Origin of the sequence: Gloeomargarita sp. SKYB120 (assembly GCA_025062155.1) — a bacterium.
GTDB lineage: Bacteria > Cyanobacteriota > Cyanobacteriia > Gloeomargaritales > Gloeomargaritaceae > Gloeomargarita.
Genome location: JANXAM010000002.1, coordinates 1 through 111,440 on the forward strand (window position 1 = coordinate 1; position 111,440 = coordinate 111,440).

General features: G+C 59.3%; 114 protein-coding genes and 2 tRNA genes. 62 read left to right on the forward strand and 54 right to left on the reverse strand.

The window, feature by feature from the left end; translation table 11 throughout:
- Positions 1-727: 727 nt before the first annotated feature.
- The 10 genes from NZ705_00965 to NZ705_01010 form a co-directional block, all read right to left on the reverse strand.
- Positions 728-1,288 carry a DUF3727 domain-containing protein gene (locus NZ705_00965; GenBank protein ID MCS7291532.1) on the reverse strand — a complete coding sequence of 187 codons (561 nt, stop codon included), beginning with the start codon at positions 1,286-1,288 and terminating at the stop codon, positions 728-730.
- Positions 1,260-1,718, reverse strand: coding sequence for a Holliday junction resolvase RuvX (gene ruvX / locus NZ705_00970; protein ID MCS7291533.1), 459 nt, complete (start codon positions 1,716-1,718; stop codon positions 1,260-1,262). Before ruvX ends, NZ705_00965 begins: the two co-directional genes overlap by 29 nt.
- A gap of 7 nt (positions 1,719-1,725) precedes the next feature.
- Entirely contained in the window at positions 1,726-2,688 is a 963-nt protein-coding gene (locus tag NZ705_00975; protein MCS7291534.1) for a GNAT family N-acetyltransferase, read from the reverse strand.
- On the reverse strand, positions 2,615-3,850 hold the full coding sequence (locus tag NZ705_00980; GenBank protein ID MCS7291535.1) for a hypothetical protein: 1,236 nt from the start codon (positions 3,848-3,850) through the stop codon (positions 2,615-2,617). The genes NZ705_00975 and NZ705_00980 overlap by 74 nt, the downstream gene beginning before the upstream one ends.
- 51 nt (positions 3,851-3,901) lie before the next feature.
- Positions 3,902-8,461, reverse strand: coding sequence for a glutamate synthase large subunit (gene gltB / locus NZ705_00985; protein MCS7291536.1), 4,560 nt, complete (start codon positions 8,459-8,461; stop codon positions 3,902-3,904).
- 204 nt (positions 8,462-8,665) lie between these two features.
- On the reverse strand, positions 8,666-8,809 hold the full coding sequence (locus NZ705_00990) for a hypothetical protein (protein ID MCS7291537.1): 144 nt from the start codon (positions 8,807-8,809) through the stop codon (positions 8,666-8,668).
- 145 nt (positions 8,810-8,954) lie between these two features.
- A complete protein-coding gene (locus NZ705_00995) occupies positions 8,955-9,422 on the reverse strand; it encodes a fasciclin domain-containing protein (GenBank protein ID MCS7291538.1) in 468 nt (155 codons plus the stop codon).
- A 31-nt stretch (positions 9,423-9,453) separates the two neighbouring features.
- Positions 9,454-11,040, reverse strand: coding sequence for a mechanosensitive ion channel (locus NZ705_01000; protein MCS7291539.1), 1,587 nt, complete (start codon positions 11,038-11,040; stop codon positions 9,454-9,456).
- Positions 11,041-11,408: 368 nt separating this feature from the next.
- Positions 11,409-11,684 carry an HU family DNA-binding protein gene (locus NZ705_01005; protein ID MCS7291540.1) on the reverse strand — a complete coding sequence of 92 codons (276 nt, stop codon included), beginning with the start codon at positions 11,682-11,684 and terminating at the stop codon, positions 11,409-11,411.
- 125 nt (positions 11,685-11,809) lie between these two features.
- On the reverse strand, positions 11,810-14,446 hold the full coding sequence (locus tag NZ705_01010) for a DEAD/DEAH box helicase (protein ID MCS7291541.1): 2,637 nt from the start codon (positions 14,444-14,446) through the stop codon (positions 11,810-11,812).
- 100 nt (positions 14,447-14,546) lie between these two features.
- On the opposite strand from NZ705_01010, the gene hemJ reads away from it, so the two are divergent.
- Positions 14,547-15,149 (forward strand): protoporphyrinogen oxidase HemJ, encoded by a 603-nt coding sequence (gene hemJ, locus NZ705_01015; GenBank protein ID MCS7291542.1) that lies wholly within the window; start codon positions 14,547-14,549, stop codon positions 15,147-15,149.
- Here hemJ and NZ705_01020 read toward each other — a convergent pair.
- Genes NZ705_01020 through NZ705_01030 form a run of 3 tightly spaced genes read right to left on the reverse strand, consistent with a single transcriptional unit; the run spans position 15,082 to position 16,168 of the window.
- Positions 15,082-15,378, reverse strand: coding sequence for a YggT family protein (locus NZ705_01020; GenBank protein ID MCS7291543.1), 297 nt, complete (start codon positions 15,376-15,378; stop codon positions 15,082-15,084). The genes hemJ and NZ705_01020 overlap by 68 nt on opposite strands.
- A gap of 12 nt (positions 15,379-15,390) precedes the next feature.
- Positions 15,391-15,978 carry a hypothetical protein gene (locus NZ705_01025; protein ID MCS7291544.1) on the reverse strand — a complete coding sequence of 196 codons (588 nt, stop codon included), beginning with the start codon at positions 15,976-15,978 and terminating at the stop codon, positions 15,391-15,393.
- A gap of 19 nt (positions 15,979-15,997) precedes the next feature.
- A complete protein-coding gene (locus NZ705_01030; protein MCS7291545.1) occupies positions 15,998-16,168 on the reverse strand; it encodes a hypothetical protein in 171 nt (56 codons plus the stop codon).
- 213 nt (positions 16,169-16,381) lie between these two features.
- Between NZ705_01030 and NZ705_01035 the strand changes: the two genes are divergently transcribed.
- Positions 16,382-16,873, forward strand: a complete 492-nt coding sequence (locus tag NZ705_01035; GenBank protein MCS7291546.1) for a hypothetical protein — start codon at positions 16,382-16,384, stop codon at positions 16,871-16,873.
- Here the strand turns inward: NZ705_01035 and NZ705_01040 are convergent.
- Complete coding sequence (locus tag NZ705_01040; protein ID MCS7291547.1) at positions 16,870-17,265, reverse strand: diacylglycerol kinase family protein; 396 nt, start codon at positions 17,263-17,265, stop codon at positions 16,870-16,872. The two genes, NZ705_01035 and NZ705_01040, sit on opposite strands and share 4 nt — an antisense overlap.
- A 38-nt stretch (positions 17,266-17,303) precedes the next feature.
- On the opposite strand from NZ705_01040, the gene NZ705_01045 reads away from it, so the two are divergent.
- Together NZ705_01045 and NZ705_01050 are read left to right on the forward strand one after the other, a co-directional pair.
- Positions 17,304-17,792, forward strand: coding sequence for a YqeG family HAD IIIA-type phosphatase (locus NZ705_01045; GenBank protein MCS7291548.1), 489 nt, complete (start codon positions 17,304-17,306; stop codon positions 17,790-17,792).
- A 126-nt stretch (positions 17,793-17,918) separates the two neighbouring features.
- The gene (locus NZ705_01050) at positions 17,919-18,314 is read left to right on the forward strand and encodes a hypothetical protein (protein ID MCS7291549.1); all 396 of its coding nucleotides are present in this window, start codon (positions 17,919-17,921) and stop codon (positions 18,312-18,314) included.
- On the opposite strand, the gene NZ705_01055 is transcribed toward NZ705_01050, so the two are convergent.
- Positions 18,311-19,276, reverse strand: coding sequence for a protochlorophyllide reductase (locus NZ705_01055; protein ID MCS7291550.1), 966 nt, complete (start codon positions 19,274-19,276; stop codon positions 18,311-18,313). The two genes, NZ705_01050 and NZ705_01055, sit on opposite strands and share 4 nt — an antisense overlap.
- 150 nt (positions 19,277-19,426) lie before the next feature.
- Here NZ705_01055 and prmA point away from each other — a divergent pair, with 150 nt between their 5' ends.
- Positions 19,427-20,371 carry a 50S ribosomal protein L11 methyltransferase gene (prmA, locus tag NZ705_01060; GenBank protein ID MCS7291551.1) on the forward strand — a complete coding sequence of 315 codons (945 nt, stop codon included), beginning with the start codon at positions 19,427-19,429 and terminating at the stop codon, positions 20,369-20,371.
- 28 nt (positions 20,372-20,399) lie between these two features.
- Positions 20,400-20,813, forward strand: coding sequence for a hypothetical protein (locus tag NZ705_01065; protein ID MCS7291552.1), 414 nt, complete (start codon positions 20,400-20,402; stop codon positions 20,811-20,813).
- 2 nt (positions 20,814-20,815) lie between these two features.
- Here the strand turns inward: NZ705_01065 and NZ705_01070 are convergent, their stop codons facing one another.
- Complete coding sequence (locus NZ705_01070; protein ID MCS7291553.1) at positions 20,816-21,286, reverse strand: type IV pilin-like G/H family protein; 471 nt, start codon at positions 21,284-21,286, stop codon at positions 20,816-20,818.
- Positions 21,287-21,356: 70 nt separating this feature from the next.
- Between NZ705_01070 and NZ705_01075 the strand changes: the two genes are divergently transcribed.
- The 6 genes from NZ705_01075 (at position 21,357) to NZ705_01100 (ending at position 27,855) form a co-directional block, all read left to right on the forward strand.
- Entirely contained in the window at positions 21,357-21,647 is a 291-nt protein-coding gene (locus NZ705_01075; GenBank protein ID MCS7291554.1) for a 4a-hydroxytetrahydrobiopterin dehydratase, read from the forward strand.
- A gap of 162 nt (positions 21,648-21,809) precedes the next feature.
- Positions 21,810-23,519 carry an iron uptake porin gene (locus tag NZ705_01080; GenBank protein ID MCS7291555.1) on the forward strand — a complete coding sequence of 570 codons (1,710 nt, stop codon included), beginning with the start codon at positions 21,810-21,812 and terminating at the stop codon, positions 23,517-23,519.
- A gap of 142 nt (positions 23,520-23,661) precedes the next feature.
- Positions 23,662-24,438 carry a DUF3598 family protein gene (locus NZ705_01085; GenBank protein MCS7291556.1) on the forward strand — a complete coding sequence of 259 codons (777 nt, stop codon included), beginning with the start codon at positions 23,662-23,664 and terminating at the stop codon, positions 24,436-24,438.
- Positions 24,439-24,479: 41 nt separating this feature from the next.
- Positions 24,480-25,181, forward strand: coding sequence for a hypothetical protein (locus NZ705_01090; protein MCS7291557.1), 702 nt, complete (start codon positions 24,480-24,482; stop codon positions 25,179-25,181).
- Between the two features lie 5 nt (positions 25,182-25,186).
- Complete coding sequence (locus tag NZ705_01095) at positions 25,187-26,383, forward strand: hypothetical protein (GenBank protein MCS7291558.1); 1,197 nt, start codon at positions 25,187-25,189, stop codon at positions 26,381-26,383.
- Entirely contained in the window at positions 26,374-27,855 is a 1,482-nt protein-coding gene (locus tag NZ705_01100) for a DUF2254 domain-containing protein (protein ID MCS7291559.1), read from the forward strand. Before NZ705_01095 ends, NZ705_01100 begins: the two co-directional genes overlap by 10 nt.
- Here NZ705_01100 and gpmI read toward each other — a convergent pair.
- Together gpmI and NZ705_01110 are read right to left on the reverse strand one after the other, a co-directional pair.
- Positions 27,815-29,413, reverse strand: coding sequence for a 2,3-bisphosphoglycerate-independent phosphoglycerate mutase (gene gpmI / locus NZ705_01105; GenBank protein MCS7291560.1), 1,599 nt, complete (start codon positions 29,411-29,413; stop codon positions 27,815-27,817). The genes NZ705_01100 and gpmI overlap by 41 nt on opposite strands.
- A 49-nt stretch (positions 29,414-29,462) precedes the next feature.
- Positions 29,463-29,534 (reverse strand) — tRNA-Cys (locus NZ705_01110).
- Positions 29,535-29,581: 47 nt separating this feature from the next.
- Between NZ705_01110 and tmk the strand changes: the two genes are divergently transcribed.
- Positions 29,582-30,214 carry a dTMP kinase gene (gene tmk / locus NZ705_01115; GenBank protein MCS7291561.1) on the forward strand — a complete coding sequence of 211 codons (633 nt, stop codon included), beginning with the start codon at positions 29,582-29,584 and terminating at the stop codon, positions 30,212-30,214.
- Here the strand turns inward: tmk and NZ705_01120 are convergent.
- A complete protein-coding gene (locus tag NZ705_01120; protein MCS7291562.1) occupies positions 30,153-31,067 on the reverse strand; it encodes a fatty acid desaturase in 915 nt (304 codons plus the stop codon). The genes tmk and NZ705_01120 overlap by 62 nt on opposite strands.
- 137 nt (positions 31,068-31,204) lie before the next feature.
- Between NZ705_01120 and queF the strand changes: the two genes are divergently transcribed.
- Positions 31,205-31,648, forward strand: a complete 444-nt coding sequence (gene queF / locus NZ705_01125) for a preQ(1) synthase (protein MCS7291563.1) — start codon at positions 31,205-31,207, stop codon at positions 31,646-31,648.
- Here the strand turns inward: queF and NZ705_01130 are convergent.
- Positions 31,583-34,360 (reverse strand): EAL domain-containing protein, encoded by a 2,778-nt coding sequence (locus tag NZ705_01130; GenBank protein MCS7291564.1) that lies wholly within the window; start codon positions 34,358-34,360, stop codon positions 31,583-31,585. The two genes, queF and NZ705_01130, sit on opposite strands and share 66 nt — an antisense overlap.
- Positions 34,361-34,530: 170 nt before the next feature.
- Between NZ705_01130 and NZ705_01135 the strand changes: the two genes are divergently transcribed.
- Both NZ705_01135 and NZ705_01140 read left to right on the forward strand, forming a co-directional pair.
- Positions 34,531-35,382: a phycobilisome linker polypeptide gene (locus NZ705_01135; GenBank protein ID MCS7291565.1), complete on the forward strand. Its 852-nt coding sequence runs from the start codon at positions 34,531-34,533 to the stop codon at positions 35,380-35,382.
- A 662-nt stretch (positions 35,383-36,044) separates the two neighbouring features.
- Positions 36,045-36,929, forward strand: coding sequence for a hypothetical protein (locus NZ705_01140; protein MCS7291566.1), 885 nt, complete (start codon positions 36,045-36,047; stop codon positions 36,927-36,929).
- Here the strand turns inward: NZ705_01140 and NZ705_01145 are convergent.
- Positions 36,926-37,927, reverse strand: coding sequence for a zinc-dependent alcohol dehydrogenase family protein (locus NZ705_01145; GenBank protein ID MCS7291567.1), 1,002 nt, complete (start codon positions 37,925-37,927; stop codon positions 36,926-36,928). The genes NZ705_01140 and NZ705_01145 overlap by 4 nt on opposite strands.
- Before the next feature lie 109 nt (positions 37,928-38,036).
- Between NZ705_01145 and NZ705_01150 the strand changes: the two genes are divergently transcribed.
- The 3 genes from NZ705_01150 to NZ705_01160 all read left to right on the forward strand — a co-directional run bounded on the left by NZ705_01150 (position 38,037) and on the right by NZ705_01160 (position 41,834).
- Positions 38,037-38,651, forward strand: coding sequence for a DUF3038 domain-containing protein (locus tag NZ705_01150; protein ID MCS7291568.1), 615 nt, complete (start codon positions 38,037-38,039; stop codon positions 38,649-38,651).
- Positions 38,588-39,589 (forward strand): DUF4335 domain-containing protein, encoded by a 1,002-nt coding sequence (locus NZ705_01155; GenBank protein MCS7291569.1) that lies wholly within the window; start codon positions 38,588-38,590, stop codon positions 39,587-39,589. The genes NZ705_01150 and NZ705_01155 overlap by 64 nt, the downstream gene beginning before the upstream one ends.
- A gap of 202 nt (positions 39,590-39,791) precedes the next feature.
- Positions 39,792-41,834, forward strand: coding sequence for an NAD-binding protein (locus NZ705_01160; GenBank protein MCS7291570.1), 2,043 nt, complete (start codon positions 39,792-39,794; stop codon positions 41,832-41,834).
- Here NZ705_01160 and NZ705_01165 read toward each other — a convergent pair.
- On the reverse strand, positions 41,831-42,769 hold the full coding sequence (locus NZ705_01165) for an ABC transporter ATP-binding protein (protein ID MCS7291571.1): 939 nt from the start codon (positions 42,767-42,769) through the stop codon (positions 41,831-41,833). The two genes, NZ705_01160 and NZ705_01165, sit on opposite strands and share 4 nt — an antisense overlap.
- Positions 42,770-42,846: 77 nt before the next feature.
- Here NZ705_01165 and hemE point away from each other — a divergent pair, with 77 nt between their 5' ends.
- Positions 42,847-43,893 carry a uroporphyrinogen decarboxylase gene (hemE, locus tag NZ705_01170; protein MCS7291572.1) on the forward strand — a complete coding sequence of 349 codons (1,047 nt, stop codon included), beginning with the start codon at positions 42,847-42,849 and terminating at the stop codon, positions 43,891-43,893.
- Positions 43,886-44,842: an NAD(P)-dependent oxidoreductase gene (locus NZ705_01175; protein MCS7291573.1), complete on the forward strand. Its 957-nt coding sequence runs from the start codon at positions 43,886-43,888 to the stop codon at positions 44,840-44,842. The genes hemE and NZ705_01175 overlap by 8 nt, the downstream gene beginning before the upstream one ends.
- A 203-nt stretch (positions 44,843-45,045) precedes the next feature.
- Here the strand turns inward: NZ705_01175 and NZ705_01180 are convergent, their stop codons facing one another.
- Entirely contained in the window at positions 45,046-45,543 is a 498-nt protein-coding gene (locus tag NZ705_01180; GenBank protein ID MCS7291574.1) for a hypothetical protein, read from the reverse strand.
- 126 nt (positions 45,544-45,669) lie between these two features.
- On the opposite strand from NZ705_01180, the gene mutL reads away from it, so the two are divergent.
- Positions 45,670-47,253, forward strand: a complete 1,584-nt coding sequence (gene mutL, locus NZ705_01185; GenBank protein MCS7291575.1) for a DNA mismatch repair endonuclease MutL — start codon at positions 45,670-45,672, stop codon at positions 47,251-47,253.
- Here the strand turns inward: mutL and NZ705_01190 are convergent.
- Entirely contained in the window at positions 47,241-47,681 is a 441-nt protein-coding gene (locus NZ705_01190) for an STAS domain-containing protein (GenBank protein ID MCS7291576.1), read from the reverse strand. The genes mutL and NZ705_01190 overlap by 13 nt on opposite strands.
- Positions 47,666-47,872, reverse strand: coding sequence for a hypothetical protein (locus NZ705_01195; protein MCS7291577.1), 207 nt, complete (start codon positions 47,870-47,872; stop codon positions 47,666-47,668). Before NZ705_01195 ends, NZ705_01190 begins: the two co-directional genes overlap by 16 nt.
- A gap of 343 nt (positions 47,873-48,215) precedes the next feature.
- Here NZ705_01195 and NZ705_01200 point away from each other — a divergent pair, with 343 nt between their 5' ends.
- Together NZ705_01200 and NZ705_01205 are read left to right on the forward strand one after the other, a co-directional pair.
- Positions 48,216-48,617 carry a 4Fe-4S binding protein gene (locus NZ705_01200; protein MCS7291578.1) on the forward strand — a complete coding sequence of 134 codons (402 nt, stop codon included), beginning with the start codon at positions 48,216-48,218 and terminating at the stop codon, positions 48,615-48,617.
- 336 nt (positions 48,618-48,953) lie between these two features.
- Positions 48,954-49,766, forward strand: a complete 813-nt coding sequence (locus NZ705_01205; protein MCS7291579.1) for a carbon-nitrogen hydrolase family protein — start codon at positions 48,954-48,956, stop codon at positions 49,764-49,766.
- Here NZ705_01205 and NZ705_01210 read toward each other — a convergent pair.
- From NZ705_01210 to NZ705_01225, 4 genes are all read right to left on the reverse strand, one after another.
- Entirely contained in the window at positions 49,702-50,703 is a 1,002-nt protein-coding gene (locus tag NZ705_01210; GenBank protein ID MCS7291580.1) for a hypothetical protein, read from the reverse strand. The genes NZ705_01205 and NZ705_01210 overlap by 65 nt on opposite strands.
- Positions 50,685-50,954, reverse strand: coding sequence for a YciI family protein (locus tag NZ705_01215; protein MCS7291581.1), 270 nt, complete (start codon positions 50,952-50,954; stop codon positions 50,685-50,687). Before NZ705_01215 ends, NZ705_01210 begins: the two co-directional genes overlap by 19 nt.
- Positions 50,955-51,398: 444 nt before the next feature.
- Positions 51,399-51,944, reverse strand: coding sequence for a hypothetical protein (locus NZ705_01220; protein ID MCS7291582.1), 546 nt, complete (start codon positions 51,942-51,944; stop codon positions 51,399-51,401).
- Entirely contained in the window at positions 51,920-52,861 is a 942-nt protein-coding gene (locus NZ705_01225) for a hypothetical protein (protein ID MCS7291583.1), read from the reverse strand. The genes NZ705_01220 and NZ705_01225 overlap by 25 nt, the downstream gene beginning before the upstream one ends.
- Before the next feature lie 147 nt (positions 52,862-53,008).
- Here NZ705_01225 and NZ705_01230 point away from each other — a divergent pair, with 147 nt between their 5' ends.
- From NZ705_01230 to NZ705_01240, 3 genes are read left to right on the forward strand one after another with little or no spacing between them, the layout of a single operon-like run.
- Positions 53,009-53,371 (forward strand): TSUP family transporter, encoded by a 363-nt coding sequence (locus NZ705_01230; protein ID MCS7291584.1) that lies wholly within the window; start codon positions 53,009-53,011, stop codon positions 53,369-53,371.
- Between the two features lie 41 nt (positions 53,372-53,412).
- Complete coding sequence (locus NZ705_01235) at positions 53,413-53,970, forward strand: NIL domain-containing protein (protein ID MCS7291585.1); 558 nt, start codon at positions 53,413-53,415, stop codon at positions 53,968-53,970.
- 12 nt (positions 53,971-53,982) lie between these two features.
- Complete coding sequence (locus NZ705_01240; protein MCS7291586.1) at positions 53,983-54,999, forward strand: sulfate ABC transporter ATP-binding protein; 1,017 nt, start codon at positions 53,983-53,985, stop codon at positions 54,997-54,999.
- On the opposite strand, the gene NZ705_01245 is transcribed toward NZ705_01240, so the two are convergent.
- Together NZ705_01245 and NZ705_01250 are read right to left on the reverse strand one after the other, a co-directional pair.
- Entirely contained in the window at positions 54,996-55,622 is a 627-nt protein-coding gene (locus NZ705_01245; protein ID MCS7291587.1) for an energy-coupling factor ABC transporter ATP-binding protein, read from the reverse strand. The two genes, NZ705_01240 and NZ705_01245, sit on opposite strands and share 4 nt — an antisense overlap.
- 3 nt (positions 55,623-55,625) lie before the next feature.
- On the reverse strand, positions 55,626-56,285 hold the full coding sequence (locus NZ705_01250; GenBank protein ID MCS7291588.1) for a class I SAM-dependent methyltransferase: 660 nt from the start codon (positions 56,283-56,285) through the stop codon (positions 55,626-55,628).
- A 98-nt stretch (positions 56,286-56,383) separates the two neighbouring features.
- On the opposite strand from NZ705_01250, the gene NZ705_01255 reads away from it, so the two are divergent.
- Positions 56,384-58,903, forward strand: coding sequence for a mannose-1-phosphate guanyltransferase (locus NZ705_01255; protein ID MCS7291589.1), 2,520 nt, complete (start codon positions 56,384-56,386; stop codon positions 58,901-58,903).
- Here the strand turns inward: NZ705_01255 and NZ705_01260 are convergent.
- The gene (locus NZ705_01260) at positions 58,900-59,499 is read right to left on the reverse strand and encodes a GIY-YIG nuclease family protein (GenBank protein MCS7291590.1); all 600 of its coding nucleotides are present in this window, start codon (positions 59,497-59,499) and stop codon (positions 58,900-58,902) included. The genes NZ705_01255 and NZ705_01260 overlap by 4 nt on opposite strands.
- 76 nt (positions 59,500-59,575) lie before the next feature.
- On the opposite strand from NZ705_01260, the gene NZ705_01265 reads away from it, so the two are divergent.
- The 3 genes from NZ705_01265 to NZ705_01275 are packed head-to-tail and all read left to right on the forward strand — an operon-like array spanning position 59,576 to position 62,334.
- Entirely contained in the window at positions 59,576-60,658 is a 1,083-nt protein-coding gene (locus NZ705_01265) for an SPFH domain-containing protein (GenBank protein ID MCS7291591.1), read from the forward strand.
- Positions 60,659-60,665: 7 nt separating this feature from the next.
- A complete protein-coding gene (locus tag NZ705_01270) occupies positions 60,666-61,811 on the forward strand; it encodes a hypothetical protein (GenBank protein MCS7291592.1) in 1,146 nt (381 codons plus the stop codon).
- A 28-nt stretch (positions 61,812-61,839) separates the two neighbouring features.
- Positions 61,840-62,334 carry an isoprenylcysteine carboxylmethyltransferase family protein gene (locus NZ705_01275; GenBank protein MCS7291593.1) on the forward strand — a complete coding sequence of 165 codons (495 nt, stop codon included), beginning with the start codon at positions 61,840-61,842 and terminating at the stop codon, positions 62,332-62,334.
- Here the strand turns inward: NZ705_01275 and NZ705_01280 are convergent.
- A complete protein-coding gene (locus tag NZ705_01280; GenBank protein MCS7291594.1) occupies positions 62,328-62,738 on the reverse strand; it encodes a VOC family protein in 411 nt (136 codons plus the stop codon). The two genes, NZ705_01275 and NZ705_01280, sit on opposite strands and share 7 nt — an antisense overlap.
- A gap of 80 nt (positions 62,739-62,818) precedes the next feature.
- Between NZ705_01280 and gcvP the strand changes: the two genes are divergently transcribed.
- Together gcvP and priA are read left to right on the forward strand one after the other, a co-directional pair.
- Entirely contained in the window at positions 62,819-65,674 is a 2,856-nt protein-coding gene (gene gcvP / locus NZ705_01285) for an aminomethyl-transferring glycine dehydrogenase (GenBank protein ID MCS7291595.1), read from the forward strand.
- Entirely contained in the window at positions 65,655-68,036 is a 2,382-nt protein-coding gene (gene priA / locus NZ705_01290) for a primosomal protein N' (GenBank protein MCS7291596.1), read from the forward strand. The genes gcvP and priA overlap by 20 nt, the downstream gene beginning before the upstream one ends.
- 484 nt (positions 68,037-68,520) lie before the next feature.
- Here priA and NZ705_01295 read toward each other — a convergent pair whose 3' ends face one another.
- A complete protein-coding gene (locus NZ705_01295; protein MCS7291597.1) occupies positions 68,521-69,339 on the reverse strand; it encodes a methyltransferase domain-containing protein in 819 nt (272 codons plus the stop codon).
- A gap of 89 nt (positions 69,340-69,428) precedes the next feature.
- On the opposite strand from NZ705_01295, the gene aspS reads away from it, so the two are divergent.
- The 4 genes from aspS to NZ705_01315 all read left to right on the forward strand — a co-directional run bounded on the left by aspS (position 69,429) and on the right by NZ705_01315 (position 72,587).
- Positions 69,429-71,213 (forward strand): aspartate--tRNA ligase, encoded by a 1,785-nt coding sequence (gene aspS / locus NZ705_01300; protein ID MCS7291598.1) that lies wholly within the window; start codon positions 69,429-69,431, stop codon positions 71,211-71,213.
- A 5-nt stretch (positions 71,214-71,218) separates the two neighbouring features.
- Entirely contained in the window at positions 71,219-71,572 is a 354-nt protein-coding gene (locus NZ705_01305; GenBank protein MCS7291599.1) for a DUF309 domain-containing protein, read from the forward strand.
- Positions 71,573-71,640: 68 nt separating this feature from the next.
- Positions 71,641-72,168, forward strand: coding sequence for a DoxX family protein (locus tag NZ705_01310; protein ID MCS7291600.1), 528 nt, complete (start codon positions 71,641-71,643; stop codon positions 72,166-72,168).
- A gap of 50 nt (positions 72,169-72,218) precedes the next feature.
- Complete coding sequence (locus NZ705_01315; GenBank protein MCS7291601.1) at positions 72,219-72,587, forward strand: response regulator; 369 nt, start codon at positions 72,219-72,221, stop codon at positions 72,585-72,587.
- On the opposite strand, the gene NZ705_01320 is transcribed toward NZ705_01315, so the two are convergent.
- Together NZ705_01320 and NZ705_01325 are read right to left on the reverse strand one after the other, a co-directional pair.
- Positions 72,549-73,187 carry a precorrin-8X methylmutase gene (locus tag NZ705_01320; protein ID MCS7291602.1) on the reverse strand — a complete coding sequence of 213 codons (639 nt, stop codon included), beginning with the start codon at positions 73,185-73,187 and terminating at the stop codon, positions 72,549-72,551. The genes NZ705_01315 and NZ705_01320 overlap by 39 nt on opposite strands.
- 40 nt (positions 73,188-73,227) lie before the next feature.
- Positions 73,228-73,884 (reverse strand): CIA30 family protein, encoded by a 657-nt coding sequence (locus NZ705_01325; GenBank protein ID MCS7291603.1) that lies wholly within the window; start codon positions 73,882-73,884, stop codon positions 73,228-73,230.
- Between the two features lie 57 nt (positions 73,885-73,941).
- Between NZ705_01325 and NZ705_01330 the strand changes: the two genes are divergently transcribed.
- Both NZ705_01330 and NZ705_01335 read left to right on the forward strand, forming a co-directional pair.
- Positions 73,942-74,646: an RNA methyltransferase gene (locus NZ705_01330; GenBank protein ID MCS7291604.1), complete on the forward strand. Its 705-nt coding sequence runs from the start codon at positions 73,942-73,944 to the stop codon at positions 74,644-74,646.
- Positions 74,647-74,710: 64 nt separating this feature from the next.
- Positions 74,711-75,184 (forward strand): hypothetical protein, encoded by a 474-nt coding sequence (locus NZ705_01335; GenBank protein MCS7291605.1) that lies wholly within the window; start codon positions 74,711-74,713, stop codon positions 75,182-75,184.
- Here the strand turns inward: NZ705_01335 and aroC are convergent, their stop codons facing one another.
- From aroC to NZ705_01350, 3 genes are read right to left on the reverse strand one after another with little or no spacing between them, the layout of a single operon-like run.
- Positions 75,185-76,273 (reverse strand): chorismate synthase, encoded by a 1,089-nt coding sequence (aroC, locus tag NZ705_01340; GenBank protein ID MCS7291606.1) that lies wholly within the window; start codon positions 76,271-76,273, stop codon positions 75,185-75,187. It abuts the gene before it with no gap.
- 25 nt (positions 76,274-76,298) lie between these two features.
- The gene (locus NZ705_01345) at positions 76,299-78,167 is read right to left on the reverse strand and encodes a DUF3769 domain-containing protein (GenBank protein MCS7291607.1); all 1,869 of its coding nucleotides are present in this window, start codon (positions 78,165-78,167) and stop codon (positions 76,299-76,301) included.
- Between the two features lie 30 nt (positions 78,168-78,197).
- Positions 78,198-78,314, reverse strand: a complete 117-nt coding sequence (locus NZ705_01350) for a photosystem II reaction center protein I (GenBank protein ID MCS7291608.1) — start codon at positions 78,312-78,314, stop codon at positions 78,198-78,200.
- 59 nt (positions 78,315-78,373) lie between these two features.
- On the opposite strand from NZ705_01350, the gene NZ705_01355 reads away from it, so the two are divergent.
- From NZ705_01355 to NZ705_01365, 3 genes are read left to right on the forward strand one after another with little or no spacing between them, the layout of a single operon-like run.
- On the forward strand, positions 78,374-79,228 hold the full coding sequence (locus NZ705_01355) for an SAM-dependent chlorinase/fluorinase (GenBank protein ID MCS7291609.1): 855 nt from the start codon (positions 78,374-78,376) through the stop codon (positions 79,226-79,228).
- Positions 79,152-80,168 carry a thiamine phosphate synthase gene (locus NZ705_01360; protein ID MCS7291610.1) on the forward strand — a complete coding sequence of 339 codons (1,017 nt, stop codon included), beginning with the start codon at positions 79,152-79,154 and terminating at the stop codon, positions 80,166-80,168. The genes NZ705_01355 and NZ705_01360 overlap by 77 nt, the downstream gene beginning before the upstream one ends.
- Positions 80,165-81,049 (forward strand): fructosamine kinase family protein, encoded by an 885-nt coding sequence (locus NZ705_01365; GenBank protein ID MCS7291611.1) that lies wholly within the window; start codon positions 80,165-80,167, stop codon positions 81,047-81,049. The genes NZ705_01360 and NZ705_01365 overlap by 4 nt, the downstream gene beginning before the upstream one ends.
- Before the next feature lie 793 nt (positions 81,050-81,842).
- Here NZ705_01365 and NZ705_01370 read toward each other — a convergent pair.
- The gene (locus tag NZ705_01370) at positions 81,843-81,953 is read right to left on the reverse strand and encodes a transposase (GenBank protein MCS7291612.1); all 111 of its coding nucleotides are present in this window, start codon (positions 81,951-81,953) and stop codon (positions 81,843-81,845) included.
- A gap of 543 nt (positions 81,954-82,496) precedes the next feature.
- Between NZ705_01370 and NZ705_01375 the strand changes: the two genes are divergently transcribed.
- A complete protein-coding gene (locus NZ705_01375; protein ID MCS7291613.1) occupies positions 82,497-83,180 on the forward strand; it encodes a TPM domain-containing protein in 684 nt (227 codons plus the stop codon).
- 435 nt (positions 83,181-83,615) lie between these two features.
- Here the strand turns inward: NZ705_01375 and NZ705_01380 are convergent, their stop codons facing one another.
- Positions 83,616-84,047 (reverse strand): hypothetical protein, encoded by a 432-nt coding sequence (locus NZ705_01380; protein ID MCS7291614.1) that lies wholly within the window; start codon positions 84,045-84,047, stop codon positions 83,616-83,618.
- A gap of 231 nt (positions 84,048-84,278) precedes the next feature.
- Positions 84,279-85,982, reverse strand: coding sequence for an ABC transporter ATP-binding protein (locus NZ705_01385; GenBank protein MCS7291615.1), 1,704 nt, complete (start codon positions 85,980-85,982; stop codon positions 84,279-84,281).
- A gap of 54 nt (positions 85,983-86,036) precedes the next feature.
- Here NZ705_01385 and NZ705_01390 point away from each other — a divergent pair, with 54 nt between their 5' ends.
- Both NZ705_01390 and chlP read left to right on the forward strand, forming a co-directional pair.
- Positions 86,037-86,573: a cob(I)yrinic acid a,c-diamide adenosyltransferase gene (locus NZ705_01390; protein MCS7291616.1), complete on the forward strand. Its 537-nt coding sequence runs from the start codon at positions 86,037-86,039 to the stop codon at positions 86,571-86,573.
- Positions 86,574-86,657: 84 nt separating this feature from the next.
- Positions 86,658-87,878, forward strand: a complete 1,221-nt coding sequence (gene chlP, locus NZ705_01395) for a geranylgeranyl reductase (GenBank protein ID MCS7291617.1) — start codon at positions 86,658-86,660, stop codon at positions 87,876-87,878.
- 73 nt (positions 87,879-87,951) lie between these two features.
- Here chlP and NZ705_01400 read toward each other — a convergent pair whose 3' ends face one another.
- From NZ705_01400 to NZ705_01410, 3 genes are all read right to left on the reverse strand, one after another.
- Positions 87,952-89,262: an FAD-dependent oxidoreductase gene (locus tag NZ705_01400; protein ID MCS7291618.1), complete on the reverse strand. Its 1,311-nt coding sequence runs from the start codon at positions 89,260-89,262 to the stop codon at positions 87,952-87,954.
- Positions 89,262-89,744, reverse strand: coding sequence for a hypothetical protein (locus tag NZ705_01405; protein ID MCS7291619.1), 483 nt, complete (start codon positions 89,742-89,744; stop codon positions 89,262-89,264). Before NZ705_01405 ends, NZ705_01400 begins: the two co-directional genes overlap by 1 nt.
- Positions 89,745-89,764: 20 nt before the next feature.
- Positions 89,765-89,856 (reverse strand) — tRNA-Ser (locus NZ705_01410).
- Positions 89,857-89,900: 44 nt separating this feature from the next.
- Here NZ705_01410 and NZ705_01415 point away from each other — a divergent pair.
- From NZ705_01415 to pstC, 3 genes are read left to right on the forward strand one after another with little or no spacing between them, the layout of a single operon-like run.
- The gene (locus tag NZ705_01415; GenBank protein ID MCS7291620.1) at positions 89,901-90,527 is read left to right on the forward strand and encodes a hypothetical protein; all 627 of its coding nucleotides are present in this window, start codon (positions 89,901-89,903) and stop codon (positions 90,525-90,527) included.
- Complete coding sequence (locus NZ705_01420; protein ID MCS7291621.1) at positions 90,524-90,805, forward strand: DUF3082 domain-containing protein; 282 nt, start codon at positions 90,524-90,526, stop codon at positions 90,803-90,805. The genes NZ705_01415 and NZ705_01420 overlap by 4 nt, the downstream gene beginning before the upstream one ends.
- Complete coding sequence (gene pstC / locus NZ705_01425; protein MCS7291622.1) at positions 90,798-91,709, forward strand: phosphate ABC transporter permease subunit PstC; 912 nt, start codon at positions 90,798-90,800, stop codon at positions 91,707-91,709. The genes NZ705_01420 and pstC overlap by 8 nt, the downstream gene beginning before the upstream one ends.
- On the opposite strand, the gene NZ705_01430 is transcribed toward pstC, so the two are convergent.
- Both NZ705_01430 and NZ705_01435 read right to left on the reverse strand, forming a co-directional pair.
- Positions 91,663-92,988, reverse strand: coding sequence for a hypothetical protein (locus NZ705_01430; GenBank protein ID MCS7291623.1), 1,326 nt, complete (start codon positions 92,986-92,988; stop codon positions 91,663-91,665). The genes pstC and NZ705_01430 overlap by 47 nt on opposite strands.
- A 30-nt stretch (positions 92,989-93,018) precedes the next feature.
- Positions 93,019-93,714, reverse strand: a complete 696-nt coding sequence (locus NZ705_01435; protein MCS7291624.1) for a Crp/Fnr family transcriptional regulator — start codon at positions 93,712-93,714, stop codon at positions 93,019-93,021.
- Positions 93,715-93,800: 86 nt separating this feature from the next.
- On the opposite strand from NZ705_01435, the gene NZ705_01440 reads away from it, so the two are divergent.
- Genes NZ705_01440 through NZ705_01455 form a run of 4 tightly spaced genes read left to right on the forward strand, consistent with a single transcriptional unit; the run spans position 93,801 to position 96,651 of the window.
- On the forward strand, positions 93,801-94,859 hold the full coding sequence (locus tag NZ705_01440; GenBank protein ID MCS7291625.1) for a rod shape-determining protein: 1,059 nt from the start codon (positions 93,801-93,803) through the stop codon (positions 94,857-94,859).
- A 46-nt stretch (positions 94,860-94,905) separates the two neighbouring features.
- On the forward strand, positions 94,906-95,667 hold the full coding sequence (gene mreC, locus NZ705_01445; GenBank protein ID MCS7291626.1) for a rod shape-determining protein MreC: 762 nt from the start codon (positions 94,906-94,908) through the stop codon (positions 95,665-95,667).
- Positions 95,633-96,169: a rod shape-determining protein MreD gene (gene mreD / locus NZ705_01450; GenBank protein ID MCS7291627.1), complete on the forward strand. Its 537-nt coding sequence runs from the start codon at positions 95,633-95,635 to the stop codon at positions 96,167-96,169. Before mreC ends, mreD begins: the two co-directional genes overlap by 35 nt.
- The gene (locus tag NZ705_01455; GenBank protein ID MCS7291628.1) at positions 96,154-96,651 is read left to right on the forward strand and encodes an RsmD family RNA methyltransferase; all 498 of its coding nucleotides are present in this window, start codon (positions 96,154-96,156) and stop codon (positions 96,649-96,651) included. Before mreD ends, NZ705_01455 begins: the two co-directional genes overlap by 16 nt.
- A 1-nt stretch (position 96,652) precedes the next feature.
- Here NZ705_01455 and petG read toward each other — a convergent pair whose 3' ends face one another.
- Entirely contained in the window at positions 96,653-96,751 is a 99-nt protein-coding gene (gene petG, locus NZ705_01460; protein ID MCS7291629.1) for a cytochrome b6-f complex subunit PetG, read from the reverse strand.
- A 47-nt stretch (positions 96,752-96,798) separates the two neighbouring features.
- Between petG and cobS the strand changes: the two genes are divergently transcribed.
- From cobS to NZ705_01475, 3 genes are all read left to right on the forward strand, one after another.
- Positions 96,799-97,554, forward strand: coding sequence for an adenosylcobinamide-GDP ribazoletransferase (gene cobS / locus NZ705_01465; protein ID MCS7291630.1), 756 nt, complete (start codon positions 96,799-96,801; stop codon positions 97,552-97,554).
- A 4-nt stretch (positions 97,555-97,558) separates the two neighbouring features.
- The gene (locus NZ705_01470) at positions 97,559-99,091 is read left to right on the forward strand and encodes an Hsp70 family protein (GenBank protein MCS7291631.1); all 1,533 of its coding nucleotides are present in this window, start codon (positions 97,559-97,561) and stop codon (positions 99,089-99,091) included.
- Positions 99,092-99,161: 70 nt separating this feature from the next.
- Positions 99,162-99,431, forward strand: a complete 270-nt coding sequence (locus tag NZ705_01475; protein MCS7291632.1) for a hypothetical protein — start codon at positions 99,162-99,164, stop codon at positions 99,429-99,431.
- Positions 99,432-99,874: 443 nt separating this feature from the next.
- On the opposite strand, the gene NZ705_01480 is transcribed toward NZ705_01475, so the two are convergent.
- From NZ705_01480 to NZ705_01495, 4 genes are all read right to left on the reverse strand, one after another.
- Entirely contained in the window at positions 99,875-100,231 is a 357-nt protein-coding gene (locus NZ705_01480; GenBank protein ID MCS7291633.1) for a Nif11-like leader peptide family natural product precursor, read from the reverse strand.
- Positions 100,228-100,377: a hypothetical protein gene (locus NZ705_01485; protein MCS7291634.1), complete on the reverse strand. Its 150-nt coding sequence runs from the start codon at positions 100,375-100,377 to the stop codon at positions 100,228-100,230. The genes NZ705_01480 and NZ705_01485 overlap by 4 nt, the downstream gene beginning before the upstream one ends.
- 2 nt (positions 100,378-100,379) lie before the next feature.
- Entirely contained in the window at positions 100,380-101,438 is a 1,059-nt protein-coding gene (gene hrcA, locus NZ705_01490; protein ID MCS7291635.1) for a heat-inducible transcriptional repressor HrcA, read from the reverse strand.
- Between the two features lie 76 nt (positions 101,439-101,514).
- A complete protein-coding gene (locus NZ705_01495; protein MCS7291636.1) occupies positions 101,515-102,018 on the reverse strand; it encodes a pentapeptide repeat-containing protein in 504 nt (167 codons plus the stop codon).
- A gap of 168 nt (positions 102,019-102,186) precedes the next feature.
- On the opposite strand from NZ705_01495, the gene NZ705_01500 reads away from it, so the two are divergent.
- Positions 102,187-102,486 (forward strand): hypothetical protein, encoded by a 300-nt coding sequence (locus tag NZ705_01500; protein MCS7291637.1) that lies wholly within the window; start codon positions 102,187-102,189, stop codon positions 102,484-102,486.
- A gap of 18 nt (positions 102,487-102,504) precedes the next feature.
- On the opposite strand, the gene NZ705_01505 is transcribed toward NZ705_01500, so the two are convergent.
- Together NZ705_01505 and NZ705_01510 are read right to left on the reverse strand one after the other, a co-directional pair.
- Positions 102,505-103,272: a HEAT repeat domain-containing protein gene (locus NZ705_01505; GenBank protein ID MCS7291638.1), complete on the reverse strand. Its 768-nt coding sequence runs from the start codon at positions 103,270-103,272 to the stop codon at positions 102,505-102,507.
- Positions 103,269-103,517 carry a phycobilisome linker polypeptide gene (locus NZ705_01510; protein MCS7291639.1) on the reverse strand — a complete coding sequence of 83 codons (249 nt, stop codon included), beginning with the start codon at positions 103,515-103,517 and terminating at the stop codon, positions 103,269-103,271. Before NZ705_01510 ends, NZ705_01505 begins: the two co-directional genes overlap by 4 nt.
- A gap of 137 nt (positions 103,518-103,654) precedes the next feature.
- Between NZ705_01510 and NZ705_01515 the strand changes: the two genes are divergently transcribed.
- The 6 genes from NZ705_01515 (at position 103,655) to NZ705_01540 (ending at position 110,556) form a co-directional block, all read left to right on the forward strand.
- On the forward strand, positions 103,655-103,873 hold the full coding sequence (locus NZ705_01515; protein ID MCS7291640.1) for a hypothetical protein: 219 nt from the start codon (positions 103,655-103,657) through the stop codon (positions 103,871-103,873).
- Between the two features lie 173 nt (positions 103,874-104,046).
- Positions 104,047-104,565 (forward strand): hypothetical protein, encoded by a 519-nt coding sequence (locus NZ705_01520; GenBank protein MCS7291641.1) that lies wholly within the window; start codon positions 104,047-104,049, stop codon positions 104,563-104,565.
- 92 nt (positions 104,566-104,657) lie between these two features.
- Positions 104,658-105,233, forward strand: coding sequence for an orotate phosphoribosyltransferase (gene pyrE / locus NZ705_01525; protein ID MCS7291642.1), 576 nt, complete (start codon positions 104,658-104,660; stop codon positions 105,231-105,233).
- Between the two features lie 3 nt (positions 105,234-105,236).
- Positions 105,237-106,451 (forward strand): tetratricopeptide repeat protein, encoded by a 1,215-nt coding sequence (locus NZ705_01530; protein ID MCS7291643.1) that lies wholly within the window; start codon positions 105,237-105,239, stop codon positions 106,449-106,451.
- 32 nt (positions 106,452-106,483) lie between these two features.
- Positions 106,484-109,519: an SMC family ATPase gene (locus tag NZ705_01535; GenBank protein ID MCS7291644.1), complete on the forward strand. Its 3,036-nt coding sequence runs from the start codon at positions 106,484-106,486 to the stop codon at positions 109,517-109,519.
- Positions 109,519-110,556, forward strand: coding sequence for an FAD-binding oxidoreductase (locus tag NZ705_01540; GenBank protein MCS7291645.1), 1,038 nt, complete (start codon positions 109,519-109,521; stop codon positions 110,554-110,556). The genes NZ705_01535 and NZ705_01540 overlap by 1 nt, the downstream gene beginning before the upstream one ends.
- Positions 110,557-111,440: the final 884 nt, after the last annotated feature.

Genomic DNA, 111,440 nt, shown 5'->3' on the forward strand with positions numbered 1-111,440 from the left:
TAACCAAACGGAACCTACGTTCTCTCGTGGATGAAGCTGTCTGTCTTCTATGTCAACCTTTGTCAGCTTAGCTATAGAACTAGCTAGCGCCACTAGAGATGCTTTTTCGAGCCGCAAAACGACCCTATCTCATCGCATTCCAGCTCTATCTCTTCATCGTCGCCGGGCTGAATATCTTTGCTTGACATACTTATACAGCCAAGATTGTGAAATTCCGGTCACCCGTGAGATGGCGGCGATTGAAAGTCGCTCTAGCAACATTTTATCGACCAGTTGCCTTTGGGCTTCAGAAATGTATTTTTCCTAGCTTCAGGCGTAAATTGCCGATGGCTGTTTTCCATTGTGGATATGACCGTACTTCACGACATCTTGAGACTAGCAGCGGGGGCAAGTAATTGTACTCATGGCTTCACCCAAATCTAACTACCCTCTATTTTAACCATTACAACAACAGGACTACCGAGCAGGTGTGGTCTTGGCTGAAACGGTGAGTTAATCATGCATGGAGTTTAACCAAACGGAACCTACGTTCTCTCGCAGATGAAGCTATCTGTCTTCTATGTCAACCTTTGTCAGCTTAGCTATATCTGACCGTCCCCAACGTGCCAGAATTGCTCTTTCCCATAGTCACTACCTTGCCGCTGCAGTTGCTGGCCTACACAATTACAGCCTAGCAGGGCTTAGACGCGGACCGGCCGCGCAACAAGTTGGTGACAGTGGAGTAACCCTAGTCTTCGTCCCACTCGTCGAGCAGTTGGGCCTCCAGACGAGGACCCAAGCGTTCCATTTCTTCTGGCGATAGGGGCTCGGCCTGGCCGTCGCTGTTGAGGCGGGCGAAAAAGAGGAGGGGTTCAACGGGGGTGTACACGCCGTAACGCCGCCCTTCGTAGTAGAAGACGCCTAGTTCTTGGAATTCCTCCGATTCAATTTCGCCGTTTTGCCCCTCGTAATCCAAAAACAGGGTTTCCGTTTCCTCGGCTTGGGGTAGTTCCCCTTGAGCGGTCAAGGTCAAGGCTGTGTCCAGGAGCGTCAAGTTCTGCTCGGCCAGCACATCGCGGGCAATGGGGAAAATGCGGGCCAGCTCCTCCTCGTCCAGGTCTAGAAGGGTATCCCCTGCCTCACCCCAGGCAAACAGCTCCACTGGCGCATCCACCGGCGATAACAACAGATAAGGGCGCTCGTCCACCTCCAAGGTGCGGTCCACATAACAGGCCAGGGAACGCCCCTGGTCGTCCACCAGAACCACCTGCGCCGGAATTTCAAAGTGGTGTTGGGAATTGCGACCCATAGGTTTCTCCAGAACGACGGGCGTGGGGTTGTTGGCTCAGCCACTGTTGCAGGATGAGAATGGCCGCCTGCTGGTCCAACGCGGCACGATAATCGGCCTCCGAGCGATAGCGCCGCCGGTCCAGTTGCTGCGCCGCCGCCCACGAAGTCAACACTTCGTCCACGTAGACGACCGGTAACCCCAGATACCGCCCTAGATAGTCCCCCTGTTTTTGGGTAAAGCGCGTTTGGGCGCTGGACCGGCCGTCGGGGTAGCGGGGTAAGCCCACCACCAGCACCTGAGGACGCCGCTGCTGCACCAAACGAGCCAACGCCTGGGGTGCTGTCGGCCACGTCAGCGTCGGTAACCCTGTGACCACCAAACCGGTGGGGTCACTAATCGCCACCCCAATCCGCTTGCGACCAATATCCAGACCTAGGCCAACCACCATCCTAGGGTCATTGTGCCATGTTCCGGTCCCCTTCAAACGAATCACGTTGGGTCAAGGGCACCGGCTGTAACTGGGGAAGTACCTCTGCCCAGGCCGGCAATTCCTGGAACGAAAACTTGGCCTCCCGCAGCTTGTGCCATACCGAGCGACACATCCATAGGGTCTCCCCTTGAGGCACCGCCCCTGCCCACCGGAAACAGGCCTCTCGCTCCGGCTGGTAGTCCATACAGGCTAGGCGCAAACCGGGTTCCGGAGCCACTAACCGCGTCAGATGGGCCAGCAGTTGGGGATACAGCCAGGTGTAGGCCGGGTGAACTGTCAACTCCACTGGGTGGGGCTGCGTTGCCTGGGGGTCCCACCAGAGACTGAAATAACCGATGGCGGCCTTGCGCTGAGGTTCAAACACGTAGCCCTGGATGGGTCGCGCCCGCCCTCGCCATGCTCGCCAGCGATACCACAGGGTCTGCCACAGGGGCACGGCAAAATCCTGGGGGTGCCGGTCAAACACCTGTCGCACCAGAGGGGGCATCGCCACCGTATCCAACTGGTAGCGCAGATAGGCATCCCGTGGCCCCACCGGACTTAAGGGGGGAGATTCCAAGCCGGATTGGGCCAACGCGGTCAACGCCTCCCCGTACAAGTGCCAGTAGGTGCAGTGGGCCAAGGGTTGAAAGCCGTTTTGCCGGTACAAGGCCAAGCGCTCCTGGTCAAGGGTCGGGACTTCGACCACCCACGTGCGCGCCTCCAGGACTGTTTCTAGGGCATGGCGCAATAGTTGTGTCCCAATCTCCAGGCCTTCTCCCCTGACCCAAAGAACTTGCCAAGTGCTGCGGCTGCGGTTAAAGGGCGCTACATGGATGGCCCCTACTACCTGGGTATCCGCCACTGCCAACCAGCTATAGCCCCGCCGGTCGAGCGGCGTCTGCAGCCACTTGCGTTCCCGGGGGTGGGGAGAACGAATCGTCAGCATCAGGGGCTAGGGGGCGAATCAACAGGATAGGTGTCTGTTCGTCGGCATTGCCAGCCGGGTTATCCACCAGCACGCGGCGCAAAAACGCCCAATCCACCTCCGCTGTTGCTGCCACTATTCTAACCGCTTTCAGGTCGTTGACATCCACAATGGCCGCCGCCAGCCCCGTTTGTTCGCGAATCTCAGCCACCACCGTCTGGGGTCGCGCCGGCCCCAGCACGATGAACTGGTCGTAGGGGGGCAACGTGCCGGTGACATCGTCAATCAGCGCCGCCTGCTCTCCGGCCAATTGGTAAAACACGCCTGGGCGTCCGGCCAGTTTCGCAATGGCACCCACCACAAACGCGCCCACCACGCGCGGCCAACCCACCAGGTCGATCAGGGTTTGCATCCCGCACGCGGTTGCTAGGCTTGAAGTGGGTTGGAAAAAGGTACACAGGCGTCTGGCCCACCAACCAGGTTGCACCTGCTGGGGATGGCGCCACCGCCCCTGCATGATGGCAACGGGGGTTTCTCCCAGAACCACTATGTCACCTGGCAAGGCGTGGGGTAAAGCATAGCGTTTTACCACTCCCACAGGGTCGTCCAGGTGGCTGAGCAGGTGGGTGTGGAGGCACAGCACCTCGGCTCGACCGGGGAGATGGCGGCTGCTGATGGTGCGGGTCGGGTCGGGAAACGCCAGGGGTAAAACCACGTGCTGCTGACGAGGTTGCCAGCCCGCTGGTCCGTAGGTGACGTAGTCAAACCGCAACCAGGCTGCCTGTAGACCGCTCAAATCCGGCCCCTGAATATCCACGACCACTTCCATCCCCACCCGCTGGCGGGTCTTGATGATGCGAGCGCGCCAATAACCGTCTGGCCGGGTGGGAGCGTCGGGATGCTGGGAAAGCAGTTGGGTCGAGACCTGGACCCCCGCCGTGTCGTGGCGCGAGAGCAGTTGCACCCGCACGGTACACTCCGGCACCATGACTTCAAAGCGGCTGCTGGGATTGACCCATTCCAGTTGTCCGCGCCAGCGCAAGTGGTCAGGCTCCTGGATGTCCATCTGCCAGTAACCCCGCGTCAGGTGCAGGGGATTCTGGGAACGCCGGCACCACCAGCGGTCCAACCACCACAGACCTCCGCCTAGCAGCGCCAGCAACAACCACCGGATACCCGCCAAGACCTCAATCCTCGCGCGCGTCCGGCCCTTATTGTAGCGTTAGGACAAGCCCTAGACCCGCTCCAGCAGCGGCACGGGTGTCTCACACCGGACTTCCGGCGTGTCCTGCTCCGAAGGCGGCACCACCTGCCAGAACAAGGGCAAATAGCGTTCCCACTGCACCAAGATGCGTTCCGCCTTGCGGCTGCCGGTGCGCTCGTGATGGGCAGCAATCAAACTGCGCAGCTGCCTTTCTCCAAGTGGACTCGTAACGCGCTGGATTTTCACAATTTCCTGGTTCACCTTGGCGGGTAAGTCCCCTGTTTCGTCCAGGATGTAGGCCAGCCCGCCGGTCATCCCCGCGCCGACATTGCGCCCCACGGGTCCCAGCACCACCACCACGCCGCCGGTCATGTACTCGCAGCAGTGGTCACCCGCCCCCTCAATCACCGCCTGGGCCAGGGAGTTGCGCACGGCAAAGCGTTCCCCCGCCCGACCATAGGCAAACAACCGGCCACCCGTTGCCCCGTACAGGCAGGTATTGCCGATGATCACCTGGGCGCTGGGGTCGCAGGCCAGCTCCGGGTCGGGCACGACGATGATTTCGCCCCCGTGCATCCCCTTGCCCACGTAGTCGTTGGCCTCACCGGTCAGGTGCAAAATCATCCCCGGCAGATTGAACGCCCCGAAGCTCTGGCCGGCGCTGCCCCGAAACTGCAGGGTGATTTGGCCCCGGAACCCATCATCGCCGTGCAAACGGGCAATCTCCCCTGCAAGGCGCGCCCCAACGCTCCGGTCCGTGTTGCGAATCGGCAACGTCAAAGTCAGGCTGCCGTGGGTGCGGATCGCCTGTTGCAGGTCTGGTCGCGCCAGCAGTTGGTCCTCCAAGACTAAGCCGTTGCTGTGAACCGGTTCGTGCTGGAGCCAGCTGCGGTCGGTGCGGGTGTCGGGCAACTGGGTCAGCACCGCCGTCGTCAAGCCCTGGGTTTTGGTAAGGGTCACGGCGCGCGGTTGCAGCAAATCGGCCCGCCCCACGATGTCTGCCAGGGAGCGATACCCCATCTGGGCCAGCAGACCCCGCACCTCCTCAGCGACAAATAGGAAGAAATTCACCACGTGCTCCGGTAACCCAGAGAAGCGCGCCCGCAGGTCCTCCCGTTGCGTGGCCACCCCCACCGGGCAGTTGTTGGTGTGACAGACGCGGGCCATGATGCAGCCAGCGGCGATCATGGCCACGGAACCAAACCCAAACTCTTCCGCCCCCATCAGGGCGGCCATCACCACATCCCAGCCGGTTTTCAGGCCCCCATCCACCCGCAGGATGACCCGGTCCCGCAGGCGATTGTTCAGCAGCACCCGATGGACCTCTGTCAGCCCTAACTCCCAGGGCGTGCCCGCGTGCTTGATCGAACTCAAGGGGGAGGCGCCGGTGCCCCCGTCGTGCCCGGAAATTTGAATCACATCGGCATTAGCTTTGGCCACTCCCGCCGCAATAGTGCCGATGCCAATTTCTGCCACCAATTTCACGGACACCTGGGCGCGGGGGTTCACCTGGTGCAGGTCAAAGATCAACTGGGCCAGGTCCTCGATGGAGTAGATGTCGTGGTGCGGCGGCGGCGAAATCAGGGTCACCCCCGGCTTGGAACGGCGCAGCATCGCGATATAGGGGCTGACCTTTTTGCCGGGCAACTGCCCGCCTTCCCCTGGTTTGGCCCCCTGGGCGATCTTGATTTCGAGCTGCTGCGCCTGGATGAGGTACTCCGGTGTCACGCCAAACCGGCCCGAAGCCACTTGTTTGATAGCGGAACTGGCGGTATCCCCGTTGCGCAGGCCCTTCAGGTGGGGGAGCGTTGGGGAATGGCCGCTTTCGTCCACGTCCATCAACACCCGAAAACGCACCGGGTCTTCCCCTCCTTCTCCGGAATTGGACTTGCCCCCTAGGCGGTTCATGGCAATAGCCAGCACCTCGTGGGCCTCCCGCGAGAGGGCGCCAAGGGACATCCCCCCTGTGCAAAAGCGGGTGACAATCTGGCTGGCGGGTTCCACTTCCGTTAGGGGGATAGGCGCGCGGTCGCTGACAATCGTGAGCAAATCGCGGGGCGCTGTCGGAGGACGATGCTCCAGCAGTTGTAAGTAGGCGGCAAAATCCTCTGAGCGCCCAGACCGCACCGCCTTGTGGAGCAACTTGGCCATCTCCGGCGAGTTCATATGGTATTCTCCACGGGGCCGGGCCTGGATAAATCCCCAATTTTCCAGGCGCTTGTGAATCAGTTCGGGGAACGCCTGCCGGTGGAAACGCACAATTTCCTGGGTTAACTCGGCCAAGTTCAGGCCCCCCAACTGGGACACTGTGCCCTGAAACGCCAGGTCCACCACCTCGGGTCCCAGGCCCAAAATCTCGAAAATTTGCGCGCCGTGGTAACTGGCCAGCAGGGAAATCCCCATTTTGGAAAGAATCTTCAGCAGGCCGGCTTCTACCGCTGCTCGGTAATTCGCTTGGGCCTCCGCCACCGTACAGCGGCTCAGTTTCCCCTGCGCCATCAACGTCTGGGTTTTGGGGTCCTGGCACCAGTGGCGCACCGTCTCCCAGGCCAGGTAGGGACACACAGCGCTGGCCCCGTAGCCAATCAGGCAAGCGAAATGGTGGGTACTCCAACACTGGGCCGTGTCCACCACTAGCGACGCCCGCAGGCGCAATCCTTGGGCAATCAGGTGGTGATGCACCGCCCCCACCGCCAACAGCGGGGGTATCCAGGTGCGAGTCGCTGTCAAAGGCTCCGCCCGGTCACTCAGGATGAGAATTTCTGCCCCCTGTTGTACTGCAGCGACCGCTTGGTCACACAAGGCCTGCACCGCTTGCCGCAAGGCATCCGCGGGGGTGATGTCAAACAGGGTGCTCAGCGTGACCGTCCGAAACTCACTAGCCTGGATGGCCTCCAATTCCGCTTCGTTCAACACGGGCGAGCGCAGCCACAGTTGCCGCGCATCCTCAGGACGGGGTTGGAGCAAGTTTCCCCGCGGACCCAAGCCCATCTCCAGCGACATCACCAGGCTCTCCCGCAGGGGGTCAATCGCTGGGTTGGTCACCTGGGCAAACCGCTGTTTGAAGTAGTCGTAAAGCAGATGGGGCTTGTCCGACAGCACCGCCAGGGGTGCGTCATCCCCCATGCAAAACGTGGGTTCCTTGCCCGTGCTGGCCATCGGCTCGATGATCATTTCCACATCTTCCGCCGTGTAGCCAAACGCCATCTGCTGGCGCAATAGGTCCGCCGCTGCCAACTGGCAGGTTTCGATAAAAGGCTGAGGGTCCAAATGGCGACGGTACTGCTTCACCCAGACACCGTAGGGATGTCGCTGGGCCACCCGCTGCTTGATGGTCCAGTTGGTGAGCAATTCCCCCCGGACCAGGTCCACCGCCAGCATCTGTCCCGGTCCCAAGCGCCCCTTGGCCAGCACCTGTTGCGGCGGCACCTCCACCACGCCCGCTTCGGAGGCCACAATCACCCAATCGTCCGTGAGCACGTAGCGGGCTGGGCGCAAGCCATTGCGGTCCAAGGTCGCTCCCACTACCTGGCCGTCCCCGAAGACAATCAGCGCTGGCCCATCCCAGGGCTCCTGCAACCCGGCGTAGTACTCGTAAAAGTCCACCACCTCTGGGTAATCTGCCAACTCTGGTTGCTGGCGATAGGCTTCGGGGATGAGCAGCATCATTGCCTCCAGCGGACTCCGCCCCGAGCGCACCAACAATTCCAAGCTGCTGTCTAAGTTGGCGGAATCGCTATTGTGCAGATTCACGACAGGACGCAAATCCTCCAACCGCCCGTCCCAGGCCGGATGAGCAAAACTCGCCTCCCGCGCCACCATCCAGTTGATGTTGCCCAGGAGCGTGTTGATTTCCCCGTTGTGCCCCAGCAGGCGCATGGGTTGAGCCAGGGGCCACTTGGGCATCGTGTTGGTGCTAAAGCGTCGGTGATAGATGGCAAATGAGCTTTGGTAGCGCGCGTCCTGCAAATCCACGTAAAACTCCCCGAGCACCGCTGCCCGCACCATGCCCTTGTACACAAGCGTGCGACCCGATAAGGAACAGACATAGAACTCGCCGCCCCACGGGTGCTGAAGCGCTTGCCGTTCCAACCGCTTGCGGGCCAAGTACAACTGTTGCTCCAGCCGGTCGTCGTGCCAGTCAGGATGGGCGACTACCACCTGCGCAATCGCTGGGCAATTCTCCCGCGCCTGCACCCCCAACACCTCTGGGCGAACCGGCACTGGTCGCCACCCCAGCACCATGAACCCCTCGCCCTGCAGTTCCTGGGTAACCCATGCCTGGGCCTGCAGAACCGCTTCCGGCGGTAAAAATACCATCCCCACGCCCGTGCGACCTGGCACCAGCGGCGGCAACCCCATCGCTTCGGCCCAAGCCTGCAACAGGTCCCAGGGCAAGCCGGTCAGGACTCCCGACCCATCCCCCGAATCCCGGTCGGCGCTGCATCCCCCACGATGTTCCAAACAGGTCAACGCCGCTAGCGCCTGGCTTACCACCGCGTGACTGGCTCGCCCCCGGCGGTCGGCAATAAAACCCACACCACAGGCATCCCGTTCATCGGTCAACCAAGGCCAAGGGGAATCGTGCATAGGACACTTGCCTCAACGACGTGAAAAGACCACTACCCTGCCGACGTCATCCCCCCCGATGATTGACTCGCCGATGCCCTGGGGACGTCAACTCTCAGAGCGCCAACCCTACAACGTCCAAGCCCTCGATGACACCGTGCGTTGTACGCCGGGCAGATGCAGCATCCCCTATTTTATAGTGTTTTCCGTCCAATCGCGCTGGGTTTAACCCCTTTGCAGTTCATCCACCACCACCGCCAGCACAGCGGCCAACAGGGTAATCCCCAAGGCGACCCAGGGATGTTGTCCTTGCACCACGGCCCAGGAGGTGGCAACCCCAGCCCCCAAACCAGCCGTCACCAGCGCCATCGGCCAATCCTGTGGACTCCGACGATACATAAACACCCACGACTTGACTGCAGACGATCGCTCAAGCAAGGTAACTGGCCCTGCGACCTTCCCTGTCGGTTTTGCAATGAAACGTTAGATTCAACGGCGCGGGATTCACAAAATTTCAGAGTCCAGTGACCGGTTGGGAGTACCAACCCTTGCTCACATCCCCGCGACGGCCCCCGTCGCCCCCCATCAGGATCACCCGGTTGAGCACGTGGATCACCCCGTTATCGGCCAGGATGTCAGCGGCTAGCACCGTGGCGTTTTTCACCTCGAATTCGTCCCCCTGCAGGTAGATGGGGATCAACGACCCCTCCAACGACTGCAGGTAGTCCCCATCCCGCAAGTCTGCCTTGGTGTAACGCCCCGCCACCACGTGGTACTTGAGAATACGGGCCAACTGGGGCGGATTTTGCACCAGCGTCGTAATCGTCCCTGGCGGCAGCGCCGCGAAGGCATCGTCGTTAGGGGCAAACACCGTAAACGGACCTGGACTTTTGAGCGCTTCAACCAAACCCGCTGCCTGTACTGCCGCTACCAATGTCTGAAACGACCCGGCGCTGACTGCAATATCCACAATATCAGCCATGACCCACGGGGAATCGCACTTGTTTTCCCGATTATACCCCGTCTGAGGGCGGCTGGGGCTGTTTCAACTGGTCGCGCCACTCCTGCAACTGCTGAGCGACCACCTGCTGTCCACCCAGCCCAAACGCGATGGCAATGGCAATCGCCACTGCCCCAAACAGTAGCCCAAACGCCAGGTTGACAATGTCAGCGGCAATTCCCATCTGGCGCAACGCCATGGCTCCTACCAGCGCTAGGGTCGCCACCCGCGCGCCATGGGCCAGTAATCGGGCTTGGGGCGTCCCCGCCCGAGCGATCAACCGGAATGTCGTATTGGCCGCGTACAACCCTACCGCCAGCACCAGCAGTCCCACCAACACCTGGCCGAAGATCACGAGTAACCCTGTCGCCACTGCTGTCAAAGTGGGAATTTCCAGCACTTCTACCGCTGCAATCACGCCCAACTGCACCACACCCCCCAGCACGATGAGTCCCACCACCTGGGACGGCGTCTGCTGCATCTCCGTGGGTGCCGGCAACCCTAGCCAGACCAGCACCTGGTCAAACCCCGCCCGCGTCAGCGCCTGGGTTATCACTTCGCTCAGGAGGCGACCGCTGATGTAGGCCGCTAGTAAAATCAAACTCGCCGTAAATACCCGCGGCAAGGCTGTCAAAAACGTATTCAGCATCGCCACCGCTGGTTGGGAAATCGCCCGAATTTCCAGCGCCTCTAGCGCCGCCACCAGCGTGGGAATCCAGACCAGCACATAGACCAAGCCACCGCCCACCTGGGACAGGCGCACCTGTTCGCTAAACCCCAGTCGTTGCCCCAACCGGTCCATCCCCACCGTCACCAGCAGGTTAGTGGTCATCGTCCGCAGTAGCCGCGCCACAAGCCAGCCCACTAGACCAATCAACACCGCCTTCAAAATCCGGGGCAACGCCGCTAGTAACTCATTCAACAGGTTTTGCACCGGCTGGAGCGGCCCTTGAAGCTGCAACGTGTCCAGGATCAACGGCAGGAAAAACAACAGCACAAACCAGTACAACACAGTCCCCAAGGTTTCCCCTACGGTTACAGGGGCCGCGCCTTCGGGCTGCGCCGGCAAGTCCAACGGTTGGTCAAGTCGCAACGAGCGCGCCAGGCGTACGACCACCAGCTTGGTCACCGTCGCTATCCCCCAGGCGATGATGGCCAAGATGGAACCCCCGACCAACCGCGGCACGTAGGTAAAAATTTCATCCAGCAATCGGGTTAATGGTTGAGAAACGCCAGACAAATTCAAAACATCCAACGCCCCTACCAGACCCAATAACAGCACCAGCCAAAAAATAATTCGACCCAACCATTGGCCAATAGAAATCTGCGGCTCTGCTGCCCCAGAAACCAGTTGGGAAAGCCGGTCGTCAATTCCTGTACGCTTAAGAATAGTTTGCGCGCCTTTCGCCAGAAGGGAAGCCGCAATCCAGGCAATAATAAAAACCCCTAGTGCCCCCAACAAATTGAATACAAAGGGAACTAAACGTTCAAAATTGAGATTAATCCAGCGCTCTCCCTGAGTCGTTAATTGAGCAAGTCCCGGTACAAAGTTTACCCCCAGCCCTAGTAGTCGCTCTACTGGCATAGGCATCACGCTCATCTGTATATTTTATTTATTTCTAGATGTATCCTATCACCCCCCGTTTCCAGGTCTAAGTTATATTTTTTCTTTAGCTTTGTTAGGACAAGCCAGTTGGGTTTAAAAATAGGGAGAGTTGGATTGATAGCTAAGCTACTTCAGTTTGTCAGGTCAAGGGCAGGAAAATTCGAAACAGAGCTATGCCCTGCGACCTCAAGACATGACAAGCAGAGATGGCTTGGCTGGTGTATTTACTCGTCTCTCAGGTCGTAGGACACAGCTCTAGGCCGGTTTGGACTCTGCCAAATTAAAGTGGCTTGGCTATTATAAGGCCTATTTCCGGTTGACAACCTGCGATGGGGGCTGTTCAGAGAGGGTCCCCGCTGCCGCTAAGCTGACACCCGTTCCTTAAACTGTTTGCCCGCTGAAAACACCGGCACCTGCGTCGCCGGAATCTTCATCGGTTCACCGGTACGGGGGTTGCGACCTTCCCGAGCTTGGCGCTTGCGCACTTCAAACGACCCAAACCCTACCAACGTCACTTTTTCCCCCGCCGAAACAGTTTCGATGATGGTGTTGAAAACTTCCGTGATCACGGTGTCCACCACCTTTTTCGGCAAGTCAGCATTTTGGGCAACTAGTTCCACCAATTCACCTTTGTTCATGACACCACACTCCTCACAAACAAGATCTTCCCAGTCTTGATCCTGCGGAATTGAGTTTATTATGACACAGGTTTTGAGCTTTAGTGGCCCTGAACGATATTGGAAAAACACATTTTGCTAAAAATTTAGTCTTCCAACCCCTCATCCACGGGGAAGCGGTTCATGGCCTCCCAAGCCAACCGCGCGTTGGTTTGCAGGGGAGCGGACAGGTGGGGCGCATGGGGAATCTGGGACAACACGTCCATGGTCCGCCGGATCAACCGCACGATGTCGCCGCCGTCGAGATTGGTATGTTGACAGAGCTCTAGCCAAGGCACCCCCGCTGCCCAGCGTTCCACCAACGGTGCCAAGTCGGGCTCTAGCCACAAGGGGAAACCAATGCGATACCGGCGTTGCAGTTGAAACAGTTTTCGCCGCAGGGGTCGCAACTGGGCCAATGCCGCATCCACCGGCGCCGGGAGCGGGTAGTTCGTCCAGCTATCGGAACGGGGTGTTTCCATCACCAGCGCTGCGACCGCCGCCGCCAGATGGGGAGGACTCAGTTCATCAAACGCCCCACTGCGCAAGGCCAGCCCCAACCAGAGTTCGTTATCCCCCCGCAGGGCCGCCACCGTTTGCCCGAGAGATGTTGGGGTCAGGGACGCTAAACATTCGCACTCGGTAAGCATATCCATCAAATTCAAAAAGTCTTGCCAGTGACGCTGGGATTTCTGCTGCCATTCCTGCTGCAACTGCTGAATCTGCTGGTCTAGCTTTTCCAGTTGAGATTGCTTTTGCACCAGCGCCCCCGATTTGGTCAACCGCCCAGGATGCGCCGCCAGTTGCGCTTCCAACCGCTCCACTTCCTGGCGTTGGGCCACCACCTCCGGCGCCATTTCCACCGGCAGCATCTCGGGAATTTGCTGGGCAATCAAGGCGGTTTGTTCGTTGCCGTGGCGATGCTGACCGGGTTTCGGCAACAAATCCACCGGCGGCGTCAGGTAATCCACCGCGCTAATGCGGGGCAGTTCGGCGTGCAGGTCAATCACGTCATGGGTCGTGACCACATACCAGCGGTTGTCGCGCCCAAGACAAACCAGGTAGGGAAATTGCCCGCCACCAGCCACCCGCGTCACTAGCACCGCCGGCGTGGGCTGGGGAATGTGTTTGCCCTGGAGAATCAGCACCGTCCCTACAATCGCAAAATTCACCGCCAAAGCCAATTGCTTTTGTCGCGTCTCCCGCGCCTGTTCCTCCAGCATCTTCAACAACCGGCGAGCTTCCTTGTGCTTCTGGCGTAATTTTTCGTAGGCGGCGACTTGGGCCATATCCACCCCTGCCAGTTCCTGGGCCAGTCGGTCGCGCTGGGCTTGCAGTTGCGCCAGTTTCTCTTGCAGGGGTTGCAGCGCTCGCAGGGACAAAAATTGCCCAAAACTCCGCTGCACCAGTTCCTTCGTCTCCTCCAGCGTATGCATTTGCAACAGGTTCAAAACCATGCCGTAGCTGGGGGTGAACTTGCTCTCCAGGGGGTCCGGGTCAGCCAAGGCAAAGCGTACGGCTTCTCTGGCCCCCTCAAACGGCGTTTGCAGGATGATCACGTACCCCTGGTCGTCCATGCCCCGGCGTCCGGCCCGCCCCGCCATCTGGAGAAATTCCGACGGAAACAACAGGCGGTGGCCCCGGTCGGTGCGCTTGGAGAGACTGGAAATCACCGTCGTGCGCGCCGGCATGTTGATTCCCGCTGCGAGCGTTTCGGTCGCGAAAACCACCCGGATCAATCCCTGCTGAAACAGGGTTTCAATCAAGGCTTTCCAGGGGGGCAAAACACCCGCGTGGTGCGCAGCAATCCCCCGGTAGAGCGCCTCCAGCATCGAGCCCGGTTGGTACAGTTCGGGGTTGCGAGCCAAAAACTCATCCACCTGCTGGCGCAAACGCTCCGATTCCTCCGGCGTTAGCAAATCCAATTCCCGCACCGCCTGCACCGCCTGGTCACACCCCCGCCGACTAAAGATGAAATAAATTGCTGGCAACAAATCCCAATCCCGCAATGTTTTAACCACCATTTCAACCTCAGGAATCCCCTGGCGGTCACCGGTCGGGCGACGCAATTTCAAGTGGGGATTCGGGCCTGTTTTCGTTTCGTTGAGCAGGGGGAAAATACCCTTTTGATTGCCGAAAAAAAACTGCAACGGCACCGGTCGGAAATCGGAGTAAATCAATTCCGTCGGTCCATGCACTTGTTGAATCCATTGGGTGAGTTCCCGGCTATTCGCCACCGTAGCGGACAAAGCCACCAACTGCACCGACGGCGGGCAATAAATGATGGTTTCTTCCCAGACCGTTCCCCGTTGCGGGTCATTCATGTAATGGCATTCGTCTAAGACCACCGCATTCAAGCCCACCAGCGACGTGCCCACTTCCCCAATCGGCGTGCCGTAGAGCATATTGCGAAAAATCTCGGTGGTCATGACGACAACCGGCGCGTCGCGATTGATAGACACATCCCCCGTCAACAACCCCACCATTTCCGCGCCAAATTGTTGCCGAAAATCCCGAAATTTCTGATTGGATAACGCCTTCAGGGGAGTGGTGTAAAACACCCGTTCGCCTCGCCACAACGCTCGGTGAATGGCATATTCCGCCACTAGCGTTTTTCCTGACCCCGTCGGCGCGCACACCACCACGGACCGACCCGCCGCCAACGCCTCGATGGCCCGGCGTTGAAACGCATCCAGGGGAAAGGGGAAAAGCTGGTCAGGGTCAGGGGTCAACGCGTTACCCATAGCCGCTTTTTTCCTATTGTGACATTGTGCAACAAAAACCTCTGGCCTACCGCAAGCGGTAACATGGTAAGGAGTGTGCAACCCTTGGGATATTTACGTCATGGCCTATTCCTGGTTTAAAGCGCTGCATATTATTGGGGTGGTGGTCTGGTTTGCCGGTTTGTTTTACCTGGTGCGCCTGTTTATCTACCACGTGGAAGCCCAAACCCAACCGGAACCAGCCCGGAGCATCCTCCAAGCTCAGTATCATTTGATGGAAAAACGTCTGTATAACATTATTACAACGCCCGGCATGGTCCTTACAGTAGCCATGGCGATTGGGCTACTGGCGCTTGAGCGTTCCTGGTTGCGGGAATGGTGGTTGCACTGGAAATTGGGGTTGGTCGCACTGTTGCTGGCCTACCACTTTTACTGCGGGCGGTTGCTGCGGCAGTTGGAGCAGGGCGCCTGTCGCTGGACCAGTGGGCAACTGCGGGCTTTTAACGAAGCGCCGACAGTCTTGCTGTTTGTGATTGTGTTGCTGGCGGTGTTCAAAAATGACTTTCCAGTGGGGGTGACCACTTGGGCGGTAGTGGGTTTGGTCGTGGCGATGGGGATCGCAATCCAACTGTACGCGCGTTACCGGCGTTTGCGGGCTACCCCTGGTGCAGTAACAGCGTCAAAATCCCCTGCTGGCCCAACAGAATCTCCCGCAGGAAGCTGACGATCCCCACCCAAATCACCGGCGTGATGTCCACCCCTCCTAAAGGCGGCACCAGACGGCGGGTTGGAGCCAAAAACGGTTCCGTGGGTAAGTAAATCAGAACTAGGGGAAACCGGCGCAAGGGCACCTGGGGGTACCAGGTCAGGACAATGCGCAACACAAACGCCAGGATGTAAAAGGCCAGTACTGGCCCAATGACCCACGTTGTCCAAAACTGTAAGTCACCCATTGTCTTTCGCTCCTACACCTTAATCGCCTGGGGAACCGCCTGGGCTGCCACCACCCGCTCACAGCCCGATTGGGGCCTCGCCCACTGATAGCGATATTCCTTGGGGTCGCCCCAGCACAAGCCCAGGTACAACTCCGTGCGCGTCGCATCCAACTCCAGCCATTCCGCCTGCGCCATCGCCGCCGTGAGTTCAGCAACGGTTGCCAGACGGGGCTGGGGATGGAGCCACCAGTAGCGCAACCCCTGGGTCTGTCGCCACCAGAACTCCGCAATGGCCGGTTTGGCCTGCATCAACCGCTCCTTGTCCCCCGCAATCGCGCACAATTGCCCATGCACTTCCGGCACCTCAATTGTCTCATCTCGGAAGCGGCAGGTGCGCCACACCACCCCAGAAACCCCCTGCTGGCGTTGATATTCGTGGACCTGCGCCCGGAAGTCCTCAAAGGCAAACACCATGCTTAACCGCTCAGGGGGAATCGCCAGGGCAATCACCGAATGACCCACCCGTTCCCGCGCCGATGGGAGCCAGCGTTGCCCTTGCCAATTGGCCTGCAACTCCCGCTCCAGAATCTGAATCAACTCGGCGGTGGTGTACGGCATGGGCCAACAGCGATGGGTCCTAGTCTAAATAGCCCATCAGTTCATCCACCGGTGGGTCCACTTGGTTGGGTGCCACTGGCCGCCCCATGATCACCTTGGTCGGTTTCACGAGCGCCCCGTTGGATTCCTGGGTGGTTGCCAGCGCCCCCGCTGGTGGCATGGGCTTCGTTTCCGCTTGCGCTTGTGTCATCCCTTGCAACTCCAGAATGTTTTTATGCTTCTTATATCTTAGGCGCAAGGGAAGAACCATTGCCGGTTGCCAATCCATCAGAAGAAGTTAAAGAAAGTATTAAAAATTCAAATCACTGTGAACAAGGGGTAATTTTAACGACAGCTGCTTTACAAAAGCTAGGCAAGGGCCACCCAGCCCGTCAGAATGGGAGTAGTCTCTGTAGCGCGAGCCATGACTCCACGTCTATTCAGCCCAGCAAACTACTGGCCGCTTGTGGTGGGTTTAACCCTGATGTTTTGGCTGGGGGCCACGCTCGTGTTGGACCTGCTGGTGATGCCAGGCCTGTATTGGGGAGGGCTGATGCACCAAACTGGCTTTACCAGCTTCGGGTACCTAGTGTTTGGCTGGTTCAACCACGCGGAACTGTTGCTGGCTGCCCTAATCATGACCAGTGTATTGGCCCAGAGTTTTAACCCGCCGCGTCACTACCGCTGGGGCCTGGTCTTAGCCGGCCTGCTGGTAGGGATCACGCTGCTGTACACCTACGTGTTGACGCCCTGGATGGGAGAAACCAGTCTGATGTTGAACTGGTTAACCGATGACAACACGGTGCCGGCCCAGATGAAATGGCTGCACGGCGGTTATTTTGCCTTAGAAACCCTCAAGGTCCTGGTGGGTGGTGCCCTGCTCTGGTGGCAGTGGCGTTATACGCTGGCGAACTAGAACAGGGGGGGAATCAGGAGTAACCCCGCAACGCCCAGCGCCGCCAATGCGGTAACCAACACCGCCGCCGCTGCACAGTCCTTGGCGATGCGGGCCAGGTCGTGGTAGGTCTGGCCGACGGTGAGATCAACAACGGCCTCCAGCGCGGTGTTCACCAGTTCCAGGGCCAGCACCAGGCCAATGGTGAGGACAATGATGGCGGTTTGGGTCAAATTCAGATGCACCCAGGCGGCCCAAACCAAGGCGATGCCGCCAATTACCAAGTGAATGCGGAAATTGCGTTGGCTGCGACCGGCGTACCACAGGCCTTGGCCAGCATACCGAAAACTTTGCCACAACGTGCTGCGACCAGGTGCAAAGCGCGGAGAACGACCCACAACCGACGACGCCATAGTGGTATCCTCACACTCGGTTAGCCACTAGTTTAGCAATGCCCTGGCGAGACCTCCTGCATCCCCGCTTGCTCCATACTGGTCCCATCACGGATTTGGATGTGGGCAGGTTGCAAGCGGCGGGCATTCGGGGAACGGTGCTGGACGTGGACGATACCCTAGCGCCTACCCACGAGGAGGTGCTCACGCCGGCGGTCATTGATTGGGTCGGGCACCTCAAAACGCTTGGCCCTGTTTGGCTGGTGAGCAACAATCTTCGTACCCGGCGGATCCAAGCCATTGCTCGCCAGGTGGACTGTCCCTACATTGCCAGCGCTGCTAAACCCTCTCGCCGTAAGCTCCGCCAAGCGCTCCAGCAGATGCAGTTGCCCCCGGAGCAAACGGCCATGATTGGGGACCGTCGTCTCACGGACATCCTGGCGGGGAACCGCCTGGGGATGTACACCGTGCTGGTGCAGCCGATTGCACCGCCCCACTGGTCAACCCTGCGCAACCTAGAGGACTGGTTGATCGCCCGCCTGCTATGAACAGTTACAGGTTGATGACTTGATTACAAAATGTCTCCGGGGTGTTCCAGGTCCGAGAAGCTAGGGGAATAATGGAAGTAAGTCCGTAATTATACTGATGAATGGTGGGGTGTAGGGGGAATAGGGATGGCTAAACCAATTGGCGAGTACTTGGTAGAGGCTGGGTTATTGGACCAGTCCCAGGTGGAGGAAGCCTTAGCTGAGCAACGGGTGACCGGAAACCGCTTTGGGGATATTGTGGTTGCGCGGGGCTGGCTCCAACGCCAGACGATTGAGTACTGGATGAAAAACGTGATCATTCCCCACCGGCGAGCGACCCAGCCGCCCCAGCCGTCCGCAGGCGCAAAGTTCCAGCGCAAGCCGCCAGCACCGCCGCCGTTACCGCGGGTTAAACCCCCAGAAGAGACGCTTATTATCGGGATGGAGTCGGTTTCGGTGCCGCCTCAGCCTTTGCCCAAAGTCTCGGACCCCCAGCACCAGGAAACTCTGATCCTGGATTGGAAAGATTTACCACCGCTTTAGGCAAGCCCCACCAACCGTTCGCTGTAGCTCCACAACCGCTCGGCTAATTGGGGGTCGGTTGCCTGGGCGGAGAGTTTTTGAATGAAAGGCCGGCCATCCTTGCGCTGGCGGTTGCCCCAGCTCCAATGCACCCGCGACGGACGAAACCCTGGCTCAGCCACCACCTGGGCTACTCGTTCTCCGGCTAGCGCTTGGGATACGTACCCACCCGTGACGTACTTCTGGAACAGGGGAAACAGGGTGCGAAACAGCGGGAAATGGTGACGAAACAGCGCGGTGTCCGCCACACACCCCGGATACAGAGAGCTAAAGGTAATGCCCGTGGCCTCGTGGTAACGGCGATGCATCTCCCGCGCCATAATCATCAGGCACAGCTTGCTATCTTTGTAGGCTTTCCCCGGCTTGAAGGGCTGGCCGTCAATCATGGCAATGGGGTCCTTGAAGCCGACCTCCAGCCCCACCAAATCCCCCAAATCCGCTGGCGCCGGGATAGGAATTTTGCCCCCCAGTTCCTCGCGGTTTGCGGTCACGGTGCCCACCACGACCAACCGCCGGTCCGGGTCGGGATTGGCCCGCAAATCCTGGAGCAACAACTGGGCCAGGAGAAAATGCCCCAAATAGTTGACCGCCACATTCAACTCGTACCCTTCGGCGCTGCGCAGGGGTGCTTTCAACAGGGGCATGTAAATGGCGGCATTGCACACCAGCGCTTTTAAGGGACGACCGAGACGACGAAAGTCCTCGACAAACTGCCGCACGCTCGCCAGCGATGCCAAATCCAAGGGCAAAACCGTGTACTGCTGGGGGGATAGATTCAGTTGTTCGGCTGCCTGCTTCATCTTATCCAGGTTGCGGCAGGCGCACACCACGAACCACCCCCGCTCGATCAAGGCTTTGGTGGCGTACAACCCGACCCCCGACGATGTACCGGTAATGATGACGGTAGGGCTGGCAGCAGTCATACATGTACCCTTTCGCAACGCACCTACCGATTGTAGGCGGGCGCCTTCCCCACCGTTCCCCAACCGTTAGGAATTGTTAGATGTTTGATAAATAACTTAAAAAGGAAGACGAGACCAGGGCCGTTATCCTGGAGACAGGAAACCCACGCCATGACCGTACCGAGTCCTACCGCCTGGTGGGAAGTGATCATTGAGTGCGCGCCGCCACTGGAGGAGATGGTGTTCTGGCGGTTGCAGGAGTTGGATTGTCGCAGTACGGCTACAACCTATGGTCCCGACGGCGTGCGGGTGACAGCTTATGCCCCCCAGACTCAGTACCATCCCCAGCACTGGGAAGCGCTCCAGGGATTGTTACAGGAGGACGCGCGGGAGGTCAGCCAGCCGCCGCCCCAGGTGCGTTGGCAATTGATGGACAGCCAGGACTGGTCGGCCCACTGGAAACGCCACTGGCAACCCCAACCGGTGGGGGAACGGCTGTTGATCCAACCGGCCTGGTTGCCCGTCCACAATCCCGAAAACCGGCTGGTGTTGCGCCTGGACCCTGGATTTGCCTTTGGCACGGGCAGCCATCCCACTACCCGGTTGTGCCTGGAAGCGCTGGAGATGCGGTTGGACAAACGCTGGGGCTCCACCGACCTGGTGATTGCCGACATCGGCTGTGGGTCCGGCATCCTGGCGATTGGGGCCGTGCTGTTGGGGGCCAAGCAGGTCTATGCAGTGGACATTGACCCCCTGGCCATTGCCACCACCCGCCAAAACCAGGCGTTGAACCAGATCAAAGGGGAACAACTGGTGGTGGAGCAGGGGAGTTTAGCCCGCCTAGCGGAACTCCTCTCGCAACCCCTGGACGGCTTTGTGTGCAATATTTCTGCCGAGACGTTGATAGCGATGGCTCCCCACTGGCGGATGGTCAGTCACGCCAAAACCTGGGGCTTGCTGAGCGGGTTTATCGGCGAGCAACTAGATGCGGTGACCAAGGCCGTGAGCGACCAGGGGTGGATGGTGGCGGCGGTACGCCAATCCCAGGAGTGGTGCTGCTTGCACATCCGGCCCGACCCGGATTACACAGGGGGGATCACCCCGGTGGTACAGTAAAAGGTAGTGGGGCGTTGCAAGGTGGTCTATGTCAGCCGTACTCAGCCAGTTAGAACCGGCACCCAAGGATCAAATCACGCTGTTTCAACCCTATTTCCCCAGTGGCAACAAACGTGAAATCCTGCCCTTCGCCCTGAGTCTCTACCGCTTGGGGAACTTGGAGGGCGAACGCTACATTGACGGCGGCGACGGCATTCCCTTTGTGGCCACCTGGAACGTCTCTAGCATGCCTTTGGATTTGAGCCGTTGCCAGATGCAATTTGAGGGTAACCCCGACCTCACCTACGACATGGTCATTACCAACTACGAATTCGTAGGGTTTTTGGTGGATCTGTTAATTCACTACAAACGCACTCAGCGAGTGGATTTTCCCCAGGAGTTCTACCGGCGACTGCTGAATATCGCCACCGAGGAGAAAAAACCGACCGTTCCGCCCGCCTGAAATTACAGGTCAAAGGGGCCATCCACAATAACCGTGCCATCACCGCAGGCGATTTCCCCCCGCCGAGCGATGGGGTCAGCCCCAGGGCGAAAGATGGGGTCGGCAGGGCGAAACCGTCCGGCAGTGAGCGCTTGACAGACCACCATGGTCATCCGGTTGGGGCCGCTTGCGGCTGGGTCTAAAAAGATGGCGCTCACCAGGGGCTGCAAACGGCGGTTGAAGGGAATGGCGTACAGATAAGCCCCGCGGCTGGTGGTGCGAATGCCGTAGTCGTAACCACGTGGTAGACGGACGCCCGCCAGGCGCTCTAAAGGGGCCAAGGCCGCGGTAAAGCGCCGGTTTTGCCGGTAGTAGATTTGTTGGGCGCGGGTGACACGACTCAAGGCCTCCCAGACCGGACGTTGGGCGAAGGCAGCACGACCTCCTAAACCCAGGAGCAGGACACCTCCCAGTAGGGCGTATTTCCAGAGCATGGGTGGACAAGTAGCGAAGCGCTTAAGCGCATATTACAACAGAAGTAGAGACGCACTGGAGACAGGTTCTATGGCGCAACTCCTCACCCCTGAAGAGATCAACGCCCAGGCGGCAACCCTGACCGGTTGGCGGGTGGAGGGCAACACCTTGAAGTGGGAACACCGGTTTGCCGATTTCGTGGCGGCTATGAACTTTGTCAACTCCCTGGTGGAACCGGCAGAACAAATGGGCCACCACCCCGATATTTTTATCTCCTACAATCGCGTGGCCATTACCTTGACAACCCACGACGCCGGCGGCCTAACCCAGAAGGATTTTGACTTGGCTCGCCAGATCAGCCAGCGCCTGCAAAGCGCATGACATTTGCGGCTAAATGTATCGTATTTTACCGTGAATTGGCTTTACAGGGAGGATAACCTGCCCTTAAACTAAAACATAATGGGGTTCATGAGTTCCTTGGGTTGAAAGGAACGGAATTGACCTATAGTTCAACTGTTGTCTGTATGGGTGTGAGGTGAAGCCATGTCCAACAAGTGGGCGCTGAACTTACTGGCAGTTGGGTCGCTAGCGACGGGTTTTTCTCTAGTCATGGCTGGGGAAGCCCAGGCTCAGGTCACGACCCAGAATGCGCGGGATGCCATCCGCCAGGTGCGGCAGTATGTGCGGGATTTGCAGGAGGACAACGAGCTGGGGCAGGTGACGTCGGTTTCGGAGTTTGTAGATGTGAAGCCGACGGACTGGGCTTTCCAGGCGTTGCAATCACTGGTGGAACGGTACGGGTGTATCGTGGGGTTGCCGACCAAACCCCCGACCTATCAGGGCCGCCGCGCGACCACACGCTATGAGTTCGCAGCCGGGTTGAATGCCTGCTTGGACCGGATTAATGAATTGATTGCTTCGGCTACCGAGAATCTGGTTACCAAGGAAGACATGAAGTTGATCCAGCGCCTGCAGGAGGAATTTGCGGCGGAATTGGCGCTGCTGCGGGGCCGGGTGGATACGTTGGAGTCGCGGACGGCGACGTTGGAAGCCCAACAGTTTTCGACCACCACCAAGCTGACAGGGCAGGCGATTTTCAGCGTACAGGGGGCGTTTGGCACTCGAGACAGAGCTGTTCCTCGAGGAGTCCCACAGGGTAGCTTGAACAGTGTACAGGATGCTGTTACCTTTGGCTATCGGGTGAACTTGACGTTCAATACCAGTTTTACAGGGAAGGATTTGCTCGTCACCAACCTGCAGGTGAACGACGTACCGTTTGGAGTGGCACCAACTACTAATGCTTTCGTTGCAACCGGAACGAACAGCGCCAGTTTGAGTTATGGGTTTCTCAACGGGCCAGCGGGCGGCGGTGTTAACCTAACCTTTTTGAGCTATACCTTCCCGGTACTAGCGGACAAGGGCAAGATTGCTATCACAGCGACCGGCGGCGGGGTGAATGATATTGTGGACACGCTAGGGCCACTCAACGATGATGGTCAAGGGGCGTTGTCTGGGTTTGGCCTGCGAAACCCTATCTACAACCAAAACGGGGCGTTAGGGGTTGGAGCTGCCTTCGCTGTAAACTTCCTGGATGACAAATTGAATTTCAGCCTGGGTTATCTGGCGAACGGGGCAGGGAGTTTAGGAGCTTACTCTCCCGACAGCGGTTTATTTGGTTCGTCCTATGTAGCCTATGCCCAGCTCACGGGCTATCCCCTGGATAACCTGGGATTGGGATTACTCTACGTGCGGGGCTATAGTGACCCGGCCTTTCCGCTGAATTTGGGCGGGTTTGTGGGAACTCAATCGGTAGATGCGCTGACGGCAGCGGCCCGAGTATCGGCGGATAATTTGGGCTTCCAGTTCAAGTGGCAACCGCTCAAGAACTTCATCTTAGGCGGCTGGTTCGGTGCAACATGGTTCCGGGATGAGGAACGGGGCTTCGATGCGAATGGCACGGCGCTGAACTACGCGCTCGCGTTTGCTTTCCCCGATGTGGGAACGCGGGGGAGTCAAGCCCAGATTGTGGTAGGGGCACCACCCTACCTCAGCGGGAGTAGCGGTTTGGTTGCCAACGGCTTTGTCAACCGCCGCAGTGACGATGTACCCATCCTGCTAGAGGCTTCCTATCGGTTTAAGTTCTCCGAGTATCTCTCCATCACACCCGGTATCATCGCTATCTTCAACCCGGAGGGCAATCGGGAAAACGAAACGGTGCTGGTGGGGGCGATTCGGACGACCTTCAGCTTCTAACACCTCTACTTGAACTCAACGTAGGTTACCCCTCGGCTGTAGAGGGGGTTTTTTTTCTGGATCGCATGGCGGGGCCCCGACCTTAGTTTTGCTCTAAGCTGCTTAGCTACAAAGTGGTCAGGAGCGTTAAGCGGACCGAGCAATGCAACCGTTGCCCGATTACCCATCGCAATGGCAGTGTCTCCTGCAGAACCTAGGGGAATGGCGGGGAACATTTTGCGATGTTTCGCCAACAGGGGAGTGCTTGTCCGAACGCCCGAGCCTGGTGACGTTGGAAGCCTTGGACCAGGGTGCCACCATCCGCCAGAGCATTTGCGTGGATGGTCATGAACGGGTGCTGGTCTATCGCACGCTGGGGCGGGGCATTTTACTGTTTGCTGATGGCGCTTTTTCTAATGGGTCGCTGCAGTGGGGACCGTTTGGGGAATTCGGCGCGGAATTGGGCCTGATCTGGGGAGACCGGCGGGTGCGTTGCGCCATCGTTTACCACAACAGCGTTTTAGACCGGTTAACCCTGATCCAAGAGCAACGGGCCAGCACGGAACCTGTCCCAGGTGGGTATCCACCGGTAACCCAGCTCTACCCGGATTGGCGGACGCCCACGGCGCTCGCGGGTCAACTCACGCTGACCTGGGATGGGAAAACGGCCAACCTGCAGGCGGACATGGAGACCGAGAGGTGGACCTGGACCGGCCAACGCCAAGGAGCAAATTGTTACGAAGGACAAGACCATCGCTTGCTCCAACTGCAACCGGACTTGCAGGTATTTGCGCCGCTGGTTATCGCGCGGGGTCGTGCCTTTGGCCTGGGATTGATATGGCAAGGGCAAGCCCTGTGGCGGCGTTATGATGAGCGGGGTGCCTGGACCGATCTGACCCAAATCCGGCGGGTGCAGTTGGTTGCTACCCCAGGGGAATAGTATGATGGTTTGTAAACGTTTGTTCAACGCTGGGCACTCCCATGACGGACGATCTCCGGGCAGTTCTGGAACTGGCAACGGTGGAGGAGTTACAAGACTTGACGCAAATTTTGTTCAGTCGTCGCTTTAACCCGCTGGACTACCTGTGGACGCCGACGCCGGAGATGGTGCAGTCCCAAGACCGGGAGGCCTGGCTAGATATGCTGGCGGCGCGGTTGCGGTTTCTGGCGGCAGACGGGCTGACGGTGCTGCGGGGTCGGACCGATGAACTGAGCTACCGCGACATCCTGCTGCGGGTGGGTCAATACCTAAAATTGCCCTGTACAGCGGAAATGAGCGTGCAGGATTTGGAGTCGGAGATTTTCCTGCATGTGCTGCAACGGTCGTGGCATCGCCTACCAGCGGAATTGCAGACGGAGTTGGGGCACGAATTGACCGGACCCTGGCAACGGGAAATGGTGCAGGCATTTTTGCAAAAAGGGAGTGTGGTGGCGCTGGGGTCGGTATTGCGGGCGCTCCTGCTGAAAAAACTGGTGCGTTACACAGCCCTTGTCCAGGGGGCGCGGCTGGTCATGGTGCGGGGGATCACGGCGCTGCTCGGACCTGTCCTTTGGGGCTGGTTTTTAGCGGAGTTGGGCTGGAGCGCCATTGCCACAAACTATGGGCGGGTGATTCCGGCGGTATTGACCCTGGCCCAGATCCGGCTATTGCGGGATGAATCGTTAACTTGGGCACCCGCGTAGATTGGTTGGCCATTGGCCTGGGGCTACTGCCGTTTTGGTCGGTGCCAGCCTTGGCCCTGTGGGCTGGTGAGATGGTGACTATTTGGGGACGTCAGGGCTGCGTTTTACTCCGCAACCGGGACACCTGGCAATGGTTGCTTTTGACCGCTGGATTCCTGTGGAGTACGTGGCAATCGCCAGCGCCTAGGGAGGCGTTGCTGGGTCTTGGCAATTTCGTGCCGTTTTTTGCCTTTTTCCTGGCGTTGCGCCCCTATTTGACCCCAACCCGGCTGCAGGTGCTCCTGACCGTCATGGCCAGCACCGGGGTGGCGGTGACAGCGATTGGTCTGCTGCAGGCGACGTTTCCCTATCCCTGGACCCTGACGCTCCTGGGGGTGGAAATGAACTGGCATCCCCGCATTCCCGGACGGGTTGATTCGGTCTTCAGCGACGCCAATGTCATGGCGTCCTACTGCGTGATGGTGTTGTTTGTGCAACTGGGGCTGGCGGTTCAAGCGCCGGCAAAGTCCTGGACGCGCTGGGGCTGGGGGATGGCTGCAGGTTTGACGGGGCTGGCGCTGGTGGGAACCCGCTCCCTCAACGGCCTGCTGGTGGTGTGGCTCCTGGGGCTGGGACTCAGTTTGGCCTATCGGCGCTATGGGTTCAGTGCCTTGCTGCTGCTGCTGGGATTGGCGGTGGTGGGGGCGGGTTGGGATTGGCCAGGCTGGCGAGCGGTCGTCCCGGAGGTGCTATGGGGGCGCATCCCGAAATACCTCAGCGGCCAGGCGGAAGACCCGCGCACCACCCAGTGGCAGATTGCCTGGCAGGCCTTTTGGCAACGCCCCTGGTGGGGCTGGGGATTGCGTGCGTTTCCCACCCTGTATCACCAGGCGACGGGCCGTTGGGTCGGCCATCCCCATAACCTGTGGGTGATGCTGCTGGTGGAAACCGGGGTTTGGACCACGCTGGGGTTCACCTATCTGGTGGGACGGGTAGTGGTCCAGGCGTGGCGCCACTGGCGACAGGACCCCCAGCCCTGGTACGGAGCGATGGGATTGGCCTTTATCGGCGTGACGTTATTCCATATGCTGGATGTAACGTTGTTCGATGGGCGGGTCAACGGTTTGGCGTGGCTGCTTTTGACAGGCTTGGCCGGCGCGCGAGGCCACAAAAGTCCGCCGGATGGCGGCGCAGGTTGCTCATCGCCGTCCTCTTGGGAATAACTATTGGACTGCTCGGGCCAGGTACGCACTGGCTCATTCCTCGGATTCAGCAGTGGGAGTCCCTGGCGGGGTTTGTGGGCACGCTGGCGGAAGTGTTGGCCGGGGTGCTGGGGTTTACGATTTCCGCGGTGGCGATTGTGGTGCAGTTAAGCGCCGAGCGCTTCAGCCCCAAGGTCACTGAGCTGTTTTTGCGCGAGCGCGTCAATTGGCTGACTATCCTGTTTCTCATCCTGGCCAATCTCATCAGCGTTTGGAGCACGCTGGCCTTTGCCTTTGACCCCATGCCCTTTGGGTTGGTGGCCCTGAATTTGCTGTTGGGGAGTTTGTCGTTTATTGTTTTGATCCCTTACTTCATCTTTGTGCTGGACTTTTTGCAACCGGCCTCCATCATCCAAAATTTGGAGCGGCAAGTCCGCCGGGGGATCATGCAAAAACTGAGCAAACTCACGTTCCCCGAGGTGATTCACCGCAACCACCACCACTGTCTTTCGGCCCTAGGGGAATTTCGCTCGATTGCCATTAGCGCCATCCACCAGCGAGACCAGGCCATTGTTTTGGGGTGTTTGGAGAGCCTGCGGGATTTGGCTCTTTTTTACGGGGAGCACAAGCTCCAGTTGCCGGAGGCCTGGTTTCGCCTCACGCCCGCCGTCTATAAAGACCCCGATTTTATCTCCGTTGACGCCACAAAACTGCGGGAAATCGAGAAACAACGCCTGTGGCTGGAGGTCAAAATCCTGCGGCAGTACCAGGGCATTTTGACCAACTCCCTCCTGGTCTCGGCGGAAACCTGCACCTTGGTGGGCATTTGCACGCGGGAAATTGGCGAGCAGGCGCTGGATATGGGCCGTACGGAGGTGGTGCATTTGACGGTGAAATTCTTTAACACCTACCTGCGGGCGGTGCTTAACCAGCGGGATATTCGCGCTGGGTACAACCTGATCAAGCAATACCGGCTGTTGGCGGAACAAGCGCTGCTTCAGGGGTTTGATGCGATTGCCATCGAAATGGCCCAGCACTTCCGCTACTACAGTCTGATTGCCCACAAAACCGGCCTGTATTTCCTGTGCGAAGTGTTTGCCTACGACTTGGGCCAGCTGGTGCGCACCTGTGCGGAATTGAACGCCCACACCCACCAGCAATTGCTGGAGATTTTCCTCAAAGTGGACCAGGACCCCGAAAGCGAGCAGCAGGAGCAGTCGTCGCGGGGGGTGCGCAAATCCCAGGTGAAATTGGCCGCCTACTACCTCAGCCGCGGCCAGCGGGAATGGGCCGAACTCATTTTCCAAGACATGCAGCACGAACCCTACAGCCGCGTGCAAATCATCTATGAAGAGCTGCTGACCACTAGCGAAGACTTCTGGGAGTTTACCGACCGGGGCGAGAGTTTTTACTACCTCGAGCCGGAACTCCACCCCTACCTGCGGGAATTCTTCAGTTGGTTCGCCCCGCCAGCAACTCTGCTTCCGGGATGATTTCGTAATCTGCCGGCTCAATCAGGGATTGACCGGTCATCTCCGGCGGCTGGGGCAGCCCCAGGATCTGCAACACTGTCGGTGCCACATCGGCCAGACGTCCTTCCTGGCGGAGTCTCACATGGCCCCCGTGCCCGGGAATTTTCGCGCCTTCCCCTTCCACCACAATGAAAGGCACCGGATTGGTGGTGTGAGCGGTCCAGGGATGGCCCTGTTCGTCCGCCATCACCTCAGCGTTGCCGTGGTCTGCCGTGATGAGCACCGTTGCCCCCACGCGACTAGCCGCCTCCAGGACGCGCCCCACGCAGTGGTCTACCGTTTCAATCGCCGTCACCGCCGCCGCCATGTGCCCCGTGTGCCCCACCATATCGGGATTGGCGTAATTCACCACGATGAAGTGATAGGCTCGTGAGGCTAGGGCCTCCACCACCCTGTCTGTAACCGCTTCCGCCGCCATGGCCGGGGCTAAGTCGTAGGTCGCCACCTGCGGGCTGGGGACCATCACCCGGTCTTCCCCCTCAAACGGCTGTTCGCGCCCGCCGTTGAAGAAATAGGTGACGTGGGCGTACTTTTCCGTCTCGGCGGTGCGAAATTGCTTCAGGCCGTGCCGGGCAATCACTTCCCCCAACAGGTTGTTGAGATTTTGCGGCGGAAACACCACCGGCAGCCCCAAGCTGGGGTCGTATTCCGTCAGGGTCACCACGTCCAAAGGTTCGATCCGCTGGCGAGGAAACCCTTGAAACGCTGGGTCGACAAACGCCCGCACCAGTTGCCGCATCCGGTCGGGGCGAAAGTTGAAAAACACCACCCCATCTCCGGCCTGAATCGCGCCAGGAGCCAACCGCACCGGCGGGATAAACTCGTCCGTCACCCCATCCTGGTAACTCTGGCGGAGCAGTTCCATGGCGGAGATCCCCTTGCCCGGCCCGTCGGTGGTCATGACCTGGTAGGCCGCTTGCGTCCGTTCCCAGCGCTTGTCCCGGTCCATCGCGTAATACCGCCCGCTTACTGTGGCAATGGCACCGCTCCCCAAGTGGTCCAGATACGCCTGCACTCGCCCCAGGTATTCCTGCCCCGCCGTTGTCAGGGTGTCTCGCCCGTCCGTGATCGCGTGGACGCGCACCCGGTCAAACCCTTGGGCCTGGGCAAAGTCCAGTAACGCCAGCAGGTGGTCCAGGTGGGAATGCACCCCACCGGTGGAACACAATCCGACCAGATGCAAGTTGCCGCCCCGTTGGTGCAGCCGCTGCGCTAAACCCAGTAGCACGGGATGGCGCAGAAGCTCGCCAGCGGCCACCGCATCGGAAATGCGCACAAATTCCTGGGGAACGACTCGGCCTGCACCTAGGTTCAAATGCCCCACCTCCGAGTTACCCATCTGTCCCGCCGGCAATCCCACATCCCGGCCCGAAGCCTGCAAGAGCGTGTGGGGGTAGAGGTGCCACAGGCTGTCCATAACCGGTGTCGCCGCCTGGGCAATGGCATTGGCCGTCGGGTCTTCTCGGTACCCCCAACCGTCCAGGATCACCAACACAACTGGGGCCGTGGGATGGGACATAGGCAGCTCTCGTGCGCGATGGATGCTGCTCTCCATAATACTACTCCCAAGGCGGCACCCAGATTCGAACTGGGGAATGAAGGTTTTGCAGACCTCTGCCTTACCACTTGGCTATGCCGCCAGCTATTTGGCTATGGTAGCATGGGGGCTTGGCTGCTAGGGGACATCATGGCGGGCTGCTTTATTTCCCTCGAGGGCATCGAAGGTGCCGGCAAAACCACCCAGATGCACCGGCTGGCTGCTTGGCTCCAGCGCCTGGGCTATAGCGTCTTGACCACCCGCGAACCCGGCGGCACCGCGCTAGGTCAATCCCTGCGGTCCTTGCTGCTGCATCACGTGCTCCCCGAGCGCAGCGAGTTACTCCTGTACGCCGCCGACCGGGCCGCCCACGTCGCCCAGGTCCTGCAACCCGCCCTGCAACGACAACAGGTGGTCCTATGCGACCGCTATACCGACTCGACGGTGGCCTACCAGGGGTACGGGCGGGGCATGGACCTCCACCTCATCGAGCAAGTCAACGCCATTGCCACCGGCGGCCTCATGCCCGATTTGACCCTGTGGTTGGATGTGCCGGTGGAAGTCGGACTCCGGCGGGTGCGGGGGCGGGGCGCCCTCAACACCATCGAACAAGAGTCCCTGGCCTTTCACGAGCGCGTGCGCCAGGGGTATCAGGCCCTTGCCGAGCAGCATCCCCAGCGCATTTGCCGGATTGATGCCGCATCGGACACAGAAACCGTTTTCAAACAGATTCAGGCGGCGATTGAGGGTCGCTGGAGTGCCCATGCCAGCGAATGCCAATAAACAAGTCGTACAGAAAGCTCAGGAAACTGCGGGAATCCTCCCATAACCCCAGCGTCTGCGGCGACCCATGGGCCGTCAGTGTGGGTTTCATCAGGTGGTACACCCGCTGGTAGTGATACCAGGGAATCGAAGGCCAGAGGTGGTGAATCAAGTGATAGTTTTGGCCTAGGATTAACCAGTTCCAAAGGCGGCTGGGATAGACCCGCGCATTGGTCCAGCGGCCCCGCTCGCGAAATGGCCGGTGGGGCAAGTAATCAAAAAACAATCCCAGCGCCAGTCCCACCACCAGCGCCGGCGAAAACCAAAAATTCATCAGGTAGCCCAAAAAGCCGTAGTAGCAGGCGGCCCCAATCACCCCCGCTACAATCAACCGGCTGATGCCCCATTCCCACAGGTCATTGCCCTGCCACAACCGCCGCCGGAAGAAGTAGATCTCGTGGTAGAAAAACCGTGCGGCGATCAACCACAGCGGCCCGCCGGTGGAGACAAAGTGGTCCGGGTCATTTTTCGGGTCGTTGACGTGGGCGTGGTGCTGCATGTGGACGCGCGTAAATACCGGGAACGTAAACCCCAACATCAAAGCGCTCACATGGCCCATCGCTGCATTGAGCCACCGATTTTGGTGCGCCGCCTGGTGGGACGCATCGTGGATCACCGTCCCCGCTAAATGCAACGCCAGCACATTACACCCAAAACACAACGGCGGCCACCAGTCCCAGCACCAGTACCCCAACGCTGAACTCACCGCCAAGCCCAACGCAAGACTGAAAATGGCCAAGGTGGGATTCCAATAGTTCCCAGGCGCAACCAGGTACTCCTTCGGCGGCAGATGCAACACCGGCGGCGCAACCATGAACGCAGCTCCTCCAAAAAATAGTCGAGTTACCCCAATTGTTTACTATAGGACAGAATGAGAAATAACATGAAGTTTTGTTAATGGGTGGAGCGGAGGCCGTGCTAGAGTGGGAGAGCGAGGGTGGGAGTGAGACAATGACGGCAATTTCCGAGCCTTACGGGGAGCGGCTCATTCGCGAGGCCAAGCTCATCACCTTTCCCAACCCGCGTCCAGGGCGGCGGTATTGGATTCACATCACGCTGCCGGAGTTCACCTGCAAATGCCCCTTTTCGGGCTATCCCGACTTCGCCACGATTTATCTGGACTACATCCCCAACCAAAAGCTGGTGGAACTCAAGTCCATCAAGCTTTACATCAACAGTTATCGGGACAAACAGATTTCCCACGAGGCGGCGGCCAATCAAATCCTGGATGATTTTGTGGCAGCGGTGGAACCTCTGGCGGTGCAATTGAAGGCGGACTTCAACCCGCGCGGCAACGTGCATACGGTGGTGGAAGTGGTGTACCCGGATTCACCAACGGGGAAATTGTCGGAGCAGTTGCTCCACCTGGTCGGCGGGCAGGGGCCGGCAGAATAAAAAGCCTTGGGCGTAACGACAGTTGAGGGTCTCTAACAGTTGGCGCTGGGCGGCAGTCTCCACCCCTTCGGCGGTTACCTCCATCTGTAGGCTCCGGGCTAGAGTCATGATCACCCGCACGATTTCCTCCGATTCCCGGTCTTGCCCTATCTGGGACACAAAGGACCGGTCAATCTTGAGATGGTCAATGGGAAACCGATGCAACCGGCTCAGGGACGAATGACCCGTACCGAAATCGTCAATGCAGGCACGGACCCCCATCGTCTTGAGCTGGCGCAGCACCGTCGCCGCCGCATCGGAACTGGCCAGCACTGTCTCGGTAATTTCTAAACACAGGCACGCCGGCGGTAAACCGGTCGTCGCCAGGATTTCCTGTACCTGCCTCACCAGATGCGGATCCAGGAACTGTCGCCCCGACAGGTTGACGCTCAGGCGTACCGTCGCCATGTCGGGCCATTCGGTTTGCCACCGCCGCATTTGCCCGCAGGCCTCCTGGAGCACCCATTGTCCCAGTGGGAGAATGAGACCGGTTTCCTCCGCCAGGGGGATAAATTCCGTCGGCGACACCCAGCCCCAGTCGGGATGGAGCCAGCGCACCAGGGCCTCGAGGCCGGCCAAGCAACCGCTCGCCAAGTCAATGATGGGTTGGTAGTACAACTGGAGTTCCCCCCGGTCCATCGCCCGACGCAGATCGGTCTCCAGTTGTAGGGTGCGCAGGGCCGCCCTGTGCATTCCCTGGTCGAACACCACCGTACAAGCTTTGCCTCGGGATTTGGCCTGATGCATTGCCACGTCCGCATCCCGCAGGATCTCCTCTGGACAGCGATACGGGCCTGGACCCAGCACGATGCCAATACTGACGCTGGTGAAGACCTCCAGCCCGTTGTGTCCGACGGGAAACGGCTGGCGAAAGGCGTGATGAATCCGCTCCGCCACTTGGCAGGCTTCGGCCACGCCGGTGATGCCGCGAAGCAGGACGGCAAACTCATCGCCTCCAAACCGAGCCAGCAGGTTCTTTGGCGTCACACACTGGCGCAACCGCTGGGCAATCATCACCAGCAGCTCGTCTCCAGCCATGTGTCCCAGACTGTCGTTGACCACCTTAAACCGGTCTAAATCCAGAAACAGCACCGCAAAATGCAGGGGCGGTTCGGATATTTGCAGGGCCGCCGTCAGTTGTTCCCAAAACAGGGCACGGTTGGCCAGGCCAGTCAAGGCGTCGTGGGTGGCATCGTGACGCAGGCGAGCTTCCGTCTCCTTGCGGCGGGTGATGTCCGTTAGGGAACCAGCCATGCGATAGGCTTGTCCATCCGTGTCCCGCACCGCCAAGCCCCGGCACAGCACCCAGCGATAACGCCCATCGCGGTGAGCCAGCCGGTGTTCGCTCACAAAATAGTCCGTCAATCCCGACAGGTGGGCCGCCAGTTCGTTGCGCACTCGCTCCCGGTCCTCCGGGTGAATCCGGCTGATCCACTCATCGGGGTTGGGGCTGAGTTCGCCCGGTTGGTAGCCCAGCATCTCCAGCCAGCGTCCCGAGAAGTACATCTCGTTCGTGGTCAAATCCCAGTCCCACAGCCCATCGTTAGCTCCCTGGAGCGCCAGCGCATAGCGTTCTTGGGTCTCCCGCAGCGCCTCCTCCACCCGTCGTCGTTCCGTCAGGTCGCTGAACGTACAAAGCACCTGGGATACCCGGCCCTGGTCATCGAACTGGGGTTCCGCTGTGACCAGCAGCCACACCCGGTCTTGCCGTTGTTGGCGGTACACCCCCAGCAGCACATTGCGTACCCTTTGCCCTGTGGTTAACGCGCGCCATACCGGCCATTCCTGGGGGGGTAACGGTTGCCCCCGTTCATCAATTACATTCCAGTGCTGGCCCTGCAGCCCATATTGCTCTAACTGGCGGGCGGTGACCCCGAGAATGTCCAGGGCGGCCCGGTTGCTCAAGAGATGTTCCCCTTGCGCACCCCACAGTTGCACGCCGACATGCAAGTCTTCGATGAGCCGGCGAAAGCGGTCTTCACTTCGGCGCAATTCAGCCTCCAACCGGCGCTGCTCCGTCACATCCAGGCCCACAAACACGGCGGCTTGCCCTTGCCGGTACTTCTGGGCAATAACCCAATAGTTGTGCGCCGCCATGCGCAATTCCGTCGCGCATCGCAGGTAGGGGTCGGGGTCGGCAAACACCCGCCGCACAAAAGCCTCAAATCCTGGATGCGGGTAAAGAAACCCCACCGGTTGCCCTGGAAAGGCTGTCACCGGCAAATTCAGCGCGTGGGCCAACTGGCGGTTTACCCCCAGGTAATGCAGGTCTTTCCCAATCCAGGACACCATGCCCGGAAACGCATCCAGCACCATCTGCAGTTCCTGGCGGTCCATACCCCCGGCGGTGGCGAGCGCTGTCACATCCAAGACCCAGCCCCAGCGTTGGCCGTGCCAGACCTGGCCATGCACCCAGACCTGCCGCAGCGTCCCGTTGGGCAAAATCCAGCCGTGTTCCACGTGTAAAACCGTGTTTTCGACCGCCAACCACTGCTCCCAAGCGTATCGCACGTCTCCCTGTTGCGACGGTGGTATCTTCTGTAACCAGTCCGCCAGGGTACAGGCGCATTCCCCGCAACTCAAACCTAATTTCTCCTGTAACAGCGGGTTACATTCGAGCCGACCTTCAGCCCACCGCCACAGGCCCCAAACCTCCACACCCGTTGCCGCCATGGCCCATTCTGGCGCTTGCTGCTCCCATGTTAACCGTACCCCCGGCCTTCTCCCAATATCAACAATTGCTACACCGTGCGAAATTTTATTGCAAAACCCCAGCGCTTCAGCAACGGATTTCTCATTTACCCGGACAATGCGAAACGAGAACGTTGTGGAGTGTAGTAGCGATGACCCAATCCACGTCTGCCCACAATTTGGGCATCAGTGATTTTTCGCCCCAGGACCGGATTGAGTGGCGCAGCCCCGCCGACACCGACTTCATCATTCGCGCCGCCTACCGGCAAGTCTTGGGCAACGACTATTTGATGAGCAGTGAGCGGCTGACCTACGCCGAATCCCAATTGCGCAACGGCAACATCACCGTGCGAGAGTTTGTGCGGGCGCTGGCCAAATCCGAGCTGTATAAACAAAAGTTTTTCTACCCGAATTCCAACAACCGCTTCATCGAGTTAAATTACAAGCACCTGTTGGGCCGCGCCCCCTACGACCAGAGCGAAATTGCCTACCACCTCGACCTGTACCACAAACAGGGCTACGACGCGGAAATTGACAGCTACATTGACAGCCCGGAATACGCCGCCAACTTTGGCGAAAATAGCGTGCCAACCTACCGGGGCTTTTGGACGCAACCGGGCCAAAAGGTGGTCGGGTTTACCCGCATGTTCCGGCTGTACCGGGGTTATGCCAACAGCGACCGAGCGCAACTGGAACACGCTATGCCCCGCCTGAACTGGGAACTCGCCCGGAACAAAGCCAGCACGGTTGTTGCGCCGTCGGGGGTCAATGACGCCTGGGCCTACCGCCCGCCCCAAAATTTCGTCTCCCAATCGCGCCAAGGTCCAACGCTGGGGCAAGACACGCGCATGTACCGGGTGGAAGTGGTTGGTCTGGCTGGACCCGGCTATCCCAAGGTGCGGCGGGTGACCACAACGTTTCTAGTGCCTTACGACCAGCTTTCCCAGCGCCTGCAACAAATCCAGCGGCAGGGGGGACGGATTGCGGGGGTAACGCCTGCATAAAGTGACCAAAGGGGGAGTAGAGAAATCCTATTCCCCCTTCATCGAACCATCAAAAGCAAAGCCGACTTATCTGTGCTGGTCATCCGTTGGGTCTTGGGGCCAAGCCTTGTTTTCTAAAAAACTAAGCTAACTTAGCTACGGCAATCCTCAAGCAGGTTGGAACAGGGGCCAGGGATTAGGAAAGGCAAACTTTTGATAGCTCAAGGCAAACTCAAATAACCACTTGACAACTGAACATGAACCTAGCCTGTACCAACAACTCCTGAGACACAGCTTCCACCAGATTTTCACTCACCATTCCGCTGTATCTTGACCATCACACGGACCTACGAAAGTCCTCGACTCCTTGGGATTTATCGCTATAGCTAAGCTGCTTTAGTTTGTCAGAGAGAAGAGAGAAAACCCAAAGGCGGGGCCGTGCGCTGGGACTCAAGGGCTGACAACCATAGATGGCTTGGCTATAAAAGCAGTCAGTTTGTCGCAGCCAAGAATTGGGGCTGGCAGCTCAGGGATTTCAGCCGTCACCCATGTCAAGCATTCTGTGCTCAGCTATAGCCACAAACTAGATGAAGCCGTCCTACGGCCTCAGCTCAGGACCTGTTATGCATAAGCAACCTCTGCGAACTTCCTTAAAATAAAGGGGCGGATATGGACAGGTATCCATGTGGCAAAAATTACAGCGACCGACCTGTGAATTGCGCTGGGGCTGGGGACGTTTTCTGCTCAAGTTTGCCAACGGATTGGAAATCCAAGGGCGACAAGAGCAATTGACGGCTCTGACATTGCTGGTCTTGGCTTACCTGGCGACGCCATCTCCCCCCACGCTACCACCTGAATCGTCCGGCGAGATGGTTCCCGTGGACGAATCCTTGCCGGCACCCCCGCGCTATCACCTGCAATTGACCGGTTTGGCGCCGGCGCTGCACCTGACGCTCCAGGAACTCTACGACTTGGCCTGGGTGTTGGAAGCGGCCCGCACGCCTCGCTTTCCTTGGTGGCAACAACTGGCCGGATGGCTAGCGCTGGGAACCGGGTTAGCCGTGGCTATTGTCTTAGCTCGCATTCCTCGCCCGGTGGAAGTGCAAGTAGTGACGCCCTTGCCGCCAAAACGCGAGAAATCAGCACCTAAAGCGCCGGCATCGCTACCACCGCCGCCCCCTGCATTGACTTTGGAGAAGGTCACCGCGCTGCCGCCGCCTGCACCACCGCCGCCAGTTCCGAAACCACAAACTCAAGCCAACCCGAAGCTTGCTCCCCAAACATCACCACCGCCAGAACTGCACGGCATCCAGCGCTATTTCCAGCAACGGTGGCAACCCCCAGACACGTTGCAACAGCCTTTGACCTACCGGTTGGTCGTCACGCCGACGGGCGCTCTCAGCCGGATCGTTCCCCTATCACCGGAAGCGGGACTGTTTCTCGACCAGACGCCCATGCCGCTTGTCGGGGAAACGTTCATGGGTGCCATTCCCAAGACGGCGCAGTTGCAAGTGGTGTTGGAACCAAGTGGACAGGTGCGGGTGTGGTTCGAGCAGTGGGTGGATTAACTGATCGTCAGCACCAGCTTGCCCATGAACCCTCCCTGTTCCAACTGGCGGTGGGCGGCAACCGCTTCGGTCAAGGGATAGGTGCGGGCGACCTTGACGCTCAAATGACCTTGGTCCACTAGGGCCGCCAGTTGCTCCAAAATACCGGTCTGGCGGATTTGCTCCTCCAGGAGATTGGCGGTCTGGGGCGTGAGCATGAGCGTGTAGCCAATCGTTAAATTGCGTTGGCGCGCCGTTTCCCAACCGGCACCCTGGGCGGGGGGTTGCAACAGCGTGACCAGGCGACCGTAGTACCGCACCGCTTTGGGGGTTTGGTGGAAGGTCTCGCCGCCAACGGTATCCAAGGCCAAATCCACGCCTTTGCCCTGGGTCTGGTACTGCACCGCCTGAGCAAAATCCGTCTCCCGGTAGTAAATCACCCCGTCAGCCCCCAGGATTTGCGCAAATTGCCCTTTTTCCAAGGAACTGACCGTGGTGAGCACCTGCGCGCCCCGGTGTTTAGCTAGTTGAATCGCCACATGCCCCACACCTCCGGCGCCCGCATGAATCAAAACCGTTTCGCCGGCTTGGAGTTGTCCCCGGTCGTACAGGGCTTCCCAGGCGGTAATCCCTACCAGGGGCAAGGCAGCAGCTTCCACAAAATCGAGCCGTTGGGGTTTGGGAGCCAGGGCTGTTTCTGGCAGGACAATGTACTCGGCATAACTGCCGGTCATACCCCCCAAGCCCCCGTAGCAGTAATAGACAGCTTGCCCTGGACGCACGCGGGTAACTTGGGAACCGCAGGCAATGACCACACCGCTCCCATCGCAGCCCAGAATGGCGGGTTGACCCGGCTGGAGTAACATGCCCCGGCGGCGCAGTTTGGTATCAATCGGGTTGACGCTGGCTGCTTTGATTTGCACAAGCACCTGGTTGGGAAATTGGATGTCCGGGCGGGAAACCGATTGGTAAGCGAGAACTTCCGGTTCGCCAGGAGTCGTCATGACAATGGCAGCCATGGACATAGGCATCCTCCGGCACGATTTGGTTAACCTATTATCGGTCAAGCCCGTAGCGGCGACGGCCCTTCCCTTAAACTGGTAAATTGGTGCCTAAAGCCGTTGGCCCATGATGACCCAATCCCCGACCACAGAACTGGAGCAGGAAGGGTTGCTGGCGCTGCAACAGTTGCCGGACCCGGAACCCCCTTTGGAGCATTGCCCGCCGTCGGTGGCCGGGAAGTTGGATTTGTTGCTGCTGGCGATTGAAGCGCTGGACTACAACGCCGCAGAACTGATGGTGATGGTGGTCAAGGAATTGGAACTGACGCGGGTGATTCCCAACCGGGTGACGCTGTGGCAACTGCGGGGGGCCAATCCCTTGCGCCGGGCCTACAATCGCCGGTTGCTCACCCTGAATCAGGCGCGGGCGCTGGTGCTGGTGCTGGTGTACCTAGCCAAACGATTGACCATTCTCATCCGGCAACTGCTCCTGGCGGCAGAACAACTGCAACAACATCACCTATCCCTGGCGCATCACCCTCGTTTGCATGACTATTGCCAGCGGTTTCGCAGCCACTTCCGCAAACGTATGAACCTGCGCCGGGAACGTCTCCAGGTTTACCGGGACGACGAGCGGTTGAATCTGCTGGCGATGGATCTGTTGAACCAGTTGTTGTTTTGCACGGGCACCTGCGGGGCACAGCGGCTCTGGGCGAGTTTGTTTGCGGGGGATGTGCTGTGAGTACGGTGGTGCGGGAATACCGGTTGCCCCATTGCACGTTGGTCTTGGAAGGCTTTAGTACCCAGATTGGCGGGCCGCTGGCGGTGCTGGTGCAAATGGATTGCTATTTGCCGGGGCTGGACCATCCCATGCGGGGGGGTCGGGAACTGCTGGAGCATTTATCCCGCACCGTAAGCGAGTATGTACAGAATTTGTTGAGTTACCGGGAACCCCGACCGGTGCATCCCCACGGGCCGGTGGCCTTGGAACCTGTTGCCCATAACCTCCACCGGTTGCGCGTCCACCCCGAACTACTACAAGACGCGCGGGAGCCGGTGCAGTTGGATTTGACCACGATTCAATTGTTTGACCTGACGGAAGCGTGCGACCAGGGCATGAGCGACCCGCAAACGCTCCCGGATTGGCGGTTCGATTTGACGCCCCGCATCCCCCGCACGGTGAAATTGGCGCAACAGGCCGTCCCGGTAGGCATGGGATTAGCGACGCTGGGGGCAGCGGCCTTGGCTTTTGCCTTACTACCAGCACCCAAAGTGGAACCGCCTCGCGAGTGGAAGGAGACGCCAGCGCCGGCGACCGAAGCCCAACCTCAACCGACACCCCCTGCACCATCACGTCCCACGCCGCAGGCCAGTCCTTCCCCAAGTCCTACGCCCATGGCAAGTCCCACAGTAGTTCTCGACCCAACGGAATACAACCGGCTACTGGCCGTGCTGTACGACGAACTGGACAAGGCCTGGACCGAACGGATTACCCAGGACATGAGTTTTCGGGTGCAGGTGAACCGCGAAGGAAAAATTGTCAACTTTATCCCCTTGGACCCTCCCACTGGCGAAGAGAAGTTACTGCCCCTGGAAAAACTCCGGCAACCTGGCGCACCCGTTGCGGAATTTCTCGTGGTGTTCAAGGCGTCAGGGGCGTTAGAAGTGGGCGCCTACTAAAGGCTGGTATAGCTTTGTTGAAGGGATGGTGGGAAAACCAAGGACGGGGCTGCGCCCTGCGACCCAAGACATGACAAGTTTGGATAACTTAGGTATAGCGCTCGTTGACCAACAAAGGTAGCTTGGCTGTAACCCAAGTACCAGTGGTGTCGTCGCCAAGCTCTAAGGCTAAACTGGGGGCAGAAACAGATGCCAGCCCGTTATGACCGTCTCACGGATCATTTTTGACCCGGAAAAAGAGAAAAGTGCAGCGCCGGACACCTGTGTGGTCTGTGGGCTGGGCAGTTTAGGACAGTATTGCGTGGTGAATCTGAAGGCATTTGGCATTCGCGTCATCGGTATTGACCTGAACCGACCCCAGCACTGGGAAGTGCGGCAATTAGACACGCTGTTGGACGGGTTGATCCTGGACGATGCCCGCAATCGCGATGTCCTGGAGCGTGCCGGCGTAACTCAAGCGCGAGCGGTCTTGGCGGTGACCAACGACGAGCGGGTGAATATCCAAATTGCCTTTGCTGCGCGCTTGCTGAGTCCCCAGGTGCGGCTGGTCATTCGTTCGGCCAAGCAGAATCTGACGGAGTTGTTGGGGCACGAATTGCACAATTTTGTGGCCTATGAACCGACCCAGATTTCGGCGGCGGCCTTTGCCTTAGCAGCCCTGGGAGAAGACATCATCGGGTTTTTTCGGGTTGGGGAGCAGTTATTTCAAGTCCACCGGCGGGTCATCTCACCGCAAGACCCCTGGGCCAACCGGCGCAGCTTACACGAACTCTACAGCCGCAGTCGCAAAGTGTTGGGGTATCAGTCAGTCACTCGTCCCACCCCGCCCGATGAACTCTACCTCTTTCGCTGGGACCCAGAAACCCTAGTGTATCCCGGCGACACCCTGATCACGGTGGAGTTGCAATCGGCGACCCGTTTAAGTCCAGTACGAACGCCGGCAACCCGCCCCACGACTCGCTGGCAATGGCCGGAGTGGTTGCGCTGGCGAAACTGGCAGGAGCGGTTCAAAACCTGGTGGGACAAAGGGGGAACCCATCGGGTAGCGCTCGTAGTGGCCGGATTAATGCTCACCCTGCTGGTCACTGGCACGGTCCTGTACGACCTGTACTACCCCGAATTGCAATTCCCCGACACCTTTTACACCACCATGATTCTGTTGCTAGGGGGGTTTGGGGATGTTTTCGGCGGCTTAGGACGGTTTGAATTGCCTTTGCCTTGGTGGTTACGGCTGTTGAGTTTGGGGTTAACGCTCACCGGCATTGCCTTTACGGGGGTGATTTACGCCCTGTTGACGGAAAAACTGCTGGCGACCCAGTTTGAATTTCTCCAGCGCCGGCCGCCTGTGCCACCCCAGGGCCACGTAGTGATTGTCGGTTCCGGTCGGGTAGGGCAAAGAGTCGCCGGGCTATTACAGGAATTTCGCCAGCCGTTGGCGGTGTTGACCTCCCAGGAAGTGGGCAATGAAGTATTACCACAACTCCCAGTGCTGAGCGGCCCCCTGCTGACCCTGCTCCCCAAAGCCAACCTGGCGACGGCCAAAAGCATTGTGACGGTGACGGATGACGAACTGGAGAACCTGGAAATTGCCCTGCGGGCGCGGGAGACCAACATCCACAGCCACTTGGTGATCCGCACCTACGACCCCCTGTTTAGCGAGAATGTGCGACGGCTATTCCCGTTTGCCCAAGTCCTGTGCGCCAATGAACTGGCCGCCGAAGCCTTTGCCGCTGCTGCCTTTGGGGAAAACATCCTGGGATTGTTTCGGCTAGAGGGGCGCACGATTTTGGTGGTGGAGTATCGCATCGAAGCCGGGGACACGCTTGACGGGCTGATCCTGGCGCAGGTGGCCTACGGGTACGGTGTGGTGCCGGTGTACTACTATTCCCAACAAGACCAGGAAGCCCGCACCATGCCCTCGGATGATTTGCGGTTGCACCCAGGCGATCAGCTCGTCGTGCTGGCCACCAGTCGCGCCTTGCAGCGGGTGGAACGGGGAGAGCGCTTGCCGCCGCGCTATCAGGTGCGCGTGGAAAAGGCCCTCAGCCGGGAAGCCCTATTTTACGGGGGAAACGTGATTGCCCAGGTCACTGGTTTCGACCTCAAACGCTGCCGCGACGTGATGGAACAGTTGCCCTGCTTGTTGCCCGAACCTATTTACCGGCATCAGGCCCAGCGACTCGTGCGGGAACTGGCCAAAGTCCAAGTCACCAGCCGGCTTATTCCACCCCCGCCGGAACGTTAAACGCTCTGGGTGTAGCCCCGTTGTCGCAGTTGTTGCACAAAAAATTCCTCCAGCGATTGCCGCTCCAGGTTCAGGCTGATAATTTCGCCGCCAATTCCTGCCACATGCTGCACGAATTCCGGCAGTGAGCGGCGCAGTTGCCCTTGCCAAAATCCCCCTTGGTACTCCAGTTGGTCTAACCAGGGAGCTAGGTCTTCCTGTGTGCCGCCGCGCCCGCGTACGTGGTAGGTGTGGCCCGTGCCCAGTAATTCCGCCAGCGTGCCCACCGCTAACAATTCCCCCCGCGCCAAAATAGCAATCCGGTCGCACAGTTGCTCCACATCCGACAAGATATGGGTGTTGAAAAAAATCGTTTTGCCCTGGTGTTTCAACTGCAAGATAATTTCCCGCACCTGGTAACGCCCTAGGGGGTCCAACCCCGACATGGGTTCATCCAGTAAAACCAAATCCGGGTCATTGACCAGCGCCTGGGCCAGGCCAATCCGCTGCAACATCCCTTTGGAATAACGACGGAGCGTTTTTTTGCGAGCCGCCGACTGGGCCAAACCCACCAAATCCAAGAGTTGGGGCAAACGCTGTTTTTGGACAGATGGGGGCACTTGATGCAACGTGGCCATCAATTCCAAGCACTCCCAGCCCGTCAGCGATTCATACAAATAGGGGTTTTCTGGTAAATAACCAATCCGTGCCTTGACCAGCCGGTCCCCCAGTGGTCGTCCCAGGACCGTGCCCCCGCCGGCGGTTGGGCGAATAATCCCCAAAACCAATTTCATAAACGTGGTTTTCCCCGCCCCATTTGGCCCGAGCAACCCAAAGGTTTCGCCCCCATAAACCGTCAAACTCACGCCGTTGAGGGATGTAATTTTCTGAGTTAACCAAAAACCGGTGCGATAGGTTTTGGTCAGGTGCTCTGTTTGTAAAACGGTGACAGGCATCCCTGGAGCCGCGAGCCGAATCGCCTCCTATTGTACCGCCGGTGGTATAGTCGAAAAAGTCCTGTTATGAATTGGCCATGACCCCCCGTGACACCTACCTGCTCAAAAGCACCCGCAAGCTACCTTTGCCCCGGCCTCCCGTCTGGATGATGCGGCAAGCCGGGCGGTACATGCGGGCCTACCGGGAGTTGCGGGAACGGTATCCCAGTTTTCGCCAGCGCTCCGAGACTCCCGAATTGGCGGTAGAAATTTCCTTGCAGCCCTTCCGCGCCTTTGCCCCCGATGGAGTCATCTTGTTTTCCGACATTCTCACACCCTTGCCGGGGATGGGGATTGATTTTGACATCATCGAAAGTCGCGGCCCCATCATTGACCCCCCCATCCGTACTGCTGAACAAATCCGGCAATTGCGCCCCCTCGAACCAGCGGTTTCGCTGCCGTTTATCGGCCAAATTTTACGCACATTGCGGGCAGAGATTGGGGATAGAGCGACGCTGTTGGGATTTGTGGGCGCTCCCTGGACCTTGGCCGCCTATGTCGTCGAAGGGCAAAGCTCCAGAGATTACACCGTGATCAAGTCCCTGGCCTACCATGAACCCCAGGTGCTGCACCAATTGCTGGGTTTTTTCGCCGAACAAATTGCCACCTACGTCATCTATCAAATTGAACAGGGCGCGGAAGTCGTGCAAATTTTTGATTCGTGGGCCGGGCAATTGTCGCCGTTGGACTACCGCACCTTTGTCTTGCCCTATCAACAAAAGCTGGTGCAAAAAGTTAAAGCGGTTCACCCCGAAACGCCCTTAATTCTGTACATCTATGGCAGCGGGGCGATTTTGGAATTGATGGCCCAAAGTGGGGTAGATGTCATTAGTTTGGATTGGACGGTGGAAATGGGGGCAGCACGGCGACGGTTGGGGGATCTGTGCGTGCAGGGGAATCTGGACCCTGGTGTACTGTTTGGGCCGCCAGCGCTGATTCGCGAACGGGTCAAGGAAATCATTCAGCAGGCGGGGCCAGTGGGACACATTATGAATTTGGGGCATGGGGTATTGGCGACGACACCAGAAGACCATGTGCGCGTATTTTTTGAAACGGTGAAGCAAACCAATTGGTTTGATGACTAAGCGCATTTTCATCACAGGCGGCAGTGGGTGCGTGGGGCACTATGTGGCGGATTTATTGATTCATCAAACGGACTATGAACTGTTTTTTCTGATTCGCCGCCCCGAAAAATTGCACTTTCATTTCCAGAGCCGTCCAGGCGTGCATCTGATTGTAGGAGATTTGCAAGATGCAGCGCCCTACGCCCACCTGTTACCCACTATGGATGCCGCCATCTTACTGGCAACCCAATGGGGGGGCGATGCCACTTTTGATGTAAATGTCACCGGTAATTTACGAATCATGAAAGCGCTAGACCCTGACCGGTGCGAGCAGGTGATTTATTTTTCCACCGCCAGCATTCTTGACCGGCAATTGCAGTTACTTCCCGAAGCCAAAACATTAGGCACCGAGTACATTCGCTCTAAATACACTTGTTACGAAGCCCTCACTGATTTGCCAATTTACCCCCGGATAACTGTGATGTTTCCCACGCTGATTGTTGGGGGTGAACCAGGCAAGCCGGCTAGTCATGTTGTGACAGAACTGGACCAGTTACCTCGCTGGTTATGGTGGCTGCGGTGGTTGCGGGCCGATGCGTGTTTTCATTTCATCCATGCCCAAGATATTGCCCAGGTGGTAGCTTACTTTTTAGCCCATCCTCCTGCGGGATTCCGGCAATTTGTGTTGGGCAATGACGTGATCTTTGTGAACCAAGCGCTCCAGGAATTGTGTGGTTATTTTGGTATGCGTTTACCCCCCTGGCAACTGAACCTGACACCAGAACGAGTGGCATTTTTCCTGAAGCTGGCGCGCCGGTTGGGAATGCAGATTTTACCGTGGGATGAGTTTTGTGCAAAGTACCGCTATTTCTGCTATGAACCTGTCATGAATCCGGCAAAATTGGGGTTACCATCTCGCTGTCGCACTCTGACAGAATTGCTACAGGTTTTAGGGGTTCATAAAAGTTGAGAATTTTGCGTCTAGCTAAGCCGCTGTAGAAACAACAGGGCTGTGAGATAGGGAGAAGACAGGAAACGGGACTACGCCCTGCAGTTCCAAGACATCACTAGCTTGGATGATTCGGCCTAAGTTTGTTGGAAAAAATAGGGCTTCGCCCTGGGATCCAAAAAGCGACAGGTGTAAGCAACTTAGCTACACAACAGCCTTTTAATTTACTTAGAAATAACCTTCAGGATATAACCCTTAGTGCTTTCCATATCTTTTACGAGCATAGAAACAGCCTTATTCAAGGCTTTATTCACAGACGCATCCGAAGCGCTGTACGTTTTGTCTAGGATAATGGCGCCATCGCTGACAAACCGGACATCTGCATCAAACGTAATCGCAGCAGATGCGCCCATCGCTTTGCTAGTTGTCACAACACCCGTTACCAATATATCGGCGCCTTTGTTCTTCGCTGCTTCTAGGGCAGCCGGAAGATTATCGTAGCTGTGCCCAGCATCAAACTTACACTTATAACTTGGACTCGCAGATAATTTTGAACTCACAGTTTGGCCAACCGTTGCGCCGATATTCTTGTTCTTGGTGGCATTACTAAAAGTAACCACCATACAACTAACTTTGCTCTGTGCAAAAGTGCTAGTAACAGTAAAGGGGATAATCGCAACAGTCACTAACATTGTTGCAAATTTTACAAGTGCTTTTGCCATTGTTGTACCCCCAACTCTTGTTATGTAAGCATACCCTAAGTTTGCCATCCTGCAGGTATCAGCTCGTGATCACTGGTCGGTTTTGGGGAGGGATAAAGTGGGAAAGGTAGGGGTGTTTTGCGGAGGATGACGCTTTACCATCTGCCGCCGGAATTGGTCCAACGCATGGCTGCCGGGGAGGTCATTGATTCGCCAGTGGCAGTGGTGCGAGAGTTAGTGGAAAATGCGTTGGATGCTGGGGCGACCCACCTGCATCTACGGCTGGAACCGGAGCAGATTCGCTTGGCAGACAACGGCCAGGGCATGACGCTGGAGATGCTCACCCTGGCGGCGCGCCCCTACACCACGAGCAAGATTCAAGCGGCGCAGGACTTCAACCAGATTCGCACGCTCGGCTTTCGCGGCCAGGCGCTCTATAGTCTGGCGCAATTGGCCCGCTTGGCCATTGCCAGTCGCTGCGCCAGTGCGGCTCAGGGGTGGCAGGTGCAGTACGACCACCAAGGGTATGTGCAACATCAACAGGTGGTGCCGCTGGCGCCAGGAACGGTGGTGACTGTGAGAGACCTGTTTGCCGATTGGCCTCAGCGCCAGCAAGCGCTGCCCAGTTGGCCCCAGCAGTTGCGGCACATCCAGCTTTGGGTCCAGCAGGCGGCGCTGTGTCACCCGCACACAACCTGGCGCATTGAAACGCCTAGCAAAACTTGGTGTCTCTGGCCAGGCGCGTTAACCGACCGCTTGAGCCAGATATGGCCCCAACTGCTCCCTGGCCTTCTTCGCTGGGAACAGGACGATGGCATCGAGCTGGCCTTGGCGTTGCCGGACCAGTACCACCGTCCTCGCCCTGACCGGATTTGGCTGGCGGTCAATGGCCGCTGTGTCGAGCTACCAGAACTAAGCACTGCCATTATCCAGCATTTTCAGCGCTTGTTGCCCCGAGGGCGCTTTCCTGTGTTGTTTGCCCACCTGCGCGTGCCGCCGGAGGAGGTGGACTGGCACCGTCACCCCGCCAAAACCCAAATTCATCTCCAGCACCTGGAACAGTGGCAAGCGCGGCTCCTGCGCCTGTGCGATGTGTGTTTACAGGCGACGCCACCAGTGAAAACCGATTACCCGCGTGTGAAAAAGCTCATGCAGGTCGCCGAAACCAGTCCCCGCTATAGCGCCCGTCCCACGGTTAAGGCCCTGGCCCAGCTCCATCGCACCTACATCGTGGCTGAGCACGCGACCGGCTTGTGGCTGGTGGAGCAGCACATTGCCCACGAGCGGGTCTTGTACGAACAATTGCAGCAGGGATGGCAGCTTTTGGCCCTGGACAGTCCGGTGATTCTCACGCAACTGACGCCGGAGCAGGTGGAGCGGTTGACCGCCTACGGCCTGGCCCCCGAACCCTTTGGCCCCCAGCAATGGGCGGTGCGCCAGATTCCCCAGGTGTTGGCTGAGCGTCCCGAGGAGTGGACAGCAGCACTGGTGACGTTGAGCCAATGCATCGACCGGGAGCAAGCCACGGTGGACCTGGCCTGTCGCAGCGCTATCCGCAACGGCACGCCCTTGACCCTGCCCCAGATGCAAACGCTGTTGGAGCAATGGCAAGCGACACGCCATCCCCGCACCTGTCCTCACGGTCGCCCGATTTGTCTCACCTTGGCGGAAGGGCAACTGGCCCGGTTTTTCCGGCGGCACTGGGTGATCGGCAAAAGTTACGGGATTTGAGCGACGCTGCTGGTGAAATCGTCCACACTGGCGTAGATGGGCAGGATTTTGTCTAGGGAGACCATTGCCAGCAGGTTGAACACCAGCGGACGTGGAGCAATTAGACCTACCTGGCCGCCAAATTGTCGCGCATGCTTATGACAGGCAACGAGTGCCCCCAAGCCAGCGCTGTCAAGGAATTCCACCCGCGATAGGTCAATGCCCACGTGGCACGCTCGCCCGGCAATCTCCTGCTCGTACTGCGCTTTGAAATGGGCCACCTGGGTGCTGTCGAAACGGGTGATGGGCAAGGTCAGCAGGGTCTCGCCGTAGGGTTCTTGGGTGGTGGGCGTGAGAATCACAACGTCCACGGGACAGGCATCCATCACTGCTTTCCCAGCATAGACCATCTCCCTGCCCAGCCCAACCGTTCCTAAAGCGATGGACATTTCTCCACAGGCTGCTGGGCAAACGGCATTCCCAACGACTTCTCCCGCCGCCAACGGAATCCCACCGGCAAGTTGCTGTCGCACGCAAACCAGGCTCGCGGATGGTCAGGTGGCCGGAGACTCACACGACACAACAATTGCGCTACGACCGCCGCTAGCACCTGGGTGAAAAGCAACCACAACGTCCACACATGCTTACCCCGATTTCTCACGGGTAGGGGAAGGTGCCGTGGACACTGCGCAAAGGAGCTGTGACTTTGGCAGGCTGGCTTCTCACCCGAGCACAAAGCTACAGCTAAGCTGCTTTAGTTTGTCAGAAAGAGGAGAGAAAACCCAAAGGCGGGGCCGTGCTCTGGGACTCAAGGGCTGACAACCATAGATGGCTTGGCTATACTCTAAACCAAATCCCTTGTCGCTTGTCCCATCGCTCGGCTTCGTTGACAGATATTCATCTCTGGCTACAAAAGTGCATCAATAGTTCAGCAGTTTCTAACCCGTCGTTATACTGAAGGCAAACCTCAGCGCTGCGTCCCTATGAAACAACGGGTCACCCTGACCTTTCCCCGCCAGATGGTGCAAATGCCCATTACCTACCGGCTGGCGAAGGACTTCAACATTGCGGCGAATATCATCCGGGCGCAGGTGGCCCCCAACCAAGTGGGCAAGCTGGTGGTCGAGCTATCGGGGGACATGGACCAAATGGCGGCGGCGCTGGAGTGGCTCAAGGACAACGGCATCGAAGTCGCCCAGAGCAGCCGAGAGATTCTCATTGATACGGACAAGTGCATTGACTGTGGGTTGTGTACGGGCGTGTGTCCCACCCAGGCCCTGGACCTGGACCGGCACTTCCGGTTGACCTTTACGCGGAGTCGCTGCATTGTCTGCGAGCAATGCATCCCGGCGTGCCCCGTAGCGGCGATTACCACCGACCTGTAACCCCCTTCCTGACCCCTGTCCAAGTGCTTGCCAACTACCGCGAAACGTAGTTTAATACCTGATCAGGGTACTTTGCTACCGCTACAACTTTGTCGCAGATTCCAGAACTAAGCTCCCCTGTCAGAGTCGTTCATCGGTGCTTTTGGCTATGCCTAGAACGAAACCTCCTTCGGATCGTGTCCTGACCATTCGCTTGCCCAACCAGGAGCTCATGAAGCTGGAGAGTTACTGCGCCGCCAAAGGTCGTACCAAGACCGATGTGCTGCGGGAGCTGATTCGGAAACTGCGGCATACCTAAGGGTGACCCCAGGATATGGCTGTGCATCCCCCTGACTCATGAGGCACTCCTACCTGGCGGCTGCCCTGCAGATGACCAGTGGGCCGGATGTTGAACAGAACCTGAATCAGTTGACCGATTTGGTGGAATTGGCTTGCCGGCGGGGTGCCGTCCTGATTGGCCTGCCGGAGAACTTCGCCTTCATGGGGGACGAGCAGCAAAAAGCCACCCAAGCGTCCCAGATTGCGACGGCGGCGGAACGGTGTCTGCGCACCCTGGCCCAGCGGTTCCAAGTGACGCTACTGGCGGGGGGGATGCCCGTACCGGCAGATAACCACCGGGTGTACAACCGGGCGCTGGTCATAACGCCTGAAGGAGAAATTGCCGTCGCCTATGACAAGGTGCATTTATTTGACGTGAATCTCCCGGACGGCAACACCTACCAGGAGTCCCGCACCGTGGTTGCTGGTGCCCAGCTCCCCCCGGTGTATCACCAGCCCGATTTAGGTGCCATCGGTTTATCCATCTGCTATGACGTGCGTTTCCCCGAACTCTACCGGCATTTGGCGAAGGTGGGGGCAGAAATTTTGTTTATCCCGGCGGCGTTTACAGCCTACACGGGCAAGGACCACTGGCAGGTGCTGCTGCAGGCGCGGGCGATTGAAAACACCTGCTACGTCCTAGCGCCGGCCCAGGTGGGATGGCACTATCCCCGGCGGCAAACCCACGGCCATGCCATGATCGTGGACCCCTGGGGCGTGGTCTTAGCCGATGCGGGCGACCAGCCGGGACTGGCGATGGCGGAAATCAACCCGGAACGTTTAGCTCAGGTGCGGCGGCAGATGCCCAGTCTCCAGCACCGGGTGTTTTAGCAGGCAGGAGCGTTTGGGCAGCACTCACAGCGGCATGCAGGGTTTGGGGGTCGTCCAGGTGGGGTAGGTAGGGTTGTAGCAACTTGCGGGCATAACTCCCGTAGGCGACGCCATGCACCGGCAAACCCAAGCGTTGCACTAGTGGCCACGTCGCCTGATTGGTGCCTCCGGCCAACTGCACAAACCCCGGCGGTCCTTCCTGCAATAGCTTTTGCGCCAGACGAATAGTGGCCCAAGTGGTGCCCGCCCCAATATCGCCGCTCATGGGCCGTCCATCCGCTTGCCAGATCAAGGGACAGGGCAACGGCGTGATGAGGTGGTACAGCCGCCACAGATAGGGAATCACTTGCTCGTGGTCTTGGCAACTGATTGCCAGCACCTGCAAGCGCGATACCCAGGGGCGCAGGACACTCCACAGATGGGCAAAACTTGTTTCGTGCCCCACTTGGGTGTGAATTTCCAGGGCCGCCACCGGTTGGCTCTGCAGGAGAGCCACTACCGCTTCGGGGCGATGCACATAAGTCCGGGCGTGAATCAACCCATAGGGGCAAATGTCTAAACAACGACCACAGCCATAGCACAAGGGAGTTGCCACACCCGCTGGGCTAATCGCTTGTACCGGACATACCCGTTCACAGGGGCGGGGGCAATCCGAAGGACAGAGCGCCGGGTCAAAGTGAGCCTTGCGAAAATGGGGGTCGCTGTCGTCGTTGAGGCTCACCATCAGCCAGGGGGGATGGGGCACATTCGCCCGCTGGATACCTCGATAGGCCGCCTGCACCACCGCTGGGTCCGCCGCCACGTCAATGCAATGGACACCCGCCAGAGCAAACACCCAGCTCAGGGGTTCAATGACCGCCGTGTCTTCAAAACTGGCCCCGCTAATGAACTTGCACCACGACCGTTCCTGCAGCGCCCTCAGATGGCCTGAATCCACGGAATCACCTCGTAATCCGTCCAGATGCCGTTTTGCCAGTAGGGGTCTTGTTCAATCAGCGCCCGCACCTGTTCCGCCGACTCGGCTTCGTAAATCCCGAAAAACCGCCGCAGGTCCTGGGTCGGGCCAATGGTAATTAGCACCCCCTGGGCTTTTTGTCGTGCCAGACCGTCCAAATGGGCTTGCCGGTAAGGTTCCCGCCGCTGTAGCACGTCTTCGCAGTAGTGGCCCATGACCACAAACTTCGCCATTTTCTAACCGTTCCTAAAACCATGGACAATTCTCCACAGGCTGCTGGGCAAACGGTATTCCCAACAACTTCTCCCGCCGCCGACGGGAGCGGAGCGTGCCGGAGTCTCACCGACAAGTCACTGTTGCACGCAAACCGCGCTCTCGGGCGGTAAGGTGGTCGGCTATCTCCAACTGGTGGTGGCTGGAGACAATTCCGACACAGCGACTGCGGTACAACCGCCGCTAGTGCTTGGGTGAAAAGCAGCCACAACATCCACACATGCTTGCCCCGATTCCTCACGGGTAGGGGAAGGTGCCGTGGATATTGTGCCAAGGAGAGCTTGGCAGGCTGGCTTCTCACCTAGGCACGCTATCGTTGTAACCAAAGCCCTTGTTGTTTGTCCAGCCCCTCATGACAGATGTTCATCTCTGGCTACAAAAGTGCATAAAGAGTTCAACAGTTGCTAACCCTTGGACCCCTGCACTTGCCGGTCAAGATTATAGCGTCCTGTCTCGGCATAACTGCGCTGAGGACGGTTCGACAGCCGGTGCAAAATCACCTGGGCCATTTTCATCCCCGGATAAATCCCCAAGCGCCGGAAGCGGGTCGCATTGCGCAGCGCCATCGTCAAGCAGGAGCCATGCCAGCCAGGGTCCAGCCACAGCGCCAGGGACAAATCAAACCCTTCTCGCGCCCGCGATGACTTCAAGCGCACTTCGCCTGCAGTGAACTCGGGAATATGGAACACTTCCAGCGACGCCACCAGCAGCCAGGTTTGGGGTTCCAGGATGTAGGGTTGATGCACGTTGTAAGGACTTAAGTCCAGGGGCATTTGCTCGCCATTGTCCTGCTCCACCAGCGCCGACGTGCCGATGCGAATATCAATGGATGCTGGGTTAATCAAGGTCGGGTCAAAGGGGGTGACCAGCGGCGGTGTGCCTTGACACAGTTGGTTCAATTCCTGGTCGGTGAGCACCATCGTTCTCACGCTCGCAACGTCAACGGCCATTGTTGATCTTCCACCATCGCCCGGTAGCTGTAAAAGCCCCGGAAGTTGCGCGTGAACACCGGCGTATCGCACCCCGGCGCATAGGCATAGCAGGGAATTTTCTGGGGCGTGGTGAGATAGTCGCTCACGGCCATTGCACAGTGCTCAAAGGGTCCCATGTGCCCATCCTGGAGCAATTGGTGGTAGAGCCGGACATCTTCCTGCACGTCCCGCTTGCCGTCGTGGGTGGCATAGGACAGCCGAGCGCACCGGGCCACTGCCACTTGCAACTGCTCCGCCAGCGACAGTCCCGCCGGCATCTGGTCGCCAAAGGGAATATGCCACTCCCCTGGTTGCAGCACCTGCGGTTGCGACGCCTGGATTGCCTGCTGTATCCCGATGGCCCACTCCCGAAACTCTGGGCGACAGGGCTTGTCGGTGCGCAGGTAAAAAAAGTTATCCCACTCGGTGGCGGTGATCAAGATGGGGATGCGCAGAAACGGCTTGAGCAGGTCATTGACATGCTGTTTATGCACCCCCTGGGCCGCCAGTTGCCGCGCCAGGGCAATGTTTTGCTCCATCGCCGCCCGCCACACCCGTTCATTTTCTGCCTGAAACTCTGGGTCATCCACTTCTACGCCCTGCATCCCCTTCTGGTGGCGGCTGAAGCGTGGGATAAAAGGGTCGTCTAGGATGCGCTGGATGACGCGCTCAACGGGAATGGCCCGCGTGGAACCACTGGAACGGCTTGCCCACTCGGTAAAGGGATTCGTGTCGCCCAACACTTCCACCACGCTCCCTTGCCGCAGCAGCCGGTGGGTGGCCAATTCCTGGATCAGGGTGTAGGGAAACCGCGTGAGCAACACCGTGGTGAGCCGGTCGCCCGTGACGGCATTGCGCGAGTCGGCCTTGATCTGAATGTCCCCGGGCTGCAGCATGACCTTAAAATAAGCTGATACCGGCGATTCTAACAAGCAACCGGGGTGAACAAACCAGCGTTTGGGATTTCTTCCAGACCTTGCCTGTTCTTGCCTAAATTGTCACTAAATCCGATAAACTTACTGTAGTATTGTGGGGGAAGGGCGTTGATTGGGCCGTTGTTGACGGTGGGACTGATTGCGGGTTTGGCGGGGGGCATGTTTGGCATTGGCGGGGGCGCGATTATGGTGCCGGCGCTGGTACTAGGACTGGGATTTGACCAGAAGGTGGCAACCGGAACGTCCCTGGCAGCGCAGGTATTGCCAATTGGGTTAGTGGGGGCTTGGGTGTATCACCGCAGCGGCAATTTGGACCTGCGGGCCGCCGTGATTATGGTGGTGGGCTTGCTCCTGGGCAATGGACTGGGAGCAGTGCTGGCCAATCAGCCGTTTATCACCAGCGAGATGATGAAAAAGCTGTACGGGGGATTTTTGCTGCTGGTGGGATTGCGCTATTTGCTGTGGCGATGAGCACGATAATGAAGCTGGTGACCGACGGGGGGAGGCCCAGGATGACGCAAGCCAAACGGGTAACGGTGCGGGTGCGGGTGCCGGCGGGCGGTCAGGATGAACCGGTGTTGTCCCAGTTGATTACCCAGTACGGGGTGACGGTGAACATCCGGGGTGCGTTATTCGACCCGCAAAACCAAGCGGAAGCCTGGCTGGATTTGGAACTCTACGGCGCGGAAACAGCTTTGGAACGCTGCCTGGCGGTGATGCAGGAGCGCCAGTGGGAGTTGATTAACCTTTCCCCCATTGCCGATGCACCAGAAATGACCGTGCCCACCCCCGTCATGCCACCAGCCACCACAGCGGTTCAACGCACCCATATCCACGTGCGGATTCCCAAGGCGGCCTGCGATGTGCCCATCCTATCGGGCCTGGTTTCCGGGTACGGGTTGGTGGTGAACCTGCGGGGGGGATTGCTCAGTCCCAGTCGCGAGGACGATGGTTGGTTTGACCTGGAGGTGCAGGGAACCGCCGAGCAGATTGCCCAGGGGCTGGACTACTTGCGCCAGCGGGGCATCCAAGTCTGGCAAGCCGATAACCAAGTGGATTGGTCGGTGTAGGGAGCGACGGCGATGGGGATTGTCGTGGAGCACGTGTCCAAGCGGTTTGGCAATTTCCTGGCGGTGGATGACGTGAGTCTGACCATTCCCACCGGGTCGCTGGTGGCACTGCTGGGGCCGTCGGGGTCGGGCAAATCTACCCTATTGCGCTTGATTGCCGGGTTGGAAACGCCGGATACGGGCAAAATCTGGCTGACGGGCCAAGACGCCACCCATCGCCAGGTGCAAGAGCGCAACATTGGGTTTGTGTTTCAGCACTACGCCCTGTTTAAGCACATGACGGTGCGGCAAAACATTGCCTTTGGGCTGGAGGTGCGCAAGGTGCCCAAGCAGCGCATCAAACAGCGGGTGGAAACGCTCCTGGAACTGGTGCAATTGCAGGGCCTAGGGGACCGCTACCCCCACCAACTCTCCGGTGGACAGCGGCAACGGGTGGCCTTGGCGCGGGCGCTGGCGGTCGAACCCCAGGTGTTGCTGCTTGATGAACCGTTTGGGGCGTTGGATGCGCGGGTGCGCCAGGAACTGCGGGCATGGCTGCGGCGGTTGCACGACGAAATGCATGTCACCACCGTGTTTGTCACCCACGACCAGGAAGAGGCGATGGAACTGTCGGACCAGATCGTGGTGATTCACAAGGGCCGCGTGGAACAGGTGGGCACGCCCGCCGAAATTTACGACCATCCGGCAACGCCCTTTGTGATGAGCTTTATCGGGCCGGTGAATGTCCTACCAGGAAACGCCGGGCTGCTCCAGCGCCAGGGGCTAGATGTGGGACACGGCCAGGCGTTTTTGCGTCCCCATGACATCATTATTAGTACAAATCCCGAGGAAGCCCATACCCCCGCCCGCATTCAACGGCTGTTGCACCTGGGGCCAGAAGTGCGCCTGGAATTGACCCTGGAAGACGGTCAGACTCTGATGGCCCAGATTGACCGGCAGCGGTTTGCCCAACTCCAGTTGCAACCCCACCAGCAGGTGTACGTGCGGCCCCGCGAGGCGCGGTGTTTTCCCCTGAACTACTCCATTTAGGGGGCCACCAGCGTCCCGCGCTCCAATCGCCACACCTGGTCAGCCATGGCGCTGAGTTCCCGCGTGTCGTGACTCACCACTAGCAACGACCACTGCTGTTTCAACTCCTGAAGCAACTGCAGCACCTGTCGGCGCATGGACCAGTCCAGACCCGCCAGGGGTTCATCCAGGAGTAACAGGTAGGGCTGGCGAATCAATTGCACGGCCAGGGCCAACCGGCGTTGCTGACCCCCGCTGAGCAGATGGGGCGGTTGATGCCAGGGCACATCGGTCAGATGCACCGTTTCCAGCACCTGCTGCACCTGGTCAAACGTGAGTTCCGGGTGACCCAAGCGCAACTCTTCCAGCACCGTCAGCCCGCAAAAATGACGCTCGGGAAACTGAAACACTAGTCCTGCCACCATCTGCAAATCCTGGGGCTTCAGCGCTTGGTCCCGCCAGCGGATATGCCCCTGGGTGGGCGCCGCCAAACCCGCCACCAGTTCCAACAATGTGGTTTTCCCCGCACCGCTGGGACCCACAATCAAAGTCAACGACGGGGCCGGCACTGTCAGGTTGATCTGCTGTAGGATGGGGTGCGGACTGGCCGGCGGGTGATAGGTGACGTTGACCAGCGACAACATGACCTAACCCACCTTGCGGGCCAATACCGCGTAGAACGGGTCGCCTGCACCCAGACCCAGCCACGCCAGGGCCAGGTTGACGGAGACAGGTCGGCGGGCAATCACTTCTATCTCGCCAAAACCGGGCACTGCTTGAAAATAGCGTTTCACCAGTTCAATACGCATCTCGTCGGTGGCATCCCGCCAGGCTTGGATGGCCTTTTGATAAAACATCCGGTTGGAAAAACTGACGATGGCGATGCCGCCGGGCTTCAGCACGCGATGGATTTCGGCAAAGATGGCTTCTGGGTACTGCAAATACTGCACCGAGACTGCGTTCAGCACAGCATCAAAGCTGTGGTCAGCTAGGGGCAATCGCAGGTCCCGGTTTAAATTCTGGACAAAATAGCGAGTCAGGCGGGGGTTGCGGGCCAGTTCTTCGGCGTTCATCCCATGCCCCACCACTTCAGCAAAGTCCATCTCCGGCGGCAAGTGGGACACCCAACTGCTCATCAGGTCGAGAATGCAGCCCCCCGGCGTCAGGCGCTCTCGGTACAGTTGCGTCAATTGCTGGATAAACCCGTCATCAACGTGGGTCACCAACCGGGGCATCTGGTAGAACAGGGCATCGTCGCGCTCATCCAACTTGCGCCGCTGGTCAGGCGTCAGAACGGGGGCTGTCATGACTGTGTACGACCTGTCACATAACTTCACATTTCTCAGTTTAGGCCATCGGCGACGGTGGGGCTGGTGATAATGGGGAGAAAAGGGGGAGCTGTGGCATGATCCGGGCGGTGTTGATGGCGGGCGGGGCTGGGACGCGCTTGCGGCCGTTGACCTGTGATCTCCCCAAGCCCTTGCTGCCGGTATTGAATCGCCCCATTTTGGAGCACACGCTGGCCTGGTTGCGGGGGCACGGTCTAACGGAATGCATCGTCACATTGCACTACTTGCCGGATACGGTGCAGTCCTATTTTCAGGATGGCCGCGACTGGGGCGTGCGCTTGTCCTACGCGGTGGAGGAACTGCGTCCCCTGGGTACGGCGGGGTCAGTGCGCCAGGTTTTGTCTCTGCTGCCGGAAACCTTTGTAGTGGTCAGCGGCGATGTGATTACGGACATCAATTTGCAGGCGGCCATTCATTTTCACCGGCAACGGGGCGCCAAACTCACGGTCATGCTCACCCATGTCCCGGACCCAGCCGAATTTGGGGTGGTGATTACCGACAGCGAGGGGCGGATTGTGCGCTTGCTGGAAAAACCAACGCCGGGGGAAGTCTTTTCCGACACCGTGAACATCGGCGCTTACATTGTGGAACCGGAGGCGCTCACCTACCTGGCCCCTGACCAGCCCGCTGACTTTGCCCAGGACGTGCTGCCCTATTTGCTGGCCCAAGGGGAACCGGTGTACGGGTTTGTGGCCAAAGGGTACTGGTGCGACGTGGGCAATCTGGACCGCTACCGCCAGGTGCAGTGGGATGCGCTCACCGGCAAGGTGCATTTGTCGCCAGCGTACCGGCAAGTGCAAAACGGCTTGTGGCTGGGGGAACAGGTGCGCCTGGACCCGTCGGTGACCTGGGAAGCGCCAGTGCTGATTGGGCACAACTGCCGCCTGGGGCCAGGGGTGCGCTTGGGGCCGGGGACTGTGATTGGCGACAACGTGATTGTCGAAGCCCAGGCGGACTTGAAGCGGGCCATTGTGCTCAACGGCGTGATGGTGGGGGAAGAAAGTCACCTGCGGGCCTGTGTAGTGGGGCGGGGCAGTCGCATCGGGCCGCGCGCGCAGGTACTGGAAGGAGCAGTGCTGGGGCATCTGTGCCAGGTCGGGGAAGAAGCCTTGGTGCAGGAACGCTGCCGGGTTTGGCCGGGCAAGTACATCGAGCCAGGGGCCACCGTCAACACCAATCTCATCTGGGGCACGGGGGCGCGACGGCATCTGTTTGGCGTGCGGGGTGTCTCCGGCCTGGCCAATGTGGACATTACCCCTGAACTGGCGATGCGGTTAGGAGCCGCGTTTGGGTCCTGTTTACCGCCAGGGGCCAACGTCCAGGTCTCCCGCGACCAGCGCAAGGTTTCTCGGATGATTTCCCGCTCGGTGATTGCCGGGTTGATGTCGGTGGGGGTACAGGTGCAAAACCTGGAGGCGACCGCCATCCCCATCAGCCGCCTGGTGGCCCGGACATCCCACGTCGAGGGAGGCATCCACGTGCGGCTGGACCCCGACCACCCTGGTCATGTGTTGATTGAGTTTTTGGATGCCCAGGGGCTGAACATTCCACCGGCGCTGGAGAAAAAAATCGAAGCCACCCTGGTGCGGGAGGAGTTTCGGCGGGCGGCGCTAGCGGATATTGGCGATATGGTGATTCCGGCGCGGGTGGTGGACCTGTACTGCGACGCCTTTGAGGGGCAACTCCAGGTGGAGGCCATCCGGCAATCGCGGGCCAAGGTGGTGGTGGACTACGCGCACGGGGTTTCGGGGGCCATCCTGCCGGAACTGCTGGTGCGGTACGGGTGCGACCCCCTGGTGCTCAACGCCAGTTTGCGACAAACGCCCCTGACCGCCGAGGAACGGGAAGCGTCACTCCAGCAATTGGGGCGCGTGGTGGAAGCGGTGCGGGCGCAGCTGGGGGTGCAGATTTGGGCCAACGGGGAGCGGCTGGTGCTGGTGGATGAAACGGGCCAAGCCATCCAGGGGTCGCGGTTGACGGCAGTGGTGATGGAACTCGTGCTAGCGGGACAACCCCGGGGCATGGTGGCCGTGCCGGTGACCACCAGCAGTCTTGTTGAGCAAATTGCTCGTTACCACGAAGGCCACGTCATTCGCACCAAAGCCAACCCGACGGCCCTGATGCGTACCTGTCAAGAAAAACCGCGCATTTTGTGTGCTGGCAGCGGCGAATTGGGCTTTATCTTTCCGCAATTGCACCCTGGATTTGACGCCATGTTCACCACCGCCAAATTGCTGGAATTGCTCACCGTCCAGGAGCGGTCGCTCGCCCAAATCAACGCCCATTTGCCCCAGGTGTTTTGGAAATCCCAAACCATTCATTGTCCGTGGCGGTTGAAGGGGGCCTGGATGCGTCATCTGGTGGAAACCCACACGCCTGACCTGCTGGATTTAACCGACGGCGTGCGCATTTTTCCCCAGGGTTACGACCCGGATCATTGGGTGTTATTTCTCCCCGACGCCACCGAACCCCAACTGCACTTTGTGGTCAACGGTTTAGAGCGGGAATGGGTGACCCATTGGGGCCAGGAATATCGCCAGCGGTTGCAGCAATTCATGGAACAACACCACGCCTAGTCCCGCGTCGCCTGATAATGAATTCGCCAAGGCGCTCCCCACCGCGACCAGCTTTCTTGGTTAAAGGGGGGCAACCACTGCTGGATCAGGGCTTGTTCCAGTTGCTTGCGGGGGCGGGTTTGCCAGGGCACTTCCCAATAAAAGGTCCAGCAAATTTGGGTGGTCAATCCGTAGCGCCGGTGAGCGTTCAAGTAGTGGCGCAAATACGTCTTGCAATCGTGATGTCCTTGCCAGCGTTGACGACTATTCACCGTCTCGCCGATATACAGAATCAGGGGCGCTGCCCGGTCTAGGACGAAATAAATGCAGGGGTCGCCTTGATGAAAACGGCTGGGGAAACGGAAAAAACGGTCGCTTTCACTACCCAGTGTAAAGGGGTCAATCAAAGGCAAGGTCGCACTCGTGTGCTGCGTCCAGAAATCGCCCTGAATGAAAACAGTTTGGTTCTGTTGATAACGGATAATGGCCTGCTTCCAATCCTGTAATTGTTCCAGCGACCAGTCCAGCGGGGGCAGACCCGTGCGATAAACCCCGGGAGCGCTCATCGCCCGCCATTGCTGTCCATCAAATAGGTTGATTTGCTCAGGTTTGGTCATGGTCATTCCCACCTTGGGCCTTATGGTATAGTAAAGTAAGCTTGGCCAAGTAGCTCGGGGACTGGGGGATGGGGCAATGGCGTTGTTAGTCTTCAACGTTTTTCGCGGGCAATTTATTGACGTTATTGAGTGGCTGGACAAGACTAATACCACCTTGGTCTATCGGTTCGAGCGCTTCAATAACGAAATCAAACAGGGTGCCAAGTTGATAGTCCGGCCTGGCCAGATGGCGGTGTTTGTCAACGAAGGCCAAGTTGCCGATGTATTTTCCGAAGGGACGTATGAGCTTTACACCCGCAATTTGCCTATCTTAAGCACGCTCAAAGCCTGGCCCCACGGATTTAATTCCCCCTTCAAAGCCGAGGTTTATTTCTTTAGCACCCGCAACTTCACGAATTTGAAATGGGGGACGCAAAACCCCATCACGCTGCGGGATGCGGACTTTGGGCCAGTGCGGGTGCGAGCGTTTGGGACCTATGCCATGCGCATTACCGACCCCCGCAAAATGCTGGAGCAATTGGTGAGCACTGATGGTCTGTTCCAGGTGGATGAAATTAGCAATCAAATTCGCAATGAGATTGTTTCCAGCTTTGCGTCGTGGTTGGGGCGTAGTCAGATTCCGGTGCTGGATTTGGCGGCGCAATATCGGGATTTGGGCAATAAAATTCGCGCGGAAATTCAACCAGATTTGGAGCGCTGGGGGATTGAGTTAACCCAGTTGCTAATCGAAAACATTTCCCTGCCGCCGGAAGTGGAAAAGGTGCTGGACAAGCGAGCTTCGATGGGGATTCTGGGGAATATGCAGCAGTACGCCCAGTTCCAGGCGGCCAATGCGATAGAGACCATGGCGCAAAAACCTGGTAGTAGTCACCCAGCCGTGGATTGGGGCATGGGCCTGGCGATGGGACAGCAGATTGCTCAGAATTTACAGCCCCAGAATGTCCCCCAACCGCCGCCCCCACCTACGGTTGCCCAGTGGCATTTGTCCCGCAATGGTCAGACCTTTGGGCCATTTTCCCTAGAGCAGTTGCTGCAACAGGGATTGACACCCGATACCTACGTGTGGAGAGCAGGCATGTCAGGGTGGGTCAAAGCGGCTGAAGTTCCCGAATTGGCCAGTCGTTTCTCCCAGATGCCGCCCCCACCGCCGCCGGCGTGAATGAGCGATGTCATCCACCGCGACACCTGCATCCCTGAGTTGCCCCCAATGTGGCGCGAAGGGGTTGGAGTTCGCACCGGACGCCCAGAAACTCCAATGCACCTATTGCGGCTGGCAAGGGGAAGTGGAAACGGTGCAGGCGGAAATCACCGAGCACGCCTACCGGGAACTCCGCAACTGGTCGGCTCAACCGCAAGTGACGCTCGCAGCCCAGGAAATCCAATGTCCCAGTTGCGGCGCAGTGACGACCTTTGACCCTACTCGGGTAGCAGATCGCTGTGCATTTTGCGGCACCCATTTGAACGTGCAACCCAAGTCGGCCAGTCCGGTGGTCGCGCCCCAGGCGGTGATTCCTTTTGCAGTGGCTCGGCAACCCATGTTTCAACGGCTGTTGCAATGGCTGGGGAAAAACTGGTTTGCACCGAATGACCTGAAAAAACTGGCGGAACCGGAGAGCATCCAGGGGATTTATTTGCCCTTCTGGACGTTTGACAGCCAGACGCGCACGTTTTACAGGGGCGAGCGGGGGGAATACTACTACACCACCGAGCGCTACCAGGACAGCGAAGGCAACTGGCAAACCCGTGAAGTTCGACACACGCGCTGGTACAGAACGAGCGGTTGGGTGGAACGGTTTTTTGATGACGTGCTGGTGGCGGCCACGCAATCCGTACCGGTGCAACGGCTAGAGCGTCTGCTGGAGCTGGGCTATTCTGCCAGTGCCCTGAAACCCTACGACGACCGCTATCTGGCGGGTTATCAGGTCGAGCGCTATCAGGTGACGCCAGTGCAAGCGTGGGAGCGAGCCAAGGAAAAGATGGACCGCGTCATTGAATCCGACATCTGCAGCGATATTGGCAGGGACGAGCAACGCATTCTGGAGAAGCGAACCAGTTACGACGCCATTACCTTCAAGCACATCCTGTTGCCCGTGTGGTTGTTCAGTTACCGCTACCGGGGACGCACGTACCAGGTGATGGGCTGCGGTATCACGGGACGCATCTTTGGCGACCGTCCCATCAGTGTGTGGAAAGTATTGCTGGCGATTCTCGGGGCCTTGCTGGCGTTGGGTATTGGGATATGGGCGGTGCAAATGGCGGAATCGCAAAACCAACCCCCACCGCCGCGCCAAGAACAACCTTCGCCCTACTAGAATTGGGACAAACGCACGATGGGATGAGATGCACAGGTTAGCGGAATGGGGCTTTGGTCCAGACTGGTGGCGCAATCAACGGGGTGAATACTGGGTGATTGGTCAAGCAGTGGTGAGCGTGGGGTTTCTCCTGTTGCCGGTGGGACGCATCGAGCCGTTTCCGCAACCGTTGCGCTGGGGTGGGGCTGCGGTGTTGGGAAGCATCGCCGCCGTCTTGGGGAGCGCTGGCATCTGGCAATTGGGAGAAAATCTGACGCCTTTGCCCCAGCCGAAGGAAGGTGGGCAATTGGTAACGACGGGCGTTTATCGCTGGGTGCGCCATCCCATCTACAGCAGCGTGATTTTCCTGGCGTTGGCCTATGCAGTTTGGCGAGCTAGTTGGACGCACCTGCTGGGCACAGGCGTGTTGTTCCTGTTTTTCGACCGCAAGGCCGCCCAGGAAGAGGCATGGTTGACAGCTAAATTCCCTGAGTACGAGACCTGCCGCCAGCAGGTGAAAAAACTGATTCCTGGTCTCTACTGAAGCGGCGACATCAGTTCAATCGGCAAGCCGTCAGCGTCCTGAATAAAGGCCACGCGATACCGGTGCGAGCCAATTTGCTGCTCCGTCGGGGGTAACAAGATCGCCGGTGCGGTTCCCAATCGCTGCTCTAGTTGCGCCAAACATTGCCCTACATCCGGCACCAGCAATGACAGGTGGTAATAGCCCACGTAATGTTCATCGCCAAAGGCATCAGGCGCAGGTCGGGGAATGGGCACCTGCATTAGTTCCAGACGGGTTCCGAGTCCTTCGAGCCAGCAAGCCAGCGTGATGCCCGCCGTGAAGCGCTCCGTGACCTGAAACCCCAAGGCTTCATAAAACGCAATAGCCCGGTGAATGTCGCCCGTCCGAATCGCTACGTGATGATACTGTCCTGCAATTGCCATTGCGCCGCAGAAGTTATCCATGTACACCAGTTTAGGGGCGCCTGCGCTAGGGTGGAAGGGAATGTGACTCCCCATGACCCATGACGGATACGTTTTTAGCGCGTCACATCGGCCCGACGCCGGACGAGCAAGCAGCTATGTTGCGCTTTTTGGGCTGTCAGAGCCTGGACGAGTTGATAGACCAGGCCATGCCGGCGACCCTGCGCACGACCACGCCATTGCAGATTCCGCCTGCCCAAACGGAGTACGAAGCACTGGCGACCCTGAAACGCATGGCCCAGCGCAACCAGGTGTGGAAGAGTTACCAGGGCATGGGGTACTACGGGTGCATTACGCCGCCGGTTATTCAGCGCAACATCTTGGAAAATCCAGGCTGGTACACGGCTTACACCCCCTACCAAGCGGAGATTGCCCAGGGACGGCTGGAAGCGCTGTTTAATTTCCAGACCTTGATTACGGAACTGACGGGGTTGGAAATTGCCAATGCGTCGTTGCTGGATGAGGCGACGGCGGCGGCGGAAGCCATGTTTTTGTGCTACCAGGCTCACCAGCAACAGCGCCGGACGTTTTGGGTGGATGCTCACTGCTGGCCCCAGACGCTGGCGGTGCTCCAAACCCGCGCCGAAGCTTTAGGCATCAACCTGCGCATCGCTCCCTTAAACCAGTTCGCTTTGGACGACACCACCTGTGGGTGTCTGTGGCAATCGCCCAACTGTTACGGGGCGCTGGTGAACCCAGAAGCAGTGGTTGCCCAAGCCAAGGCGGTGGGAGCGCTCACAGTTATGGCGGCGGATATTCTGAGCTTGGTGTTGCTGAAACCGCCGGGTGCTTGGGGCGTGGACATCGCGATTGGGAGTACGCAACGGTTAGGGGTGCCCTTGGGGTATGGGGGACCGCACGCGGCTTACTTCGCCACGCGGGAGCTGTACAAGCGGCTGGTGCCAGGGCGAATTGTGGGCTTGTCTAAGGACCGGCAAGGACGGCCTGCCTTGCGATTGGCGCTGCAAACGCGAGAGCAACACATCCGGCGAGAACGGGCCACGAGCAATATCTGCACGGCGCAGGTGTTGCTAGCAGTGGTCGCAAGCATGTACGCGGTCTATCACGGGCCGGAGGGACTGAAACGTATTGCTGAAGACATCCATCAGAAGGCACGAGTGCTGGCCATCGGGTGCAAACAATTGGGCTATCGGCTGCGGTCGCCGGTTTTCTTTGACACGGTGTTTCTCGAACTCCACCCTGAACAGCGGGATGCCCTGCAACGGCGTTTTGCGGAGGCCCAGATCAATCTGAATTGGTTTTATCCGGAGGGCGTGGGCATCAGCCTGGACGAAACCACCACCTGGGCCGATGTGCAGCAATTGCTGAGGCTGTTGAGCAGTCAACCAGCGTCGCCCTTGCAGTTAGAGATGCTGAAGGCGCAAACGACCACTGATGACTTGGCTGGTTGGAGACGCACTGATGCATTTCTGCGGCAACCCGTCTTTCATCAATACCACTCGGAAACGGAATTTTTACGGTACGTGTGCCGGCTGGAGCGGCGGGATTTGTCCTTGACTACAGCGATGATGCCCCTGGGGTCCTGCACGATGAAGCTGAATGCCACCAGTGAAATGCTGCCCATTTCCTGGCCGGAATGGAATCAAATTCATCCGTTTGCGCCCTTGGAACAAACGCAGGGATACCAGCAGTTGTTTCAGGAGCTGGCGGCCTGGCTGGCGGACATCACGGGGTTGCCGGGGGTGTCGTTTCAACCCAACGCCGGCTCGCAGGGGGAACTGACGGGGTTGCTGGTCATTCGCAAGTACCACCAGCAGCGCGGTGAAGCCCAACGGCGGGTGTGTTTGATTCCCCAGTCAGCTCATGGGACGAATCCGGCCAGCGCGGTGATGGCGGGTTTGCAGGTGGTGCCGGTAGCCTGTGACCAGCAGGGAAATGTGGATATTGATGATTTGCGCCGCAAAGCCGAACAGTATGCCGACCAACTGGCGGCCCTGATGCTGACCTACCCATCCACCCATGGGGTGTTTGAAACCGGCGTGCAGGAGTTATGCGAGATCGTCCATCACTACGGCGGGCAAGTGTACTTAGACGGGGCGAATTTGAACGCGCTGGTAGGCTTGTGTCGTCCGGGCGAGCTGGGCTTCGATGTGTGTCATGTGAATTTGCACAAGACGTTTTGCATTCCCCACGGAGGCGGTGGACCAGGGATGGGCCCGATTGCGGTGGCAGCGCACCTGCGGGATTTCTTGCCGACGCATCCGGTGATTCCCACCGGTGGTTCCCAGAGCATTGGGACGGTGGCGGCGGCCCCCTGGAGTAGCGCCAGTATCTTGCCCATTTCCTGGATGTATATCGCCATGATGGGGGCGGACGGATTGACCCAGGCGACGCGGGTGGCGATTCTCAACGCCAATTACATTGCCCAGCGACTCGACCCCTATTTCCCCGTGCTCTATCGCGGTAAAAACGGCTGGGTAGCCCACGAGTGCATCCTGGACCTGCGCCCCTTGAAGGCCCAAACCGGCGTGGACGTTGAAGATGTGGCCAAGCGCTTGATGGACTATGGGTTCCATGCACCGACGGTGTCCTGGCCGGTGGCAGGGACGATGATGGTGGAACCTACCGAAAGCGAATCCTTAGCGGAACTGGACCGGTTTTGCGAGGCCATGATTGGCATCTATCACGAGGCGATGGCGATTGCCCGGGGGGAAGCAGACCCCAAGGACAACCTGCTCAAGAATGCGCCGCACCCGGCCGAAGTCTTGATCACCGACCACTGGACGCATCCCTACAGCCGGGAACAGGCGGCGTATCCGGTGCCGAGATTACGCACGTCCAAGTTCTGGCCGCCGGTGGCCCGCATTGACAACGCCTACGGAGACCGCCATCTGGTCTGTAGTTGCCCATCAGTGGATGAGTTCTCCCTGGGTTGAAGTCCTGGTGGACGTTCCGGGCACAGCGGAGGTGCTTACTTACGCAGCCGCAGACGCCCTGCCGGGAGACGTGGTGCAAGTCCCGGTGGGGGCCCGGACAGTTTTGGGGCTGGTGCTGGGTTGGCTAAACGAATTGCCGCCGGCATTGCCGCCCGCCCAAGTGAAACCGGTTACAGCCGTCGTACATCGCCAGTTGTTTCCGCCGGATTACGCGCCTTTGTTGCAAAAAGTTGCCGATTACTACCAGGTGTCCCTGGCATCGGTCTGGCGCTTGGCTTTGCCCCCTGGGGTGTTCCGGCGCAGTCAAACCCGTATCCGGCTAGCGACTACCGAGATACCGGCCCATCTATCTAAAAGGGCGCACCAAGTGTGGGAACTCCTGCGCCAGGGGAGCGGGGATTACAGCCGCCGGTACATAGAGCAACAGGCGCCCGGTTGCCAGAGCGCTCTGCGGGAGTTGACCAAAAAGGGTGTGATTACGTCCTACTGCACCTTTCCACCGTCGCCCCAGACCCAGTACCGCACCTGCGTGACGTTGATAGGCGAAAGCTCAACCCCCTTGACCCCGGCGCAAAAACGGGTGGTGGCTTGGCTGCGGCACCAGGGGGGTGAAGCGTGGCTGACAGACGTCCAGCAGCAGGCAAAAACCAGCACGACCACGCTGCGGAAACTGGCGGAATTGGGTGTGATTGCCCTGGATAAACGGCCCTGGTTACGGCGGGAAATGCAAGTAGTGGCTCCTGACCAACCCCGTCACCTGACACTGGCACAACGAAAGGCCGTTGACCACATCCTACGAGCGATTGACGCCGGTGCCTACACCGAAATCCTGCTGCACGGGGTCACGGGTTCCGGCAAGACGGAGGTGTATTTGCAGGCGATTACTGAAGTGATTCGCCGGGGCCGGCAAGCGCTGGTGTTGTTGCCAGAAATTGGTCTAACGCCCCAGGTAACCGACCGGTTCCGGGCGCGGTTGGGAGCGCAGGTGTGGGTCTATCACAGCGGGCTATCGGCGGGGGAGCGCTACGACACGTGGCGGGCCATCTGGCAAGGAGAAGCCACCGTCGTGATTGGCACGCGCTCAGCCGTGTTTGCCCCCTTGCCCCAGTTGGGCCTGGTGGTGTTGGACGAAGAGCACGATGCCAGTTTCAAGCAAAGCCAAATGGCGCCCTGTTATCACGCCCAGACAGTGGCGCGGTGGCGAGCGCAAATGGCCCACTGTCCGATAGTGCTAGGTTCGGCCACCCCTAGCGCTGAGACGTGGCATCGCTTGGGGGGAAGTGCGAATTACCTGGTTCTGCCGGAGCGGATTCCCCCCCGTCCCTTGCCGCCGATTCACCTGGTGGATATGCGCACGGAGTTGGCCCAGCACAATTTTTCGCTCTTTAGCCGGCTGGTGCAGCAGAAGCTGGTCGAGCGGGTGTCACGGGGCGAACAGGTGATGATATTCGTTCCACGCCGGGGTCATAGCACCTTTGTGTCCTGTCGCGCCTGCGGTTACGTCCTGGAATGTCCCCGCTGTGACGTGTCCATGACCTATCACCAGGAGCATCCCGAACAAATCCCCCTGCTGTATTGCCACTACTGCAACTGGCGCCAGGGATTGCCCCAGCGCTGTCCAGCCTGCGGGTCACCCTATTTCAAACACTTTGGCTGTGGGACGCAGCGGGTGGTGCAGGAACTCCAGCGGCTCTGGCCCCGATGGCGGGTGTTGCGTTACGACCGGGACAGCACCAGTACCAAGGGCGCGCACCGGGACATTCTGACGCAATTTCAAGCAGGGGATGCCGACGTGCTGGTGGGAACGCAGATGTTGACCAAGGGCCTAGATTTGCCGCAGGTGACGCTGGTGGTGGTGTTAGCTGCCGATGGACTGTTACACCTGGCGGACTTTCGAGCGCAAGAACGGGCAGCCCAAACGTTTTTGCAAGTGGCGGGACGTGCAGGCCGGGGTGACCAACCAGGCGAAGTCATTATCCAGACCTACAACCCTGACCATCCCGTGCTGCAAGCGGTGCGAGCGTATGACTATGCAGGGCTGATGCGCCGGGAATTGCAGCAGCGCCAGGAGTTGGGCTATCCCCCTTGGGGCCGCTTGGTGCTGTTGCGCTTTAGTGGGCTGGACGCGCATCGCGTGCAACACACAGCCGAACGGTTGGCCGTCCAGTTGCAAGCAGGTCCCTGGGAGTGTATCGGCCCTGCGCCGGCGTTTATCCCCCGTGTGGCCAATCGCTATCGCTGGCAGTTGCTGTTGAAACAAACGGCAGAAGAAACTCCCTGGCCTGATTTGCGCCCCTTGCACCGCCTATGCCCCCAAGATGTGCAGTTACTGATAGACGTGGACCCTTGGGAATTGCTGTAGCTGGAAGCTTGGGGTACAGGGTAGGCAACTGTTGAACGCTTTATACACTCTCATAGCCAGAAATGAACATCCGTTCTAGGCAGCTGGACAGACAATTGTGGCTTTGGCCATCATGGTATTGTGCCCAGGTGAGAAGCCAGCCTGCCAAGTTCTGCTTGGCACAGTCTCCACGGCACCTTCCCCTACCCGTGAGGAATCGGGGCAAGCATGTGTGGAGGTTGTGGCTGCTTCTTACCCAGGTATTAGCGGCAGTTGTACTGCAGTCACTGTGTCGGGACTGTCTCTAGCGACCGCCGGTTAGGGATGGTCGGCCACCTACCACCCCGAGTGCGTGGTCTGAGTGCAACAGTGACTTGCCGGCGAAACTCCGGCACGCTCCGCTCCCGCTGGCGGCGGGGGAAGTTGTTGGGAGAGCCGTTCGCCCAGCAGCCTGTGGAGAAATGTCCATGGTTTTAGGAACGGTACAGCCCCGTTCTTGTTTTTCTCAAGTGGCCTCGCTGTCATTTCGCCGTCCCCATATGCGGACACCACCCACATTGCCCCCTGCAAAAAGCTCGGCAACCGCTTGGTAAAAGGCTAAATAGCTCTCCACTAGTTCGTCGCCGTGTTTTTGACGGTAGTGGTTTTGCTGCGCCTGAAAGGCGACATACCGCTGTTGCACCCAATCGCGCCATAGGGGGGTGACGTTTTCCCAGGCAATCTGGGCAAAGCCGGCCTGCTGCAAATGGGTTTGGTACTGCTCGAGGGTGGGTAAGGTGGGACAGGCGACCATTTGGGCTAGGGTCTCGCGCTCACGGGGCGTTAGGGGTTGCAGTTGCACGTAGTCTTCGATGTAAAAACGCCCGCCGGGTTTCAACACCGCCGCACACTGGGCAAACAAGCGGTGACGGTCGGGGATGTGCAGAAAAACCAGCAGCGAGAGCCAAGCATCGTACTGTCCCGGCACGCCCTGGAGAACATCGCCCTGCAGAAACCGGACTCGGTCGGCCAAGCCGGTGCGCTCGGTGAGTTCAACGGCCATCTGGCACAGACAGGGTTGCAGCTCTAAACCGGTGACCTGACACCCCACCCGCTCAGCGAGGTAACGCGCCGTGCCGCCGACGCCTGCCCCGATGTCCAGCACGTGGGATTGCGCGGTGATCCCCAGCCGTTCGATAGCGTGGTCAATAGCGCTCGTGCCGCAGTAGTGGTAGTGGTCCAGACCCCGCAGATCCGCCAGCGTCAGTCGCTCCGGCAAACCGGCCAATTCCCCCTGTAAAAAGGGCAAACGGTAGCGATACATGCGGGCGAGGGCGTCGTTCATAAGTCGTGTTACGTTTAACATCCCGCCCGATTGTAGCCCAACAGGGCGCCCAAAGGGATACTATAAAAAAGCACTTTTGGGCGTTGGGCATGCGCAGTCATCTCTGTGGGCAACTGGGGGCTGCTGAAATCGGCCAGACGGTGCAACTGTGCGGCTGGGTCGAACATTGCCGCGACCACGGGGGCGTCATCTTTTTTGACCTGCGGGATTACAGCGGGCGCGTCCAGATTGTCAGCGACCCGGAGCGCACGCCCCAGTCCTATCCCCTGGCCCAGCAGTTGCGCCTGGAATCGGTGGTGCAGGTCAAGGGAACCGTCAGCCAGCGACCGCCCGGCTCAGAAAATCCCCGGCTTGCCACCGGCGCTATTGAGATTTACGCCACGGAACTGCAAATTCTCAATCCGGTCACCCGCGCCTTGCCCTTTGCCGTGAGCGGGAGTGAACCGGTGCGGGAGGAACTACGCCTGAAATATCGCTACCTGGCGCTGCGGGGGGACAAGCTCCAGCAAAACCTGCGCCTGCGTCACCGGGTGGTGCAATGCATCCGCCGCTACCTCGAAGACCAACTGGGGTTCTTGGAGGTGGAAACCCCCATGCTCACCCGTTCGACGCCGGAAGGCGCGCGGGATTACCTGGTGCCGTCACGCATTTATCCCGGCCAGTGTTATGCCCTGCCCCAATCCCCCCAACTGTTCAAGCAATTGCTCATGGTCTCCGGCTGCGACCGCTATTACCAGATCGCTCGCTGTTTTCGGGATGAGGATTTGCGCGCAGACCGCCAGCCGGAATTCACCCAGCTCGATATGGAGTTGAGTTTTGTGTCCCTCGAGGACATGCTCCGGTTGAACGAGGAGCTGGTGTGTCACGTGCTCTACAAAATCAAGGGCATCCAGTTGCCGCGTCCGTTTCCCCGCTTGACCTACCAGCAGGCACTCGACCAATACGGCACCGACCGCCCTGATACGCGGTTTGACTTGCGCCTGGTGGACGTTTCGGATGTGCTGGCTGACTGCGGGTTTCGGGTGTTTCGGGAAGCGGTGCAAAGCGGGGGCATCGTCAAAGTCCTGCCGGTGCCGGCAACCCAGGCCCAGACCATTGCCAACGTGCGCATCAAACCCGGAGGTGACCTGTTCCGGCTCGTGACGGAGGCGGGAGCGAAAGGTCTGGCCTATATCCGGGTGCGCGAGGGCTACGAACTGGACACCATTGGCGCGATAAAGGACCACCTCACAGACACCCAAAAACAAGCCCTGCTGGAGCGCACCCAGGCCCGACCGGGAGATTTGCTCCTGTTTGGGGCGGGACCGGCACCGGTGGTGAATAAATCGCTGGACCACCTGCGACAACACCTGGGGCAAGAGTTTCAGCTCATGGACCCCGACGCCATTGCTCTGGTGTGGGTGGTGGATTTTCCCCTGGTGGAGTGGAATCCCGACGAGCAGCGCTACGAAGCGCTCCATCACCCGTTTACGGCGCCCCACCCCGACGATGTGGAGCATTTAGAGCGGGCGCGCGCTTTGGCCTACGACCTGGTGTGGAACGGTACAGAACTTGGCGGCGGCAGCCTGCGCAACTACCAGCGCCCGATCCAAGAAAAAATCTTTCAGCTCATCGGGTTAACGCCCGCCGAGTACGAGGAGAAGTTTGGTTTCTTGCTGGAGGCCTTGGAGTACGGCGCGCCGCCGCACGGGGGCATTGCCTACGGCTTGGACCGCTGGGTGATGCTGCTAGCGGGAGCAGATTCGATTCGGGAGGTGATGGCCTTTCCCAAGACCCAGCAGGCGCGGGATTTGCTCACCAATGCGCCCGCGCCTGTCGCTCCCGAACAGTTGCAAGAGCTGCACGTCCGGTTTGAGTTGCCCCAGGACGCCTAACCTCAATGGAAGTGCCCCCCGCCTTTGCCCTAGCGGTTGAGCAGTTTAACCAAGGGGAGTACTACGCCTGTCACGACACCCTCGAAGCCCTGTGGCACGAGGCCAGTGAACCGCATCGCACGCTCTACCAGGGACTCCTGCAAATCGCCGTCGCTGGGTATCACCACCGTCAGGGCAATCTCCGGGGCGCTACGCTGCTGCTGGGGGAAGGATTGACCCGCTTGCGCCGTTGTCCCGAGTTACCGGCAGAATGGGACTTTGCGGCGTTGATCGCCCAAGCGCAGACCCTGCTGGAGGCCCTGCAACAGGCACCGGCGACACCCCCTGCTTTCACCCTGACCTTGCCCCGCCTATCGTGAGAAAATGTGTTACAATTAGCAACAAATTTTAGTGTTACGTTGCGTTTCGTTAAGGAAGGGGGATGGTCATGATGGTGCCATGGGCGATGCGGTTAGCAGACTTTTTGCGAGCAGAGCGGGAGTGGCCGGTGGGACAGCAGGTGACCTGGACGCTGTTGCGGGTGGTGGCTGGCGTGGTCATGATTCACAATGGTTTGGACAAGCTGGCGGACATTCCGGGATTTGCGGAAGCCTATGTGCAGGTAATTGGGCTACCGTTTCCCATCTTTTTCTCCTACGCAGCGGCCTGGGCGGAGCTAGCGGGTTCCGTGCTGGTAATTCTGGGATTGGCGACCCGCCCAGCAGCCTTGAGTTTGGTTGTGACGATGGCGGTGGCGATTTATCACCACATCAAGGTGGCGGGTTTCGGGATCGCGTTTCTGGAGCTGCCCAGTTTGTATGCGGCCTGCTTCCTGCTGTTTACGGTCAACGGGGCGGGTCCCATTTCCCTGGACCACTGGCTGGGTGAGCGGTTGACCCGCTGGCTACAAGCCCAACGGCTGCAAAAGCTCGATGCAGCGCTGCCCAAGACGCCGGTGGGGGCTGGGCGTTCCTAGACTCCTTCAGCCCGCGCTTGGTAGCATGGGACTAGGTTGAAGAGGCATCCATGCCCACAGTCCTGCTGGTTGAGGACGTTCAGACCGAAGCGGCCCTGCTGGCCAGTTATCTCCAGGGGGAAGGGTTCTTGGTGCAACGGGTGGCCAGTGCCGAAGAGGCCCACGCTTACCTGGCCAAGCAAAAACCAGATTTGATTGTCCTCGACGTGGTCTTGCCAGGAGAAAGTGGGTTTGAACTCTGTCGCCGGCTCAAGAAGCAACCCGAGACAGCGTCCATTCCCGTCATTATCTGCTCTAGCAAGCAGGGGGACATTGACAAGTTCTGGGGGATGAAGCAGGGCGCATCGGCTTACCTCACCAAACCTGTGAACAAGGAGGAGCTAATCCGCACGGCGCGTAGCCTGGTAGGACGGCTCTGAAACTGCTAGGTCAATCAGGGCGTTGACAATGGCCGCGGCTATGGGAGACCCGCCACGCCGTCCGGCTACCCAGATGCGGGGTACAGGGGTTTGTTGCAACATCGCTTTGGCCTCGACCACCCGCACGAATCCCACCGGTGCCCCAACCACCAGCGCCGGTGGGGCGGGCAAATCGGGGAACAATTGACAGAGTTTGATAAGCGCCGTAGGGGCATTGCCAATGGCTACTACCGCTCGGGGGTACTGTCGTAGTGCCGTTTCCATGCCGTTGGCGGCGCGGGTTTCCCCATTGGCGTCGGCAAGGGCCAAGTCCAGCGCGTTCACCAGGGGGTTGGGCAAGTGGGTTGCCAGGTGATGCTTAATTCCTTGGGCCACCAGTCCCACATCGGCAATCACCGGCGCACCCTGGCGCAAAGCCCGCAGGCCAAACTCCACCGCATGGGGACTGAAATGCACTAGATGCTTGAAGCTGAAATCCCCCGTAGCGTGAATGACGCGACGGATGATGATGTATTCGGGGTAACGCCAACCCCAAGGATGCGGGCCAATTTCCCGGTCAATCGTAGCAAAGCTGGCCGCCGTAATTGGGTCTAACGTCATACCTTGCCCCCGCCCCTATCCCCAGTCTAATCGGGGAAGCTTACTCGCGGTAGGCGCCAATGCTGCCGATTTGCAGCCGAAACGGCCCTGGGGCAAAAGTGGGGTTGCGCTGGCCGTCGTAAGCAAACTTGCTCAGCATGATTTGAAATGAAACAATCCGGCTCAGGTCCAGAGGAGGGGCGTTGGGAACCGTTTTGGCGCGAAACACTGGCACCATCTCCCGAAAGGGCAATTTCACCGTGACCCAAGTGGCCGGTTGGGTGTCGAACTGGGCGCTGTAGGCCAAGCTATCCCAGTTTGCATCATCCCGCACTAAAAACTTGTAGCGCTTGCCGTCGCCCCGGACGCGCAGGGTTAAACCGGCATAGCCCCGCAAGTCCAATGGCGGCTGGAGATTCCGGGTACGCACCGACGCAAAGCCCCCATTGTTCTCCGTCGTCACTATCCCCTCGAACCGAGCGCCCGCTGTATCCGGCACCAAGCGGCTTTGGCTACGACCGCCCATGACCACGTCATCTAACGCGCCCCAGACCTGGACACTCTCAGGCCGAGTAAAGTCAAAAATGACATCGCCCTGGGGTGTGACCGTCGCGGGCGGCGGTGTCATCCCCAGCAACTGCTGCACCCAGTTCACCACCGGTACAGCTTCAAAATACGTCGCCGTCTGCCACCAGCGACCAAAATCGGGGAAAATCATGCCACAGCTTTGCACAAACCACCCTTAGCTTAGCAGGATTTGGCCTAGGATTGAGCCATGCATCCAGCCGTCCGTGTGATTTTGGTCGAACCCGTTGGCGCGTTGAACGTAGGGGCCGTCGCTCGGGTCATGAAAAACTTTGCCTGCCAAGAGCTGGTGCTGGTGCAACCCCGCTGCGCGTGGCAGAGTCAGGAAGCGCGACAAATGGCGGTTCACGCGGGCGAGATTTTGGCTCAAGCTCAGGTAGTGCCCAACCTGACCCAAGCGCTAGCTGGTTGCGTGCGGGCAATTGCCACGCTAGGGCGTACCCCTCCCGGTGAGCCGTTGAAAAGTGTGTTGCCCTGGCTGCTCCAGGACGCGGCACCGGTGGCGCTTATCTTTGGCCCCGAAGACCGAGGGTTGACCTGGGCAGAACTACAGTTGGCGCACCGCCAGGTGACGATTCCCACCTATCCGGACTACCCGTCGCTGAACCTGGCCCAGGCGGTAGGCATTTGCCTGTACGAACTCTACCAGTATGGCCAGGCGGATATTCCCCCCGTGCCGCCCGAACCCCCTGCACCGGTTGAGGCCCTAGAAGCCTATCTTGCGGACCTAGAGGATTGGTTGCTCCGCATCGGCTATCTCTATCCCCACACCCGAGCGCGCCGCATGGCCAAAATCCGGCGGCTTCTTCAGCGGGCTGCTCCTTCGGCTGAGGAACTGGCCCTATTGCGGGGGATGGTCCGCCAGGGTCGCTGGGCGCTCCAGGCCAAACCTTAACTGTCCCTTAACGTGCCGATGTTCGCAACCTGGCTATGGTGAAGAAGTAGCTCACCCTCCCTGGTTGACGAGGTTTGTTATGTCCTACCCCGATTTCAGTCAGCTCAACCCTGACGCCCCGTTGGAGGTGCTACCCTCTTACGACTACCAGGTGCCGACCACGACCCTAACGCGGGACGTCATGGCCTACATGAAACAGCACCCCGACCTTCCCGGCGTAATGATTGTGGACGATGGTCAGGTGATTGGCGCGATTAGTCGCCAGCGTTTTGAGTCCCACATGCAGCAGGTGTATAGTTCGGAGATTTATCCCAAACGCCCCATCCAACTGCTGGTGGAGGTGCTCAAAGCGGAGAAATTGCAACTGCCGAGTTCCACGCGGATTGTGGATGCGGCCTTTACCGCGCTGCAACGCCCCCGCAGTCTGGTGTTTGAACCAGTGGTGATGGAATGCCCCGACGGGCAACTGCGGTTGATTGACTGTCTGATGGTGCTGCTGGCCCAGGTGTCCATCCTGAAGCGGCTCCTGTCAAGTTGATTACCACAGCCGGCACTGGGCCTGGTGACGCAACAAATGGTCGCACAGAACCAACGCCACCATCGCCTCCACCATTGGCACGGCGCGGGGTAACACACAGGGGTCATGGCGGCCCCGCGGATGCAGCCACACCTCCTCGCCTGCTTGATTCACAGTACGCTGCGGCTGGAGAATGGTAGCGGTCGGCTTGAACGCCACCCGCAGAAGGATGGGCTCGCCGTTGCTGATGCCTCCCTGGATGCCGCCGGAGCGGTTGGTGCGGGTGCGAATCCGGCCCTGGTCGTCGCAGTAAAACTCGTCGTTGTGCTCACGCCCCGTAAGTAGGGTGCCGGCAAACCCAGAGCCAATCTCAAACCCCTTGCTGGCAGGAAGCGACATCACCGCCTTGGCCAGGTCGGCCTCCAGCTTGTCAAACACGGGGGAGCCGAGTCCCGCCGGCACTGAACGCACCACACAGCCGATGACGCCCCCCACCGAATTGCCCTCCCGACGCATGGCTTCGATGAGTTCGATAGCCTTGGGGGTCATCTCCGGGTCGGGACAGCGCAGGATATTGCTTTCGACCTCGGCATGGGTCACCCGTTCGGGGTCCACCTGGGCCTGCAGGTCCTTGACCCGCTCCACGTAGGCCACGATTTCCGTCCCCGCCACCTGGTGCAGGATTTTTTTCGCAATCGCTCCCGCTGCGACCCGCCCGATAGTCTCGCGCGCCGAAGCCCGGCCACCGCCCTGCCAGTTGCGAATGCCGTATTTGGCCTGGTAGGTGGCGTCGGCATGGGACGGGCGAAAGGTGGTGGCCATCTCCTGGTAATCCTGGCTGCGGGCGTCTTGGTTGCGCACCAGGATGAGAATGGGGGTGCCCAGGGTTTGCCCCTCGAAGACGCCGGAGAGAATTTCACAGCGGTCAGCCTCCTGGCGAGGTGTGGTAATGGCACTCTGCCCAGGGCGACGGCGGTCTAATTCCTTTTGAATATCGTGGACATCCAAAGGTAACCGAGGCGGGCAACCGTCCACTACGACGCCGACCGCACCGCCGTGGGATTCGCCAAACGTCGTGACCCGAAACAAGTGTCCGAAGGTGTTGCCCATGCTTTTGATTCTGCCAAAAAGCCAGCTACAGCGGTGTAAGGCGCTCCCGCTCCAAAAACGGCTCTGGTTCCCCTACCCAATTGAAGTCGCTCACCCGCAGGACAATCCCGCCCGCCGCCCGTTCCGGGTTGAAAAACAGGGCAATCCCGTAGGTCCGCCGGCTATACTCCAGGCCGTAGGTGGCGTCAATGATGCGGGGGGTGCCGCCGTCAAGCCGCAGGACAATATTGGCGCTGGCCCGCAGGGGGCCGTAGAGCTGCTGCGTGAGGGCAAACCGCAGGATTTGCTGGTCCTCTTGCCGGTCAAAGAAAAAGGGCGATTTTTCCCGCAGGCGAAACCGTGGGGAATAAAAAATGCTTAAGGCCGTGTAGTCCAGCCAGTTTTTGGCAAACCGTCCCACCTGCGCCGTAAACCCCACATCGCCCCCCACTACCGTCTGCACCTTGCCGTTGCTGTAGAAGCTGGTAAAACTCAAGGCCCCCAGCCCAATCGAGAAAAAGGGGGTGATGGGCACAGGACTAAACCGCAGCCCTTCGGTCGCCGTCGGGGGCAATGGCTTGCCTTGCCACACCAAAAAACTGCGGTTAACGTTGACCGCTGCCTGGTAGCGCATTAGGGTCTTTTCTTGACCAGGAGGCGTGGTGTCATCGCTGCGGGCGCGAATCAACCGGGCGCTCAGCAGGTACTGCAACTGGGTCTGGCGGTCTGGTCCCAGCGGGATGGGTTGACTAGAAGCCAAGGCCACTCCTGCGCCCAAGCGCACCGTTTCAAACCCCAGCGACCCGTTGAACACCCGTTCCCGGTCCACCACATCGGCAATCACACTGTGGCGGGGCAACCAGCGATGTTCCAAGCGCAGGCGAACGCGCAGGCGCTCCTCGGGGTCCTGGAAATCCAACCGGCTCAACAAGCTGTCCAACTTCACGTTCGTCTGGGGCGTGACATCGGCGCTCAACTGAGTGCGCAACGCCAGGTTAGTGCCAACCGGGGAAAACCCTTGCTCAACGGTGCGCTGCACCAGAAACAGGGGCGTCAACCGGAACGACACCGCTGGCGTGTCCACCACCTCGAAGGGCCGCCCGATGTACAAGCCGCCCAGGTCTTCCCGGTCATAACCGATTTCAATCGGAGCTGGGTCCCGCCCGCGCCGCGAAATGACCACCCGGTCGCGCAACAGGGGAATCGCCACGCGCTGGTCAAACACCAACCGTCCCCCTTCGGCGCGCACTTCGCTGTCTCCCGTCGGCAAGCGGGTCAAGGTCGCTCGCCACGCCCGTAACTCCAACTCCGGCGGGTCAAACGGGTCGTTGGTGATGCGCAGATTGGTAGCTGTGCCGTTGCCCTGGGCGTCAAAGGTCAGTTCATCCGCCGTGAAGCGCCGCAATCCCTGGCCGGGCCGTTCGACCGCCGTTGGCGTGGGGACCAGCAGCCGGGGGGGAGCCAGCGGTTCTACCGGCCGCTCGGCGGGCCGTTGCTCCAAGGGCTGCACCCGCACCCCACCCCGCACCTGAAAAAACACCCCGCTTTCGGTGGCCAGGTCGTATTCCAAGCGTTTGCCCTGCAGCACCTCATCGCCACGGGTGAGCACGACCGGCTCGCCCGTCGCCACCGCTTTGCGGGTCAGGAGATTCACTTCAATTTCGTCAGCCCGGAGCACAGTGCCCCGGTAACGCATCACTGCATTGCCCGTGGCCGTGAAAACCTGAGTTTGTTCGTTAAACGTCTGCCGGTCGGCTTGCACCTGCACCCGCTGTTGGGGGTCTACCGCCTGGGCAAGCGGCTCTCCCAAGGATAAGCGCGTATAGTCGATGTCCTGCACCGAAGCTGGACGTACCTCCTGCAACGTCGCCGCTGCTAGGGATACCCCCGACGCCGGAGGAGCGAAATAGGGCATCGGCAAGCCTCACACCACGCCGTCGCTCAACTACTCCAAGTCCCGCCGCTTGGGATTGCGCGCCGGGTCGCCCGAGAGAAAACCGAACACAAACAGCAACACAAAAAAGGCAATCACCGCATAAACGGTATATTTCAAGGTCAGCATGGTCGTCTCGCAGCGATTAACATTCGTATCTTACCACCCCTGTTTGGCACAATCGGGGTATGGCGGTGGTCGCCCTGCTGACGGACTTTGGCACCCAGGACCACTACGTGGGGGTGCTTAAGGGGGTCATTTTCAGCCTGTGTCCCCAGGCCCAGGTGGTGGACATTGGTCATGGCGTCCCCCCTTACCAGGAGTTAGCCGCCCAGTTTTTGCTGCAACAAGCCTACCCCTACTTTCCCCCAGGCACGATTTACCTGGTGGTGGTGGACCCAGGCGTGGGCAGTGCCCGACGTCCCCTTGCTCTGCGCACCCCCTGGGGCTACGGCGTCGGCCCCGACAACGGCATTTTCACACCTTGGTTCGACCAGGCTGAGCAAGTGGTAGTGCTCAACCGCCCCCGTTACTGGCGCACGCCGACCCCCAGCCAGACGTTCCATGGGCGGGATATCTTTGCGCCGGTTGCGGCCCATCTGGCAGTGGGGGTGCCCTTGACGGAGCTAGGAGAGTCCGTAGACCCGGCGACGCTTGTGCGGGAGTCACCGCCACCGCCAATCGCCACGGCCACGGGTTGGCGCAGCACCATCCAGTACATTGACCATTTCGGGAATCTGATTACCACCTTGCCTGCCGCTGGTCTTCCACGTGCCGGAGCGTTCACAGTGGAGCTGGCGGGTCGGCGCATTCCCTGGGGACGCAGCTACAGCGATGTGCCAGTGGGAGCGCTGGTGGCCCTGGTCGGCAGTCACGGGTACGTAGAAATTGCCTGTCGTCAGGGCAACGCCGCCCAGGTGTGCGGTGCTAAAATCGGGGATGCGGTCGCGCTGGTGCTCCCGACCCATGGAGACAACGGCGAAAATCCATCGCATCCTGGATGCCAATCTGGACCGGGCGCGGGAGGGGTTGCGGGTCCTTGAGGAATGGTATCGCTTGGGGTTGAACGAGCTGGAGCGGGCCGAGCTGTGCAAACACTACCGCCAGGAACTGGCCCGCTGGCATCGCCCGGAATTTCGCGCGGCGCGAGATACGGCCCATGACGTAGGGACGCGCTTGACCCACCCCCAGGAGACCGCCAGGCCGGATGTCCAGGCCCTATTGCAGGCCAATTTCGCGCGGGTGCAGGAAGCGCTGCGGGTGCTGGAGGAATACGCCAAGCTGGTGGACGGGGACATGGCCCAGGCGATGAAACAGTTGCGCTATCGGGTTTACGAATTGGAAGCAGACGCCAAGGGTGACGAACGCCGCTGGAAATTGCAGCAGGCGTATCTGTACCTGATTACCATGCCAGTGCCCCATCTGCTGGCAACGGTGGAGGCGACGCTACAGGCGGGGTTGACCCTGGTGCAGTACCGGGACAAGGACGCGCCCGATGGCCAGCGCTACGAGATTGCCAAGCAACTGTGCGAGCTATGCCATCGCTACGGGGCGCTGTTTATCGTCAACGACCGGGTGGATATCGCTCTGGCGGTGGGTGCCGACGGCGTGCATCTGGGCCAGCAAGATATGCCCCTGCCGGTGGCGCGACAGTTGCTGGGGCCGGACCGCCTGCTGGGGTGTTCCACGACCAACCCCATCGAGTTGCAACGGGCCATTGAAGGAGGCGCTGATTACATCGGCGTGGGGCCGGTCTATGCCACCCCCACCAAAGCCGGGAAACCTCCCGCCGGTTGGGACTATGTAGCCCATGCTGCTCGCACCTGGCCCAAACCCTGGTTTGCCATCGGCGGGATTGACCTGCCCAATCTTGGGGAGGTACTAGCGGCGGGCGCACAACGGGTGGCGGTGGTGCGAGCCATCATGACAGCGGACGACCCTGGCGACGTCACCCGCACCTTTCTCCACAAACTCCGGCCATGAGTGCCCTCTGGCCAGCGGTGCAGCGCACCATTACCGAGGCTACCGGACAACCCTTTGCTGGGACACCGCGCGGCGGTGTGGGTGGGGGCTGCATCCACGCCAACCATGTACTCAGCGACGGCCAGCGGCAATTTTTTGTCAAGGTGAACCGGGCCAGCGCTCTAGCCATGTTCATTGCCGAAGCCGACGGGTTGAATGCCCTGGCCGCTACGGGCACGCTCAAGGTCCCCCAGGTCATCGGCTGGGGTGAAGTGGCAGACCAAGCCTATCTGGTGCTGGAATACTTGCCGTTGCAGCGCCGGGGGAACTGGTATCAGATGGGGCAACGACTGGCGCAACTCCATCGGCGAGGCCGCGGCGAACGCTACGGTTGGGAACGGGACAACTACATTGGCGCCACCCCCCAAAAAAACCACTGGCACACTGACTGGGCTACCTTTTTCTGCAGCCAACGCCTGGCGTACCAATTCCAACTGGCCGAACGGCGCGGCGGGCGCTTTCCTCAGGTGAACGCCTTTCTAGAGCGGGTGCATCAGCTCCTCAGCGACGTCGCTGTCGAACCCGCGCTGGTACATGGGGACCTGTGGGCGGGCAATGCCGCCTTTACCGCGACGGGCGAGCCGGTGATTTTCGACCCCGCCGTGTACTATGGACATCGGGAGGTGGACCTAGCCATGAGCGAACTGTTTGGGGGCTTCCCGGCGGAATTTTACCAAGGTTATCAAGCGGAATGGCCTCTCGCGCCTGGTTACACGCACCGCAAGGTTGTTTACAACCTTTACCACATTCTGAATCACTTCAACCTGTTCGGCGGCAGTTACCACGACCAGGCCCTGGCGATGATGGCGCACCTGCAGCGGTTGCCCCTATCCGGCGTCTGATTCGTACCTCAAAAGCGCCCGTTGGTTAGGGCCTTAGCTAGGAGGGTCTGGAGCTGGGGCTGGACGCGGTGCTGAGACGTGAGTACCAGACCCCCCAAGCTACTGTGACGGGAATCACCAGCTCTAACTGTCAAGACTTGTCGGCAGACGTCTAGGCCATGCTGAGTCTCACAAAACTTGACATAAGTTACGGATAGTTTTATTGACCAAAGATTGCAGATTTTCGATTGTATTTACCTGTAACTTATGCACCTTTTGCTTAATCAATCGGATTCAAATCTGGCAAATATCTAGGCAAATATATCAGTTCACACCCAGCCGCCCCCACCACTTGCTTGATGACCTTAGACCGATGGAAACTAGCATTGTCCAACATAATCTTTTTACCGGATCCAATGGCTGGTAGTAACCACTCACGTAACCAAGTTAAAACCACCTGTAAATTGCGGTTACCTATCCATGTCAATGGCTCGGTCAATCTCCCCAAGTAATAACCACCCATCATACTTACTCTTTTTTGCCATAAACTCTCTCCCCTTTTACACCCCAGCCATACGCATAAACCGCTCGCTGGTCAATGTCGGATGGGTCTATGTAAACGACTTCTTCCGGCTTCACATCCTTCATTCTCTCTAGATATGCCTGTCGCTCTTGCTCGTCTTGCTCTTGGTAGGATTCAGCGCCCTACAAATGGTCACACTAGCCGCCATTTCCTTCTGGGTCGGACTGAGATTGGCCTCGACGAACTTGCGAAATTTATGACTATGCCCCTTTTGGTAAGCAATCACCGGTTTCAGAGTAACGCGCGATACCCGATGTTGAACATCTGGCTCACTTCGACCAGTGTCGCACCCCCCACGACCGCTTCAATGGCCTTCTGACGCAGACCTGTGCTGTAAGGCATAGACATCGCTCCGTAACCGCTCAGTCTTATTCTACGTCAGACTGAATGTTTTTAGCTATAGTGGTTCAGTGAAAGACTTTTACCGGCGATAGGTCCTGGGAAAGCTATGCGGCGGTGAGACAGGTCGTGGAAGCGGCTGGGTGTCGATTGTAAATCCGATTGAGCAGGTGTGGTCTTGGCTAAAACGGTGGGTCAATAACCAAACGGAACCTACGTTCTCTCGTGGACAAAGCTGTCTGTCTTATATGTCAACCTTTGTTGGCTTAGCTATAGCATCCTGGACACTATAGCTAAGCACACAATGTTTGGCATGAGCTACAACTGGAGACCTTGACGCTTTTGCCTTGCTCGCTGTCCAAACACGCCAACTTAAATGTTTTCTGCTATAGCCTTTAGCTAACCGTTGAATCACTTGTCGTGGGTCGCAGGGCGCAGCCCCGTCGCCGGTTTTCACCTTGGCAAATGTAAACTTTTGTTACGGGTTTCGCAGGATAGGGTAGCTGGGCATATAACGAAGGCAGGCTCGGCATTTTGACAAGGCTCATGACACGGCTGCTGGGGCAACGAGTCTGTCTGGGAGTAACAGTAGCCCTGTTGCTAGGTATGGCAACTCCTGCTGTTGCTTCAGAGAGTGCTCCATTTTTGCAGATGCATCGCTGGCTGCAGCTGCTGGCTTTTGAACGCTTCCCTGTCCTGGGTGATAACCACGTCAACGACCTAGCCGGGATTTTTTCAGCACAGGAACGGGAACGCCTGCGGGAACAACTACTGGCGTTTTACCGCCGCACGGGCAAGCAAGTAATGGTAGTGACGATTCACTCGATTCGGGATTACTCCACTACAGACACCTTTGAGTCCTTCGCAACACGGTTGTTTAACCACCAGGGAATTGGCGACCGGCGGCGCAACGATGGAGTCATGGTACTGGTAGCGCCGGGAGACCGCAAGGTGCGCATTGAACTGGGAGCGGGTTATGGTCGCGCGTGGGACAGCCGGATGCAGCGCATCATTGATGACCAGATGTTGCCAGCCTTTCGCCAAGGAGACCTTGCGGGTGGAACCGCGAATGGGGTGAACACCCTGTTGCAGGTGTTAGCTCGGGAACCGGTGGTTGCGCGTAGGGAATCCCTAACGCCACCTAGCGCTACGGGTTCAGGCGTCTCAGCCCTTGTTTCTGGCTTCAGCACGCTCCTATTGCTGGGGGCGGGGGCGCGTTGGGATATGTGATCTGGGATGCCAAGCGGAGACGATGCACTCGTTGTGGCTCCAAGCGACTTCGCCAGGTCTCAGCCAGCCCAGAGGCCATCACAAACCGTCTCACCCGTGGACAACGCCGGGAACAGGAACTCGGCTCTATTCGATATGTGCTGATGGAATGCGCTGATTGTTCCCACGTCATGGTCGTGGGTAAGGAAACGTGGTTTTCTAACTATTCCCGTTGCCCCCGCTGCCGGCACAAGACCCTGAGAACAACGGAGACGGTTCTGCGCCGTGCCACAGGCACCGAAGAAATTCATGAAGCCTGCGAGTTCTGTGGCTATGAGCGCACCAGCGTCGAAATCATCCCGATGCTGTCCGATTCCAGTGACAGAGATTGGGATAGGGATTCCCGTAGCAGTGGGGGTTCCTCGTCCGGTGGTGGGGCGTCGGGACGCTGGTGAGTTAACCCCGCGCAAACGTCGGCAAGTCAACCACGGCCTTTTTACTGGGCTGGGCCGCTGCGGGTTGAGCCGGTTTGGGTTGCGACGACCAGGGGGGGATGGGGTCTTGATACAGACGCGCTTGCTTTTCCCAGTCGGTATTCGGGGCGTAGGTGTAAAGCAATTGCCGCAACCGTAAATTCTCCTGCTGCTGGCGATAAAGGCGGGCTTCCAGTTCCTGGCGCTGTTGCTGTTCCTGCGTGAGGGCGGCTTCCTGCTCTTGCAAACGCCGTTGCTGAAGCGTTTGGATCTGTTCCAGTTGTTGAATCCGTTGTTGGGATTGGCGCAATTGTTCGGCCAGGTTTTCGATCAACCGCTGCTGTTCATTGGCGGTTTGTTGACACAGTTGCAATTCCTGGAGGAGACATTCGGTTTGCGCACGAAGCGTAGCCAACTCTTGATGGAGGTCATGATCGGTTTCATCAGCGGGAGCTCCGGATTGTCGAGCAATGTCAGTTAGGTTCACAGGCGGGGGAGTAAACGCATAATCCGGTTGAACTGACATGGGATCGATACCATCCTCATCACGTAAATACTTTATTTCAGCTTATCGCACGAATGAGTTTTTGACGAGAACCTAGGACTCGTTTTGCCGAAAAATTATCAATTTGGTTGCGGAATTCGTTTAGCTGGCCCAGGGGAGTTCCAAGCGGGGAATGGCCTGAATCAGGGTTTGGGTGTAGGGATGCTGAGGTTGATGGTAAATCTGGTCAGCAGGCCCCATCTCCACGATTTGCCCCTGGTTCATCACCATGATCCGGTCGCTCATGAAGTACACCACCCCTAGGTCATGGGAGATGAACAGATACGTCAGATGAAACTCCGTCTGCAACTGTTTCAACAAATTCAGCACCTGGGCTTGCAGGGAAATATCCAGCGCCGAGACGGATTCATCACAGACGACCAAATCAGGCTGGGTGACCAGCGCGCGGGCAATCGCAATGCGTTGACGTTGCCCTCCGGAAAACTGGTGCGGGTAGCGGGGTAAAGCATCGGCGTCGAGTCCGACCCGTTCCAGCAGCGTCGTAATCTGGGCCAGCGCCGCCCGGCGGGGTAAACGGGGTTGATGAATGAACAGGGGTTCCAGGAGCAAATCGCGCACGGTCATGCGGGGACTCAAGGAACCCAAAGGGTCTTGAAAAATCATTTGCATCCGGCGACGCAGCGGACGCAATTGCGCGGGTGACCAGTGGGTAATCTCTTGCCCGTCGAAGTAGATGTGCCCCCCCTGCACCGGCAACAACCGCAACAGGGCGCGGGCTAGGGTGCTCTTGCCACAGCCGGATTCGCCGACCAGTCCCAGGGTTTCGCCCCGGTGCAACTGAAAGCTCACGCCCCGCACCGCCGGTTGGACATGCCCCCCGCGCCGGTAACTGACCTGCAGGTTTTCCACCCGCACCAGCACGGGCTGTTGTTGGAGCGTTTGCCATCGGTGCGCCTGCATGTCTGGGGAAACGACGGCGGGAGGTGGGCGGTCGGCATAAAAATCCGCCAGCGTGGGTAAAACCTGCAACTTGCGACCAAGCACCGGACGACAGGCCAGGAGACCGCGTGTGTAGGGGTGCTGGGGATGGTGGAAAATCTCGTGGCGACGACCCGACTCCACCACCTGTCCCTGCTGCATCACTAGGACTCGATCAGCCAAATCCGCCACCACCGCCAGGTCATGGCTGATTAAAATGGCGGCCATGTGGCGTTGCCGGCATAGTCGCTTCAGCAAGGCCAGGATTTCCGCCTGGATGGTGACGTCCAGGGCTGTGGTGGGTTCGTCGGCAATCAAGAGCCAGGGGTCCGACGCCAGGGCCATGGCAATCATCCACCGCTGGAGTTGACCGCCCGAAAACTGGTGGGGATACCGGCGCGTCAATCGCTGGAACAGTTCTGCAGGGGCATCGGGGGACAACAGTTGTACTTCCTGGAGCAATTGCCGTTGCCGTTGCTGGAGTTGGGCAGCGGTTAAACGGCGATGGGCGGTACAGGCCTCCGCCAGTTGCCAGCCACAGGTGTAAACGGGATTTAACGAGCTGGCGGGTTCCTGAAATACAATGCCCATCGCGCGTCCCCGGTACTGCGGCCACGTTTTGGGCGTTAGGGTAAGCAAATTCACGCTGGGTTGACCAGGGGGCGACCAGTAGAGCCGTTCAGCGTGGACTTCTCCCGGCGGCGGTACCAGTCCCATGAGCGCTAGCGCGGTCAGCGATTTCCCTGAACCCGATTCCCCGACGATGCCCAGCACTTCCCCCGGCGCCAGGTCAAACGACACGCCCTGCACCGGCGTATGGTTGGGAAAACGGACGGTTAAATCGCGCACCTCCAGCAGGGGCGTCATGGAGCCAGGCCACGTTTAACGCAATAATGTAAAGCATACTCACCTGGCGCAGTGATGAACAACCACAGCAGTTTGGTCATGACGCCGGCCAGCTCCGGGGAAGGGTTAATGCGGACGGGTCGCTTGCACGTCTATACCGCTCCGCAGCGCACCTTTTTTGCTGAAGTCATGGCTATGGCGATGCATCGCGCCAGCCAGGGGCAACGGGTGTTGATCGTGCAGTTTCTCAAGGGGGGGATCAACCAGGGGCCGCAGCATCCGGTGCGACTGGTGCAACATCTGGAGTGGATTCGTTGCCCGATTCCCCGCTGCATTGACACGCCCGATGTGCAGGAAGAAGAAGCGGCGGCGATTAACCAGCTTTGGCAAGAAACGCAGGCGCTTGTCCGCAGCGGTCGTTACCACCTCGCGGTGCTTGATGAACTCATCTTGGCCGTGCATCTGGGGTTGCTGGGGTTGATTGACGTGGTGAGTTTTTTGCAGGAACGCCCGTTGACCATGGACCTGGTGATTACCGGCACGACCTTGCCCCCGGAGATTCTCGCCCTGGCTGACCAGGTAACCGAGTTGCGCCGCCCCCCAAGTTTTTAGTTCTATTGCAAGACCGTTACAGAACCCGGCAAGCCATCACAAACCGTGCTACGATTCCGCCCGTAGGTGAGTGGGTATCGTGCTGTGACACTTCGAGTAGCGGTTGTGGGTGGTGGCCCCGCAGGGGCATCGGCAGCGGAAACGTTAGCGAAAGCAGGCATCGAAACCTACTTATTCGAGCGCAAGCTGGATAACTGTAAACCCTGTGGCGGGGCTATTCCCCTGTGCATGGTGGAGGAGTTTGACTTGCCCCCCGACATCATTGACCGGCGAGTGCGCCAGATGAAGATGATCTCGCCGTCCAACGTGGAAGTGGACATCAAACTCACCAACCCCCACGAGTACATCGGCATGTGCCGGCGAGAAATTTTGGATGCCTTTTTGCGCCATCGCGCGGCCCGTTTGGGTGCCCAGCTTATCCATGGTCTTGTGCAGGACATCACCTTGCCCCAAACCAGCACCGAACCCTACCTGCTGCACTACAACGACCTGAGCAACGGCAGTCCGACCGGCATCCCCAAAACCTTAGCCGTGGATGTGGTCATCGGAGCCGATGGGGCCAACTCCAAGGTCGCCAAGGCGATTGACGCGGGGGACTACAACTACGCCATTGCCTTTCAAGAGAGAATTCGCCTGCCCCAAGAGCAAATGCGTTATTACGAAGACCGCGCCGAGATGTACGTGGGAGATGATGTCTCACCGGATTTTTACGCCTGGGTGTTCCCCAAGTACGACCACGTGGCGGTCGGCACCGGCACAATGCGGGCGAACAAAGCCGACATTCGCCAATTGCAAGCTGGGATTCGCAAGCGGGCAGCGGCGCGACTCCAGGGTGGCGAGTTGATTAAAATTGAAGCCCATCCCATTCCCGAGCATCCCCGGCCTCGGCGCGTGGTGGGGCGAGTGGCCTTAGTAGGAGACGCCGCTGGTTACGTAACCAAATCTTCCGGGGAAGGGATTTACTTTGCCGCCAAATCGGGCCGGATGTGCGCAGAAACCATTGTGGAAGCGTCCCAAGGGGGCAAGCGGCTACCGACGGAACTGGATTTGCGCCAGTACCTGCGGCGGTGGGACAAAACCTATGGCCTGACCTACGCCGTGTTGGACTTGCTGCAACGGGTGTTTTACCGGTCGAATGCCACGCGGGAAGCCTTTGTGGAAATGTGCGCGGACCCTGATGTGCAGCGGCTAACCTTCGACAGCTATCTATATAAAACTGTGGTGCCGGCGTCCCCCTGGGTGCAGCTCAAAATTGCAGCCAAGACCATCGGCAGCCTCCTACGAGGCCACGCCCTGGCACCGTAGCGCTGCAATCGCCAGGTCACTGAGGCGGGTTACAGGGCGCAGCTCTGTCCTGGATTGCCATCAACTGGGGTCGTTAAGGTGTTCGGTCCCGTTGCCAGGTAAACCAGGCGCGTCGCCACCAGGTCGCTCGGGGAGCTGTCGGCAAGCGGGTCTCTCCCAGCAGCCATCGCCAACTGTCCCAAGTGAGCTGTTCAGCGGGAATGGCGCCGTAGTGGCGATAGGGCGCGAGGTTATCCAGCGTGTGCCAGCCGAGGCATTCCCCTCGAGAATGGACAAGGCGCTTGCTCCGGGCCTGGGTATGAATCTGCAAGTCCCGAGGAAAACGTTGCCGCGCTTGGGTTTCAGTCCAGCCCTGGCGCAGGAAAACTGGGTCAGTGAGAATAATCCAAGAGAGTTGCTGCTGTGGTGGATGCCGCCGCCGGTAGAGCAGATGCCCTAGGGCCACCGCCAGTTCGTACCCCAGCACCGCTGGCACCGGGTAATGTCCCACTGCATCGCCAACGGCGTAAATGCGTGGGTGGCTGGTTTGCAAATAGCGATTCACCTGGAGATAGGGTCCTCGCCGTCGCAGCTCGATAGAACCTAGTTGGTCGGGCGGAACATAGGGCGCAGTCGCTAGCAGCAGCGTATCCACTTCCCAATCGCCCTGGGGTGTCTCTAGGCGCAGGCCGGTGGGTTGGACGATGATGCGTTTGATGGGGGTTTCCACCTGCACCTGGACACCCTCCGCCTGCAAGATACAGGTCAACCGCTCGGCAAGGGGCGCTTCTTCCGCCGGGAGCAGTCGCGGTTCCGCCACTGGCCAGAAGACCGACACACCGAGTCGCACCCAGGCTTGCGCTAGAACCACCCCCACCGGCGTATTGCCCACGATGCCAACGCGGCCTGGCGGCGCGTCCCACACCAGCCAATCATTGACAGTCTGAAACGGGACATGACGCAGTTCGGGAATCTCTGGCACCAGGGGCGTTCCGGTTAACGCCACGATGTAACCCCAGGCCCGCAGGGAGCGCTCCGGCGTTTGAACGGCCAACGTGGGTTCACTGATGAATTGCCCTGGCCCTGCGACCACATCAACGCCAGCTTGGAGCAAGGCGGCATCACCGAAGCGACTTTGGCTACACCAGACCTGGTGCTCCACCCAGCGGTAGGCCGCTTCCCAATGGGGCGGTTGTGCCAGCTCACCGTTGAACAACCAGGCAGCCTGTTGCCCTTGGCGGGCGATGACACCGACCTGACGCCAGTACCCAACCGCTATCCGGCTCCAGTCCGCTTCCCCGCCAGTGACCAAAGCAACGCGAGCCCCTTGATGCGCCGCCCAAAGGGCCGCCCAGCGTGCCTCCAAAGACCCGCCCAAGATAACAACGTTGTAATCAACGGCCATTACCGCGTGTAGAGATAGCTGGCCTCGGAGATCACCGGAATTTCCGCGTACAGTCCTCGCGCCGACTGGACCACGCCATAACCGACCGCCACCAGCACGCCCAGGAAAATGGTGTTGAATAACACCTCCTGCAAAAAGCCCTGCACCAGGGGTTGTAAAACAAAACCGTAAATGATGGTGACCAGGGTAAGCACGATGCTCAACAGGATGGCCTGCATGGTGTTGAAGCGAATAAAGTGGGAGATTTTTTCGTTGCGCACGACCAGGGCAAATAGCAGGATAAATACCAGCAGACTCCCCAGCCCCAGCGGCAGAGCGCTGTAAATAACATCAAGGGGAAGCAAGGGGTACCGGAGATAGGTTAGAACGGGAAATTGCCGGAAGAGAAACTGGCCATAACCGATGCCGTCGTACAGCGGTAGCAGGTACACCAGACCCGCACACAACCGGTCGAAGGCGGTGGTCGAGCTGCGCCAAACCATGATCAAAACCTCCCAGCCAACGGAGAGGGCGGGATTCGAACCCGCGGTACGGAGTTTCCTGCCGTACAACAGATTAGCAATCTGCCGCTTTCGACCACTCAGCCACCTCTCCTGGAGTGGATTTGCGATAGACCTGTAATATAACATAACCCCAGAATGGGTGGAGCAGGCGGGATGCCATTGCCGGAGTTTTGCGAATGCCAGCACCCCTTGGTCCAGGCGTTGCAGGAGCAGACGGACTGGGAATTGCTCCGCCAGTTCCAAGCGGAACCGCACCAAGGACGGGCGTTTGTAGCCCTGTTTTGCCGCTATGCCCTACTAATCTATGCCCTAGTCAGCCACGGAGCGCCCACCGGCCTCCAAGTGGACTATCTCTTTGCCACCACCTGGCGTTACCTGTACCAGCAACTGCGGGACTTGTCACCCTCGCCGGAGATGACCAGTTTGCAAAGCTGGCTAGTAGACCGCACGGGCGATTGGTTGAGCCAGGTGGACGTTCCCCCGCCGGAGCAGATTCGCTATCGCTTGTCGGCGGCATCGCCGCCCCTGTGGTGCTATCTGGAAGAGGCCCTTAACCAGTTGCCCACGCCCCTGCGCACGGCAATAGTCCTGAAAACGGTGGGGGGCTGGTCGGAGGAAGAAATTGGGCGGGAACTGGAGCTGCCCCCAGAGCAGGTGACTGCCTTGATTCCCCGCGGGCAGGATGAGTTGATGGCCCATCTACCGGCGGATATTTGGTCCATCTACCTGGAGGAACAGCCCCGTCCGGAGGTGACCCCATGACGGAAACGCCACCCCCTTTGACGCCGGGGCGTTGCTTGGCGGGTGCCGCCATCAGCGCAGGACTCAGCGTGGCGATTTTTCTCCTGACGCGGGCCATCGCCATTGGGCTGGCGACCCATCCGCTCCACAGCCAGAATCCCCTAGTGCTGCGCCTGGCAAGTGTGGTGCGCACGGTGCTAGTGGGTGGGGGAACCCTAGCCGTTGTGGTGTTTGGTGTCTTTACGGTGGGGTTGTTGCTCCTAGCGGTGCGGGTAGCGGTTGCGCCCCCCGATGGGTAAACGGCTGTGGGACCTGGGATTGGTGCTGCTGGCCGGCGCCTGTGCCTTTGGGGCGGGCGGGTTGTGGCTGGCGGTAACGGGAACGCTCCTGCTGGAGGCGTTGCCGGCTCTGCAGGCGTTTGGGGTCGGGTTTCTCCTGGGCCAGGTTTGGAATCCGGTGCAGGGGCAATACGGCATTGGGCCGCCGGTGTGGGGCACGTTGGTGACGACGGGACTGGCGCTGGCGTTGGCCGTGCCTCTGGGACTCGGCGTTGCAATTGGCCTAGCGGAGTCGTGGCCCTGGTTGCCGTCCCGCTGGCGGGTGTTCGGGGCCGCCTTGGTGGACCTGTTGGCGGCCATTCCCAGCGTGGTGTACGGATTGTGGGGCATTTTTGTGCTCATTCCGGCGTTGCGGCTGTGGCAAAAGGGACAACCGCAGCTTTTCGGGGAAACGGTTATCGGCCCGTCGGTGGGGGTGGCGAGTCTGGTGCTAGCCATCATGCTGGTGCCGACCATCGCCACCGTGGCCCGCAGCAGTTTGCAGCAAGTGCCGCAGGAGTACCGGTGGGCGGCAGCCGCCCTGGGAGCTACCCGTTGGGAGCAGTTGCTGGGGATTGTGTTGCCGGCAGCGCGGGTGGGCATTGGCGGCGGGATTTTGCTGGCCCTGGCGCGGGCGCTGGGGGAAACCATGGCGGTGACCATGTTGATCGGCAACGCCCATCGCATCAGTGGTTCCTTGTGGCAGCCGGGCAGCACGATTCCCAGCCTACTGGCCAATCAGTTTGCCGAGGCCCAGGGGATGCAGGTGGCCGCGCTGATGTATGCCGCGCTGGTGTTGCTGGGGGTGACCGTCGCAATGCATCTGCTGGCGCGGGGAGTCATCCCAGCAGGGATTGACAGTGGGCGGGAAAACCCGCTTGGGTGAGAGCCTGGGCCGCCGCATCGCCGTCGTGTACGCGGAATTGGGGACCGAAGCGCACCTGGATCGGCTGTAGGGGATGATAGATGGTGGCAACCACTGGGATGCGAGCCGTTTCGCCGCACCAGGGTTTGAGCAGCTCTCGCAGTTGGGCCTGGACCTGCGCATCCTTGGCCTGGTCGGGGGTCAGCGTCATTTCCACCAGTCGCACTGCGTGGGCGGGTTGGGCGTCCTCCAGCACCAGTTGCATCTGCTCGTCCCGTTCGTCCAGCCGCCCCCAGACCACTAGGGGTTGCTCCGGCAGCAGGTGCGCCCCCACCTGGGCGTAGACGCTAGGAAATACTACCGCCTCGCAACTGCCGCTCAAGTCCTCTAGGGTGACCACAGCCATGCGTTCCCCCCTCTTGGTGGTAATGGGTTTGACGTGGGTGACCAGAGCAAGTGCAATCACTGGGCGATGGGTCGGGAGCTGCGCCAGTTGGCTGAAACGGATGGGGGCCAACACCTGAGCGCGCGCGGCCAAGGGTTTCAAAGGATGGTCCGAGATGTAAAACCCAAGCAGCTCCCTTTCCAATTGCAGCTTTTCCTGGGATGAGTAATCGGGCACGGGGGGCGCTTTGGGGGCGGTCGTAGTGGCTGTTGCGGGCGCACCGTCCCCTAACAGACTCAACAGGTCGCCCTGGCCAGCAGCCCGGTCCCTGGCGCGACGGTTGGCCCAGTCCCAGAGCAGTTCCAGGTCCGCTAGCATCTGCCGCCGGTTGGGATGCAAACGGTCAAGGGCGCCCGCTTGGATCAGGGCTTCGATGGCCCGCCGGTTAACAATCCCCGCATCCACCCGGTCGCACAGGTCCGCCAACGACCGAAACGGCCCAGTCCGCCGCACCTGGAGAATATGCTCCACTGCACCCTGACCCACATGGCGCACCGCCGACAGGCCGAACAGGATTTTCCGGCCCTCGGGTAGGGGGGTGAAATCCCGGTCGGAGCGGTTAATGTCCGGCGGTTCCACCTGAATCCCCATGCTCTGGCAGGTGCCGATGTAGCGCTGGATTTTGTCCTGGTTGCCAATCTGGGACGACAGCAGCGCCGCCATGTACTCCACCGGAAAATGGGCCTTCAAATAGGCGGTCTGGTAGGTGATGTAGGCATAGGCGGTGGCGTGGGACTTGTTGAAACAGTTGGCGGCAATGCAACCGTTGGCCAGCAGGAAATTGTGGTCCTGGGCCACGCCAATGTCGTAAACCGCTCGTTTTCCCAGCGCACGGCGGGCAATAATTTTGGGCATCCGAAGGCACCTGCAACCCGTAGTTGCATTCTAGCGAGAACCCTCCACCACCGCTTCCAACCCCCGCCGGTCGGGGAGATAGAAATGCTCGGGGTCAGAGCGCACCAACAATCCTTCCTGTTCAAACTGTTTTAGGACGCGGGTGACGGTTTCCCGGCTCAGGCCGCACAGGCCGCCCAGTTCCCGGTGGGCCAGGTTGGGGATCAGCACGCCGCCGGATTGCACTTGTCCCTGTCCTTCCGCCAGAAACAGCAGCACATCCGCCAGCCGAGCGCGGCTATCTGACTCCCGCACCTGCAACCGGCGGTTGAGCTGTTGAATGCGCTTGACTAGCAGTTGCGCCAGGCGAAAGCCCACCTGGGGTTCGGTGTTGATCAGGTCCCAGAAGTCGGCGGCGGGCAAACTGCCAACCGTGACCGGGGTGAGGGTGACGACATCGCTGGCGCGCGGGGACGATTCCAAGCTGGCCATTTCCCCAAACAAGTTGCCTGGCCCCAGGATATTGAGAATGATGTCCCGCCCGTCCCGGCTGCGGGTTTGGACCTTCACCCAGCCCTGGATCAACAAGTACACCGAATCGCCCCAGTCCTGTTCCAACACCAAGGTGGCTCCAGCGCCATGCTGCCGCACCACCAGCCGTTGACTAGCCCGCTGGAGAATCGCCGGCGGCAGGCCGTGAAATAAAACGGTGGATTTGAGAAATTCGGTCAACGGGGGAACCGGCATTGTCAGCGCGCTCGCAAAAGCTACGTCCTATTCTCTCAGCAAAACCAACCCGCCGGAAAAAAACAACAAATTCTGTTAGAATGCGCATGAAATCAGCGCAAGCGGGGGTGCGAAAGGTGGGGCTATTCAGCCGCTTTTCACGGGACATGGGCATTGACCTGGGGACGGCCAACACCCTGATTTACGTGGCCGGGCGGGGGGTGGTTCTGCAGGAGCCATCGGTGGTCGCCATTGACCAAGAACAAAAAATTCCTTTGGCGGTGGGGGAAGAAGCCAAACGGATGTTAGGGCGGACGCCGGGCAATGTGGTGGCGGTGCGTCCTCTCCGGGATGGGGTCATTGCCGATTTTGACACCGCCGAGCTCATGCTCAAGTATTTCATCCGCCGCGTGCATGGGCGCCGCTCCTTAGCCCAGCCACGGATTGTCATTGGCATTCCCAGTGGCGTTACCGGCGTAGAACGGCGAGCGGTCATTGATGCGGCGCTGCGGGCGGGAGCGCGCAAGGTGGATTTGATAGATGAACCGGTGGCGGCGGCCATTGGCGCCGGTTTGCCCGTGGACCAGCCCATCGGCAACATGATCGTGGACATTGGCGGCGGCACAACGGAAGTGGCGGTGCTGAGCTTGCAGGGCGTGGTGCTGAGCGAGTCGGTGCGGGTGGCCGGCGACGAACTCACCGAAGCGATCATGAACTACATGAAAAAGGTCCATAACCTGGTAATTGGGGAGCGCACGGCGGAGGACATCAAGATTGATGCCGGGTCGGCCTACCCGGTGGGCAATGACGACCAATTGGTGGAGGTGCGGGGGTTACACCTGCTGTCGGGGTTGCCGCGCACTATCACCATTAAGGCGGCCGAAGTCCGCGAGAGCATGGCCGAACCCCTAGCGGTGATTGTGGATGCGGTCAAGCGCACCCTGGAGCGAACCCCACCCGAGCTGGCGGCAGACATTGTGGACCGAGGGATTGTGCTCGCTGGAGGTGGTGCCCTGTTGCGGGGCTTGGATACTCTGATCAGTCATGAGACGGGGATTGTGGTGCATGTAGCCCCGGAACCGTTGAACTGCGTGGTGTTAGGAACGGGCAAGGTTCTCGAAAGCGCCCAAGGACTGGAGCGGGTGTTCAGCAGCCGTTCCAGTTGACGGCCAAGCGATGTAGGATAGGGGCAGTTTGGGGCCGACGATGACCATGACCCGGTTCGCGTTCCTCCGGCGTTGGTGGCAGCGTTATACCTTGCAGGTCGTGACGGGTGTGGGGATAGTGGCGCTGGCCATGTATTTACAAACCACCCAGGCGTGGCTGGTGCAGGAGTTGCACCGGGGGATATGGGGACGGCGAGTGCCGGATACCCAGTTGATGGATGCACGGGTCCTGGAACTGGAGATCCAGGTGCAGGAGCTGCAAGCCCAGAACCGTCAGTTACAACAGTTGCTGGGCTACCAGCAGAAGTTGCCTTTGGCGACAGTGGCGGCGATGGTGGTAGGCCGCAGTGCTGGGCATTGGTGGCACCAGCTTTGGGTCGGGGAAGGTCACCGCAAGGGGATCACCCCTGGAGCCGTGGTACTAGCACCGGGTGGTCTGGTCGGTCGTGTCCTGGATGTGACACCCCAAACCAGCCGCGTGTTGCTGCTGACCGACCCTAGCAGCAAGGTGGGGGTGATGGTGAATCGCTCCCGAGCGATGGGGGTCTTGGTGGGGCAGGGCACGGGACAACCAGTGGTCGAGTTTTTTGACAAACATCCCGACGTCAAGCCAGGGGATGCCCTGGTTACCTCCTCCTTTAGTACCCTGTTTCCGCCAGGGATTCCAGTGGGGAAGGTGGAAAGCATTGACTGGCGGGCGATGCCGGCGCCCCGAGCCACTGTGCAATTAAACGCCCCGATTGAGCGCCTGGAATGGGTGTTGCTGCATTGCTATGGTCAGACGTCCGCTGAACTCCTCGCTCCTTAGGGGGCGGATACTCCTAACGACGGTGGTTTCGGCGGTGATGGCCTTGGCGCTGTTGCCCCTGCGCTGGCCAGGGATGGAACTGGCTGGGATTGCCCCGGACTGGCCGTTGATTTGGGTGGTGGCCTGGAGCATCAAACGTCCGCCCTGGCAAGGGCTAATTGCCGGTATTGCCCTGGGGATTTGCCAGGATGGGCTGGTGAATCCAAGCATCGGCTGGTGGCCGTCCCACGGGTTGAGCTTGGGAACGGTGGGTTTCTTGACGGCGCTGTTGCAAAAAGACCGCCTGATCCAAGAGGACTTTATTTCGGTGGCGTTGATCGTGTTTGCGATGGCGGTGATTGCCGAGACGGTGATGGCGATCCAGTGGACGGTAATGGGCCAGCGTCCTCTGGGCCAGATTTGGTTCGACCACCAGCGATTGGCTTTGGCGTCGGCCATTCTCAGCAGTCTCTGGGCGCCGTTGGTCTATGCGCCGTTGAGTCGCCTGTGGCAAAGCGATTGAGTCCCGACCTGCGTCCGACCACCGCCAAGGTGCGCGAGGCGTTGATCAACATCTGGCGGGCACCCTTGCAGGGGGCAACTTTCCTGGATTTGTGTACGGGAACGGGGGCGGTGGCGCTGGCGGCCCGTCAGGCTGGAGCGCGGCTGGTGGTGGCGGTGGACAGTTCGGCCAAAGCAATTCGTGCCTTGGCTCCCTACGCGAACCGGGAGCACTTCATCGTCCTGCAGGGCCGTTTACCGGGTTGCCTGCAGCGCTTACAGACGGCCTTTGACCTCATCTACTTCGACCCCCCCTACGCCAGTGGGCTGTACAGGCCGGTGTTAGAGGGCATTCTTACCTATCAACTGCTGGCCCCTGATGGAGAGATGGCTGTGGAACACCACCGGCAAGTACCTCTGCCAGAGCACGTGCAATACCTGGTACGCACCCGCCAGAAAACCTACGGCGATACGGTGTTGAGTTTTTACCGGCTCGCAGATTGAGCTAGTCGCGCCGGTACTGGACGTAGGCCGCCACCAGTAAACCGGCAATGGTCACAGGTACCAACCCCAACACAATGCTTAGCACCAACGGTTCAATCATCGCTCTAACTTGCTAGGGTGGGGATGTCATCGAGCTATTGTACCGCAATGGGGCGCTGGTGGCGGCAATTTTGGGGAGCGGTGGCCTTCTACAGCATCTTGCCAGTGCCCAAAAACGCCGAGGTTCAACAGGTGGCGGTCTGGGCGCCCTTGGTGGGCGTGGTGCTAGGGAGTTTGCTCGCGCTGGTGGACCAACTGTTAGCGCCCATGCCGCTCTTGCCCCGCAGTGGGCTGCTGGTGGCCTTGCAGGTGGGGTTGACCGGCGGGTTGCACCTGGACGGGGTGATGGACACGGCAGACGGCCTGGCCGTTTCCGACCCGCAACGGCGCCTGGAGGTCATGCGCGATAGCCGCGCGGGAGCCTACGGGGTCATGGCGGGCTGCCTGGTGCTGGTGCTAAAAATCCTGGCGCTGGGGCATCTGCCGACGGAACGGTTCTGGTTGCTCACGGGCGCCATGGGCTGGAGCCGCTGGGGACAGGTGGTGGCTATTGGCCTTTATCCCTACCTGCGCACCGAAGGCAAGGGGGCGCTCCACCACCAGCAGAGGCAGCCGGGGCAGTGGTGGCCAGGGCTGGGTTTCCTGGTGGCTTGGGCGGGCCTGTGGAGTCTCCTGCGGGGCGATGGACGGTTCCCCCTGGTCTTTACCAGCTGGGGATTGCTGCTGGCGCTGGCGGTCGGTTTTGTCCTGTACCGGCAACTGGGAGGCCACACGGGGGACACCTACGGCGCGGTGGTGGAATGGGTGGAAACTCTGTGCTGGTGCGCCATGACCGCCCTGCTCCCCAACCAAGCCCTATCATAAAGGCATGGACTACGCCCTGGACTTTGGCAGTAGCAATACGGTGATTGCTCGCCGGTCTCCCGTGACCGGACAGCCAGAAATCGTCGCACTCCCAGGGCTTTCCCAGCCGGACGGATTAATTCCCACGCTGGTGTGTGAAGTGCCTGGGGACCCCCCCACCGTGCTCTGCGGCCAGCAAGTGCGGGAGTATCTTCACCAATCCCCCCACGCGCCGGTGTTTCACCACTTCAAGCGGTCGCTCCTGCACGCATCCGACGAGGCCAAACGGGTGGGTACGACGTTTTTACAGCGCCTGTTGCAGGGACTCCACCAGCAAAACTACGCCATCAACGCCCTGGTCTTGACCGCGCCGGTGGATGCCTTTGAACCCTATCGCCAGTGGCTCACCGAAATGGCCCACGCCTGGCGGGTCACCCAGATTCGCCTGTTGGATGAACCGACGGCGGCGGCGCTGGGGTATGGCGTGGCCGAGAGTGACCTGGTGTTGGTCGTGGACGGCGGCGGGGGAACGTTGGACCTGGCGCTGGTGCAACTGCAACGACCGGGCACCCGCACCCATCTGGGCTGGATTCTGCGGTGGGGCGACCGGGTGTTTGACGACCGGCAGCGGCCCTGCCAGGCGCAAGTGATTGCCAAGGCCGGCGTGAATCTCGGGGGCGCCGACATTGACCGCTGGATTTTTGACTACCTGGTGCAGCGGGAGGGGTATGCAGCGGGCGAGTTCATTCCCCTGACCCTGGCGATTGCCGAGCGCCTGAAAATCCAACTGTCGGATCAGCCCAGCAGCCACCAGATTTACTTTGACCCCCGCACTGGTTACACGCGGCACTGGTTTTTAGAACGCACCGAGCTGGACCAGATTCTGCGCGACCAGGCGTTCTTCGCTCAACTAGACGCCGTGATGCAATACCTGTGGGCGCAGGCGCGGGTGCAGGGGTACCGGCCTCGGGACGTGGACGCAGTGCTGCTGGTGGGGGGCATGAGTCAAATGCCCGCTGTGCGCCAGTGGCTGCACAACTACTTCCCGCCCTCCAAAATTCACCATCACCGGTCCCTGGCAGTGGTGGCCCACGGCGCCCTAAGGTTGAACTTGACCGCTCCCATCCAGGACTTTCTCTACCACAGCTACGGGCTGCGCTACTGGGACAAACGCCGTCAAGGTCACCACTGGCACGAACTCATCCCCGCAGGTCACCCCTACCCCAGTCCCGAACCGATTGAACTGGTGCTGGGGGCGTCTCGACCGGACCAGACGGCGGTGGAACTCGTGCTGGGGGAACTGCGTCACCCCACCGGCCAGGGTGCGGTTTACGTGGAACAGGGCCGCCTGGTGCTGCGCTCGATCCACCAAGACCCCGACGTGCAAATCCTCAACGCTGCCTTGCACCTGCCGCTCGACCCCCCTGGCCAACCGGGAGAAGACCGCCTGCACTTGGCTTTTCGCGTCAACGCCGACCGCCAACTTTGCCTCACCGCCCGCGACTTGCACACCGGCCGGCTCCTGTGCCATGAGCAACCGGTTCTCACCCTCGCCTAATCCTAAACCTTGACAGTTTGTAAAGATTTTGTTACGTTTGTTTACAAATCAAGCCTGAGGAGGCAAGGCGATGCGTACCGATTTAGAGTTTCGCAACCCAGCGTTATTGGGGCCGGTGGTGTTTCGGCCTGGGTTTAACAACTTCGAGCAGATTACGGCCACCCAAGCCTGGTCGCTATTTTTCACCGCCAGTCAGGAGGACAATATCTTCGGCTACAACCCCCAGATTGGCTGGTTCCTAAACGGGGTGCTGTTGGCAACCGTGTTGTTCGGGGCGTTCTGGACGCAATTATTCAAAAACTCCTACCTGGTGTGGCAACTGCTCCAGCAGTGGGGTTAACAACTGTTGAACTCCTTATGCACTTTTGTAGCCGGAGATAAACATCTGTCATGAGGGGCTGGACAAACAACAAGGGCTTTGGTTATGACGATAGCGTGCCCAGGTGAGAAGCCAGCCCGCCAAGCTTTCGTCTCCTTGGCACAATCGCCACGGCACCATCTTTCTACCTGCAAGGAATCGAAAGAAGCATGGGTGGAGGTTGCAACTGCGCCTTACCCAGGCACGAGCGGCGGTTGTACCGCAGTTGCGGTGTCGGGACTGTCTCTCGCGACTGCCGGTTCGGGATGGCCGACCACCTGACCGCCCAAGAGCGCGGTTTGCGTGCAACCGTGACTGGTCGGTGAGACGCCGGCACGCGCCGCTCCCGTCGGCGGCGGGAGAAGTTGTTGGGAATACCGTTTGCCCAGCAGCCTGTGGAGAATTGTCCATGGTTTTAGGAACGGTTAACGGGGCACCAGCAGGCGGAATAAACGCACCAGCAGGGGATGCGGATTGGCGGCGGCAAACACTAGGCCAGTTACCCGACCGTCCACCTCTTCCGTCCACAGGGTCATGGTCTGTTCTGTGCGGCACTCTTGCAGGAGTTCGGCGATGGTCATCCGGGAGCGGTCAAGCGGGGCTTCCGCCGTTGTGAGGGCCGCCTGCACTTCTGCCAATGTCACCTGAAGACCCGCTTCTGTCGCTAGTTCCACGATGACTTGGGCTAGGGCGTCTGGGTCGTTTGCCGCTTGCAGCCGCTCTTGACGGGCGGGGTCCTGCATTACCTGTTCAAGGAAAGCTTGCAGTTCAGCTGGAGTCATGGGTGTATCAGATTCCCTAGGTCTACGGTGGGGGCCGGTTGCAGGGGGCCGCGACTATCGAGCACCCAGGTCACTACCAGATAGAATACGCCCAAGAGAATGGCCACTGCGCCAGTGAGCATGGCCGTGAGTCGCCCCCGCTGCATGGTCAGTCGTGGCTCCCTAGCACTTGTGAAACGTAGGCGGCTGCCGCCCGCACTAGACCAATCATCCGCCCGTAGGGCATCCGCTTCGGGCCAAGAATTGCGACAGAACCCACGGGCACCCCGTCTTGCCGGTACATGGTGGATACCAAGCTACACAAGTGCATGGACGTCAGGGGGTTTTCCTGACCAATGATAACCTGTACGGGCGAGTTCTCATCCCACAGCAACGCTCCTAGACGTTCTTGCTCTGTCTCGAGCGCTTCCATGACCGGCTGAACTTGGCTGGCCTGCTGGAATTCTGGTTGTCGCCGCAGGGCCTCCGCCACGCCACTGATCAAAAGCGGCATGGTGACTGCCGGACGTCCCCAGGCGTGTAACTGCTGGCGCAGGGGGGACATCAGCGTGCGCAACCACTCCCCATAGGCGGCAAATTCCCGCTCCAGGGCCCCCCAGTCCATCGCCGCAACTTCCCGCAGCGTTCGACCCTGCAGGTGATGGTTCAAAAACTGGCCCACCATCTCCAGCGCCGAATCCACATCCACCTGTGGCGGGGGCACCCAATCCAACAACGTGGATTCAACTCGTTCTCCCTCTAGCACCACCATCAACGCCACTCGTTCCCCGACCGCTACCAGGCGCAGGTATTTCAAGCGAGCACAGCGGGGTTGCGGTTGCGTTACCACGATAATCGAACCGCTCAACTGGGCTAACAACTGCGCTGCTTGGCGCAGGACCCCTTCGAGATGTTCCGCCGCATCTGGCGACGGCAGGTAAGCCGCCAGAGACACCATCGGCAGGGTGTCCTTGTGGAGCAACCAGTTCACGTACTGGCGATAGCCCAAATCCGACGGAATCCGACCCGCGGAAGTATGGGGCTGGTATAGCAACCCCGCCTGTTCTAACCGTCCCATCGCCTGCCGGATTGTAGCTGGGCTGGCGGGAATGCCATAGCGCGTCGTCAGCGTGCGCGAACCCACCGGCTCGCCGGTCGCCACGTAATGCTCGACCGTGGCCTGGAGTACCTGCCGTTGCCGTTGGGTGAGTTCCACACTTTGCGTCATCCCTGCTTGTTAAATTTGCATTTATTATATATGAACCACTTAATCATAATGCCCAATGGACTTTCGGCTCGGCAAGTTATTTCACCTGTTCCATCAGTTGGGCCACGGGGTCAAACCCTAAGGGAAACTGGGTGGAGTCACTGTAATTGGCGCCGACCACATCCGCTTGGTCCAGTTGGGTGTCCAGCAGATTTGCGCCGAAGAGAACCGCCTGCCGTAAATCCGCGCCTTGGACATAAGCCCCTCGCAACTGCGCACGAAACAAGTTGGCTTGTCGGAGATTCGCCCCCTGGAGATTGGCTTTCGTCAAATCGGCTTCTCCCAAATTGGCTCCCTCTAGATTGGCCCCCTGCAGGTTTGCGCCGCGGAGATTGACCCGGCGCAAGTCCGCACCCGCCAGCACCGCCTGCTGTAAATCCGCGCCTGCGAGGTTGGCACCCGCCAGGATCACGCCCTTGAGCGTTTGTCCCGCCAGCTTGGCTCCTGGCAAGTGACAGTTCAGGCAACGCCCCGTCGTCTGTAACATCTGCAGGTCGGTTGGCCGCCCACAGGCCACCAGCAATCCCGCCCAACCAATCATCCACCAGCTCCGTGACCATCTCATCTGGGATCGACCTCGCACTCACCTTTACAGGAGCGACGAATTGGGTTTGTCAATGCCCATATTAATGCCTTTCGGAACCTTTGCTGATGACTCAGCCACCTTCGTTTCAGACTACGATCATACTGACAATTGAGAACAATTGCTATGAGTGAGCCAACCAATCAAGAACTCAAAGAACTCATCCTGAATCTAGAGAGAAAACTGGAGCAAAAGATCGATGCGCTCGACAAAAAAGTGGACGTTCAGTTTGCCGAACTCAAAGGAGAGATCAAAACACTTGAAGAAAGATTAGCTGGGGAAATCAAACGATTAGAAGCCGAACTCAAGCGGCTTGACAAACGACTGGCCAACGAAGAATTGGTGAGTCGCAGCGCCTTGGCCACGCTGTTACTTGGACTCGTAACTGCAGTCGTCAAAGTCTTGTTCTTTCCTGACAGAGCTTAAACCGACACCCGCAAAGCCCTATAACAACTGGTCCATTAACTGGAAAACCGACCCCGCTGCTTCCCAATCGGGGGGATAGCTTTGAGTGGTCAACCACTGGCTCAGGAGGCGGTGTAACCCCATGAGTTTAAAGCTGGGTTCGGCGGTCGCCTGGACAATCGCCGTCGCTACCGGTAAATAGCCCGTTTCCCCCAAATCCGTCAACAACACCCGCTGCAAGCGCGTCTCCGACCGATAGATTAAATCCAGTAATTGCTCAATGTAGCCAGTATCCTGCGTGAGCAAATACATCGTACAAAGAGCAGCACTTCGCACCCGTGGCAAGGGATGTTCCAGGAACGGCTGAATCGCTGGAATCGCTGTACGAGCGTTCAACCGCCCTAGGGCTAGAAGAATGGCGCTATAGGGCTGGGGCAAGTCCTCCGTTGCCAGCGCTGAGGGCGTCGCTTGCTCCTGCAACAGGGCAACCAAGGCCGGAATCGCTTGCGCATCCCCTAGCAACCCCAACGCAGTAGCTGCCGCCGCCCGCAGTTGAAAGTCCGCCACCTGCAAACACGCTATCAACCCTGGAACAGCGCGTGGGTCTCCGATTTCCCCCAACGCCCGCGCTGCATTGCGCCGGAGCGGATACCCGCCCAGGGCCGTGCGGTCCGATTCATCCTGCAGGGCCACCAGCAGAGCTGGCACTGCTTCCTTCACCCGGAATCGTCCTAGCCACCAGGCCGCGTAGTAGCGCTGACTGGGGTCCGGCGACTGGAGTTGGGCCAGGGCTTCTGCAACTGTCACTCGGGCTGGCTGCCGTTGAGCGCTTCGATCTTGACAATTTTCCCCCCCAACCGGGTAATCCGGCGCATCTCCTCGTTCATCCGGTTGTAGGGGACAGTGATGAACACGCTGCCGCTGCGGCGGATGGGAAAGGCACGGCGGTCGGTTTGGTCATTCTGGCGCAGACCTACCACTTCGTAGCGAAACAGGCGCCGATTGGCATCGTTGAGACTGGACATCCCAGCACTGGCTGGCCCGTAAAACATCGTACAACTCCCGCATCAGACCTTGCCCCTATTGTAAAAGCAGGCGGCCCAGGACTGACATCATGACAATTTGTAACGCGCCAGCGCTGGGGCGCGATGGTAGGATGGGGCTGAAGACGTGCGTTCGTGAGGAGAAAATGCGTTTTTGGCTCATGCTCGGTTGCGCCTGGTTACTGGCCTTCCCTGCTGGCGCCCAACCCCGCAGCACGACACCCATTACTGACCAGTTCAAAATTCCCCCCTTTCGCGACTACACCGGTGACGGGGTGCAAAACCTGGATGACATCCCGCAGCACCAGAAAAATTACAACGACCTGTTGCGCCAATGGGCTAGCCGGATGAGTGGCAGCCGTTAAGTGGAGGTTATCAAGGGGTTAAGGTTCCTGAGCGTTGGTTAGCGACTCAGGTCAATGCTGTTACAATGGGGGCAACGTCACTCGCAAAGTGCAGTGGTGTGAGATAGACTCATTACAACCTTCCAGGTAGAGGAGCTGCGGTTATGCGTCCCCAGATTTTAGTGTCTGTTTCCATGGCGAGTACAATGCTGGTTGCGGCGGTCGTTCCGGCGAACGCCCAGTCGGCTCCTAAGTTGTATGACCCGCCCGTGATGACTACGCCAGCGGCGAAAGCTGAACCCTGGCCGCCGTTTACGGGTCCAGCGATGACGGGCAAGCCTGGCACCCTGATCCAGTTCCCTAAGCCGTCCTACTACGAACATCCCATCGGGTTGGAGCGGAGTATCGAGCCTTTCCGGATTGGCATCAAACGCACGACGGGGACGTCGGCGACTCCGGTGACAGACAAGTTCCGTCCTACGCCTTTGCGGGATTACACGGGGGATGGGGTACAGAATTTGGATGACATCCCGCAGCACCAGCGGACCTTTACCGAGCAGTTGCGCAAGTGGGCTACCAGCATTGGTAGCTGTGCCAGGCAACGGGGTGTGATGTTCCGCCTGGTGGGTAGGGAGGAAGTGCCGATTCAAATCAACGGCGACCCTGGCCGGGTTCAACTGAACGCCAACAACGTGCCGGTGTGCCCCGGTTAGGTTGGCATCTTAGCGAACAAGTGCGCTTTGCTCCCAATGTTAGGGAGCTTTTTTGTGCCTACAATGGGGAGAGCGGGCCAGGGAGCACGGACGTGTCGGCGGCGTTGCGTCAAGAACTGCTGCAATTGCTGGGGCGATGGGCTTACCAGGAGGGCGAGTTTTTGTTGAGTTCTGGAGCCAGCAGTACCTACTACATCAACTGCAAGACGGTGACGTTGCACCCCCGAGGCGCATATTTGGTGGGACACCTGTGCGGGGCGTTGCTGGCGCCAGAGACGGTAGCGGTGGCCGGTTTAACCCTGGGCGCCGACCCGATCGTGACGGCCATCAGTGTGGTTTCGGCGCAGACTCCCCACCCCGTGAGCGGTCTGATCATCCGCAAACAGCCGAAGGGTCACGGCGTTGGTAGTCAGATAGAGGGACCGTTGCCGCCTCCTGGCAGTTGGGTCACCGTGGTGGAGGACGTGGTGACAACCGGACAATCCCTGGGGCTGGCGGTGGAGGTGCTGCGGGCGGCGGGCTATCGGGTCGAACAGGGCATCACCTTGGTGGACCGGCAACAGGGGGGTGCGGCGTACCTGGCCGCCAAGGGCGTGGCGTTGACAGCCCTGTTTACCCTGCCAGAGATTCAGGCGACCCATCGCCAAATGACGACGTTCGTGGGTTAAACGATGGGGTTGCCTATCAGTCTGTGCATGATTGTGCGGGACGAGGCCCAGCGGTTGCCGGCCTGCCTGACCAGTGTGCGGGACCTGGTGGCGGAACTGATTGTGGTGGACACGGGTTCAACGGACGATACGGCGGCGATTGCCCAGGCCCACGGCGCTCGGGTTTACCCCTTTGCCTGGCGGGACGACTTTGCCGCCGCGCGCAACTACTCTTTGACCTTGGCCCAGCAGCCCTGGATTCTGGTGCTCGATGCGGACGAGATTCTGTTGCCCGCGGCGGTGGCGGGGTTACGAGAAGCCATCGCCGACCCCACCGTCTTGGTGGTCAACCTGTGGCGGCAGGAGATGGGGGCGCCCCAAGCGCCTTACTCCTTGGTGTCGCGCCTGTTTCGCAACCGCCCGGACATCCGTTTTCGCGGGGCCTATCACGAGCTGATTGACGACAGCATCGCCCAGATTCAGCAGCGGGAACCCCACTGGCGGGTGGCGACGTTGGAGACGGTGGCGTTGCAGCACTGGGGTTATACCCAGGACAGGGTGCCGGACAAACAGGCCCGCGCGCGCCGTCTTTTGACCCAAGCAGTGGCCCAGCAGCCTCAGGACGCCTACCTGTGCGCGAAGCTGGCCGCCGTCTATCTGGCTGATGGGGACTACGACGCGGCGCTCCAGCTACTCCAGCAGGCGTTGGCGACCCAACCCGCCGAACCGATGGTGCAGTACGAGATCCATTTCCACCTGGGGTTACTCCACCAGCGCCAGGGACAAATGACGCTGGCGCAAACCCACTACCAAGCCGCCCTTGCAACCGCCTGTCCCCCACGGGTCAAACTCGGCGCCTACACCAACCTGGGCGCTCTTTACCAGGAGCAGGGCGATTTTCACCGGGCGCGGGACCTGTTTTGGCAGGCTGTGCAGAGCGCTCCCGACTGGGCCTTGGGTTACTACAACCTAGGGCTAGCCTACCGGGGGTTGCAGCAGCTTCCGGCGGCTCTCCAGGCCTATCAAAAAGCGCTGGAACTTGACCCCGATTTGGCGGCGGCCCATCAGAACGTGGGGGTTGTCTGGTGCAAATTGGGGGATTTGCCGAGGGCGCAACACCACTGGCGACGGGCAATTGCGTTATATCAACAGCAGGGTTCTCCCGCCGGTCACCAGTTGCAGCAACAGTTAGAAACCTTGGGGTTATGGACCCCTTGTGAACCGGATTTCCCCTGCTAATTCCTCGCGGGTTTCCTATCGCTGCTTGCGCTATGATGGCGTCAGAAGCCCCACAGCCGTTGCCTGTGATTCCCCAGCAATTAACCCTGAAAAATTTCCTGAGTTATCGTCAAGCCACGTTGGATTTTCGGGGGCTGCACACGGCCTGTATTTGTGGCCCGAACGGTGCGGGCAAATCGTCGCTTTTAGAGGCGATTACCTGGGCCTTGTGGGGTGAATGTCGCGCCCCCAGCGCCGACGACGTGATTCGCAGCGGTTGCACCGAAGCGCGGGTGGATTTTAGTTTCCAAAGCGGCGGGCAAACCTATCGAGTGATTCGGGTGCGGCGGCGCGGTTATACCGCCCTAGAGTTTCAAATTTGGGCCGAAGGACGCTGGCAACCGTTGACGCAGCGCAGCGTGCGAGAAACCCAAGACTACATCAACCGCGAACTCAAGCTCGACTACCACACCTTTATTCATTCTGCCTATTTGCGCCAGGGGCGGGCCGACGAATTTATGCTGAAAACTCCCGCCAAACGCAAGGAGGTGCTGGCCAGCCTGCTACAGTTAGAGCACTACGACGCCTTGGCCGAGGAGGCGAAAAAACGGGCCAGCGCCCACGAGTTGCAGGTCCAACACCTGCGGGAGACCCTGCGGCAGTATGCCCAAACCCTGGCGCAGGAGCCGGACATTCGCCGGCAGTACCAACAGTTGCAGCAGGACCTGCAGGCCCAGCAGGCCACCTGTGAACGCCTGCAGCAGGAGTACCAGCACTCCCAGCAGCGCCAGCAGCAGCGACAACAGTGGCTTCAACAGTACGAATGGCTCCAACAGCAGCGAGCGCACCTGCTGGCTGGGCAACAGCAATTGCAACAGCGGCGGCAACAATTACAGCAGCGGCAACAGGCTCTCGAGCATCTGCTCCACCAAGCCGAGGCCATCACCGCGCAGTATCACATCTACTGCGACTTGCAACAGCAGGAGGAGGCCTGCACGCAAAAAGCCCACCAGCACCAGCATCTGCAGCAGGAACTCAACCGCTTGGAACGGGACTACCAGCAGGCCCTGCACCAGCTCCATCTCCAGCAACGGCAACTGGAGACCGAAATCGCCACCCTCCAGGAAAACTGTCAGAAACAGGCGGCCATCTGCCAGGAAAAGGACCGGCTTGGGCCGGCGTTGGCCCAGTTGCAAAAAGCGCGGGCCTATCTCCAGGAGCTGGACCGGCGGGCGGAGCAGTACCGTCCTCTATACGACCACTATCAACACCTGCAGCGGCAACAGCTCCAAGTGCGCGCCCGGCAAGAGGCCCAGCGCCAGGAATACCAGCAGCAGCTCCAGCGGCTGCAGCACCAGTGGCAATCCCTGGCCTACCTCGACCAGGAACTGGCGCAAATCCAGCAGCAGTTGACCGAGTTGGACAAGAAAGAGGTTTACCTTAAACACGTCGAAGACAAGGGCAAAGAACGCAAAAGTTTTCAGGACCAGCTCAAGGCGCGCCTGCAGAGCTACGAAGCTGAAATGGCCAAGCTGCAGCAAAAAATGGCCCTTTTGCAGGAACCCGAAGCCGTCTGTCCGCTCTGCGCCCAGCCTTTAGACCCAGAGCATTGGCAACTGGTGCATCAAAAACAAGCCCTAGAGCGGCGCGAACTGGAGGAGGCCATCTGGTTAACCAAAGAGCAAATCACCGTGACCGAACGAGAAATTGAAGTGCTGCGCCAGGAGTATCGGGAGGTGAGCAGCCAGCTCAAGGCTCGCGAAAGCTTGCACCAAAAACAGGGTCAACTGCACCAACAAATCCATCACCGCCAGCAACTTCAGGAGCAGATGGCCGAACTGGCGGCCCAAGTGCAGGCGCTCGAACAAGCCCTCGCTCAACCGCTGACCAGTCCCGAAATGGACCAAATCCAGGCGGCCTTGGACGTCCTTGGCTATGACGAGAAAGAACACGCCTGCGCGCGGGCTGAGGTGGACAAATGGCGGTGGGTTGAAATCAAACAAGCCGAGATTCAAAACGCCGAAAACGCCTACGCCGACTTATCCCGCCAGCTCACCAACGCCCGCCAGCGACAGCAGGCTCTGGCCCAGGAAATCGAACAGCTCGCTCAGGATTCTCCCCTGCGGTATGCCCTGGACCGTTGTCGGCAGCAACTGGCGGCTGTGGCCTACGACTCGATAGCGCATCAGGCCCTGCGCCAGCGCCTCAAACAGTACGAATCGGCCCCTTTGCAGTACCGAGAACTGCAAAACGCCCAGCAGGAATATCCGCGTCTCCAGGCGGAACTGGCAGAATTGACCGCCCAGGAAACCGCCCAGGCCCAACAACTCCAGCACCTGACCCTCCAACTGGAGCAGCTCGAGGCCACCCTGGCGGATTTTCCTGACCTGCAGGACACCCTTCAGACGTTAGAAACGGAACTCCACCGGCAGCGGCAGCACCTCCAGAACCAATACGTAGAGAGTGGGAAGTTGCAGGAACAACTCCACCAGCTAGCGCAATTGCGGGAGAAATATCAACAGGCACAGCGGGATTTGGCCCAGCAGGAACACCACTATCAGGTGTACCAGGCCCTGACCCAGGCCTTTGGGAAAAATGGCATTCAGGCGCTGATGATTGAACAGGTTTTACCCCAGTTGGAGGCCACCGCCAACCATATCCTGGGGCGTTTGACCAACCATCAGTTACACGTCAGTTTTGTTACCCAAAAACCCAAAAAAACGGGCAATCACCGCGACCAGATGATTGAAACATTGGACATTTTTATCGCCGATGCCCAGGGCACCCGTCCCTACGAGACCTACTCCGGCGGCGAGGCCTTTCGGGTCAATTTTGCCATCCGGCTGGCGTTGGCGCGGTTGTTGACCCAGCGAGCCGGTGCCACCCTGCAGATGCTGATTATTGACGAAGGCTTTGGGACCCAGGACGCCCAGGGGTGTGACCGGTTACTGGCCGCCATCAGCGCTATTGCCGACGAGTACGCCTGTGTTTTGGTGGTGACCCACATCCCGAGTCTCAAGGAAGCGTTCCCCGCCCGGATTGAGGTGAGCAAAACCGAAGCCGGTTCCCAGGCGCAACTGGTGGTGTGATGCGGATTGCCATTATCGGTGCAGGGGTGGTGGGCGCGGCGATTGCCTGGGAATTGTCCCACATCTCGGGCTGGGATATCACCGTCTATGAGGCACGGTCAGCGCCAGCCCAGGGAGCAACGGCTGCCGCGTTGGGATTGCTCATGGCCGTGCTCAGCGACCGAGGAACGGCGAAACGCCTAGCCAGCTTACAACGTTATCACGAAATACTCAAAGACAGTAACTTGCCTAGCAATCGGCGGGGACTCTTGCGCTTGTACGACGATGCGCAGACTTGGGCCAAGGTGATGAAAATGGTCGAGCGCCGGCGTGCACAGGGGTGGTCCCTGGAAGTGTTGACGCCGGCGGATTTGCAGGCCCGCTTTCCGGTGGTACATCCCACCGGTTGGGTAGGCGCCGTTTGGTCTCCCCAGGAGTGGCAGTTTCAACCGGTGCCTCTGACGCAGCATTGGTTACAGACGGCCCAGGCGCGCGGGGTTCAGGTGTCCTACGATACGCCAGTGGTGCAGGTCATCCCAGAGCGGCCGTGGCGGTTGGTGTTGCCCCAGGCGGAAAGGACCTGTGATGTGCTGGTGGTGAGCGCGGGGTTAGGTTCAACGCAAATTCCTGGGTTAACCGCGCCGTTTCGCTTGGAACCGGTGTTGGGCCAGGCGGTGGCGGTGAGCTGTCCGGAACTGGCGGACTATCCAGTGATTTACGGGCGCGACACGGCGATTGTCCCCCAGGCGGCGGGAGTGGTGTGGGTGGGTGCGACGGTGGAATCGCGTACAACGCCGGACCCAGCGACCTGGGAACAGCTCTGGCAAACGGCGGTGGCCATATGTCCGGTATTGCAGGGCCAGCCCTGGCAGCAGCAGTGGCACGGTTTACGTCCTCATCCCGTTGGGCACGCAGCGCCGATTGTGCAAGTTGACCCCCACCATCCCCATCTCATTTGGGCCACCGGCCATTACCGCAACGGGGTACTTTTAGCGCCCTGGACAGCGCAACAGGTTCGACGGATAATTACTGGTCTGGTGGGTAGCAATCATGGCTAAGGGAGATAACCATTGGTTCCCCGCTGAGACTTGACTATAGGAGAAGCATCAGAGATGAAGAACCAACTATGACCTTACAACGAAGGAGGGCCTTAGGACTGCGCTCCAAGACCTTTGTGATACGTTGGTGATTTCTCCTTGAATTTCTATAGCTAAGCACAGAATGTTTGACATGGGTGACGGCTGAAATCCCTGAGCTGCCAGCCCTAATGCCTGTCTTTCTGCAACCAACTGACTGTTTTTAGAAAGCGGTCGAAAAGTATGAGCAGGCTGGCCTACACTTGATATTCCAATTGAAGGGGTGAAAATCAGCATGGGTGTCAGCACCAAAGGTAAAGTCAAGATTGATGTTGAATACTCCTAATCTATAGCTGAGCACAGAATGCTTGACACAGGTAGAAACTGGAACCCTAGATGATCGTGCATTAGCTGTCTCTCAAAGGCGACAACCTAAATGTTCTTTGTTATATTCGCTGTAGATGCAACAACTATAGCTAAAATTACAAAACTTGACATAAGCTACGGATAGTTTCATTGACCAAGGATTGCAGATTTTCGATTGGACTCACCTGTAGCTTATGCACCTTTTGCTTAATCCGATACCACACCTGTTCGATTGGATTCAAATCGGGTGAATAACTCACACCCAGCCGCTTCCACCGAGATAGTCACCACCCATCATATCCCACCGGCCTTCTTCCCATAATTACATAAACTGCTCGCTGGTCAATGCCGGATGGGTCTAGTAGTCCTGTTCTTGTAATGGTTAAAATAGGTGTAGTTGGATTTGAGTGAAACCATGAGTACAGTTACTTGCCCCCGTTGCCAGTCTCAAAAGATTGTGAAGTACGGTCGTATCCATAATGGAAAACAGCGTTATATCT

What these genes read in the sequence shown, in the direction of transcription:
- NZ705_01000 (MCS7291539.1), bottom strand. Translation starts at nt 11,040, where the DNA reads ATGAGCGTGATGCCTATGCCAGTAGAGCGACTACTAGGGCTGGGGGTA.
- NZ705_01440 (MCS7291625.1), top strand. Translation starts at nt 93,801, where the DNA reads ATGAAATCAGCGCAAGCGGGGGTGCGAAAGGTGGGGCTATTCAGCCGC.
- mutL (MCS7291575.1), top strand. Translation starts at nt 45,670, where the DNA reads ATGACGCTTTACCATCTGCCGCCGGAATTGGTCCAACGCATGGCTGCC.
- queF (MCS7291563.1), top strand. Translation starts at nt 31,205, where the DNA reads ATGACGGCAATTTCCGAGCCTTACGGGGAGCGGCTCATTCGCGAGGCC.
- NZ705_01260 (MCS7291590.1), bottom strand. Translation starts at nt 59,499, where the DNA reads ATGACCAAACCTGAGCAAATCAACCTATTTGATGGACAGCAATGGCGG.
- NZ705_01345 (MCS7291607.1), bottom strand. Translation starts at nt 78,167, where the DNA reads ATGCCCTATTTCGCTCCTCCGGCGTCGGGGGTATCCCTAGCAGCGGCG.
- NZ705_00995 (MCS7291538.1), bottom strand. Translation starts at nt 9,422, where the DNA reads ATGGCTGATATTGTGGATATTGCAGTCAGCGCCGGGTCGTTTCAGACA.
- NZ705_01150 (MCS7291568.1), top strand. Translation starts at nt 38,037, where the DNA reads ATGATGACCCAATCCCCGACCACAGAACTGGAGCAGGAAGGGTTGCTG.
- NZ705_01075 (MCS7291554.1), top strand. Translation starts at nt 21,357, where the DNA reads ATGGCGCAACTCCTCACCCCTGAAGAGATCAACGCCCAGGCGGCAACC.
- NZ705_01305 (MCS7291599.1), top strand. Translation starts at nt 71,219, where the DNA reads ATGGAAGTGCCCCCCGCCTTTGCCCTAGCGGTTGAGCAGTTTAACCAA.
- NZ705_01130 (MCS7291564.1), bottom strand. Translation starts at nt 34,360, where the DNA reads ATGGCGGCAACGGGTGTGGAGGTTTGGGGCCTGTGGCGGTGGGCTGAA.
- NZ705_01360 (MCS7291610.1), top strand. Translation starts at nt 79,152, where the DNA reads ATGGAGACAACGGCGAAAATCCATCGCATCCTGGATGCCAATCTGGAC.
- NZ705_01255 (MCS7291589.1), top strand. Translation starts at nt 56,384, where the DNA reads ATGATCCGGGCGGTGTTGATGGCGGGCGGGGCTGGGACGCGCTTGCGG.
- NZ705_01375 (MCS7291613.1), top strand. Translation starts at nt 82,497, where the DNA reads ATGACACGGCTGCTGGGGCAACGAGTCTGTCTGGGAGTAACAGTAGCC.
- aspS (MCS7291598.1), top strand. Translation starts at nt 69,429, where the DNA reads ATGCGCAGTCATCTCTGTGGGCAACTGGGGGCTGCTGAAATCGGCCAG.
- NZ705_01205 (MCS7291579.1), top strand. Translation starts at nt 48,954, where the DNA reads ATGAGGCACTCCTACCTGGCGGCTGCCCTGCAGATGACCAGTGGGCCG.
- prmA (MCS7291551.1), top strand. Translation starts at nt 19,427, where the DNA reads ATGACCGTACCGAGTCCTACCGCCTGGTGGGAAGTGATCATTGAGTGC.
- ruvX (MCS7291533.1), bottom strand. Translation starts at nt 1,718, where the DNA reads ATGGTGGTTGGCCTAGGTCTGGATATTGGTCGCAAGCGGATTGGGGTG.
- NZ705_01280 (MCS7291594.1), bottom strand. Translation starts at nt 62,738, where the DNA reads ATGGCAATTGCAGGACAGTATCATCACGTAGCGATTCGGACGGGCGAC.
- NZ705_01050 (MCS7291549.1), top strand. Translation starts at nt 17,919, where the DNA reads ATGGCTAAACCAATTGGCGAGTACTTGGTAGAGGCTGGGTTATTGGAC.
- NZ705_01435 (MCS7291624.1), bottom strand. Translation starts at nt 93,714, where the DNA reads ATGCCGGTTCCCCCGTTGACCGAATTTCTCAAATCCACCGTTTTATTT.
- NZ705_01405 (MCS7291619.1), bottom strand. Translation starts at nt 89,744, where the DNA reads ATGGTTTGGCGCAGCTCGACCACCGCCTTCGACCGGTTGTGTGCGGGT.
- NZ705_01315 (MCS7291601.1), top strand. Translation starts at nt 72,219, where the DNA reads ATGCCCACAGTCCTGCTGGTTGAGGACGTTCAGACCGAAGCGGCCCTG.
- NZ705_01160 (MCS7291570.1), top strand. Translation starts at nt 39,792, where the DNA reads ATGACCGTCTCACGGATCATTTTTGACCCGGAAAAAGAGAAAAGTGCA.
- NZ705_01540 (MCS7291645.1), top strand. Translation starts at nt 109,519, where the DNA reads ATGCGGATTGCCATTATCGGTGCAGGGGTGGTGGGCGCGGCGATTGCC.
- NZ705_01385 (MCS7291615.1), bottom strand. Translation starts at nt 85,982, where the DNA reads ATGACGCCCCTGCTGGAGGTGCGCGATTTAACCGTCCGTTTTCCCAAC.
- NZ705_01010 (MCS7291541.1), bottom strand. Translation starts at nt 14,446, where the DNA reads ATGGGTAACGCGTTGACCCCTGACCCTGACCAGCTTTTCCCCTTTCCC.
- NZ705_01165 (MCS7291571.1), bottom strand. Translation starts at nt 42,769, where the DNA reads ATGCCTGTCACCGTTTTACAAACAGAGCACCTGACCAAAACCTATCGC.
- NZ705_01065 (MCS7291552.1), top strand. Translation starts at nt 20,400, where the DNA reads ATGTCAGCCGTACTCAGCCAGTTAGAACCGGCACCCAAGGATCAAATC.
- NZ705_01120 (MCS7291562.1), bottom strand. Translation starts at nt 31,067, where the DNA reads ATGGTTGCGCCGCCGGTGTTGCATCTGCCGCCGAAGGAGTACCTGGTT.
- hemJ (MCS7291542.1), top strand. Translation starts at nt 14,547, where the DNA reads ATGGCCTATTCCTGGTTTAAAGCGCTGCATATTATTGGGGTGGTGGTC.
- NZ705_01355 (MCS7291609.1), top strand. Translation starts at nt 78,374, where the DNA reads ATGGCGGTGGTCGCCCTGCTGACGGACTTTGGCACCCAGGACCACTAC.
- NZ705_01030 (MCS7291545.1), bottom strand. Translation starts at nt 16,168, where the DNA reads ATGACACAAGCGCAAGCGGAAACGAAGCCCATGCCACCAGCGGGGGCG.
- NZ705_01090 (MCS7291557.1), top strand. Translation starts at nt 24,480, where the DNA reads ATGACGGACGATCTCCGGGCAGTTCTGGAACTGGCAACGGTGGAGGAG.
- NZ705_01070 (MCS7291553.1), bottom strand. Translation starts at nt 21,286, where the DNA reads ATGCTCTGGAAATACGCCCTACTGGGAGGTGTCCTGCTCCTGGGTTTA.
- NZ705_01515 (MCS7291640.1), top strand. Translation starts at nt 103,655, where the DNA reads ATGCGTTTTTGGCTCATGCTCGGTTGCGCCTGGTTACTGGCCTTCCCT.
- NZ705_01510 (MCS7291639.1), bottom strand. Translation starts at nt 103,517, where the DNA reads ATGTTTTACGGGCCAGCCAGTGCTGGGATGTCCAGTCTCAACGATGCC.
- aroC (MCS7291606.1), bottom strand. Translation starts at nt 76,273, where the DNA reads ATGGGCAACACCTTCGGACACTTGTTTCGGGTCACGACGTTTGGCGAA.
- NZ705_01390 (MCS7291616.1), top strand. Translation starts at nt 86,037, where the DNA reads ATGAACAACCACAGCAGTTTGGTCATGACGCCGGCCAGCTCCGGGGAA.
- NZ705_01265 (MCS7291591.1), top strand. Translation starts at nt 59,576, where the DNA reads ATGGCGTTGTTAGTCTTCAACGTTTTTCGCGGGCAATTTATTGACGTT.
- hrcA (MCS7291635.1), bottom strand. Translation starts at nt 101,438, where the DNA reads ATGACGCAAAGTGTGGAACTCACCCAACGGCAACGGCAGGTACTCCAG.
- NZ705_01175 (MCS7291573.1), top strand. Translation starts at nt 43,886, where the DNA reads ATGACTAAGCGCATTTTCATCACAGGCGGCAGTGGGTGCGTGGGGCAC.
- mreD (MCS7291627.1), top strand. Translation starts at nt 95,633, where the DNA reads ATGGTCAGACGTCCGCTGAACTCCTCGCTCCTTAGGGGGCGGATACTC.
- NZ705_01180 (MCS7291574.1), bottom strand. Translation starts at nt 45,543, where the DNA reads ATGGCAAAAGCACTTGTAAAATTTGCAACAATGTTAGTGACTGTTGCG.
- NZ705_01240 (MCS7291586.1), top strand. Translation starts at nt 53,983, where the DNA reads ATGGGGATTGTCGTGGAGCACGTGTCCAAGCGGTTTGGCAATTTCCTG.
- NZ705_01310 (MCS7291600.1), top strand. Translation starts at nt 71,641, where the DNA reads ATGATGGTGCCATGGGCGATGCGGTTAGCAGACTTTTTGCGAGCAGAG.
- NZ705_01025 (MCS7291544.1), bottom strand. Translation starts at nt 15,978, where the DNA reads ATGCCGTACACCACCGCCGAGTTGATTCAGATTCTGGAGCGGGAGTTG.
- NZ705_01325 (MCS7291603.1), bottom strand. Translation starts at nt 73,884, where the DNA reads ATGATTTTCCCCGATTTTGGTCGCTGGTGGCAGACGGCGACGTATTTT.
- NZ705_01500 (MCS7291637.1), top strand. Translation starts at nt 102,187, where the DNA reads ATGAGTGAGCCAACCAATCAAGAACTCAAAGAACTCATCCTGAATCTA.
- petG (MCS7291629.1), bottom strand. Translation starts at nt 96,751, where the DNA reads ATGATTGAACCGTTGGTGCTAAGCATTGTGTTGGGGTTGGTACCTGTG.
- NZ705_01365 (MCS7291611.1), top strand. Translation starts at nt 80,165, where the DNA reads ATGAGTGCCCTCTGGCCAGCGGTGCAGCGCACCATTACCGAGGCTACC.
- NZ705_01235 (MCS7291585.1), top strand. Translation starts at nt 53,413, where the DNA reads ATGACGCAAGCCAAACGGGTAACGGTGCGGGTGCGGGTGCCGGCGGGC.
- NZ705_01140 (MCS7291566.1), top strand. Translation starts at nt 36,045, where the DNA reads ATGTGGCAAAAATTACAGCGACCGACCTGTGAATTGCGCTGGGGCTGG.
- NZ705_01215 (MCS7291581.1), bottom strand. Translation starts at nt 50,954, where the DNA reads ATGGCGAAGTTTGTGGTCATGGGCCACTACTGCGAAGACGTGCTACAG.
- NZ705_01005 (MCS7291540.1), bottom strand. Translation starts at nt 11,684, where the DNA reads ATGAACAAAGGTGAATTGGTGGAACTAGTTGCCCAAAATGCTGACTTG.
- NZ705_01370 (MCS7291612.1), bottom strand. Translation starts at nt 81,953, where the DNA reads ATGCCTTACAGCACAGGTCTGCGTCAGAAGGCCATTGAAGCGGTCGTG.
- NZ705_01495 (MCS7291636.1), bottom strand. Translation starts at nt 102,018, where the DNA reads ATGATTGGTTGGGCGGGATTGCTGGTGGCCTGTGGGCGGCCAACCGAC.
- NZ705_01320 (MCS7291602.1), bottom strand. Translation starts at nt 73,187, where the DNA reads ATGACGTTAGACCCAATTACGGCGGCCAGCTTTGCTACGATTGACCGG.
- NZ705_01190 (MCS7291576.1), bottom strand. Translation starts at nt 47,681, where the DNA reads ATGTCCATCGCTTTAGGAACGGTTGGGCTGGGCAGGGAGATGGTCTAT.
- NZ705_01350 (MCS7291608.1), bottom strand. Translation starts at nt 78,314, where the DNA reads ATGCTGACCTTGAAATATACCGTTTATGCGGTGATTGCCTTTTTTGTG.
- NZ705_01055 (MCS7291550.1), bottom strand. Translation starts at nt 19,276, where the DNA reads ATGACTGCTGCCAGCCCTACCGTCATCATTACCGGTACATCGTCGGGG.
- NZ705_01520 (MCS7291641.1), top strand. Translation starts at nt 104,047, where the DNA reads ATGGCGAGTACAATGCTGGTTGCGGCGGTCGTTCCGGCGAACGCCCAG.
- NZ705_01045 (MCS7291548.1), top strand. Translation starts at nt 17,304, where the DNA reads ATGCCCTGGCGAGACCTCCTGCATCCCCGCTTGCTCCATACTGGTCCC.
- NZ705_01270 (MCS7291592.1), top strand. Translation starts at nt 60,666, where the DNA reads ATGTCATCCACCGCGACACCTGCATCCCTGAGTTGCCCCCAATGTGGC.
- NZ705_01530 (MCS7291643.1), top strand. Translation starts at nt 105,237, where the DNA reads ATGGGGTTGCCTATCAGTCTGTGCATGATTGTGCGGGACGAGGCCCAG.
- gpmI (MCS7291560.1), bottom strand. Translation starts at nt 29,413, where the DNA reads ATGTCCCATCCCACGGCCCCAGTTGTGTTGGTGATCCTGGACGGTTGG.
- NZ705_01275 (MCS7291593.1), top strand. Translation starts at nt 61,840, where the DNA reads ATGCACAGGTTAGCGGAATGGGGCTTTGGTCCAGACTGGTGGCGCAAT.
- pstC (MCS7291622.1), top strand. Translation starts at nt 90,798, where the DNA reads ATGGGTAAACGGCTGTGGGACCTGGGATTGGTGCTGCTGGCCGGCGCC.
- NZ705_01535 (MCS7291644.1), top strand. Translation starts at nt 106,484, where the DNA reads ATGATGGCGTCAGAAGCCCCACAGCCGTTGCCTGTGATTCCCCAGCAA.
- NZ705_01145 (MCS7291567.1), bottom strand. Translation starts at nt 37,927, where the DNA reads ATGGCTGCCATTGTCATGACGACTCCTGGCGAACCGGAAGTTCTCGCT.
- NZ705_01330 (MCS7291604.1), top strand. Translation starts at nt 73,942, where the DNA reads ATGCATCCAGCCGTCCGTGTGATTTTGGTCGAACCCGTTGGCGCGTTG.
- NZ705_01420 (MCS7291621.1), top strand. Translation starts at nt 90,524, where the DNA reads ATGACGGAAACGCCACCCCCTTTGACGCCGGGGCGTTGCTTGGCGGGT.
- cobS (MCS7291630.1), top strand. Translation starts at nt 96,799, where the DNA reads ATGGGGCGCTGGTGGCGGCAATTTTGGGGAGCGGTGGCCTTCTACAGC.
- NZ705_01485 (MCS7291634.1), bottom strand. Translation starts at nt 100,377, where the DNA reads ATGCAGCGGGGGCGACTCACGGCCATGCTCACTGGCGCAGTGGCCATT.
- NZ705_01400 (MCS7291618.1), bottom strand. Translation starts at nt 89,262, where the DNA reads ATGGCCGTTGATTACAACGTTGTTATCTTGGGCGGGTCTTTGGAGGCA.
- NZ705_01430 (MCS7291623.1), bottom strand. Translation starts at nt 92,988, where the DNA reads ATGCCCAAAATTATTGCCCGCCGTGCGCTGGGAAAACGAGCGGTTTAC.
- NZ705_01085 (MCS7291556.1), top strand. Translation starts at nt 23,662, where the DNA reads ATGCAACCGTTGCCCGATTACCCATCGCAATGGCAGTGTCTCCTGCAG.
- NZ705_00965 (MCS7291532.1), bottom strand. Translation starts at nt 1,288, where the DNA reads ATGGGTCGCAATTCCCAACACCACTTTGAAATTCCGGCGCAGGTGGTT.
- NZ705_01035 (MCS7291546.1), top strand. Translation starts at nt 16,382, where the DNA reads ATGACTCCACGTCTATTCAGCCCAGCAAACTACTGGCCGCTTGTGGTG.
- NZ705_01020 (MCS7291543.1), bottom strand. Translation starts at nt 15,378, where the DNA reads ATGGGTGACTTACAGTTTTGGACAACGTGGGTCATTGGGCCAGTACTG.
- gltB (MCS7291536.1), bottom strand. Translation starts at nt 8,461, where the DNA reads ATGCACGATTCCCCTTGGCCTTGGTTGACCGATGAACGGGATGCCTGT.
- NZ705_01250 (MCS7291588.1), bottom strand. Translation starts at nt 56,285, where the DNA reads ATGACAGCCCCCGTTCTGACGCCTGACCAGCGGCGCAAGTTGGATGAG.
- priA (MCS7291596.1), top strand. Translation starts at nt 65,655, where the DNA reads ATGAGTTCTCCCTGGGTTGAAGTCCTGGTGGACGTTCCGGGCACAGCG.
- NZ705_01220 (MCS7291582.1), bottom strand. Translation starts at nt 51,944, where the DNA reads ATGGCCGTTGACGTTGCGAGCGTGAGAACGATGGTGCTCACCGACCAG.
- NZ705_01295 (MCS7291597.1), bottom strand. Translation starts at nt 69,339, where the DNA reads ATGAACGACGCCCTCGCCCGCATGTATCGCTACCGTTTGCCCTTTTTA.
- NZ705_01245 (MCS7291587.1), bottom strand. Translation starts at nt 55,622, where the DNA reads ATGTTGTCGCTGGTCAACGTCACCTATCACCCGCCGGCCAGTCCGCAC.
- NZ705_00990 (MCS7291537.1), bottom strand. Translation starts at nt 8,809, where the DNA reads ATGGCGCTGGTGACGGCTGGTTTGGGGGCTGGGGTTGCCACCTCCTGG.
- NZ705_01475 (MCS7291632.1), top strand. Translation starts at nt 99,162, where the DNA reads ATGCGTACCGATTTAGAGTTTCGCAACCCAGCGTTATTGGGGCCGGTG.
- NZ705_01415 (MCS7291620.1), top strand. Translation starts at nt 89,901, where the DNA reads ATGGGTGGAGCAGGCGGGATGCCATTGCCGGAGTTTTGCGAATGCCAG.
- NZ705_01200 (MCS7291578.1), top strand. Translation starts at nt 48,216, where the DNA reads ATGAAACAACGGGTCACCCTGACCTTTCCCCGCCAGATGGTGCAAATG.
- NZ705_01080 (MCS7291555.1), top strand. Translation starts at nt 21,810, where the DNA reads ATGTCCAACAAGTGGGCGCTGAACTTACTGGCAGTTGGGTCGCTAGCG.
- mreC (MCS7291626.1), top strand. Translation starts at nt 94,906, where the DNA reads ATGACCCGGTTCGCGTTCCTCCGGCGTTGGTGGCAGCGTTATACCTTG.
- NZ705_01480 (MCS7291633.1), bottom strand. Translation starts at nt 100,231, where the DNA reads ATGACTCCAGCTGAACTGCAAGCTTTCCTTGAACAGGTAATGCAGGAC.
- NZ705_01135 (MCS7291565.1), top strand. Translation starts at nt 34,531, where the DNA reads ATGACCCAATCCACGTCTGCCCACAATTTGGGCATCAGTGATTTTTCG.
- NZ705_01225 (MCS7291583.1), bottom strand. Translation starts at nt 52,861, where the DNA reads ATGCTGCAGCCCGGGGACATTCAGATCAAGGCCGACTCGCGCAATGCC.
- NZ705_00975 (MCS7291534.1), bottom strand. Translation starts at nt 2,688, where the DNA reads ATGCTGACGATTCGTTCTCCCCACCCCCGGGAACGCAAGTGGCTGCAG.
- tmk (MCS7291561.1), top strand. Translation starts at nt 29,582, where the DNA reads ATGGCGGGCTGCTTTATTTCCCTCGAGGGCATCGAAGGTGCCGGCAAA.
- NZ705_01470 (MCS7291631.1), top strand. Translation starts at nt 97,559, where the DNA reads ATGGACTACGCCCTGGACTTTGGCAGTAGCAATACGGTGATTGCTCGC.
- hemE (MCS7291572.1), top strand. Translation starts at nt 42,847, where the DNA reads ATGACCCCCCGTGACACCTACCTGCTCAAAAGCACCCGCAAGCTACCT.
- NZ705_01040 (MCS7291547.1), bottom strand. Translation starts at nt 17,265, where the DNA reads ATGGCGTCGTCGGTTGTGGGTCGTTCTCCGCGCTTTGCACCTGGTCGC.
- gcvP (MCS7291595.1), top strand. Translation starts at nt 62,819, where the DNA reads ATGACGGATACGTTTTTAGCGCGTCACATCGGCCCGACGCCGGACGAG.